Origin of the sequence: Chryseolinea sp. T2, from assembly GCF_037203685.1 — a bacterium.
In the GTDB taxonomy this organism is placed as follows: domain Bacteria; phylum Bacteroidota; class Bacteroidia; order Cytophagales; family Cyclobacteriaceae; genus Chryseolinea.
Genome location: NZ_JBBCAU010000014.1, coordinates 1 through 89,095, shown reverse-complemented (window position 1 = coordinate 89,095; position 89,095 = coordinate 1). Strand labels below are relative to the sequence as shown.

General features: G+C 47.6%; 76 protein-coding genes. 33 read left to right on the top strand and 43 right to left on the bottom strand.

All coding sequences use genetic code 11. From position 1 onward, the window contains the following. Window positions 1-314 precede the first annotated feature (314 nt). The gene (locus WBG78_RS29850; RefSeq protein ID WP_337330207.1) at window positions 315-1,331 is read right to left on the bottom strand and encodes an acyl-CoA reductase; all 1,017 of its coding nucleotides are present in this window, start codon (window positions 1,329-1,331) and stop codon (window positions 315-317) included. A gap of 85 nt (window positions 1,332-1,416) precedes the next feature. On the opposite strand from WBG78_RS29850, the gene WBG78_RS29845 reads away from it, so the two are divergent. Continuing rightward, window positions 1,417-1,776: a 4Fe-4S binding protein gene (locus WBG78_RS29845; protein ID WP_337330206.1), complete on the top strand. Its 360-nt coding sequence runs from the start codon at window positions 1,417-1,419 to the stop codon at window positions 1,774-1,776. Between the two features lie 133 nt (window positions 1,777-1,909). On the opposite strand, the gene WBG78_RS29840 is transcribed toward WBG78_RS29845, so the two are convergent. Continuing rightward, the gene (locus WBG78_RS29840) at window positions 1,910-2,827 is read right to left on the bottom strand and encodes a DUF58 domain-containing protein (RefSeq protein WP_443092814.1); all 918 of its coding nucleotides are present in this window, start codon (window positions 2,825-2,827) and stop codon (window positions 1,910-1,912) included. 151 nt (window positions 2,828-2,978) lie between these two features. Here WBG78_RS29840 and WBG78_RS29835 point away from each other — a divergent pair, with 151 nt between their 5' ends. The 3 genes from WBG78_RS29835 to cas6 all read left to right on the top strand — a co-directional run bounded on the left by WBG78_RS29835 (window position 2,979) and on the right by cas6 (window position 5,499). Then, entirely contained in the window at window positions 2,979-3,341 is a 363-nt protein-coding gene (locus WBG78_RS29835; protein WP_337330205.1) for a DUF3276 family protein, read from the top strand. Window positions 3,342-3,459: 118 nt separating this feature from the next. Further along, entirely contained in the window at window positions 3,460-4,557 is a 1,098-nt protein-coding gene (ychF, locus tag WBG78_RS29830; RefSeq protein WP_337330204.1) for a redox-regulated ATPase YchF, read from the top strand. Between the two features lie 141 nt (window positions 4,558-4,698). Continuing rightward, the gene (cas6, locus tag WBG78_RS29825) at window positions 4,699-5,499 is read left to right on the top strand and encodes a CRISPR-associated endoribonuclease Cas6 (protein WP_337330203.1); all 801 of its coding nucleotides are present in this window, start codon (window positions 4,699-4,701) and stop codon (window positions 5,497-5,499) included. Between the two features lie 162 nt (window positions 5,500-5,661). Here the strand turns inward: cas6 and WBG78_RS29820 are convergent, their stop codons facing one another. Further along, a complete protein-coding gene (locus tag WBG78_RS29820) occupies window positions 5,662-6,936 on the bottom strand; it encodes a type IX secretion system plug protein (RefSeq protein WP_337330202.1) in 1,275 nt (424 codons plus the stop codon). Window positions 6,937-7,017: 81 nt separating this feature from the next. Between WBG78_RS29820 and WBG78_RS29815 the strand changes: the two genes are divergently transcribed. From WBG78_RS29815 to WBG78_RS29805, 3 genes are all read left to right on the top strand, one after another. After that, window positions 7,018-7,575, top strand: a complete 558-nt coding sequence (locus WBG78_RS29815) for an RNA polymerase sigma factor (protein ID WP_337330201.1) — start codon at window positions 7,018-7,020, stop codon at window positions 7,573-7,575. Then, the gene (locus WBG78_RS29810; RefSeq protein WP_337330200.1) at window positions 7,556-9,046 is read left to right on the top strand and encodes an outer membrane beta-barrel protein; all 1,491 of its coding nucleotides are present in this window, start codon (window positions 7,556-7,558) and stop codon (window positions 9,044-9,046) included. The genes WBG78_RS29815 and WBG78_RS29810 overlap by 20 nt, the downstream gene beginning before the upstream one ends. A gap of 63 nt (window positions 9,047-9,109) precedes the next feature. Beyond that, the gene (locus WBG78_RS29805; protein ID WP_337330199.1) at window positions 9,110-10,450 is read left to right on the top strand and encodes an LVIVD repeat-containing protein; all 1,341 of its coding nucleotides are present in this window, start codon (window positions 9,110-9,112) and stop codon (window positions 10,448-10,450) included. 7 nt (window positions 10,451-10,457) lie between these two features. Here the strand turns inward: WBG78_RS29805 and WBG78_RS29800 are convergent, their stop codons facing one another. Further along, the gene (locus WBG78_RS29800) at window positions 10,458-12,380 is read right to left on the bottom strand and encodes an ABC-F family ATP-binding cassette domain-containing protein (RefSeq protein WP_337330198.1); all 1,923 of its coding nucleotides are present in this window, start codon (window positions 12,378-12,380) and stop codon (window positions 10,458-10,460) included. A gap of 193 nt (window positions 12,381-12,573) precedes the next feature. Here WBG78_RS29800 and WBG78_RS29795 point away from each other — a divergent pair, with 193 nt between their 5' ends. After that, window positions 12,574-13,737, top strand: a complete 1,164-nt coding sequence (locus WBG78_RS29795; RefSeq protein WP_337330197.1) for a PQQ-dependent sugar dehydrogenase — start codon at window positions 12,574-12,576, stop codon at window positions 13,735-13,737. A gap of 122 nt (window positions 13,738-13,859) precedes the next feature. On the opposite strand, the gene WBG78_RS29790 is transcribed toward WBG78_RS29795, so the two are convergent. Genes WBG78_RS29790 through WBG78_RS29780 form a run of 3 tightly spaced genes read right to left on the bottom strand, consistent with a single transcriptional unit; the run spans window position 13,860 to window position 15,458 of the window. Continuing rightward, the gene (locus WBG78_RS29790; protein ID WP_337330196.1) at window positions 13,860-14,300 is read right to left on the bottom strand and encodes an META domain-containing protein; all 441 of its coding nucleotides are present in this window, start codon (window positions 14,298-14,300) and stop codon (window positions 13,860-13,862) included. 40 nt (window positions 14,301-14,340) lie between these two features. After that, window positions 14,341-14,874 (bottom strand): hypothetical protein, encoded by a 534-nt coding sequence (locus tag WBG78_RS29785; protein WP_337330195.1) that lies wholly within the window; start codon window positions 14,872-14,874, stop codon window positions 14,341-14,343. A gap of 41 nt (window positions 14,875-14,915) precedes the next feature. After that, on the bottom strand, window positions 14,916-15,458 hold the full coding sequence (locus WBG78_RS29780; protein ID WP_337330194.1) for a DUF2911 domain-containing protein: 543 nt from the start codon (window positions 15,456-15,458) through the stop codon (window positions 14,916-14,918). Between the two features lie 116 nt (window positions 15,459-15,574). Between WBG78_RS29780 and WBG78_RS29775 the strand changes: the two genes are divergently transcribed. Further along, window positions 15,575-16,057, top strand: a complete 483-nt coding sequence (locus tag WBG78_RS29775) for a deoxycytidylate deaminase (RefSeq protein ID WP_337330193.1) — start codon at window positions 15,575-15,577, stop codon at window positions 16,055-16,057. A 10-nt stretch (window positions 16,058-16,067) separates the two neighbouring features. Here WBG78_RS29775 and WBG78_RS29770 read toward each other — a convergent pair whose 3' ends face one another. The 6 genes from WBG78_RS29770 to WBG78_RS29745 all read right to left on the bottom strand — a co-directional run bounded on the left by WBG78_RS29770 (window position 16,068) and on the right by WBG78_RS29745 (window position 23,979). Then, window positions 16,068-16,379 (bottom strand): hypothetical protein, encoded by a 312-nt coding sequence (locus tag WBG78_RS29770; protein WP_337330192.1) that lies wholly within the window; start codon window positions 16,377-16,379, stop codon window positions 16,068-16,070. A 791-nt stretch (window positions 16,380-17,170) separates the two neighbouring features. Beyond that, complete coding sequence (gene murB, locus WBG78_RS29765) at window positions 17,171-18,196, bottom strand: UDP-N-acetylmuramate dehydrogenase (protein WP_337330191.1); 1,026 nt, start codon at window positions 18,194-18,196, stop codon at window positions 17,171-17,173. 149 nt (window positions 18,197-18,345) lie between these two features. Further along, window positions 18,346-19,572 (bottom strand): hypothetical protein, encoded by a 1,227-nt coding sequence (locus WBG78_RS29760; protein WP_337330190.1) that lies wholly within the window; start codon window positions 19,570-19,572, stop codon window positions 18,346-18,348. Window positions 19,573-19,583: 11 nt separating this feature from the next. Then, window positions 19,584-20,474 (bottom strand): outer membrane beta-barrel protein, encoded by an 891-nt coding sequence (locus WBG78_RS29755; protein ID WP_337330189.1) that lies wholly within the window; start codon window positions 20,472-20,474, stop codon window positions 19,584-19,586. Between the two features lie 24 nt (window positions 20,475-20,498). Further along, window positions 20,499-22,205, bottom strand: coding sequence for a DUF1501 domain-containing protein (locus WBG78_RS29750; RefSeq protein WP_337330188.1), 1,707 nt, complete (start codon window positions 22,203-22,205; stop codon window positions 20,499-20,501). Window positions 22,206-22,224: 19 nt separating this feature from the next. Then, window positions 22,225-23,979, bottom strand: a complete 1,755-nt coding sequence (locus WBG78_RS29745) for a DUF1800 domain-containing protein (protein ID WP_337330187.1) — start codon at window positions 23,977-23,979, stop codon at window positions 22,225-22,227. A gap of 149 nt (window positions 23,980-24,128) precedes the next feature. Here WBG78_RS29745 and WBG78_RS29740 point away from each other — a divergent pair, with 149 nt between their 5' ends. Beyond that, a complete protein-coding gene (locus tag WBG78_RS29740; RefSeq protein ID WP_337330186.1) occupies window positions 24,129-24,986 on the top strand; it encodes a hydroxymethylglutaryl-CoA lyase in 858 nt (285 codons plus the stop codon). Window positions 24,987-25,038: 52 nt separating this feature from the next. Further along, window positions 25,039-25,665, top strand: coding sequence for a tetratricopeptide repeat protein (locus tag WBG78_RS29735; RefSeq protein WP_337330185.1), 627 nt, complete (start codon window positions 25,039-25,041; stop codon window positions 25,663-25,665). A gap of 6 nt (window positions 25,666-25,671) precedes the next feature. Here WBG78_RS29735 and dprA read toward each other — a convergent pair whose 3' ends face one another. From dprA to WBG78_RS29710, 5 genes are all read right to left on the bottom strand, one after another. Then, a complete protein-coding gene (gene dprA / locus WBG78_RS29730; protein ID WP_337330184.1) occupies window positions 25,672-26,778 on the bottom strand; it encodes a DNA-processing protein DprA in 1,107 nt (368 codons plus the stop codon). Window positions 26,779-26,905: 127 nt separating this feature from the next. Beyond that, window positions 26,906-27,241: a MerR family transcriptional regulator gene (locus WBG78_RS29725; protein WP_337330183.1), complete on the bottom strand. Its 336-nt coding sequence runs from the start codon at window positions 27,239-27,241 to the stop codon at window positions 26,906-26,908. Window position 27,242: 1 nt separating this feature from the next. Continuing rightward, window positions 27,243-28,355, bottom strand: a complete 1,113-nt coding sequence (locus WBG78_RS29720) for a CapA family protein (protein ID WP_337330182.1) — start codon at window positions 28,353-28,355, stop codon at window positions 27,243-27,245. A gap of 147 nt (window positions 28,356-28,502) precedes the next feature. Further along, window positions 28,503-29,450, bottom strand: coding sequence for a M23 family metallopeptidase (locus WBG78_RS29715; protein WP_337330181.1), 948 nt, complete (start codon window positions 29,448-29,450; stop codon window positions 28,503-28,505). A 5-nt stretch (window positions 29,451-29,455) separates the two neighbouring features. Beyond that, complete coding sequence (locus WBG78_RS29710) at window positions 29,456-30,424, bottom strand: M23 family metallopeptidase (protein WP_337330180.1); 969 nt, start codon at window positions 30,422-30,424, stop codon at window positions 29,456-29,458. 172 nt (window positions 30,425-30,596) lie between these two features. On the opposite strand from WBG78_RS29710, the gene alaS reads away from it, so the two are divergent. From alaS to WBG78_RS29685, 5 genes are all read left to right on the top strand, one after another. Further along, window positions 30,597-33,344, top strand: coding sequence for an alanine--tRNA ligase (gene alaS, locus WBG78_RS29705; RefSeq protein WP_337330179.1), 2,748 nt, complete (start codon window positions 30,597-30,599; stop codon window positions 33,342-33,344). Window positions 33,345-33,523: 179 nt separating this feature from the next. Continuing rightward, window positions 33,524-34,981: an Asp-tRNA(Asn)/Glu-tRNA(Gln) amidotransferase subunit GatB gene (gene gatB / locus WBG78_RS29700; protein ID WP_337330178.1), complete on the top strand. Its 1,458-nt coding sequence runs from the start codon at window positions 33,524-33,526 to the stop codon at window positions 34,979-34,981. A 38-nt stretch (window positions 34,982-35,019) separates the two neighbouring features. Further along, a complete protein-coding gene (locus tag WBG78_RS29695) occupies window positions 35,020-36,183 on the top strand; it encodes a TlpA family protein disulfide reductase (protein WP_337330177.1) in 1,164 nt (387 codons plus the stop codon). Window positions 36,184-36,200: 17 nt separating this feature from the next. Next, window positions 36,201-36,983, top strand: coding sequence for an RsiV family protein (locus WBG78_RS29690; RefSeq protein ID WP_337330176.1), 783 nt, complete (start codon window positions 36,201-36,203; stop codon window positions 36,981-36,983). Window positions 36,984-37,427: 444 nt separating this feature from the next. Next, window positions 37,428-37,679: a hypothetical protein gene (locus WBG78_RS29685; protein WP_337330175.1), complete on the top strand. Its 252-nt coding sequence runs from the start codon at window positions 37,428-37,430 to the stop codon at window positions 37,677-37,679. A 206-nt stretch (window positions 37,680-37,885) separates the two neighbouring features. Here the strand turns inward: WBG78_RS29685 and WBG78_RS29680 are convergent, their stop codons facing one another. The 3 genes from WBG78_RS29680 to WBG78_RS29670 form a co-directional block, all read right to left on the bottom strand. After that, the gene (locus WBG78_RS29680) at window positions 37,886-38,863 is read right to left on the bottom strand and encodes a hypothetical protein (RefSeq protein ID WP_337330174.1); all 978 of its coding nucleotides are present in this window, start codon (window positions 38,861-38,863) and stop codon (window positions 37,886-37,888) included. 547 nt (window positions 38,864-39,410) lie between these two features. Continuing rightward, the gene (locus tag WBG78_RS29675) at window positions 39,411-40,904 is read right to left on the bottom strand and encodes an FG-GAP repeat domain-containing protein (protein WP_337330173.1); all 1,494 of its coding nucleotides are present in this window, start codon (window positions 40,902-40,904) and stop codon (window positions 39,411-39,413) included. Between the two features lie 58 nt (window positions 40,905-40,962). Next, entirely contained in the window at window positions 40,963-41,625 is a 663-nt protein-coding gene (locus WBG78_RS29670) for a DUF4159 domain-containing protein (protein ID WP_443092813.1), read from the bottom strand. Between the two features lie 121 nt (window positions 41,626-41,746). Here WBG78_RS29670 and WBG78_RS29665 point away from each other — a divergent pair, with 121 nt between their 5' ends. From WBG78_RS29665 to WBG78_RS29635, 7 genes are all read left to right on the top strand, one after another. After that, a complete protein-coding gene (locus WBG78_RS29665; RefSeq protein ID WP_337330171.1) occupies window positions 41,747-42,619 on the top strand; it encodes a hypothetical protein in 873 nt (290 codons plus the stop codon). Window positions 42,620-42,716: 97 nt separating this feature from the next. Next, window positions 42,717-43,511 carry a thymidylate synthase gene (gene thyA, locus WBG78_RS29660; protein ID WP_337330170.1) on the top strand — a complete coding sequence of 265 codons (795 nt, stop codon included), beginning with the start codon at window positions 42,717-42,719 and terminating at the stop codon, window positions 43,509-43,511. A 112-nt stretch (window positions 43,512-43,623) separates the two neighbouring features. Further along, entirely contained in the window at window positions 43,624-44,301 is a 678-nt protein-coding gene (sdaAB, locus tag WBG78_RS29655) for an L-serine ammonia-lyase, iron-sulfur-dependent subunit beta (protein WP_337330169.1), read from the top strand. A gap of 4 nt (window positions 44,302-44,305) precedes the next feature. After that, entirely contained in the window at window positions 44,306-45,796 is a 1,491-nt protein-coding gene (locus WBG78_RS29650; RefSeq protein WP_337330168.1) for a TolC family protein, read from the top strand. Window positions 45,797-45,808: 12 nt separating this feature from the next. After that, window positions 45,809-47,191, top strand: coding sequence for an efflux RND transporter periplasmic adaptor subunit (locus tag WBG78_RS29645; RefSeq protein ID WP_337330167.1), 1,383 nt, complete (start codon window positions 45,809-45,811; stop codon window positions 47,189-47,191). A 107-nt stretch (window positions 47,192-47,298) separates the two neighbouring features. Then, window positions 47,299-47,862: an inorganic diphosphatase gene (locus tag WBG78_RS29640; RefSeq protein ID WP_337330166.1), complete on the top strand. Its 564-nt coding sequence runs from the start codon at window positions 47,299-47,301 to the stop codon at window positions 47,860-47,862. Beyond that, on the top strand, window positions 47,828-48,961 hold the full coding sequence (locus WBG78_RS29635; RefSeq protein WP_337330165.1) for a glycosyltransferase family 4 protein: 1,134 nt from the start codon (window positions 47,828-47,830) through the stop codon (window positions 48,959-48,961). The genes WBG78_RS29640 and WBG78_RS29635 overlap by 35 nt, the downstream gene beginning before the upstream one ends. 74 nt (window positions 48,962-49,035) lie before the next feature. Here the strand turns inward: WBG78_RS29635 and WBG78_RS29630 are convergent, their stop codons facing one another. The 9 genes from WBG78_RS29630 to WBG78_RS29590 form a co-directional block, all read right to left on the bottom strand. Continuing rightward, window positions 49,036-49,599, bottom strand: a complete 564-nt coding sequence (locus WBG78_RS29630; RefSeq protein WP_337330164.1) for a Maf family nucleotide pyrophosphatase — start codon at window positions 49,597-49,599, stop codon at window positions 49,036-49,038. A 54-nt stretch (window positions 49,600-49,653) separates the two neighbouring features. Next, window positions 49,654-50,952 carry a DUF1015 domain-containing protein gene (locus WBG78_RS29625; protein ID WP_337330163.1) on the bottom strand — a complete coding sequence of 433 codons (1,299 nt, stop codon included), beginning with the start codon at window positions 50,950-50,952 and terminating at the stop codon, window positions 49,654-49,656. 40 nt (window positions 50,953-50,992) lie between these two features. Continuing rightward, window positions 50,993-52,975, bottom strand: a complete 1,983-nt coding sequence (locus WBG78_RS29620; RefSeq protein WP_337330162.1) for a T9SS type A sorting domain-containing protein — start codon at window positions 52,973-52,975, stop codon at window positions 50,993-50,995. Between the two features lie 27 nt (window positions 52,976-53,002). After that, entirely contained in the window at window positions 53,003-53,821 is an 819-nt protein-coding gene (locus WBG78_RS29615) for a PASTA domain-containing protein (protein ID WP_337330161.1), read from the bottom strand. Between the two features lie 78 nt (window positions 53,822-53,899). Beyond that, a complete protein-coding gene (locus WBG78_RS29610) occupies window positions 53,900-54,985 on the bottom strand; it encodes a D-alanine--D-alanine ligase family protein (protein ID WP_337330160.1) in 1,086 nt (361 codons plus the stop codon). Between the two features lie 120 nt (window positions 54,986-55,105). Beyond that, window positions 55,106-58,036 carry a T9SS-dependent choice-of-anchor J family protein gene (locus WBG78_RS29605; protein ID WP_337330159.1) on the bottom strand — a complete coding sequence of 977 codons (2,931 nt, stop codon included), beginning with the start codon at window positions 58,034-58,036 and terminating at the stop codon, window positions 55,106-55,108. Between the two features lie 139 nt (window positions 58,037-58,175). Next, window positions 58,176-59,018, bottom strand: a complete 843-nt coding sequence (locus WBG78_RS29600) for a hypothetical protein (RefSeq protein WP_337330158.1) — start codon at window positions 59,016-59,018, stop codon at window positions 58,176-58,178. Between the two features lie 119 nt (window positions 59,019-59,137). Then, window positions 59,138-59,401: a NifU family protein gene (locus WBG78_RS29595; protein ID WP_337330157.1), complete on the bottom strand. Its 264-nt coding sequence runs from the start codon at window positions 59,399-59,401 to the stop codon at window positions 59,138-59,140. Beyond that, window positions 59,398-60,495 (bottom strand): Mrp/NBP35 family ATP-binding protein, encoded by a 1,098-nt coding sequence (locus WBG78_RS29590; RefSeq protein WP_337330156.1) that lies wholly within the window; start codon window positions 60,493-60,495, stop codon window positions 59,398-59,400. Before WBG78_RS29590 ends, WBG78_RS29595 begins: the two co-directional genes overlap by 4 nt. A gap of 137 nt (window positions 60,496-60,632) precedes the next feature. Here WBG78_RS29590 and dnaG point away from each other — a divergent pair, with 137 nt between their 5' ends. The 5 genes from dnaG (at window position 60,633) to WBG78_RS29565 (ending at window position 66,366) form a co-directional block, all read left to right on the top strand. After that, window positions 60,633-62,555 (top strand): DNA primase, encoded by a 1,923-nt coding sequence (gene dnaG, locus WBG78_RS29585; RefSeq protein WP_337330155.1) that lies wholly within the window; start codon window positions 60,633-60,635, stop codon window positions 62,553-62,555. Window positions 62,556-62,650: 95 nt separating this feature from the next. Next, window positions 62,651-63,871 carry a bifunctional 3,4-dihydroxy-2-butanone-4-phosphate synthase/GTP cyclohydrolase II gene (locus WBG78_RS29580; protein WP_337330154.1) on the top strand — a complete coding sequence of 407 codons (1,221 nt, stop codon included), beginning with the start codon at window positions 62,651-62,653 and terminating at the stop codon, window positions 63,869-63,871. Between the two features lie 49 nt (window positions 63,872-63,920). Beyond that, complete coding sequence (locus WBG78_RS29575; protein ID WP_337330153.1) at window positions 63,921-64,529, top strand: hypothetical protein; 609 nt, start codon at window positions 63,921-63,923, stop codon at window positions 64,527-64,529. Between the two features lie 136 nt (window positions 64,530-64,665). Then, window positions 64,666-65,439 carry a 5'/3'-nucleotidase SurE gene (gene surE, locus WBG78_RS29570; protein ID WP_337330152.1) on the top strand — a complete coding sequence of 258 codons (774 nt, stop codon included), beginning with the start codon at window positions 64,666-64,668 and terminating at the stop codon, window positions 65,437-65,439. A 144-nt stretch (window positions 65,440-65,583) separates the two neighbouring features. Further along, window positions 65,584-66,366 (top strand): ThuA domain-containing protein, encoded by a 783-nt coding sequence (locus tag WBG78_RS29565; protein WP_337330151.1) that lies wholly within the window; start codon window positions 65,584-65,586, stop codon window positions 66,364-66,366. 114 nt (window positions 66,367-66,480) lie between these two features. Here the strand turns inward: WBG78_RS29565 and WBG78_RS29560 are convergent, their stop codons facing one another. The 6 genes from WBG78_RS29560 to WBG78_RS29535 all read right to left on the bottom strand — a co-directional run bounded on the left by WBG78_RS29560 (window position 66,481) and on the right by WBG78_RS29535 (window position 74,674). Next, a complete protein-coding gene (locus WBG78_RS29560) occupies window positions 66,481-67,038 on the bottom strand; it encodes a DUF2911 domain-containing protein (protein WP_337330150.1) in 558 nt (185 codons plus the stop codon). A 78-nt stretch (window positions 67,039-67,116) separates the two neighbouring features. Next, window positions 67,117-69,615: a replication restart helicase PriA gene (gene priA, locus WBG78_RS29555; protein ID WP_337330149.1), complete on the bottom strand. Its 2,499-nt coding sequence runs from the start codon at window positions 69,613-69,615 to the stop codon at window positions 67,117-67,119. 6 nt (window positions 69,616-69,621) lie between these two features. Then, entirely contained in the window at window positions 69,622-70,089 is a 468-nt protein-coding gene (locus tag WBG78_RS29550; protein WP_337330148.1) for a hypothetical protein, read from the bottom strand. An 8-nt stretch (window positions 70,090-70,097) separates the two neighbouring features. After that, entirely contained in the window at window positions 70,098-71,540 is a 1,443-nt protein-coding gene (locus WBG78_RS29545; protein WP_337330147.1) for an alpha-L-fucosidase, read from the bottom strand. Between the two features lie 55 nt (window positions 71,541-71,595). Beyond that, on the bottom strand, window positions 71,596-73,644 hold the full coding sequence (locus WBG78_RS29540) for a thioredoxin domain-containing protein (RefSeq protein WP_337330146.1): 2,049 nt from the start codon (window positions 73,642-73,644) through the stop codon (window positions 71,596-71,598). 49 nt (window positions 73,645-73,693) lie between these two features. Beyond that, window positions 73,694-74,674, bottom strand: coding sequence for a GSCFA domain-containing protein (locus WBG78_RS29535; protein ID WP_337330145.1), 981 nt, complete (start codon window positions 74,672-74,674; stop codon window positions 73,694-73,696). A 208-nt stretch (window positions 74,675-74,882) separates the two neighbouring features. Here WBG78_RS29535 and nagB point away from each other — a divergent pair, with 208 nt between their 5' ends. Then, window positions 74,883-76,787: a glucosamine-6-phosphate deaminase gene (gene nagB, locus WBG78_RS29530; protein ID WP_337330144.1), complete on the top strand. Its 1,905-nt coding sequence runs from the start codon at window positions 74,883-74,885 to the stop codon at window positions 76,785-76,787. Between the two features lie 132 nt (window positions 76,788-76,919). On the opposite strand, the gene WBG78_RS29525 is transcribed toward nagB, so the two are convergent. The 7 genes from WBG78_RS29525 to WBG78_RS29495 all read right to left on the bottom strand — a co-directional run bounded on the left by WBG78_RS29525 (window position 76,920) and on the right by WBG78_RS29495 (window position 82,031). Beyond that, complete coding sequence (locus tag WBG78_RS29525) at window positions 76,920-77,870, bottom strand: transglutaminase family protein (protein ID WP_337330143.1); 951 nt, start codon at window positions 77,868-77,870, stop codon at window positions 76,920-76,922. Window positions 77,871-77,940: 70 nt separating this feature from the next. After that, the gene (locus tag WBG78_RS29520) at window positions 77,941-78,876 is read right to left on the bottom strand and encodes an alpha-E domain-containing protein (RefSeq protein ID WP_337330142.1); all 936 of its coding nucleotides are present in this window, start codon (window positions 78,874-78,876) and stop codon (window positions 77,941-77,943) included. 23 nt (window positions 78,877-78,899) lie between these two features. After that, window positions 78,900-80,348 carry a circularly permuted type 2 ATP-grasp protein gene (locus WBG78_RS29515; protein WP_337330141.1) on the bottom strand — a complete coding sequence of 483 codons (1,449 nt, stop codon included), beginning with the start codon at window positions 80,346-80,348 and terminating at the stop codon, window positions 78,900-78,902. A 229-nt stretch (window positions 80,349-80,577) separates the two neighbouring features. After that, entirely contained in the window at window positions 80,578-81,021 is a 444-nt protein-coding gene (gene rplI / locus WBG78_RS29510; RefSeq protein ID WP_337330140.1) for a 50S ribosomal protein L9, read from the bottom strand. 25 nt (window positions 81,022-81,046) lie between these two features. Then, on the bottom strand, window positions 81,047-81,298 hold the full coding sequence (gene rpsR, locus WBG78_RS29505) for a 30S ribosomal protein S18 (protein WP_337330139.1): 252 nt from the start codon (window positions 81,296-81,298) through the stop codon (window positions 81,047-81,049). After that, complete coding sequence (rpsF, locus tag WBG78_RS29500; RefSeq protein WP_337330138.1) at window positions 81,295-81,675, bottom strand: 30S ribosomal protein S6; 381 nt, start codon at window positions 81,673-81,675, stop codon at window positions 81,295-81,297. Before rpsF ends, rpsR begins: the two co-directional genes overlap by 4 nt. A 209-nt stretch (window positions 81,676-81,884) precedes the next feature. Beyond that, window positions 81,885-82,031, bottom strand: a complete 147-nt coding sequence (locus tag WBG78_RS29495; RefSeq protein ID WP_337330137.1) for a hypothetical protein — start codon at window positions 82,029-82,031, stop codon at window positions 81,885-81,887. A gap of 6 nt (window positions 82,032-82,037) precedes the next feature. Here WBG78_RS29495 and WBG78_RS29490 point away from each other — a divergent pair, with 6 nt between their 5' ends. From WBG78_RS29490 to WBG78_RS29475, 4 genes are all read left to right on the top strand, one after another. Continuing rightward, a complete protein-coding gene (locus WBG78_RS29490; protein WP_337330136.1) occupies window positions 82,038-84,629 on the top strand; it encodes a DUF1553 domain-containing protein in 2,592 nt (863 codons plus the stop codon). A gap of 122 nt (window positions 84,630-84,751) precedes the next feature. Next, window positions 84,752-86,215 (top strand): DUF1501 domain-containing protein, encoded by a 1,464-nt coding sequence (locus WBG78_RS29485; RefSeq protein WP_337330135.1) that lies wholly within the window; start codon window positions 84,752-84,754, stop codon window positions 86,213-86,215. Then, entirely contained in the window at window positions 86,212-87,618 is a 1,407-nt protein-coding gene (locus WBG78_RS29480) for a c-type cytochrome domain-containing protein (protein ID WP_337330134.1), read from the top strand. Before WBG78_RS29485 ends, WBG78_RS29480 begins: the two co-directional genes overlap by 4 nt. Before the next feature lie 234 nt (window positions 87,619-87,852). After that, window positions 87,853-88,914 carry a VOC family protein gene (locus WBG78_RS29475; RefSeq protein ID WP_337330133.1) on the top strand — a complete coding sequence of 354 codons (1,062 nt, stop codon included), beginning with the start codon at window positions 87,853-87,855 and terminating at the stop codon, window positions 88,912-88,914. Window positions 88,915-89,095 lie beyond the last annotated feature (181 nt).

The following is an 89,095-nucleotide window of genomic DNA, read 5'->3' as shown; positions in this document are numbered from 1 at the left end:
GTTCTTCCTTTTTCTCTTCCATATTTGTGTCAAGTTGGTGAATTTTCAAACCTTGACACAGTTCACTTGACAGTCTCGTCGTACCCGCCGGCACGAGTTTGTCAGAGACTTATCAGAGACTTATCAGAGACTTACCAGAGACTTACCAGAGACTTATCAGAGGTAAGACTTTTTACGCAGTCGCGACGCTCTTGTAACGCTCTCACTCCGCACTTTTGCCGCTCTCTTATCGCTCTTCTCCCAGAGTCTCATCGCACTTTCCCACACTCCGCCCAGACTATTCCCACACTTTCCCAGACTCAGGGCTCTGGTTGTCACTTGCTTTTGACTGCAAGTATTGAAGACGTTACAAATGACATTGTGTCAATTCTGTCAGCGTAGTCAGATAGTGACGGGAACTGCGACTGTCCGAATTTTATCTCGCCGTTTTTTGAAACGATACATTGGATCTTGTCCTCGAAGGCAAGCAGTTTCTTGGCGAGTGAATCGTCATCATCATAGAACTCATAGTAGACGACGGATAGTGGAGAGAAAAGTCTCTCATTGGGCTGTAGCATAACGAAGCCGCTATCCAGGAACGGCAGCTGCGCTACGAGCAGAACTGATTTTTGATAGTCGTAATTGTTACAGTACTTGTGATGATGAACGATATCCTGATGAGTACTCCACGACTCTAAAAGTTTCTGAGCTTCGTATCCCTTGGGAAGAAACGCCTTTCCCACATTGCGACAGCCCAAACCAAAGTAGCTGAACACATCAGTTCCCAATGCGGCCAGTTCATCAGAGCTTTCACTTCCGTTGATAACGGCTACAGACGTTCTGTTGCGTCGTATAATGTGCGGATACTTCGCAAAGTAGTATTCGAAATATCTCGAAGTATTGTCGCTACCCGTGGCAATGATTGCGTCAAACCCCTTGAGCTGTTCTGCTACTATGATTCTGTCGCTGAATCGCGGTTCAATGCGAACCAGTGCGTCGATTATATATTTGATGAGGACAGTATCCTTCGAACTAGTCTTGATCATGACTTTGTGCCCTGCAATGAGCACGCATAAGAAGTCGTGGAAACCAACCAGCGGAAGGTTACCGGCCATGACAATTGCAATCGTACACGGCGCGACATTCAGATTGTATCCGGACGTCCAGGCTAGTAGCTTACCAGCATCCAGCCAGGACGTTATTCCCCGAACGGCCATTCGTACACTATCTACGGTGAACCATGCATTTTCATTCTTAGCGCGGAATGCTAACGATTGAAAGGTATCTTCATCCAGTGAACTCAGTTCCTTGCCCAGCATGCTGAATGCTGAAATTCGTTCGTCAACCCTCATAATCTTCCCTTAAACTTTTGAACTGGCCGTCCGTTTTTATGGTTGAATTGATGTAAATTTGTAATCTGGTAAAATTAGAAAAAGCATGGCAATTATAATTACGGACGAATGCATCAACTGCGGTGCATGTGAACCGGAATGCCCCAATACAGCCATCTACGAAGGCGGCCAGGAATGGAACTGGGCGGGTGGTACCAAGCTGGAAACCGTTGAGCTGGAGGATGGATCGTCGATCGATGCGAAAGACGCGCAGACACCTGTGTCCAATGAATTTTACTATATCGTCCCTGGTAAGTGTACGGAATGTACTGGGTTTCATGAAGAACCTCAGTGTGCGGCAGTTTGCCCTGTAGACTGCTGCGTTCCCGACCCTGACATGGTCGAGGCCAAGGAAGAACTGCTTGCTAAAAAGGCCTGGTTGCACCAGGAAGTTGAGCAGGAGTAATCGGTTATTCGCGCCGACTGGTAAGGCCGTCGAATACTGTAAAAGGATACAACTTTGCTTTCTGTTCGAAGCATTCTGTAAGAAAAAAAGAAGGGGCTCAAAAGGCCCCTTATTAATTTTCAATTTTTCAATCCTATCGCATTTTCTCTCGCTTAATAAGGTACGTCTGTAGAATCACATCAAAGTCCGACCTTACGTCCGCCTCAATAAAGTCAATCTTATACTGATTGCAGCGCATCTTCAATGACTTGTGAAAACGCTCTGCTGCTTCCTTGTAACTTTCTTTCACATCCGCGGGATTCAGCTTTAATCGCTCGCCGCTCTCAAGGTCAATAAACTCCATCGGTCTGTCATCAAAATTGAAAAGCAGCTCCGTTTGATTGTCCATTACATGAAACACGATCACCTCATGACGATTGTGTTTCAAATGCTGCAATGCCTTAAACAAATCATCGGCATTCTCGCTGCTGTCGAACATATCGCTAAAAATTACGACCAGAGAACGGCGATGAATTTTTTCTGCAAGCTCATGCAGGACAGCCGCGACATGAGTTCCTCCACGCGGCGCCGGAACCGACTTCTCTTTGACATCTATATCATTGAGAACGCGTAACAATTTATCAAGATGGGTGGCCGACGATTTCACAGGGGTGAGCACTTCGATCGCATCCGAAAATAAACACACCCCAACGGCATCCCGCTGGCGGTTCAGAAGATAGGCCAACGCTGCGGCTGCATGCTTCGCAAATCGTATCTTCGCTTTGGTCTGCGCCGGATAAAACATAGACGAGGAAATGTCGATTGCTATCAGGCAGCGAAGGTTCGTTTCCTCCTCATAACGCTTGGTGAAAAGCTTATCCGTACGCGCGTAAACCCGCCAGTCAACGTGACGGGTAGTCTCACCTTCATTGTAAAGGCGATGCTCCGCAAATTCAACGGAAAAACCATGGTAGGGCGACTTGTGAAGACCCGTAATGAATCCTTCCACCAATTGTCGCGCAAGTAGTTCCAAACTTGCTTTTGAGATGTTATCCGAAGGTTCTATCCTCACTTATCTTTACTTGGGCTGAAAATGTCGTTTGCCGAATTATTTGTTGTAACGACCTAAACTAAAATATTAATACCGTTGTTTGCAATCATTTCTCAAAATACTACCTTAGTCTGGACCAAACTTAAATCTAGGAACTTTAAATTGATGGATTGTGGAAGAAAACAAGAATAACGGCAGGGATGAAATTTACTCCGCAAAAGTAAAAGCAGGGAAGAGGACTTACTTTTTTGATGTGAAAGCTACCCGTTCGAATGACTATTACCTGACTATCACCGAAAGCAAAAAGCGCTTCAAGGAAGATGGGTTTACTTACGAGAAGCACAAGATTTTCCTCTACAAAGAAGACTTTAATAAGTTCATGGACGCGTTGACAAATACTGTTAACCACGTAAAGAACGAGCTTATGCCTAACGTCGATTTTTCGCAATTCGACCATATGCACGAACGTGAAGAGGCCGAAGCCGAAGGCGGTTCAAAGTCGAATGGCGTTGACTCTGACCTCAAATGGGAATAATAACCAACCTGACCTGAATCTATAATTAGAAAAGCCATTCCGATCCGGGATGGCTTTTTGTTTTAGAAGCTCGCAGGGCAGAGTTTTTCCTATATTTGCGCCCAAATCTTAGAAATCAATGGGACTTCAATGCGGGATCGTCGGGCTGCCAAATGTGGGGAAATCGACTTTGTTCAATGCTATTTCAAATAACAAGGCCGAGGCCGCAAACTTCCCGTTTTGTACGATCGAACCCAACGTCGGCGTAATAGCAGTACCCGATCAGCGCCTGAAGATCCTCGAAGGGCTTGTGAACCCTCAAAAGGTCGTCCCGACTTCCATTGAATTTGTTGATATCGCCGGCCTCGTAAAGGGAGCCAGCAAGGGTGAAGGTCTGGGCAACCAGTTCCTTGCCAATATTCGCGAAGTAGATGCCATAGTCCACGTCGTGCGGTGCTTTGACAACGACAACATTGTTCACGTGGATGGAAAAGTCAATCCGGTTTCGGACAAGGAAATCATTGATACGGAACTTCAATTAAAGGACCTGGAATCGGTCGACAAAAAGATCTCTCGCGTTGAACGGGCTGCGAAAAGCGGCGACGCCAAAATGAAGAAGGAACTGTCGGTGCTCCAGCTTTTTAGCGCTGCACTGTCGGAAGGTCGTAACGCACGATCTGTGCAATCTTCGGATGAGGACCGGATGGCGATAGCCGACCTGCAGCTGCTCACCGATAAGCCGGTCGTTTATGTAGCAAACGTAGATGAGGCTTCTGTCAATACAGGCAATAAATACGTCGACCAGCTGCGGGCCCATGTAGCAGCGGAGGGTGCCGAGGTAGTGGTGATCAGCGCGGCTATTGAAGCGCAGATTGCGGAGTTAGAAAATGCCGAAGATCGGGAGGTATTCCTGGCAGAATATGGCTTAACCGAATCCGGCCTAAATAAGTTATTACGAGCGTCTTATGCCCTTCTAAACCTCATCACTTATTTTACCGCCGGAGAGAAGGAAGTCCGTGCCTGGACCATCCGAAAGGGCTGGAAAGCGCCACAGGCTGCCGGCGTAATCCACACTGATTTCGAGAAAGGCTTTATTAGAGCTGAAGTAATTAAACTTACTGATTATCAGCAATATAAAACAGAGCAGGGATGTAAGGAAGCAGGTAAAATGGCCGTGGAGGGCAAAGAATACGTTGTACACGATGGAGACATCATGCATTTCCGGTTTAACGTCTAAAGAATCGACCAATTCACATCGAACCTTTCTATTTTTTTAGTAGTTTTATAAGCTGCTCATAGTCAATATTAAGCGGTTTTGTGCTCGTAGTAGTTGGTTATGTAGTCACAATATTTTTTAACCCCAATTAAATTTTTTGGTTTGAGAGCCAGGATTATTTTTTCATTGAAGAACAGGGGAGCGTATGTTCCATTCCATCACCAGTACTTGCTTGCACAAGTCATCAAGGGGCTTTTGATCTTTGGGCCACAGAAGAGCTATCTCGATTTTAATCAATATAACTTTTCAGGACTGAAGGGACAGACAAAAGTGAGCCGAAAGGGCCTTCATTACTTTTCTTCGAAGGTCACGCTTGTGTTTGCTTGCCCCGATAAACAATTCATGGAGTACTTCCTTGCACGATTGTTTGAACAGCGTGAAGTCATTGTAGGCAATATGCACCTTATTCCAGAATCTGTGGAAGAGGAGGAGCCAGTGATCATCAGCGATGAATCGAGATTCCTTTGCATCTCGCCTATAGTAGTAATCCCTGCAGCATTCAATGACGAGACGGGAAAGAAATTCGTTTCTCCTGAAAGCGACGAATTCTCTGACCTGTTGTATGAGTCGACGCTCGCTCGTATGGAAGCCCTGGGCAAATACACACCTGAACAACTTGCCTCTTTCTATAAGTTTCAGATCGTTGCCGACCATGAATACATCCAGCGGATCCAGGCATCACACAAGAAATTTGCGCGCATCTATCCGTTATATGATAACGATGTAAAGTTTGAAGTACGCGGCTACACGTTCCCATTCACGCTGTACGCAGCCCGTGAAGTGCAGCAATTTGTTTACGAGAACGGCTTGGGTTACTGTACACACAAAGGCTTCGGCATGCTGGACGTAGCTAACAACGATTCTATTCAGCGCGCACCTCAACACGACGTAAACTACGCCTAGGGAATTATTTGTACTTAAGTAAAGCGTTTTTTGGAAACGTATCAGACTTTGAATAAAGTTTAGAAGGGAACTTCATGCCTGCTTGGTACTTCACTATAGATTTCATCAATGCGCGGCACGTTGCGAACAAGAAATTCTTAATTCTTAATTCTTAATTCCTGTTTACTTCCTCGGGTTCTTCTCCAGCCTCAAGTAGCCAACCAACACATCCGCTCTTGGCTGATACGGCTTATAGTAGACAAAGATCTCGTAGTAATTCTCCGTCTCGAAATGAGTGCCTTCCAGGTAGTATGGAGGGAGATTCTTCGATTTCACAATGTACTGATAGTCATACCAGCCTTGCTTCAGGAAAATCGTCGAAGTATAGAGTTTGCGTGACGCATCGTAATGCATCAGGTTTTCGGAAAGAAGGTTCCAGTAAGTAAAGCCACCCGTTACGTACACATCACCATCAATCTCGGGACTGGACAGCGCAAAAGTGACGTCAGCGTAATTCGAAAAAGCAATATCGCGGTAATCGTAATTTTCGATCATGAACGAACCGTCGAGATCATTGTACTGACCGTATGCCTCAGTAATCCGCGGCTTATCAGTAGCGAGAAATACTGCATAGGGCTTTTGTGTCCTCACAACCGTACCCACGTTTCTTCCAGGATTATTCAGGGAGCGCATGTCAAAGAAGCGAAACTCATTACCGCCCTTGAACATTTTTTCATCGTCAAAGAACTTATACTCCAGCTCCTTATCAATCTCGCGTATGAAGCTTGGCCTCACATCCACGGCAGTATTGTCCCATCGGCCATTCTGCCTGATTACAACATGCATGTCGATAAGGGGATTCGGCACCGGAAGATTGTCGTAACCAACCGTGAAGTTGATCTGCTGATTTACGTTGGCGATTGAGCTAGGGCCAATAACGTTACCGTTGTTTAAGAACGAAACACGATTATCGTATACGATGAATCTCTTGGTAAGTATCAGATCGCTTTTGTCTCCGCTCCGGTAAACAGCTACGACATAATTGCCCGGGATCTTAACCGTGGGCAGATGCCACCAGTAATGAACATATTGGATATGGGTATCCACCGAGAATTCACTGTCGTTGATGTTGAATTCATTGTAAGAGCCCATGAAGTCAAGGTCGTTAAGGTCGGACTTGGTCCAGTCGTAGTTACAGTGAATGATCCGTGCGTAGTAAGATTCACGGTCGGGCACCAGGTCGTCAAATTGCAGGAGCAGGGGGGGCCTTCCAAACTGGACAACCGCTGGTTCGAGAGGTTGACCTTCAGGCGTCAGTTCAATCGTGCGAATTTGTGGTTCGTATGCGAAATCACTTAAGGTCAGTACTTTAGGATTACTTTGAGAATTACCCGAAATTGGTAGGCTGGACAATGAGGCCAGCATAAGTACATGATATAATAACGCACGAAAACTCATTGGGGCTAAGTTAAATACGATTTCCAACTTTCTCCGCGTTAACTGTGTCTAACAATTCAAACCGACCCGCAATTCGGATACATGCTCAGCGAAGACGAGCTTATTGAAGGGTGCAAAAAAGGTTCCAGAGCTGTTCAAAAGGCTCTGTATGACCGGTATTGCCGCAAAATGCTGGCAGTGTGTCTTCGCTATTCCAAAACGACGGCCGAAGCCGAGGACATCGTGCAGGAGGGATTTGTTAAAGTGTTTCAGAACCTGAAGGATTTTCGCCAGGAGGCGAAACTGGACACCTGGATCACAAGAATTATGGTGAACACCGCCCTCAATGCGCAACGGAAGAAGTTGTATCTGTATCCCATGGTGGATGTAACGGAAATTGTCCTTCCTGAAAAGGAAGTCAGTATATCCGGTATCCATTTCAATCAACTGCTTGAAATGATCCAGGCTTTGCCACATGGCTGTCAGGTTGTATTCAACCTGTTTGCTATCGAAGGCTATAGTCACAAGGAAATAGCTGAGATGCTGGGAATATCCGAAGGAACTTCAAAGTCACAATTCGCGCGGGCGAAGAGTTTATTACAGGCCAAGATCTTACAGGAATCAACGTACTACGATAGATATGGAGAGGCGAACATTTGAGGATTCGTTAAAGGACGCCTTCAAGGATGCTGAGGCTACACCTTCCGATAAGGTGTGGACAAATGTTGAATTGGAACTTGAGAAGGAGAAGGCTGGCGCCATGCGCCGGACGATTACGTTCTATCAAATGCTGGCTGCTGCCGCAGTGACTTTAGCACTGTTGTCGACCGGGGTGGCTTATTTTATCGTTAACAATCGGGACCAGAGGATAGAACAACTTGTAGCGCAATCTCAGTTACGACAAACTCAGGAAGGTAACGAAACCGGCTCTGCCGCTATTGCAACGGAGCAGACAAAAAGTGCCGAGCCAGCGGGACAAGTTCCTGCGTCATCGGCGCTTGCTGATAAAACCCGGGCGGAAAGCGATAAATCTGTTAAGAAAAGTTCAGGTCAACCCACGGGTTCCAATGGTGCGAGTAGCCTGGCCGTTGCCGAAGGATCAGGCCCAGGTGCGCTGCCGGGCAAATCAGTAGCTTTGACTAAAGAAGGTCCACTGAATAATAACTCAGATCACCAGGAGTATCCTCTGACGAACACCTCAGATGATCAGGAACAATCAAGGATCAAGGTCGTACAGGTAAGGGCGTTGCCATCTTTTTATACCGCATCGGTGCATCCTCTTTCGTTCGAGTCAACTGCCGACCCGGTTGCTCTTATGATGTCAAAACTTGCAGAACAGGAGATGTTGCTGGCGTCGGCAGATGATAACAGCAGGAAGAAAGAAGCCACACAGGAAAAGGTATGGACAGCTCTGGGGCTGGCAGCCGGTGGCTTTAGTGCTGTCAGTCACAGCACAGCTCCCGCTCAGTCAAGGGGCTTGAATTATGGCTTCTCGAGCAATTCCAACGTCGCCGACAAGCAGTCCAAAGCCAGTGGCGTCGCCTATTCGCTGGGCCTCAGCTTCGGAGCAAAGGTTGCAAACCGCTGGGTTGTCCAGGGCGGCGTAAATTATCTCACACAATCCTCAAACTATGTAGCGAACAACGTGATTGCAAGCCCCGATTATGCCTATTTGCAGGCGGAGTCGATTAATGCATTGGGCAAGTTGCCAGCTTTGGCCGATGCTGCGACCGATCGCCTTGCTCCAACGGTTCCTTATTCTGTAAACAACAGTCTGAAGTATTTTACACTCCCCATGCAGGCTGGATATCTTTTAGTGAACCGAAAGTTTGGTGTTCAGCTTAACGCCGGTATTTCCACGGACCTTTTTCTGGAGAACACTATCACGCCCGAAGGAGGAAGCCTTGATAAGACTACTCAGAGCAGTGGCTCCGACTCTCCATACCGTACAGTTAACTTCAGCGGGTTAATGGGCACGGAGTTTAGCTATCGCATCGGGCAGCGCTATCGTATTGCATTGAATCCGGCGCTTCGTTACCCATTCAGCTCAGTCTATAAATCTGATGTCGGAATCGAATCGGCGCCGCTTACGTTCGATGTAGGACTTAGGTTCAGATATATTTTTAAATAGTTGCTTTTTCTTACAACCTTTAACAAAAGGTAAGTGTCTAAGAAAACAAACCACTCAACGGTTATGGACACTTTGGACCACAGACTGCAAAAGCGAATCCATGTATCGCTTTATGCCTTGCTTTTCCTTACCGTCCTGTTAGGTATCAGCGTTTTATTGGAGGGTTGTACCAATTCATGCGAAACCACGCAGGATTACGTTTATTATGAACCTGTTTACACGACCGTTGAACAGATTCGGGCGCAGGTTGCTCTTGAGGGCCCTCGCTCAATTACGACTGTCGGAAAGATCTACTACAAAGATGGCTTCATGTATGTGAATGAACCGGGCGAAGGCATTCATATCATTGACAACACAAATCCTTCTCAGCCTGTTGCTAAGAATTTTCTTGTGGTACCAGGCAACTTTGATCTGGCCATCAAGGGAAACACGCTCTATGCGGACAGCTTCATCGATCTCGTCGCCCTCGACATATCCAATCCTTCGGCAGTAAAAGAAGTCGGAAGATTGAATGGAGTATTCAAACACTATACTGTGATGGGACTGACCGCAGATGTTAACTGCTGCGTCATCACCTCATGGAAGGAAAATAAATCAGTTACGATCACTCAGTCGGATTGCAGTTTTGTCACGCAGCCATGGGGTGGTTTCTACTATGACGCGGGCCTGGCATTTGCATCCAGCTCCGTACCAGCTCTTAGCTCAAAGACCGCCATTGCTCCTGGGAATGGCTCTGGCCCGGGAGTCGGCGGTTCTTTGGCTAGGTTTACCATCTCCAATGATCATCTTTATATGATCGATGGTACCGAAGTTATTGCCGTAAATGTATTGAGCGAGCAAGGTCCAAAGGAAAGCAGCAGAACATCCATCAACTGGGACATGGAGACAATCTTTCCTCACAAGGACAAGCTTTATATCGGCGCCAGGACAGGAATGTATATTGTCGATATATCATCTCCGGAATCGCCCGCTATGGTCAGCAGGTATCAGCACATAACAAGCTGCGATCCGGTCGTAGTCGACGACAAGTATGCCTATGTTACATTGCGGACAGAGAACATGTGTCAGGCAGGACAGAACCTCCTGGAAGTAATCGACATTGAAAATCCCCAGCAGCCTACACTGGTTAAGTCTTATGCAATGAGCAATCCTCACGGGCTGGGCATCGACCAAAGCACTCTTTTCATATGCGACGGTGATGATGGTTTGAAGGCTTTTGATGCAACCGATGTACTCAATATTAACAATAATCTGCTGGCCCACTATAAGGGGATCAATGCTACAGATGTTATCCCATTCAAGAACCTGTTGATGATGATCGGAGAGGATGGAATATTCCAGTATGATTATACCAACCCAAAAGACATCAAATTGTTGAGCCAGATCAATATCGGTGTAAACTGATGACGTTCTAGCTGTTCGAAAGTTCGTCGATCTTGCCCGCCAGGTCTTCCCATTTCTTATTGGCGCCCTCAAGATCTTTTCTCACTTTCTCAAACTGTTCTTTCACTTTTTGAAGCTTTGCCTGGTCCTTGAACACTTCAGGATTGGTCAATTCAAGTTCGATCTTTCCCTTCTGCGTCTCCAGTACTCCAATAGCCTCTTCTGCTTTCGCCAAATCTCGTTCAAGCGATTTCAGGGCTGCAGCATTGCCTGCCGGCGCATCGCTCTTCTGTTGAACTGGCTTTTCCTTGTCCACCTTCTTCTCGGCCTTAGGCGGCTCCGGTTTGATCAAACCTTCGTTCTTCTTTCGCCAGTATTCGTATTCATCAAAAGTACCCGGATATTCCTTGATCTGCTTGTCCTCAATATACCAGATCTTGTTAGCAACCTGTGATACGAAGTAACGATTGTGAGATACGACGACAAAGCTTCCGAGATACTGGTCCAATGCCTGAATGAGAATGTTCTCGCTGATAAAATCCAGGTGGTTCGTCGGTTCATCAAGCAACAGGAAGTTTGCCTCAGAAATCAACGTGCGGGCTAGTGCAACCCGCGACTTCTCCCCACCGGACAACACCTTAATCTTCTTGAATACATCTTCTTCAGAAAAAAGAAAACACCCGAGCACATTGCGCAGTTCCTGTTCGCTTTTTCCAGACCCAGCCTGCTTAAGTTCCTCCAGGATTTCGTTTTCCACATGCAATGATTCCAGCTGGTGCTGTGCGTAAAATGCCTGGATAACATTGAAACCCATCGTACGCTCGCCTTCTACGGACTCGGTACCTGAAAGTATTCTCAGCAGCGTGGATTTTCCTTTTCCATTCGCGCCAATCAAAGCAATCTTATCGCCTCGCTCAATAGAGATCGATGTCTTACGCAATAACTCCAGAGGACCATAAGACTTTGATACGTCTTTCAGGGTCACAATAAATCGCCCGGGCTGCTGATTGAATTTAAACTTGAAGTTCACCGCGGCACTGTCATCAACTACTTCGTCGATCATGTCCATCCTGTCGAGCGCCTTGATACGGGACTGAACCTGGCGGGCCTTGGTCGCCTTCGACCGGAACCGCTCTATAAAACGCTCAGTTTGCCGGATCTTTTGCTGTTGGTTCTCGTACGCATTCTGCTGTATCTGAGAGCGCAACTCTTTCTCGTCGAGGTAGAAGCTATAGTTGCCCTCGTAAGTAACAAGCTGCTGATTGGTGACGTCGACTGTTTTGCTGATTACGTTGTCGAGGAACGTACGGTCATGCGAAACGACGATTACAGCGCCTTCATAATTGCGAAGATAGTTTTCGACCCATTCAATTGATGGAAGGTCAAGGTGGTTGGTTGGCTCATCAAGCATGAGCAATGAAGGGCGTTCCAGCAAAAGTTTCGACAGCATCACGCGCATCCTCCAGCCACCACTGAATTGTTTCAGGGGACGATGAAGGTCTGCCGTAGCAAATCCAATTCCCTCCAGTACTTCCTCAGCTTTAGATTGAATTGTGTAGCCATCCAGGTGTTCATATTTTTCCTGCAGTTTGCTCAGACGCTCTACCAGGTTGTCATCATATTCTGTTTCCAGTTTTTTGATGATATGCTCGATATCGCGTTCGATGTCGACAACCTCCTTGAACGCTCCCATGGCCACAGTCAGGATTGAATCATCACTCTGGTAGGAGAGAAGATCCTGATTAAGGAAGCCGATGGTACAATCACCGCTTTTGCTGATGGATCCTGCATCCAATTTCATCTCACCGTTGATGATACGCAGCAACGTGGATTTGCCCCTTCCATTTAGGCCAATTAGGCCGATCTTGTCTTTCGGCTTGATAAACATGCTAGCGTTTTCGTATAACGCCCGTCCGCCTATGTAATAGGAGATGTTGGAAACAGAAACCATAGCAGCAAAAATAACGAGTCGAAGGGCAACTGCTAAGGCCTTTCGTGATTTTGCCTTCTCCGGAACCCCAAAAAAATCAACTGTTTTATGAGTACGAAAAGCCTTATTTTAAACGACGATGCCCTGTTTAGGGCTTTGCTATCGATTTCAACAGAGTTATTCAATTGACCTTCAACGTATAAATGCAATTACCATGAAAACTATGAAATACGCAGCCATTGGCCTTGCCGCACTATTGGCCAGCGGCTATACAACCGTACGCGACAGAAAGCGCACGCCGGATGGAAGCGTTCCGGCACTCTCTGCCTATGCTGAGTCCCTGCCTCTCAATACGATCAAGCTGCCCGCGGGCTTTAAGATCGAAGTATTTGCAGAAGCTCCGGACGCGCGTCAAATGGCTATTAGTCCTTCGGGTATCGTTTATGTCGGCAACAAAGACAAGAATAGTATCTACGCCCTTAAAGACACCAATGGTGATAATAAAGCCGACAAGCGTTGGGAGGTGGCGAGTGGATTGAACATGCCCAATGGTGTTGCTTTCAATGACGGTGACCTGTACATCGCCGAAGTCAGCCGCATACTAAAAGTTCCGGCAATAGAGTCACACCTCGATAATCCACCTAAACCGGTAACGATTAACGACGACTATCCAACGGAAACCCACCATGGCTGGAAATACATCGCATTTGGGCCGGATGGTAAGCTCTACGTGCCGGTGGGCGCGCCGTGCAATATCTGCGAAAGCAAGGATAAAATATTTGCCAGCATAACCCGTATCAATAAAGACGGATCTGGCCGTGAAGTGTTTGCAAATGGTGTGCGTAATAGCGTGGGCTTTACGTGGCACCCTCAGACAAAGGCAATGTGGTTCACAGACAACGGTAGGGATATGCTCGGAGACGACATTCCATCATGCGAACTCAACATTGCCACGAAATCCGGTATGCACTTCGGCTATCCGTATTGCCATGAAGGTTCGATATCCGACAAAGAGTTTGGCAGCAAACGTCCCTGTTCCGACTTCACGCCTCCTGCAGATAAGCTGGGTGCGCACGTGGCTCCCCTTGGCCTGAAGTTTTATACGGGTTCCTTGTTCCCCGCATCCTACAAGAACCAACTCTTTGTCGCCGAGCATGGCTCGTGGAACCGCAGCAAAAAGAGCGGCTATGTTGTAGCACTGGTAAAAGTCGATAACGATAAAGCCACTGGTCACGAAGTATTCGCCAGCGGTTGGCTTAATAATGATACTCAAAAAGTCTGGGGTCGTCCGGTAGACATCCTGATGATGCCAGACGGTTCAATGCTCATCTCCGACGACCAGGCAGGCGTCATATACAGAGTCAGCTACAAAGGATGAGAATTAAGAATTAAGAGTTAAGAATTAAGAATTCGCTATCACAACCGAAGGTCGTGGCTGGCAATCAGCCGCAGGCTGCCCGGTAATTCTTAACTCTTAATTCTTAATTCTTAATTGACGCTCTATTTGAGATACACCGACTCAAAATTCGCCACCGTCGTTTGTCCCTCTAGCAAAGTGAGCTTTTCACCTTTAATTTCAAAGTTGTCAGTGGCGGTTAATGCATTCAATAGAAAGTCTTCAACCTTCATCTGCTCGGGTGGGCACATCATTTTTGTGGAAAAGGCGGAGAACGTGATCTTCTGGCCATCTAGTTTGAAAGAGCCTCCGAGGTTATTACATCCGGCAAAGCCTTTGATCCTGTCCTCCTGATCGGTGTGCGTTAAAATGATATGCACTTCACGCACTCCGGCAGGAGTTTGGATAGGCTCGCCATTCATTTCGGTGAGCCGCCAGTAGGTGTTTGTCAGCGTAGCAGTTGAAGATGCTTCAGATGCAGGCTTCTCACTCTTACATTGAGCAAGAAGAATCACGAATGAAGCAAGCATAACACGTCTTATCATTTGCTGTGATTGGTTAGTGATGGACGACGCCCATGGTCCGTTAAAAATCATTCGCGATGTCATCTACCTTCTTGTCCTTATCGCTCTTCATCGACTTATGTACCGGAGGTGAAATGTAAGTTAGGGCCAACTTACTCTTCCCATCGGATCTGAACTTCAATACAATGTTCTCCGTCTTCCAGAAGTAAGTTTCATTCTTCATATCAAAATCTGCCCGACCATAAAGCGACTCCAGTGCCTTCATTAGTCTCGGATCCTTGTCTGTCCACACTCCGATTTCATAGATAGTGCCCTTGTAGGATTTCAACTCGACCCGGCTCACCTTTACCTCACCAATCCTGGCGTATGCTTCATTTTCTACGCGGTACAGCATGGCAGGGAATTCGTTTCTTTCCTTAAATTCTTTTTCAGGAATAAGACCCTTGATCGAATCTACGGGAGTACCAAGCTTAATGTCTTTGAACCCATTGCGTTTCTCAAGCTCCTCCAGATTCTGGCTGCAGGCAAAGTTTGCAAAGGCACAGCATGCAAGCATCAATACTATCCCGCGTGAAAAGCCTGTGTTAAACGACATGAATATGAATTTTAATGAGGTAACAAAAGTTGAGCATGCAATCAGTTTAAAAACTTTACCGGGACAATCACTTTTACATCGTCCCACATCAATGAAAGATCCGCCGATTCATTCCGTTGAGCGAACTCGATGGTGAATCGTTCGTGAACGTTTGATGATTTTGCCGCCGGAACATGAAACTTGAGAATGTCCAGCCGGGGATTGTGATTATATGCTCCCCAAAGTCCAAGCTCGGAATTGATGAGAATTGTCCAGCTATCGGGACCTGGAATGGTAAAGATTGAATAAGTACCTGCCTTCAGGAGAAAGCCATTCAATGTAATGTTCTTTGTAGTGGTGATCTCAGTAGCTTCGTTAGCACCTGTGCGCCATACCTTGCCATAGGGGACCACGTTGCCAAAGATCTCGCGTCCACCTTTGTTTGGTTGCGAATAGGTTACCTTCACATAGGTTTCTTTGAATCGGATAGATGCCTGGGCGAATGTGCTTGGCCTGGGTGTCTCGTCCTGGTCCTGAGCATGGGCAGCAGAAGCACTGATGAAACAAAACAGCATGATCCTGTGGAGGTATCTCAGGTGTTGCATACGTTTTAAAGTTAATAAATTCATCTACAACAATGCTGCCATATGTGATGGGTTGCTGGATTGTCGTTTCACTGTCTTATTTTTGACGGATGAATTTAAGCCTGGCATAGCCCAATATGAGCAGACCTGCGTTTGACGACATATATATGGAATTGGCCGTAAACCTGGCCAGACGCTCACATTGCATCAAGCGCCATGTAGGAGCAGTATTGACTAAGGAGACAAGAATAATCTCCATCGGATACAACGGCCCCCCAGCTGGCACGCATAATTGTGATGAGGAATGGCCGGAATCTGGCTGTCCGCGAGATTCCAAGGGAGGATGCTCCCTGGCGATCCATGCTGAGCAGAACGCAATCCTCTATGCAGTCAAAAACAAGACCTCAGTAGCGGACGCGACTTTATATATCACCCTGTCACCTTGTCTTGCTTGTTCGCGCATTATTTATTCTATGGGGATCAGCAAAGTGATCTACCTGAATTCTTATGCAGCATACAAGGGCATCGCCTCGGATGAAGGCGTTGACTTCCTGGTCAAATTTGGCGTAGACGTAGAGCAATACAAAGGCACACTCGCCAACGTCACTCACATGATCTGACGCCTCGGCTTTACGACCGCGCGGTGATGGCCTTCTGCAAATCAGTGATCAGCTTTGCAGTAACACCTTTGGTCTTTTTGTCTTTTTCTGCTGAAAGCACAGCGATGGCCCGCTCCGTCATTTCATACAACCCCGATGGATTGCTGTCAGCTTTGTAACTTCCCAAACACCATTCGATGTCCGCTTGCAACTGTGGTTCGAGACCTAGTGACTTCAGTTTGGCGAGTGCCTCTTCCGAGGCTTTTTCAATAGATGTACCTGTGACTTTTGCCTTTGCCGGCTTGGCAGTCTTGGCAGGCGTTTTAGAAGGAGTCTTTGCCATGTGTGAGTTGGTTGTTTTGATAAAAAAGGTGAGACTAAATTACGGGCGTCGTCCCGGGAAGACAAGCCGGGTGATTAGATTTTTTCTGCAACCGGAATAGATCGTCTGGGATGCACGTTATACACCGACCCTGGAATTGAGCCGCGAGCGGGCCAGGGGTTTTCTCCAACTGCTGCTTGCAGTTGTTAAAAGCACTAACTTTTGATCTGTGAAACCAGAGCAGAGTGAAGTTAAGTGTTTACGTAGTCCTTTCTCATGCAGGCATTGCTTCAAAATCAGACGACAATCGTAATCGCCGACAATGATAATTGGTCATAGATTAAACTTCGGTTGCTGTTCAGTTTGTTAGTTGCAAGGGCTCGGAAAACTCCTGGTTTACATTCAATGAGATGTCATCGTGGTATTGATTTACGTGTGGGGTACACGTTAAAGAAGGAAATGGATCGAACAGAACCTCAGGATACCTTCGAAAAGAATTATCACTGATAAAATACACCAATGACGGCAGCTATAAAAAACGAAAGGGAAGTAGTTGAACTACTTCCCTTCGCAAGTTTCTTTAGGCCTTGCCTAATTACTTCTTTTTCTTAGCAGCTTTTTTAGCAGTTTTCTTTGCTGCTTTCTTAGCTGTCTTCTTCGCTGTTTTTGCCATAGCGTTTTAATTTTTTGTTAAACGATACGAAAAGTTATAACAAATATTTTATTCATGAAAATATTTGGTTGAATATTTTTGATGACATGATATTTTTTACAGGTAATGCAATGATACTTCAATGTTGAAGATGATGTGATCACTGCATCACAATGTTAACTTCAGGATGTAAAGTGATGTTGAACTTGTCAATCACACTATCACGTATTTGCATAGCTAAATCCCATATCTTTCCTCCATCTCCTCCTCCGTAGTTCACTAATACAAGGGCCTGATTGGGATGAACACCAATGTTTTCAAATCGTTTTCCTTTCCATCCGCATTGCTCAATCAGCCAGCCAGCAGGAACTTTGATCAAGCCTTCGGTTGATGGGTAAGATGGTATAGATGGATATTTTTCCTTCAGCAATTGAAAGGCGTCGACAGTAATTGATGGATTTTTAAAGAAACTGCCTGCATTTCCCACCTTAGCAGGATCAGGCAACTTTGACTGACGAATATGAATAACTGCATTACTGACGTCGCGAATGGTTGGATCAGCGATCGACATTCCATTCAATGTTTCCTGAATTGCGCCGTACTGTAAATGAAGGACATGATTACGTTTTGTGAGACGAAGTGTAATGCCATTTATAAGGTATTGATCCTTCGCTTCCTGCTTGAAGATGCTCTCGCGATAGCCGAATGCGCAATCCTTATTGGAAAATGTACGCTGTTCACCACTTTTCTTGTCGACGGCCTCCACCGAAGTAATGACATCTTTGATCTCAACTCCGTATGCACCGATGTTCTGCATTGGCGCCGCGCCGGTCGTCCCCGGTATCAGAGAAAGATTTTCTATCCCTCCATAGTTATGGGCTACGCAATACATCACCAGGTCATGCCAGTTCTCGCCGGCTGCCGCATAAAGTGTGACGTGATCCTGAGTTTCGTCAACAACACGAATTCCCTTAAGCTCCATGCGGGCTACAAGACCAGCATAGTCACCAGTGAACAACATGTTACTTCCTCCACCCAGTATCAAATGCTTTCCGTTGAGGAATAGCCTGGAGTTAAGGAACGAATGAACATCCTCATTACTTCGAAGTGTCGTGAAATATCTTGCAGCAGCCTTAATACCAAACGTGGTATAAGGACGTAAGTCAACGTTTTCCTGAAGGATCATAAATGATACATTACCGCGAAGGTAGGAAAAACAGTTAAGATGTTTCTCACACGCTTTTTCAGACTTCGCAGCAAGTTCAACGGCTGTACGTTTCAATACAGAAACGCCTAAGAAGAAATGCTTCAGGTCTTACGAAAGGTCTGTCTTAATTACTTAGCCTGAGCTATATCGTCTTGCAGTTGCTCCTTCGACAGCTTAAAGACAGTAATGCGGCCAAAACGCCCGGCAATTTGCGTCATTCCACATATGGCAAGTCCACCATCTGCGGTTTGTGTAATGCTGGCAATCTCAAACGGATTGGAGAATCCAAGATATCGGCTGTTGATGAACTCTCCCGTTGTTTCATCATAATAGAGAAGGCCGATCTGTTTGGATTTCGTGTCTGTTCCGTAGATAAGTACGTTCTTTTGAACGCTGTTCTGCTCAACTGAGGCACGCAGTATTCGCACCTTCGCATTGGATACCATCTCAGGCAGACTATATCCGCCTAGCCTCTCGATACCACTTGTACCTGAGGTCGGGATTTCGCGAGTAGGCATCAGATAATTGTCACCAAAATTAAAACGCGCTGATGCAAACTTGTTGCCGCTTACAGGAACAATGGCACTGAATCCTCCATCATCATGACTGCCCTGAACAACACCGTTGGGCTCGTCGTCCTTCATATTTGTAAAGACGAGAGATAGTGTGTAATTGTAAAAGCCATTGAAATAGTATAACCCGTTAGGAGCTTTACCCACTGCGAATGGAAACTTGCGTCCTGTTCGTTGAAAGTGATCCATGATGGGCTCTTCTACTTCATCGCTGGGCTCGATCATGAAACCCTTGTAGGCCAGTACACCTGCATCTGGAGTAACGATCGACATCGTTGTTAAACGGTCGGCATTGTTATACCCCATAACAGCAAAGTTGTTGTCAATAAACGATGCGGCAGCAGGATAAGTGAGACTTCCCTGAACGGTTGTCATTGCAACGCTTTCCAGGTTTGCATCCACGTTTGCTATCTGTGCCTGCAATGTCGTGCGATCAGAACAGAAGAAATAGTATTTGGTCTGATATTCAGTCAGGCCTGCGATCGGATTAACGGAGGTGCCTTCGACCAGCATTTCTTTAACGAAGTTACCGAACTCATCAACCTTCATGAGATATATGCCAGTGTATGTCGAATCGCCGGGAATAATCCGTCCACCCAATATGATAAATCCACCATCCGGAGTCTGACGCATGTCGATCGCGAAGTTCGAAGCGTCGTACTGATTATTGTCGTATATCTTCGTAAAAGTGTCCTTATCAAACTGAGGGTTCTCTTCCTCAGAACATGATGTAAGTGCAATAGCAGCACAGAAAAACAGTATCGCGTTTAGTGATTGTTTCATGTCGGAGAGGATTAACGGTCAAGAGTTTGTAATGAACTTTGGAGGAAACGGAGAGGGAAGAGACAACCCAGTGAAATAGACAGGTTGTCCAGCTTCATATCATCCATGGCGTCGCCGACACCAGAAAGGCGATCGCTTCCATATCTGTTTTGCGTGGAGGTGATGTTGCTCATGCCGAGCTTGTACATCACATCGAAATTCAGGCGCACGTGGTTTTTGAAATTGTAGTTTAGACCAACACCACCGAGCAGACCCCAATGATACTTCGCAAACAGATCATCAACACCAACATCAATCGTTTCTGTCTTGAACTCATTTTTTCCGCCTGCAGCGTAGTCAACTCCACTGGTGCTTAGTGCCTTTGTTGCATTCAATCGCAAAGCGGAATAAATGCCGGCCTGAACGTAGGGGCGAAGCTTGTTTCCATAGATGTCGTACTTAACAATCAAAGGGAGTATTGCGTAGTCGATCTTTTGCTCCTGGTAGTAGCTGAGCTGCACACGGTCATTTTCATTGCTCGAGGACGTCCATTCGTAGTCAGTTGTATAGGAAAACCGCGTGTGTTGGTATGTTGGCTGGAAGCTTAACAGGAAGCCTTTGAAATAAAACGAGACTTCCAAAGTTGCCTGTGATCCAATAAGCCCGAAGTTGTCGTACTTTTTACTAATCGTAGTAAGTTCATAGTTAGAAGGGGAGATCACGGAGTAACGATTCGTGACGTTCACCTTCGACGTGTTAGCGCCGGCTTTAAAGCCCAGCCACCATTGCTTTTCCAAAAATTTTACATCTTCTTTCTTTTCCTTCTGCTTATTATACATCGAAGGTTTTCGCTTCTTATCCTGACTGAACACCGTTACAGCCATCATCAGTAGAAAGCAGGCGAGGAGTGTAGTTTTTTTCATGGGTGGTTCGTGTTTTGCAACTCGTTACTTGGTAATAACGAGCTGTTTGGAGTCTTTAAAAAATCCCGTCTTGAACTGATAAACATATAGTCCAGCGGGTAGTCCGCTGAGATCTACTTCGACACGGTGCTCACCGGGTTCATAGTACCCATCCACCATCACCTTTACCTGCTTGCCCGTGCTGTTCATCAGGTTGACATTTACCTGATATGCACTGTTCACCATGAAGTGAACCGTGGTCTTATCCTTTGCCGGATTCGGGTAACAATCCTTGAGCGCGAAACGACTCCCTATAAAGCTGTCTGTGCTGGTGATTGTTTGTTGTGCGAGCGGAATTTGCTCAAACACGACGCCGTCTGTGGTGCCTGCCGCAGTCATAAGACCCGGGAATATTTCGTTAAGTCGCGTGTCGTCAACGAGCATCCAGTCGCGCATGATGTTACCGTATATCAAACGATAGTCGTATTGCATCTCTACGTTCCCTGTATTGAGGTCCGGAACTTTGCCGATCACGCCCGGTTCTACGCCGCGACCGAAAATAAACATCGGTCCTCCTGTACCATGATCGGTTCCGAAACTTCCATTGGAATCAATTCGTCTCCCGAATTCAGAAGTAGTCAGACTAAGCACGCGCTCTTCCAGTCCACGTGCACGAAGGTCATCCTGGAATGCTGACATCGCCGTCGAAATGTGATACATCAGCGCGGCGTGTGCCCCCATCGTTGAATCGTACTTTTCTACCTGGTCGGCATGTGTATCGAATCCACCAATCTTCACAAGGAATACTTTGGTCTTGCATCCGCCTGCGAGGAGACGTGCAATCATCTTCAACTGCGGCGACAGTCCGTTTCTCATGCTCCCTTTCGGAGCATTGAAGGGATATGTTTCAGGATAAGTTACGTTTGATCCGCCGCCCGCAAGCCATAACTCATATAAGCGCTGAGCATAGTCCTTTGACTTGTCTTCTAAGCTCAATATCCAATCGAGCTCCTTGTAGTACGGAGATCCGGTGAGATATTCCGGAGGGATACCTCGTGGATCCACTTCTTCATCAATAAATCCTTCAAGTTCGCCCACGAGCTCAGCGAAGCTCGCCGGATCATTTATCGAAATCGAAGTTGGAATATTTCCTTGCTGATGGAAGATCAACGATACATCGTTACCCATTTCAATGGCAAGCGGATCTGGCATCTCATTGTTGGGGAAGTCTTCCGGATATTTCTTGGGTGCAAATTCTCCCTGGAGATAGCGACCCACCCAACCGGATTGATAATAATCATCAGCGGATCCGCCCATGAACCAGATATCTCGTCCACGGAAGTGAGATCCGTTATTGTTTTTATAGGATACACCCTGCACTACTGCAAGTCTTCCTTTGTCATAGAGTCCTTTCATGGCATGCATGTCGGGATGCAAACCAACCTGAGCATCAGCGGCGATCGTTGTGTCGAGGTGGATGAAGCGCCGCGCACTGTTCTTCGCAGGGATAGCGATGTTAGCGCGTTTGCTATAGTATTCGTCGTACTTCTCTACGGGAATTAGACAATTAAGCCCGTCGTTACCGCCATGCATTTGCAGGATAATGAGAACTCTGTCGTTGTTACTGGCAGCAGCCATTTGCGTCAGTGAATTCTCTTTGCCAAGCACGCGCATAGGAATGCCACCAATGGTGAACGGAATGCTCATGGCCAACGGCAGCTTTTTAAGAAAATCTCGTCTTGATCGGTTCATGGGGATTGGCGTTAGGCGTTTAGGCTAATTGATACTCTGGTGATTGCATCATCGCGTTGAACAAAAATTCCAGCTGGTCACGCAGGTCTCCTGCGCCTTCGTTCCATCGCGTTGTCCAGTAGGCCTCATCGAAGGTTTGGAGGAAACGTTCTTTGAAGTAGTTCAAACGCTTTGCTGTAAGTCCTGACAGGTCATCAGTTGCATCGTCATAGGTGAGGTTGTCCGTAACGGGCAGAATATAATCAGCAACCATCATAACGAGCTGGCGTGCATCTGCGGCTGTAGCATTCGGTATGTTGTTCTTAACAAAATCAAATACGTTTGCCTTCAGCATTCCTGGTTCGCTTGCTGTTATGAGATTACGCGCAAATGCGTATCGGTTCGCAAGTGTATTCGGTGTAATCCAATACCGATGATAAACAGGGAACTGATGAAATGCATCATATCCGGCCACATCGTATGGCTCATAGAAGTTCATGGCCTGTGAGCCAATATACTCATGGATCTCTCCCGTCTGAGTGTAGAAATCATCGGGAGAACTTGTCATGTCGGAGATCGGAATCCCGAAGAAACGAACCGACTGAACCACAAGGTCAAGAGGACTCTTGATAATACCTCCGAAGTTATCGTCTGTTACGGTACCAGTAGTCGCTTCATAGAAATGCGTGCTTCGCAGCAGGTTCTCTATTACGGGAAGAATTTTGTAATTGTTAGAGGCCAGTGTGTTGGCCATCTCGGCAACTATCGCGCTATCCAGTGCAACCAGTTCGGCCGTGGTGTGAGGAGCGTACACAAAGAAGCGATAGATCTTCCAGCATATGTTGCGTGCCGTTTCAGGCTTTGCATAGATGAGGTCAATTAGTTGTACCAGCTCATCAAGTGCACTTTCTTCGGTAGGATTTCCTCCGGCCATCAGCGCAGCATCTCCCTGAATTATAGCATTGCCAAATCTCGCACTGAATTGTTTTGGGTCGTTGTCGTGCGCAGACGCATTGGTCGCAGAGCCTTTGACTTTTCCGCGGGGCAAGTTGGTATCGGCATCAATGGTTGCATTGGTGATACCTTCGAAATCATCATTCACATCCCATCCCGAAAGTACACGCGCCGCTGCTTTTACATCCTGCTCGGTGTACATGATGTAATCACCAGGACCAGGCTGAGCGGGAAGCGCTCCCTCCAGGCCACGGCCGATGGTGTAGAGTTCGAGCAGCTCACGTCCGTAGTTTTCATTCACACTACCTTTTACGTTTTCGTTTCCATTCAGAAGACGAAGCATGGCATTGTCAATGCTTATCTTAACCGTGAGTGTTTTTATGTTGACGTCTGGATCGGCAGAAAGTCCATCCATGGCAAACAGCCTGAACAATGCGTTCTGAAAGTACAAGGAACGGCTATTGCCGACTGTTGAAGTGATCGTTGTAAAATGTGAGTGCAGAAAGAATACAAGTCGTTCGCGGGCAGAGTATGCAAGCGACAGACTCGGAGATACTCCTGCGCTCAGCATCTGCCCGATAAACCAACGTTTAAAGAGGTCATCGAGGTTTTCGCTGTTTGCATCTGTTGGTTTTGATTCAACCCATGTTGATCCTGTCTTCGGATCAATTGGAAGGGGTGCATCGGGAAGCGTTTGATGAAAAAGCGCGTTGATTGCCTGTGCTGGCGTCAACGCTGCAAATGAATCGATCTGAGCCTTCGTTGCGCCAAAGGTCGCCCGGCGCAGCAAGTGTGCAGCTCTCTTCAATCCAAGCGCGCCTGTGAATTCCGGTAATGGCATAATTCAAGTAGGTTTCGAGAGTCAATTAATCCTTCTAACTTCACTTTTATATGAAAACAGGGACGAAACGACAAATAGAACGATAACCTGAAAGGATACTCTTTCAGGAAATCGGCTTATTAGTCCCTGCCTATATAAACTGAACGCGAATGAAGATTATTGAATGTCCTCGAGACGCCATGCAGGGTATCGATGAATTCATGCCAACTGAGAATAAAATAAGGTACATCAATCAACTTCTGAAAGTTGGATTCGACACAATCGATTTTGGGAGCTTTGTATCGCCAAAAGTCATTCCCCAAATGAAAGATACGTCGACGGTTTACCGCGGACTTGAGTTAAATAGTACGCGATCAAAACTCCTCGCCATTGTTGCGAACCAGCGGGGGGCGCGAGATGCTTCTCTATTCGAGAAAATTGATTACCTCGGATTTCCCCTGTCCATTTCTGAGACATTTCAACGTCGTAACACTAACATGTCGATTGATGAAGCGGTCAAAGAACTCGATGTGATCAAATCCATTTGTGTTCAATCCTCAAAGAAGCTGGTCGTGTATATCAGTATGGGTTTTGGAAATCCTTATGGTGATCCCTACGGCGTGAACACTGTTTCATCATTCGTGAAAAGCATGATCGATCTCGGTGCAGATGTACTGTCAATTGCAGATACAGTAGGCGTGGCGTCGGCAAAAGAGGTATCAGAACTCTTCGGCGCACTAATTCCTCAATTCCCTCACATCGAAATCGGTGTGCATTTGCATGCCAGGTCCCAGGATGCACACGACAAGGTGCTTGCAGCCTACAACGCGGGATGCAGACGCATCGATGGAGCTTTGAAAGGATATGGCGGTTGCCCGATGGCGAACGACAGTCTGGTTGGAAACATTCCTACCGAATTGCTGATTGCGGCGCTGGATTCGATAGGTGCACCTGTAACTCTCGACCGCACGGCGTTGCAGCATGCACTTGCCTGCGCTTCGGCGACGTTTCCAGCACAACACCTGTAGAAAATTTCAACATTCATTTCCAGGACATACTTTTGATAAAACTTTTTAGGCTATGTCTCGCGCATTGATGACGGCGTGCGCTGTTCTGCTGGTAACAGCAGCTTTTTCACAGAACGCCAAGGAATTGACTCAGAAGGGCAAGGACCTGTACGAGAAACGGGAATATGTTGAATCTCTTCTTCACCTGAATAAGGCGCTGGAGGCAGATCCCAACTTTGCGGCTGCTTACTACATACGCGGCAACATCAAAGACAATTTTCAGGATCTTCACGGTGCAATGAAGGACTACAGCACTGCTATCGAAAAGAATGCAAAGTTTACTGATGCGTTCTTTGCCCGCGGCAATGTTAAAATGAAACTGCAGGATTACTATGGCGCTATTTCAGACTATACTGCCTGCATTGGACTTAACGAAAATAACATCGACGCGTATTTCAACCGCGGTAAAGCGAAGCAATTCCTACAGGCTTATGAAGACGCAATCAACGACTGCTCAAAGATTATTCAGCTGAATCCTAAAAACCAGGATGCCTATTTCCTCCGGGGAACTCTCCGACTGGAGTTTGGCGACACAAAGAACGGTTGTCTTGATCTAAGCAAAGCGGGCGAGCTTGGTGATCTTCATGCCTATGAGGTGATTAAAGATCGTTGCAATCAGAAAGGCGAGGAAGCCAATTGATCTGCGTTAGCCGGCGATTTGATACATCCTTCCTGGCGCAGCATTCACCACTGACTTAAGTTCCAGGTTCAACAGGAGCGTGGCCATCCGCGCGATGGGCAGTGCCGTACGCCAGCTAAGCTCATCGATATGCAATGCTTTCCCGGCACCTTCGAGACAATGTACAATCAATTGCTCGTCTGCATCCAGCTCCACCGTTATGGATCTCCTTGTCGCTGCGGGAGCAGATGTTCCTTCATCCCAGTTCATAATTCGCTCCAGGTCTTGTGCTGAACTGATAAGATGTGCGCGGTTTGATTTAATGAGGTTATTGCATCCCACTGAAAAGCTTTTATTCACGTCGCCGGGATAGGCCATTACTTCTCTGTCGTAGCTGTTCGCAATATCAGCAGTGATCAAAGCGCCTCCGCGCTCGGCCGCCTCTACAACAACCAGTACATCTATGAGTCCGGCAATGATTCGGTTACGGGCGGGAAAATTATGTGCGTCCGGTTTTGTCGCAAAAGGATTTTCAGTAAGGATCCCGCCACGTTCCTGCATTAGTCCTACGGTTGTCCTATGCGCGTACGGATAAATGATATCTATTCCACTGCCCATCACCCCAACGGTCTGCAAGTTATATCGCAACGCTTCCTGATGTGCATGAATGTCAATTCCATAGGCAAGGCCACTAACAATCAATGGCTGATAATGCGACAGACCCTCAATCAGCATTGTCGTACAGCGCCGCCCATAGTCGGTGCATTTGCGCGTACCGACTATGCCAATGCTCCGGGTCGTTTCAAAATTCAGATTACCTTTTGCATATAACAGGGTAGGTGAGTCGGGTGCATGCTTTAATCTTGCAGGGTAGCGATCATCATTGTAAAAGATCAACTCCACAGATTGCTGTTCAGCTTTGCGTATTTCCTTTTCGGCAGCCTTAAAAGCCTGCGAACCTGAGAAGCCCTGAACAGTAGATCTGCCAATACCAGGAACCCGTAGCAATCTCCCTCGTGGTATACGAAAAACCTGCTCAGCCGATCCGCAATAGGCAATGAGTTGTCGAATTGTGTAGTCACCCAGACCGGGAATAAAATGCAGCGCCAAAAGCGCTAGTCGCTCTTGATCCATAACATGATAGCTAACGTGCGCGGCAAAAACCGCCGCAGATAAAAAAGGGGATCAAACGTCCCCATAATACTTAAACAACATTGACTTCTAACCGCGTAACAGACATAACGCCTGCGCTACCGGCCAGTCAGATCTTCTCGCGTAACTCAACCAGAAATCCGCGAACGCGCTTCAATGAGTCGATGCATTCCATCTTATCGCGAACAGCCTGAGAGTCGTTCCGTAGCATGTCTTTTGCACCTTGCAATGTGAAGCCTTTTTCTTTCACCAGGTGAAAGATCGTCCTTACATGATCGATGTCTTCTTTGGTAAACTGACGATTGCCCTTCCTGTTCTTCTTGGGCTTGATGAGATCAAACTCCGATTCCCAAAAGCGAATCAATGAAGGAGCAACATTAAACATCTCGGAAACCTCGCCTATGGAGTAATAAAGTTTCTCGATTTCTTTTTCCTTGTAAGCCATCTTATTGAGCAAGGTAACTAATTAAACCATTCTCGGCAATGTGGATCCGGGTTTCAGGAAAATCTTTTTTGGTGAGCTCCTGTATCTTCTTAACCACCTGATTCATAGGGTCTATCCTGACACCAGTTGCATAAGTCTGGTAAGTAGAAATGATCTTCCCCTGATAGAATTTTCCTCTCTTGTCGGTATACACTTTAATGATGGGTGCGATGCCATTTACACCGTTTACGCTGATGCCTCGGTACGTACAAAAATTGCCCATGCTATAGGTAATGAATCTGTCTTTATAGACCTCAATAGCCCGTGTAACATGTGGACCATGCCCGAACACGATATCAGCACCGGCATCGATCAGCGTATGCGCAAATGCATAAACATCACCGCGGTCTTCGCCGTGAAAGATTTCATGGGTGCGTGGCACGTTCTGATACTGAGCGCCTTCAGCGCCACCATGGAAGGAGACGATGATAATATCAACGAGGGAATCCAGCTGTGCCACGAGCGCCTTTGCTCCTTCAATATCATTTAATTGGACGCATCCGCTGTTGGGAGCAAACGCCACCAGTCCGTATTTAACGCTGTCTTTTTCAAACACCGTAAACTTCTGGGCCTGCTGCCCCGCATGTTTTATACCCACAGAATCCAGCGTTCTCATGGAGCTCTGCCGTCCGGCTTCTCCAAAATCGCCGGCGTGATTGTTGGCAAGACTCATCATGTCAAAACCAGCACGAGTGAGATTGTCCACATAACGTGTTGGTGTACGGAAAACATAACACACCTTGGGATCTTTACAGGTCTTTGGCGTACCTCCCGAATTTAGCAGTGTACCTTCGAGATTACCAAACGTCATATCAGCGTCGGTGAGAACAGCCTCCACGTCGCGAAGCAAATGCCTTCCGTTTTCGGGCGGGAGTTTGTCTTCCGGATAGGTCGTTCCCATCATGATGTCTCCAACACCGATAATCGAGACAGTATCAGCGACGTTGCGGGCGGAATCAAGGGGAACACTCGCGATGGGAGCGATTATAGAATCCTTTTTTGAAGGATCTTGCGCCTGGATCGCTAAAACGTTGAAAGTCAGCCAAACTAACGCGGTGATTTTTACAATCTTCATTGTGGGCATTGATTTGGTGCAAATAAAGCAGGGATTCTTTTAGTGCGCAAAGGAAACACGATGTGCAGCCCACTTAAAGACCTTCATCCAAAACAGAATTCGTTCCCGCAACAGGAAGGCATTCAGCACGTTAAAATTTCAGAAAGTCTAGTCCAGAGGTTGACTCTGAGTCTGTGCAATCTCGATAAGCCTCTCGTATTCGCTATTGCTCAGATCGCGCTGAAAGAAATTGATAGGATTTACGTGCTTGCTATTCACAAGCACTTCATAGTGAAGATGCGCCGACTGCGAGGTTCCTGTGCTGCCCACGTATCCAATTACCTGTCCGCGTTTAACGCGGTCGCCTTCACTCACGATGAACTTGGATAAGTGAGCGTATCTGGTCTCATACCCGTGTCCATGATCTATATAGATTACCTTTCCGTATGAACTCGAACGATGCGCTGTTAAAATCACGCCATCGCCAGTGGCATACACCGGAGTACCCTTCGGGGCTGAGAAGTCCAGACCATTGTGGTCTTTCATTACATTGAAAATGGGATGCATTCGTGGCCCGTATGTCATGAACAGCTGATTGAGCTGCTTATTATTGATAGGCTGAATCGCAGGTCGTGATGACCACATTCTGATACGCTCATTCAATAGTTCATTAAGCTCCTCATAAGACTGCTCTTCAACGGTGAGCCTGCTTTGAAGTTTGTCAAGTGTGGAATAATCGACAACCAGGTTTGGTGCTTCACGTAGGGCGTCGCGATCGAACCGTTCACTACCACCTGAACCGCTGCTTCTTATTTCAGGCGACAATGGATCAGTATCCAGCACTACGCGATAATTGTGATCATCACGATCGATAAGTTTTTCCAGTGAAACCGATGACTTTTCAATTCGTTCTTCTACAATCTCCATCTCTGCTTTCAGCCGGAGATTCTCCTTCAATAGGATTTGATCTTCGACAGGACCAAAATGTAAAATGAACTGCGTATAGAACGCATACGTGAGATAAACTGTCAGTGCTGCGAAAATGACCTTGCGAAGTCGCGTTCTTCCATTTGGACGATATGACGCACGAGCCGGGTTTGCTGTAAGTTTGCTCATAAAGATCAGTCAAGTGATTGGTTTTGAGCTGCAGCGTGCGACAGAACGGCGCTGTACTGAGAAGAGGAAAGCCCCTCAAGCAGATAATTGACAGGATCAACTGCCTCGCCATTCTTGATTACTTCGTAATGCAAATGTGGTGCAACGGAGCCGCCACTGTTTCCAGATGAACCGATTACCTTTCCCTTGTATACACGCTGGCCACGACGAACATCAACGGCATCAAGATGTGCGTAACGGGTAACATATCCGTTACCATGATCGATTTCAATATAGTTACCGTAGCCTGCCGCCAGCGAAGTCTTTTTGACTGTGATTACTCTGCCCGGAGCAGTAGCAAATACAGCCGATCCCCTTGGGGCTGCGAAATCAACTCCCGGGTGATTGTACATTCCCTTGTGAAAGGGATTGATTCTTTCACCAAATCCCGACACCAGCAAGTCGATCTGTGTGTTGTCAACTGGCTGTATAGTAGGTATAGATTGTAGTGTTTCGATTTTTTCACGCGAGATGTGAAGTGTCGCGCCAAACTCAGCGTTAGTGCGGGCCGAGTGAGCAACCAGTTCAGTAGCTCTCCTGTCAACTGAACCAATTATAGAACGAAAGTCACCAGCACTGGCAAGTAGTACCCGCTCCTTATCGATTGTAGACTGTGATATAGTCCCTGGAGCCGTGTCAAATAATTTTGTGTGCAGGGTCTTGTCTATTTTAAGGAGCCGGGTCAGCGTTTGCTCGATGCCGTCAAGACGCCGTTCAAGGGTTGGCTGATGGTACGAAAGCAGCGCATTCTCTGCTCGCATTTTTTTTGTTGTTTCTGAATCGAATGCGAGATCGTGGATCACAATCAGGGCAGTTGCCAGCAAAATTGCAGTGCAAAATGCATTCACCAGAAACTTTATCCCGCGCGTCATTTGTCGCCCCGTCGGATAACGAAGATACGTTCCTGGGTTAAAGTGATACTTGAAGAAATGCATTTAAAATTGAGTCATTACAAGCTTATACATCAATTCTCAGGCCTCAAAAAAAACCGCAACCGAGCAACAAATCTCTGTGAACTGCTCTTAATTTTGTGCCTTGCCTTTTCAGCGCAAGCTAAAGGTAATAAAAACCACTAACTAAGCTAGTAAGCTGTTTAATATCAAGAGGATGGATTCTGCGTCGGTAAGACAAAAATTTCTGGATTTTTTCGCAAGCAAGGGTCACACGATAGTCCCTTCAGCACCTTTGGTGTTGAAAAATGATCCCACATTGTTGTTTACCAACTCAGGGATGGTGCAGTTCAAGGACAATTTCCTTGGCAACGCCAAACCTGTAAGCGCCCGCGTCGCGGACACTCAAAAATGTCTCCGCGTTTCAGGGAAGCACAACGATCTGGAGGAAGTCGGAATCGATACGTACCACCATACAATGTTCGAAATGTTGGGGAACTGGTCGTTCGGTGACTACTTTAAAAAAGAGGCAATCGAGTGGGCGTGGGAGCTTCTTACAGAGGTTTACAAATTGCCAAAAGACCGCCTTTACGTAAGCGTATTTAAAGGAGACGATGACGACAACCTTCCGTTCGATCAGGAAGCGTACGATCTATGGAAGTCTTTCGTGGCGGAAGACCGCATCATCAGGGGGAATAAAAAAGACAACTTCTGGGAAATGGCAGACCTCGGCCCATGCGGCCCATGCTCGGAGATTCACGTTGATCTTCGGCACGATGACGAGCGTAAGCGCACTCCAGGCCGAGACCTGGTCAATAATGACGATCCGCAAGTAATTGAGATCTGGAACCTGGTGTTCATGGAGTTCGAACGCTACTGGAATCCGGCAAAAGGCGGATCCTCAGAGATGCTTAAGTTTGACCTGGAGTACAAAGGTGCTGACAAAAAACAGGCTCGTGAAAAGTTGCGCTCAGCCCTCACGTTGCTCAAGCCACTTCCAAACAAAAATGTGGATACAGGCATGGGGTTCGAGCGACTCTGTCGCGCGATTAATCTGGTGGCCTCAAACTACGACACGGATGTTTTCACGCCTCTGATCCACTTCATTTCCGACAGGAGCGGGTTCCTATATCAATCCTCGTCGGCGGATGCTCATAAGCAACCCTCCAGCGAGAAGACTGACGTTGCCATGCGCGTAATTGCCGATCACATTCGCGCGGTTTCATTCGCTATCTCAGACGGTCAGCTACCATCAAACACAGGAGCAGGCTATGTAATCCGCCGGATTCTGCGACGTGCTGTTCGATATTATTATTCGTTCCTTAATATTAAGGAGCCTTTCCTCTTTACTCTTTGCCCTGTTCTTGCAAAACAATTGAAAGACGTTTTCCCGGAGCTATATAATCAGGAAGACTATGTTTCGAAGGTGATAAGAGAAGAGGAGCTATCATTTCTACGCACCCTGGATAAAGGACTTAAGCGTATTGAAATTCTTGAGTCAGAGCTCAAAGGCAAGGAACTTGGTGGGACATTAGTGTTCGAGTTGTATGATACATTCGGATTCCCGCTCGATCTCACTTCGCTGATTGCCAGGGAGCGTGGCTTCGACGTCGACGAAGATGGCTTCCGTGTGGAGATGGAAAAACAAAAAAGCCGTTCCAAAGCTGATGCGGCAAAAGAGACTGGCGACTGGGTACAGATCGGCGACGATCAAAAAACAAGCTTCATTGGATATGATAACCTCGAATCCGAGGTACGCATTCTCAAATACCGCAAGCTCAAACAAAAAAATAAAGAACTATACCAGCTCGTTTTTGATAAGACACCTTTCTACGCCGAAAGTGGAGGACAGGTTGGAGATACGGGATACATTGAAAACTCAAATGAGAAAATTGTTATCACCGATACCCGTAAGGAGAATGAACTGATCGTTCATATTGCAGATGCGTTGCCGGAGAACCTGCGCGCAACTTTCTACGCCGTCGTCGACAAACAAAAACGACAGCTCAGTGCTGACAACCACTCTGCGACCCACCTGCTTCATGCAGCCTTGCGTCAGGTGCTGGGTAAGCATGTTGAGCAGAAAGGATCTCTCGTGAATGATAAGCTCCTGCGCTTCGACTTCTCTCATTTTGCCGCCATGACCGACGAAGAAATCCGTCGCGTTGAAGATATCGTAAATGTTAAAGTGCGGGAGAATGTTAAACTGGACGAAAGAAGAAATGTTCCTATTGCCGATGCGAAGAAGCTTGGTGCAATGGCGCTGTTCGGTGAAAAATACGGCGACTTCGTAAGGGTGATCACCTTCGATCCATCTTTCTCCGTCGAGTTGTGCGGAGGTACGCACGTTGCGGCAACCGGTCAGATAGGTCTTTTTAAGATCGTGTCGGAAAGCTCTGTTGCTGCCGGTGTGCGACGCATAGAAGCGATCACTGCGACTGAAGCCGACAAATATGTTCGCGAGACTTCGGAACTGGTAGAAACACTAAGAACGCTTCTGAAGAATCCAAAGGATCTTGTTGCTACAACGAAAGCCCTACTGGAAGAAAGGAGTGCGCTGGAGAAAAAGGTTGAGGCTTTCCATCAGGAACAGGCCAACGCCATTAAAGACAACCTTGCAGCGCGCGCTAAGAAGCACAACGGCTACAGTGTGATCATTGAGAAAGTCACTGTGCCGGATGCAGACTCATTAAAGAATATCGCCTATGGTTTGCGCAATCAGTTCGACGACCTGGTGATGGTGCTTGCTGCTAATATCGACAGCAAACCTCAGGTAGCGGTGATGATCGGCGCGTCAGTTGCCGAACAGAAAGTGTTTCACGCCGGCAACATGGTGAAAGAACTTGCCCGTGAAATCGACGGTGGAGGAGGGGGCCAACCTTTCTTTGCAACTGCAGGCGGAAAGAAGCTCGAAGGCCTGGATGCTGTACTGGAAAAGGCGAGGGCGATAATAATTAAGAATTAAGAGTTAAGAATTAAGAATTAGCTATCAGCCTTGCGGCTGACGAATTCGCGACCAAAGTCGCGGCCATATATGGCGGGTAGCCGATAGCTAATTCTTAACTCATAGGTCTTAATTTCTCCTTTCCTTATCAAACTTGAGAATACCACGAATAACCCTATCTTTCCAGATATTTTTTGTTTATGGAGAAGGCGGTCAGAGATAAATACACAGCAGTCATCGGATTGGAGGTGCACGCGCAGCTGCTGACTAAAAGCAAAATCTATAACAGCGATTCTGCAGAATATGGCAGCCTTCCCAATACAAACGTTGGCGTTATAACCCTTGCTCATCCCGGTACATTGCCGAGATTAAACAGGAAGGTGGTCGAATACGCAATTAAGATGGGATTGGCTTGTCATTCGAAGATCAGTCGGTTTAACATCTTCGATCGCAAAAACTATTTCTATCCCGACCTTCCGAAGGGCTATCAGATCACGCAGGACCGCACACCTATCTGCATTGGTGGTTATATCACTATTGACAATAAGGAAGGAAGCAGGAACGTAGAATTGCATCGCATTCATATTGAAGAGGATGCCGGCAAGTCAATTCACCTTGCAACTGAGACAGATACTCTGGTTGATTTCAATCGCGCAGGTGTTGCGTTGATTGAAATAGTAAGTCAGCCGGACATCAAGACTTCTGAAGAAGCATATGCTTATCTAACCGAGGTGCGAAAGCTGGTGAGGTACCTGGACATCTGCGACGGAAATATGGAAGAAGGTTCGTTGCGCTGTGATGCCAACATATCGATCATGCCTGTCGGGTCGAGGGTGTTTGGAAAGAAAGTCGAGGTGAAGAATATGAACTCGATCCGGAACGTCCAGCGCGCCATTGACCATGAGATCGAGCGTCAGATCATCGAAACTGAAAAAGGTAATGTGATCTTTTCAGAGACAAGAACATTCGACGCTAACACCGGTCTTACGTATGGGATGCGGACCAAAGAAGAACTGAACGACTACAGATATTTTCCTGATCCCGACTTAAGTCCTATGGTCGTATCAGAAAAGTGGCTGGCTGATATAGGGGCGTCAATGCCTGCATTGCCAAGGGATCTTTACAATAAGTATGTCACGGAATACAAATTGTCATCGTATGATGCACATGTGTTGACGGACACTAAGGACGTGGCGATGTACTTCGAGAAGGTTTGTGCACTCACTAAAAATTATAAGGCTGCATCCAACTGGGTAATGGGGCCAGTGAAATCTTATCTTAATGATCTGTCGTTGACAGCTGATGAATTTCCAGTCTCGCCCGCGCTGCTTGCCGAGTTGATGAATCTCGTTGAAGCAGGCAAGATCAGTTTTTCACAGGCATCACAGCGTGTATTTCCAGGGTTGCTTAAGAACCCGTCGAAATCAGCGCTCGATGTGGCGCAGGGCCTTAATGTCATTCAGGACAGCAGCGAAGATTCAATGCTGCCAATAATTGATCAGATCCTGAAAGAATTTCCATTGAAAGTGGAGGAGTATAAAAGCGGGAAAAAGGGAATCGTTGGAATGTTCATGGGTGAACTCATGAAGCGCAGTAAGGGGAAGGCGGATCCTAAAGTCGCCAATGCCTTAATCACCAAAAAGCTTGAGGAAGTATGATTGGGAGTGAACCTGTGTCGCTCGTAAACAATTGAAATATGCGTAATAAGATTAGTTTATACTTTGTTGTTTTTGCCTTCTGCCTGTCGTGCTCGTTTTCGACGAAGGACAATTCGGTTAACACCGAATCGTCGGATGCGGCTGCACTGCCATGGACCGTCACTGTTAAAGGCAAAGTAGGGTTCCCCGAGCAGGGCGGACAAATCATTATACAAGAGATGCGGAACGGGGGAGGTGGCTGGTCGGACACGATCAAGCTTCGCAGCAACTATACTTATTCCAAGAAAGTATCACTTACGCAGCCTGGTTATTACAAGATCAATTTCTTCAATAAGCAGATGGTCGACTTTATACTTTATAAGAGTAACATCGAGGTGAATGCAGATGGAAACAATCCGAATGGCTTTGCCGAAGTAAAGGATTCGCCGGAAATTGATCTTATCCGAAAGGTTCAACAGATTAAGTCGGACGCAGAGTCATCACCTGCGATAGCAAAGCTTAATGAAGAATTTGTGGCGGCGTCAAATGCCCATGATCAACAAAAGATGCTTGCTCTTCAACAACAATACTTTGCAGAGATTAAAACAAGCAACGACAAAATTGCCGAACTGCTAAAACAATCGCCGCCTTCGCTTGGAGTAATTAATATGCTGACGAGCGGTGTGTTGGATCGCGATGCTTATTTTGATACTTATCTCGCTGTATCTCAAAAGTTGGAGAAGGAATGGGCCAGCTACGATCATGCTAAGGAGTTCATTAAGACGGTGAATTCTATGAAGTCGATTGCCATTGGACAACCTGCCCCGGAAATTGCTTTACCCGATACTACCGGGCAGATCGTAAAACTCTCTTCCTTCAAAGGTAAATATGTCCTCGTTGACTTCTGGGCCAAGTGGTGTGGTCCATGCCGCCAGGAGAATCCAAACGTTGTTCGCGCGTTCAACAAATACAAGGACAAAGGATTCACTGTATTTGGTGTATCACTCGACAGATCTAAAGAGGACTGGCTTCAGGCGATTCGCAAGGATGGCCTTACCTGGACACACGTCTCTGATTTGAAATACTGGAACTCGGAGGCTGCGAAAACCTATAATATAAACGGCATTCCGTTCTCAGTATTATTGGACAAGAATGGAGTCATCATCGCGAAAAATCTTCGCGGACCAGCGCTTGAAAAGAAGCTGGAAGAGGTTCTCAGATAAAATCGCGTAACGAATCTATGACAAGGCTACTCATACTATTGGCTGGTTCGGTATTGACCAGCTCGGTATTCCTGTTATCCTGTAAAAAAGGAGAGGAATCAGCCGCACCTGCGATCACATATGAGCTTGCAAATTTTCGAATCGAGTCAGAAGGTGGTTGCCGCGCCGACTCTTCCCGTTGTGCCAGTTATGAAGTAAGCTATCCAGTTTTCAAAGGATTGGATTCAACAGTTGTGAATGAATTGAGAAGACAAATTGACGCAAGCGTATCAATGGGTAATCCAGAGGCACAGGGAGAGAGCATGCAGACAATAGGGAAGAAGTTCGTGAGTGACTTTGATGACTTTAAAAAGGAAATGCCCGACTATGGCATGGGATGGTATTATGAGGCAGGCGTTAACGTGGAAGTATTGACCGATACACTGCTGTCGCTCTCTGTAACCGAGGAGTACTTTACGGGAGGAGCGCACGGTGGCCACGGCACCTACTACATCAACATCAACCCAAGGACTGGTAAGGAATTTACACTCGATAATTACTTTAAGCCGAATTACGAAGAGTCACTTAGAGACATAGGTGATCGCCTGTTTCGTCGTGCACATGAAATCGCTGATACCGCGTCATTGCAGGAGAACATGTTCGAATTTCCCGACGACCGTTTTGAGCTTAATCAAAACTACGGCTTCACAAAAGAAGGACTTGTTTTCTACTATAACAGTTACGAGATCGCAGCATATGCTGCTGGCCCAACGGAAGTATTGATATCCTACGATTCGCTGAAACCGTTTATCCGGCAATAGTTTTATTGGATCCTCATTGTATAAGAATCCAACGATGCTTCAGTGACTTGTTATCGCGTGTGAATCCGCTATCCCTTCTGCTACCGGATCAGAGGTTCAACTCTTGTATAAGTCGTTGGCTGTTTAAGGACTAACATTTAAGGTACCCTCCGTTTTTGTTGTGGCTATAGCAACTCAATTAAACGTGAAGGCCTTTACGCATCTCTCTGAATAAAGTTTTAGGCCGTTACCAGTATCACCTAAATGCATTAATAAGCGTCAGGGCTAATTGACGCAAATTCATGTCACGAACTACTGAGCTTTTTCTGGAAAAGAGAAGCTGTTTTGGAAATGGGTCTCGGATTGGGATGGTTGGTGCGCCGGGATCCACGAAATTAGGCTGTATTGAAGGTTTGGCGCTGTGGCCTGGCAATTGAAATAATCCAGGAAACAACGACGACCCCCATGATACTCCAGTTCTTCTTCCGCCAGATGTCCCTGAGTCAGAAAGTAAATTACCTTCAATCAAAAGGCGTTTCTCTGGGTAGCCGCATTAAGAATGGCCGCAAGCTTCACATCTACATGGTGAGAAATCTCTTTGTGGAAGTGGTTTATAAGAACGATGATGAACATGGATCAGCCGAGAAGGTGCACATTTTGAGTGGCCTTAAGAATCTGAACAGTTATCTCGAAAAGGAATTCAAGACATCGTTTTAATTCCTCTCTTTCGCGAAATCTTCTCGCCCGCACGAAGCACAAGCTTTAAGGCAAGCATTTAATTCGGATTAAGGCAAAAGCCCGTTGTGCAACCTCATCATGTACATGCCTGCAATTCAAAGACTTTAACAAATCCGTTGAGCATTGATACGGATGAGTTAATATGACATTATCAATGTCGATACGGGATATCAAATCAGCAAGGATTATCCTGTACCTCCCGGCGCATTCCTCTGTATCATAATCGCTATTTTGTCTAACATGCCCGCAGAGAGGTGTTGTTGCATTCCCGGGAATGGGAAATAATAACGTTGAAAATCATTTACGCGGACGCCAGTAGTTGATGAAGTCTCTGGTGCTCCCGGGCGTTGATCAGTCACATTCGCAGTTGTTCCTGTTTCAAAGAGCGGTGATGACGCTGCTGATGAATTTGTGTTGTTTGATTCCGGTGCATGCATTGTCATTTCGGAGGTGAACGTTACGGTGTTGAATGCTGCTTGTTCGAACGCTGGGTTGATTTCGGAGGTAAACGTTGAGTCGTTGATTGTCCCTTCTTCGGACTTTGTGTTTTCCCTGTTCTCCATTGCAGAGGTATTCAACGCATTAATTGCCTGTAACAAGTCCGTTGCCTTTGCCATCGTCGTTTGTAATTCATGCAGGCAATGGTTTAACGCTTTAGTCATATCCGACAGCTGTTGCTTTAACTGATTCGAATCGAATACCGGGGTATCGATAGTGCCGGCGGATGCGGGCGGCGTTTCAATGATGGTGGCCGGGCTGGTTAGGGATTTGACAGGTGCCGCGCCTTCCGAATTAATTTTCGGAAGTGACGGCCGGTAATCTTTCAAAGCCTGTGCAATCGCTTCTTCGTAGTCAGATGGATTTGCATAGATCGTGCGCAATGCATCGCCTCTTGCAGCTGTAAGCGCATTAGACGATTGCCTGGACTTTGCTAATGCGATATAGCGTTCTAGTTGCACGGGGTCGGATAATAGTTGCGCTGCCATCAACGATGCCACCTTGAATATGCAGCGGCAACGCATTTGCTTTGGCGAAGGCGGTTTGCTGCTTGGTGCAGGTTTTTTCGTAATGACGGTTTTGCCATTGTAATTTTTAAATACGAGGGTCTCGCCCAGCATGCCGGTGGCCTTCTGAGTAAGTGGGTTGTTGTTTCCTAGTGCCATGAGAGTGGTCCTTTAATTCGTTTCATTTTGTTTGTTTGATCAAGTCGATCGCTCCAGTTAATACCAGGAGAAGCGAAAGGTCACGACCTGATAAGACGAATTGTAATTTTTTCAATTGGGTCTTCGCCTGCGCTGCAGTTTCTGCGTTTGACGCTCAGGCGCCATTGCAGGAAGTGCCAGGCGGTATCGGCAGCAGTTAAAAAGGTCAACGGCACACTTATCGGACCAGGTGCATTTTTAGTGTCCACAATTTGCGCACGTCACGGGAGGAAGATCTTCCGTTGTTCAATGGAAAGCAGGCTGGCATCCAAAACTGATTTTGGAAATTTCAATCCGTCGCCGACAGCGAGAATAAAGGTCGATGCCGCCTCACAGCCACGAAGAGTGTACGATGAGTGTCGATTTAGTGAAGGATGAGTGTAGGATGATTCGGGGTCGCTCGTGTTGCGCAAACGTGTTGCGGGAGGAGTTGCAGGACGAAGTAGCAGAATCAAAGATAGATCTAAATCATGAATTCTTCAATTCCTGGCGCATGGTGTAAACGAAATCAGGGCAGGTGCTGATGCTGATTTCGAAGGACCAAAATGCTCACTGGTTTAGACTTCCAACTCGCGAGAAGATCTTCAGGAATACCCTTATTGAAATCCAACGCGGTTAATAGAATGTCCTTGTCTCCGTCACTGTCAACATCCTCAGCACTGATACGAAGCCATCGTCCTTCTCTCGCCAACGGCGTGGTATGCGGGACATATCCATTCTTTGTATTCTCGAAATAGATGAACCCCTGCTCCGGGGATTTGTCAAATTGAGGAAAAAAAGAGACAGCAGCAATATCCACATCACCATCCTTGTCAAAGTCATCAGCAACTGCTTCCGACGCCCCGTGCATATTGTAGAACCATGACTCTTTGAACTCGTTCTTTCCGTTGTTCAGATAAATGCGCACGCCATGGTAGGGCTTTAATACCATAGAGTAGTCAGCGTTGTCGCCGTTGGTATACAAGATGTCATCGTTACCGTCGCCATTAAAGTCGACTAGATCAAAGTAGCTTGATCCGTATACCGGAGGAAAAGTCAACAATGTTGTCTGTCGGAATTCGAGCCTTCCCTGATTCAGCAGGAGTATCAAACGTTCATCACCCTGCGACATCAGGGCCATGATATCAGGCATACCGTTGTTGTCGAAATCCCGAATAATAGTCTTGCGAGCACCCGGAAGGTTGACCAGTACACGGCGTTCGAAAGTGCCGTTCCCACGATTTCTAAACGCCGTTAGATTCCCGGTATAATTACCGAAAGAGCAGATAACATAGTCTGAAAGACCGTCGCCGTCAAGATCGGCTGAAGTCACATGCACAGGACGTTTAAGTGAATCAATCATAGTCGACTTTTCACCGTTTTGCATGTTCAGATGGATCAGTTTTCCCTTAGCCTGATCGTTAGGGTCCATGATCCCCATCAGAAGTACTGTAAGTTGATTGTCGTTCTCATTAAGGATCATCGAGGGCGGACTTTCCAGTGAAAAGGAATCTGTCGGTGAGAATTGAGTATTTAGCCGATACAACTTGCTTAGGCGGCTTCCTACTAAATAAGAACTATCGTCTTTTGCGGGCGAGGTGAATGTATGTAAAGGGAACGCACCAACGCGATATTTCTCGGGAGTAAACAGATCTAACGTCTGGTCTATACGTCCGTCATCAGAGACCGCCATGCTTTCAGGAGCATTCTTTTGATAGTAACGCTGTATCGCCTGCCATTGCTCCTCCGAAACCATCGACTGCGCGGGAAGGATCCTTAAGACTTCAGCCTGGTCTGCCTTCGAAAGCGTTGGCAGCTGAGAGATATCGCGCCCCATCCGGAACGACATCTGTGGCATCACAGAAGTTTCCCAGGTTTCTCTGGGAAGTAGTTTTGCATCGGGAAATGTATGACAGCTGCTGCAATACTGACGAGCAGTTTGCTCATCTTTTTCTTCCTGCGAAAGACAACTTGTAAGCAGGCCACAGATCATGACAATGAAGAACACTTCCCGGTAGCTCAAAATATCGGTGGCTAATGTTTAATCTTATGAGAGTATTGAAGACTGATTTGCGAACGAATCAGAACGAATTAGTGAAGCAGTAAGCGAGGATATTTGCTCCCATACGCAATGCTTCCTGGCGTTTCTCCTCAGGGTCATTGTGAATGCGCTGGTCTTCCCATCCGTTTCCGAGGTCGCACTCGTAAGAATAAAATACAACGAGACGTCCCTGGTAAATGAGACCCAGACCCTGTGACGGCTTGCCATCATGTTCATGTATCTTTGGCAGTCCCTTTGGGAAGTCAAATTTTTGATGATAGATAGGATGATCGAACGGTAAGTCTACAAATTCCAGCTCGGGAAATACCTTTTTCATTTCCAGGCGGACGAATTTATCGAGTCCGTAATTGTCGTCAATATGAAGAAATCCACCTGCGACGAGGTACTTTCTGAGATTGGCCGCTTCGGCATCACTAAAGACCACGTTGCCGTGACCCGTCATATACACGTAAGGATAGAGGAATAAGTCACGACTTCCGACTTCTACCACGTCTTCCTCGGTGTCCAGATTCGTTCCGTTCTCCGAATTTGAGAATTTTATCAGGTTCGGAAGTGCTGTCTTGTTGGCGTACCAATCGCCACCCCCAGCATACTTCAACTTCGCTATCCTCGGAAGAATCTGGGCATGGCCTGCTTGGATCAGGCACAAACATGTCAAGATTGTAATGAACCTTACACGCATTATTACATCCCTCTGTTTATCAAACCCCTAAAGTGGAAAAAAATTTCCTTTGTATTAAACCATTTGCAGAATCCGTGATCAAATAGCGGAAACCGCAAACTCCACCACCAATCCACTTGTCATGAACACGAAGTTCTTAAAACGCAGCAGCACGGGAATGATCCTCGCGATCTTTTTAATGCTGTCCTGTAAGGAGGAGGATCGCCTTACCTTGGGCGATACTCAGGAAATTACGGAGGAATCTGTAACTGATTCTTATTTCCTCGACCTCGACGACATGGCCACAGTAGCCATTGCAGCGCCTTCTGATAATCAGTACAGCGGAGGCCGTGTAGCGACGACAATCACCATCACGGACTCACGTTTTTGTGCCAATGCAGTCGTTACGATTACACCTGGTCCGAATTCAACACTCAGTTCACCGAACGGGGTGCTGACCGTGGATTTCGGCAGTGGATGTACTGACGCACGGGGTAATGTTCGCACTGGAAAGCTCATATTTACTTACAATAAGTGGCGATTTCAACCGGGCTCAACAATTATTACCACCACTAATAATTACACAATCAACGGCTGGAAGTTGGAAGGAACCCGGACACTTACCAATCTCAATTCGGATTCAGATGATGAAACCGTCGCCAGAAAATTTAGTGCTGTTCTTGAAAACGGAAAGGCAACCTTCGTGGATGGCACAACTGCCCTGCGCGAATCGGATATCACCTGGCAATGGAACCGCGCTACAAATGCAGCAGATGACTTCCTGACGATCCTGGAGACTAGTTCTGCCAGCGGGACCACCACAGACGGAAGCCTTTACGACGTGATGGTGTATGAGTCACTCATCTATAAGCGCAATTGCGGCATTGCCGTTAGCGGTATCAAGAAATACTCTGTGAACAAAAAGGAGATTACCATTGACTATGGAGATGGCAATTGCGACAAGTCAGTTGTGGTCACAGTGAACGGTACCTCCCGCAATTATACGATAAACTAAGGGGCCTTTTTGGCCTTGTTCGGAAATACATTTGTCCCCCGAAAAACCAAAATGGCCTCAAGCTGTTTTGGTTTTTTATTTTTGGCTAATTTTCCGCATGAAGCAATATCTCGACCTGATGCAGGACATACTGCACACAGGTACTTTCAAGAGCGACCGCACAGGAACTGGCACTTTATCGGTTTTTGGACGTCAGCTGCGGTTTGATCTCGCCGAAGGATTTCCCCTGGTGACAACCAAGAAACTTCACTTGCGCTCAATTATTTACGAGCTGCTATGGTTTCTAAACGGGGATACGAATATCAAGTATCTGAAAGACAACGGGGTGAGCATCTGGGACGAATGGGCTGATGAAAATGGGGAACTCGGGCCTGTGTACGGGCATCAATGGCGCAGCTGGCCAGCTCCTGACGGACGACATATAGATCAGATATCACAGGTTATGGCCCAAATTAAGGCTAAACCGGATTCCCGCCGGCATATAGTGAGTGCATGGAACCCCGCGGAGGTCGACAAGATGGCGCTGCCACCGTGCCATGCGTTGTTTCAGTTTTACGTTGCTGACGGTAAACTGTCGTGTCAACTCTATCAGCGAAGCGCCGATTACTTCCTTGGCGTGCCTTTCAATATTGCTTCCTACGCGCTGCTGACACAGATGGTAGCACAGCAATGTGATCTTCTGGCAGGTGAGTTCGTGTGGACGGGAGGTGATGTTCACATTTACAGCAATCACGTGGAGCAGGCTAAGCTCCAGCTTACGAGGACGCCTTATCCAATGCCCTCGGTACTCATAAAGCGCAAACCTGATGACCTTTTCAGTTACCGTTTCGAGGACTTTGAAATTGTGAACTACCAGGCGCATCCTTCGATCAAGGCGCCCATAGCCGTTTGATTTCTATTCCGGGACAAAGAATAGTGATCGCAGCTAATTTTTTTGCCCTATGTAGGGGCAGAGGTGTAACAATTATATCCTTTCATCGACAGATTCCGTATTCTAAAGCGATATGCCTGAAAAAAGCAGCGTTTTCGATATGATTGGCCCCGTCATGATCGGTCCTTCCAGTTCTCACACTGCAGGTGTAGTGCGTATTGGTCGCGCTGCGTTGAAAATACTTGGCGGTGTTCCCGACGAGGCGGAGATCACTTTCTATAATTCTTTCGCCCGTACTTATGAAGGGCACGGAAGTGATCGCGCGATAGTTGCCGGACTGCTCGATTTTAAAGCCGATGACCCGCGGATTAAAGAAGCGTTCGACCACGCCTCGAAGTCCGGACTGAAATATCACTTCAGATCTGTAGGAAATGCCTCTACGTTGCACCCAAACACGATTAAACTGCATCTTAAAAAGGGTGGGCGTGAGGTTGAGGTGATCGGCGAGAGCCGTGGCGGTGGCATGATCAATATTGCTGAGGTTGATGGCTTCAAGGCAGACTTTACGGCAAATCTTCACACCCTGATTATTACAGCAAGCGACGTGGCCGGAAGCGTAGGATTTATTGCAACGGTCCTGGCACACGACGAATGCAATATCGCGACCATGTCGGTGTCGCGAAAAGGCAAACACGACCTGGCTTGTTTGGTTATTGAAATGGATTCCGGCCTGAAGCCTGTAACATTAGCTTACCTGCAGAGTCTTAGCTGGGTCAAACAAATCGTTTACATACCCGATATCGATCGATGAACCTATGAAGAAAACAACTATATACGTTCTCGTCCTTATTGCGTTCGCTTCAAGCGTGGCGCTAGGGCAGCAAAGAGATTCCATTGCTGCTTCTGTGCCCACTGCCAGCGACGCCTGGACATTAAAACAATGCATTGACTATGCACTTGCCAATAGCCTTACCGTACAGCGAAGCACGTATGGTGTAGAATCGGCAGAAGTAGACTATCATCAGTCCAGAGCTAACCTGCTGCCCAATTTGAATGGAAGTATTTCTACCGGCTACAACTGGGGACGTTCCGTTAACCCGGTAACGAACCAGTTTACCACACAGGAGATCAATTTCATCAGTCCTGGTGCGCAGGCATCGTGGGTACTGTTCAACGGTATGCGTATACAAAACACGATCAAGCAGAACGATCGGGCACTACAGGCTTCAAAGTTTGACCTCGAAAAAGCCAAGAACGATCTTATGCTAAACGTGGCTTCTTTGTTTGTCAATGTTCAGTTCAATAAGGAACGTTTGCAGAACGCGCGCTATCAATTGAGTTCCAGCCAGCAGCAGTATGAGCGTACGAAGAAACAGGTAGCGGCGGGAGCGCTTCCAAAGGCCAATGAGCTTAACCTGGATGCACAGGTTGCAACTAACGAAGTAAACCTTGTGACCGCAGAGAATGCCCTGGCGCTTTCACTGCTGCAACTGAAGCAGGCTTTGCAACTGCCAGCGGCGACACCACTTGATATCGTGATGCCGGAAATTGGAATAGAGGACCTTGTTCTCGATCAGCAGCGCCAGGAGATTTACCTGGTAGCCAAAGAAACGCTTCCGGAAATAAAGAGTGCTACGTTGAAAACTGAGAGTGCCAACTATGGAGTCAAGGCGCAAAAAGGATCATTCTATCCCAGACTTAGCCTTAACGGTTCTGTAAACTCAAATTATTCAAGTGCGTCCGACAGACAACGGTTTGTTGCCGATGGAGGCGATCCTACCATTACGTATCCACAGATCGGTGTCGTCGGTGGACCAGGGGGTGCGCCAGTGTACACGACCGACCCAGTTTCTGCGCCATCAGGCTACTTTGTAGATGGATACGGCAGGAGAGACCAATTGCAGGATAACATATTCCGCCAGGTGAGTCTGTCTTTGACCATTCCTATTTTCAACAACCTCTCAACGCGTTCTTCCTACCAGCGCCAGGTGATCAACCGTCAATTGGCCGAGGTGTCTGCGAAAGAGATTGACAACACGCTCAGACAAAATGTAGAGACTTCGTATAACGATGCCGTTGCAGCATGGAAAACGTATAATTCATCGCTGCGTCAGGTAAGCGCCCGTGAGGAGGCATTTCGTATGACGAAACAACGTTTCGATATCGGTGCTACTCCTTATGTTGAATATCAGGTAGCTGAAAATGATCTCTTCCAGGCACGGACTGATCTCGCTCGTGCCAAGTACGACTTTATATTGAAAAAGAAAGTGCTCGATTTCTATCAGGGTAAACCAGTGGAATACTAACCTACACACACAATGTCCAAGCAGAAGAAAAAATCAAACAAACTCATTTACTACCTGATCGGCTTCATTGTCGTACTGCTAGCGTTTTTCGCGGTAGGTTCAGCGATGGGGTGGATCGGAAAACCGAAAGAAATCGAAGTAGAACTGGCGAAAGCCAAGCGAGTGACGATTATAGAAAAGGTAAGTGCATCTGGAACCGTGCAACCTGTTACCGAGGTTAAGATTGCGCCCGAAGTATCTGGTGAGATTATCGACCTGTTAATAGAAGAAGGTGATTCCGTGAAGAAGGGAGTGCCATTGGTTAAGATACGTCCGGATACCTGGCAAAGTCAGCTGGAACGTGCAGAGGCGAGTCTCAGCCAGCAACAAGCCAACCTGGAACAGGCAAGGGCAGGTCTGTCGCGATCCCAGGCTACGTTGATTCGTTCTGAAGCAGAATACAAACGAAATCAGAAGCTTTTTGATGAGAAAGTTATCTCAGATGCAGACTGGCAACTGGCCAAACAGAACTTCGAAGTGGCAAAGAATGATGTTTCATCTTCGGAACAGCAAGTGGAGGCAGCGAAGTTTATCATTCGCAGTTCTCAGGCATCGTTGAGTGAGGCGCGTGAACAGTTCCGGAAAACATCTGTCGTGGCGCCTATGGATGGCGTTGTATCGAAGCTTATCGTTAAGAATGGTGAACGCGTCGTTGGTACAGCAACCATGACAGGTACTGAAATGCTGCGCATTGCTGATCTTCATAAAATGGAGGTGCGCGTTGATGTGAATGAGAACGACATCGTTCGTGTTCATGTGGGTGATACTGCCGTAATCGATGTAGATGCCTATTCAACACAGAACAAAGAGTTCAAGGGTATCGTGACGCTGATTGCCAACACTGCAAAGGACAAGACTTCGACGGACGCTATCACTGAATTCGAAGTTCGTATTCTCATTTTGTCGTTTTCTTATGAGGACCTCGTGAAAGCTGGAAACAAGTTTCCGTTCCGGCCGGGTATGACGGCGAGCGTCGACATTTTAACGCAGCGTAAACCAAATGCGCTCTCAGTACCTCTTGCCGCGGTGACCACGCGTGATCCAAATGCGCCAGCAGAAGGAGAGGGGCCACCCAAGAATGGAAACAATAACAATAACAACAACAATCAGCAGAACAACGACAAGAAGCCGGCAAACGCCAAGGCAGATAAAACCGTCATTTTTGTAAACGAAAAAGGCACGGCAAAAATGATTGAAGTAAAAACAGGAATTAGCGATTACGATAACATCGAAATCGTATCCGGAATCAGCGACAGCACCGAAGTTGTGACGGGGCCGTTTTTGGCTGTATCCAAACGTTTGAAGGAAGGAGACAAGATTAAGAAGCTTGAAAAGAAGGAAGAGACGAAGAAGTAACAGCTGATATCTATCTCGACGAAGGATGATATCAATCTTTATATGGAAGGGCCCCGACGCATCAACGTCGGGGCTTTTTGTTTAGTTTTGTATCAAATTATTACGTTATGATACTGCATCCTTGGCACGAAGTCTCAGTTGGTGATCAGGCGCCCGAATTTGTGAATGGAATAATAGAGATTCCGAAAGGTTCACGGGCCAAGTACGAAATTGATAAAGCCAGCGGACTGGTAAAACTCGACCGCGTTTTGAGCGCGTCGATGTATTATCCATTGAATTATGGTTTTATTCCTCAGACATTGGGAGAAGATCACGATCCTCTCGATATCGTTGTGTTAACTTCTGTTACTGTTTTTCCTGGTTGTCTTATTCCATCTCGCGTCATCGGCGTAATGCGAATGATCGACAAAGGAGAAGCGGATGATAAGATCATCGCAGTGGCAGAGCAGGACGTCACCGTTAGCCACATTGAAGATGTCGACCATCTTCCAAACTATCTCCGCGAAGAGTTGAAGCACTTCTTCGAAAACTACAAGACACTCGAAAACAAGATCGTTGTCGTTGATGAGTTTCAATCCAAACAAAAGGCCATTGAAATCATCGAGCAAAGCATAGCTTTGTATAAAAGGACATACGGTGAGGATAGGGTTCGACGCGAAGCGCTTGTTTAATAACTTTACCGGCTTAGGAAACTACAGCCGGTTTGTTGTTCAGGCATTGCTTGAATTTGAACGCAATGAAAACCTGATCCTGTTTTCTCCAAAGACGGAAAAGCGGGATCATTCCGACATACGACCAATTGCCACTGCGCCTCAGGTCGAAATCGTAACGCCACCGGCACTATACCGTTGGACGAAAACGACTTCGCTGTGGCGCAGTTTTGGTATTGGAGGTTCCTCCCAGGCCGCTCAGCTCGATGTGTTTCATGGCCTTAGCCAGGAACTGCCGTCAGGTCTTCCATCGCGTGTTAAGAAAGTCGTTACTGTTCACGACCTGATTTTCCTTCGCTTCCCGGAATTGTATAGTCGAATCGATGCGCGGATTTATACGCATAAGGTGGCGAAGGCTTGTAAAGAGGCTGACGTAGTGGTTGCTATCAGTCAGCAAACAGCTCAGGACGTAATGTCTTTCCTGGGTACGCCTGAATCGAAGATCAAAGTTATTTATCAGGGCACGCATCCACAGTTTACAAGGCCCGTTGGTCTTGAACAGATCATCAGTACCAGAAGGAAGTGGTCGTTGCCCGACGAATACATATTGACTGTTGGGACCGTTGAGCCGCGCAAAAACATGTTAACTGCGGTGAGGGCACTGGCTAAACTTTCGTCTGATATAAGACCGTCGCTCGTGATCGTAGGACGGGAAACTGCGTATAAGCATACCGTTGCACAGGAGGCGGATGCACTTGGAGTATCTGATAAGGTGATCTTTCTGCACAAGGTTCCATTTGCTGATCTGCCAGCATTATACCAGGGAGCCACTCTTTTTGTATACCCATCACTATTCGAAGGCTTCGGGATACCAATCGTTGAAGCAATGCAGTCAGGCGTTCCGGTGGTAACCTCAACGGGCTCATGCTTCAGCGAAGCGGGAGGTCCCGGGACGCTATACGCGGACCCCACTGATGCCAGCGAACTAGCATCAAAAATGCTCCAGGTACTGGCGAATCCTTTGCAACGGACGTCGACGATAAATGAAGGTAAGGCGTACGTGAAAAGGTTTACACCTCAGAAGATCGCAGCCGACCTGATGGCCGTGTACCGAAGTTGATCTACCATGGACCTATGGTGGACCAACGGTGGACCTTTGGTGAGCGGCGTGAGAGTGGAGGACTAAGGCCCAATTCAAACTGAAGTCCAACTCTTCAGGTGCTGATAGACAATATGGATTGGCAATCCCATCACATTGAAGTAGCTGCCCTCGATCTTTTGAATCGCGATCATGCCTATCCAATCCTGCGCGCCGTAGGCACCCGCCTTATCGTAGGGCTTGTAATTGTCAACATAATGCTCAATCTCTTCGCGCGTCAGCGACTGGAAGGTCACCAAAGTGCTCTCATCGAATGATTCCTCACGTTCGCGTGAAATGATGCATACCCCTGTCATCACCAGATGTGTTCTTCCAGAAAGCGTTGTCAGCATCCTGATCGCCTCATTCCTGTCTGCTGGTTTATTGACAATGTTTTCATCAACGATTACAACCGTGTCTGCAGCGACGATCACTTCGTTCTTCATCGTTGGCCGAAAGTATTCCGCCTTCTTTTCAGCCAGGTATCTTGCTACCTGGTGAATAGGGAGTTCTTGCGGCCACGACTCATCAACGTCAGGTTTTTCAACTCTGAACTTAAAGCCCGCCTCGCTCATTAAATATTGCCGGCGTGGACTGCTGGATGCAAGTATCAAATTCATAAGATGATGGTATTGTGATTTAACGGCGTTCCACTTTCGTTGTTAATGTAACTTTCAGAAAGGCTCGACATGTGACGAGATAAACTCTTCATCAAGTATCGACGAGAACAAAAGACCAGCTATAACCTTAGGATAAAAGTACGTGGATTTCTGGGGAAGTGTATAGCCGCTCGCACATACCCGTTTTACGTCTTCAATGTCGACTTCATTGGTAATGATTGCTGCATGCGCTTTTCCTGTGTTAACCTGTTGTACGCAATCGGAGAAACTTCTGTCGAATGTTACGTTAGGGGAAGTACGCTGATCTTTACCCGGTATGCCAAGGACCTTTTCAATAATGAAGAAGTGAAGGACCGTGAGGTCAAGCCTCTTGATCATGTCGGGGAATCGCCAGTTCATGCTTTCGAATACTTCCGGCCTCAGTGTGATGCGATAACCCTTCTCCGGCAGAAGAAGTCCGAATGTCCACGGTTTCCCGGCAATAACGTCATTTAGATTGTCGATATCATCGATTTCGCGGATGTGAAAGTAGGCACCAAGCGTTCGCAGAAAATCTGTTTCATTCCAGGATGCCATGTTTTGGATCACACGGTGTGTCGGAAGAATTACGAGATCTTCGGCCTCTGTATTGGTAAAATACATCAGGTGATAATTGTAAGGTTCACGGCCCGTATGAGAAGGATTGGCCGCGCGTGATCTCTCCAGATATCGGAGCGACCCTTCGTACCGATGATGACCATCGGCCAGAATTATTTTCTTACCGGCCATGAACTGGATGAAGCGATTCACAATTTCATAGTCGTGGATAACGGCAATTACATCGCGAACTCCCTGGTAATCCTCCGTCTCACAAAGCGGATTGGCAATGGCAAGATCCATTAGCTTTTCGAGTTCGAAATCCGGATCTGTATATAGCCCATGCGTTGCACTTGCATGCAGCTTCGTCTTGTCCAGCAATTCGATGCGGTCATTGACGGCATTAGGAATCGTATTTTCATGTCGCAGGATCACACCGTCTTCCCAGGCGTGGGTGCGTACATGAGCGATAAACCCCTTGCGGCAATACTGACGCGACGAGCCATGCAACCTGAAGTACTGATAGTATACATAAATGCCATAGAGATGATCCTGCTTAAGAACGCCTCGCGCTTTCCAGCTGGCGAGGAGTTCTGCCGCACCGGCTGGCCCCATGTGTTCCGGAACGTTTAGATGAATACTGTTCAATGGATTGCGATATAACTGTTGCCTCTGTCGTGAAGACACGACATCGAAGAGAGGAGACACCAGCGAATCGATATCTTTATTCAGCTCGCGGCTGTATCGCCACGCACGTAAGGGAAGGATTTCAGCCATAGCCGTTCGCCATTTTAGGCGTGCGACTGCGAATGTAGGACTATTTTATGACCACCTTGGCGGTACGGTACTTATTTCCACTGAGCATTCTGAGAATGTAAAGCCCGGGAGCCGGCTGCTTCAACGTGATGCGCTGCACATCATCTTCAGTAAACTTATCATATGCAACGGACTGACCTGTGGAATTGAAAATGACCATTTCTTCAAATGAATCGGCAACTGTAAATGACCCACTGCTTGGATTAGGATAAACCCCAACTTCCGAGGCATCTTCTACGCCCGTAACTACCGTTCCTTTACCAAATACAGGGCGTATCATTAAGCTTCCGGCGATATCAGTGCTGGCCCCCCAGGTACCGTTGGTATTCACGAAGATCTGGTCGCCACTGTTGTTATTGTAGTCAAGCCCCACCTTCAACGTACCGCCTACTGGAGCTTTCCAGCCAATGTGGAAACGACGTTCGACAAGGAATGGCTCGGCAATCTTTATTCGCTGAAATATGTTTTCGCCTTTTCGTTGAATTGAAAAACTCGGAATGGTGTAAACGGCGACGCCCGGCAATCCATCCACATCTGTATAGATTGAAAAATCGACCGTAAGATTACTCGGCAACCCGTAGTCAGGTACATAAATGTCTATCGCTGTAAGCGTGTCGGCATCTACGGACAATAAGTCGAACGCAATGGCCGCACGGTTGCCTGCCTGGGTGAGCCCGGCCGCATATTCCGCAACGCCATCGTCATACGCATAGTATTTGCTTAATCGATATTTGGTATACGTAGTATCGTTAACACGGAAGTCGATTGGCAAATAGTTCATGTCGTAGTCGTGCGCAATACCACCTGTCTTTGGATCGAACGTATCACCCGTAAACAACCTTACCTTAAGTTTCAGATCGACCGAGTCGGCTGAAGGATCAAATTGTGCCGGATCGGAAGCATTTGGTACATACTCGAGATTAACGGTTCGCTTTTCCAGTGGAAAGATTATACCGCTCCCATCGTCGTTGATCGCTGAGGTGTCGTTGCCACCGAGATTCGACAAGTAGGTCTTAATGGGCACCCCATCGATGTAATTGACAAACGTTCCTTCTGTCAGGTATGCCAGATCTGTGTACTCGTTTAAGTTGTTGGAGACCTGAAACGAAGGCTTCTCAATCCCACTTGTGTTCAGGAAATGTTCGTAGGGTATCGATTGATATTTTCCAAACAAACTGGAAAGGACCGATGATATTGCCTGATCGGGGAAGTCGAGGTCGTCCGGATTTCGTCTCTTGTTGAGATAAACATAATCAACGTTCCATGTATCATATGGCCCCGACTGTCGGCCGTAGTTCCTGAACCGGAATTGAAATTCGTCATGAAAGTATTCTTCACCGCTTACCTGCAGGATGGTATCATAGAATTGCGTTCGATCAAATGATGAACGTGGCGTGATGGCCAATACCTGCTTCCAAGCACCAGACGAATTCTTGAATTCTACTCCGAGATAATCAGCTGCATCGGGTGGCTCGCCATTGCCCTGCCATTGATAGAAGAAACTCAGATAGACAGTGAGACGCTCAGCAATGGTGACAGATGATTCACCCAGCAGAATGGGTAAGGAGGTAAGTTCGTCTCGCATGCCGTTCACCAGGATCTGCGATTGATACGGTAAGAAAGCAGAATCCAATCCGTCAAAAGTAGCAACATTGATGGACGGGGCATTTATCGCGAGGCCGTCATTAAGCCATACCGCTTTTTTGCCCGCGGGCTCCCATAGCGAGTCTACAGGTAAATTAGAGTAGACACTTGTATCATTCATGAGTGCTCCTGAGAAGTCATCAAAGAAGGGGAGCGACTTTGCCGTGGCCTGAGTACGTGCACCTGGAGTGCGCTTCAATTGTTTGCCAGGAGAATTGGTAGATTGTGTTTTGGGAAGCTCAAACTTTTTTAATTGTGCGAGGGCACACGAATAGGACGCCAGTAGAAAAACAGCCGAAACGAACAGATATAGATGAAAGCGTTGCCCTGCGTACCGCACGAATTCAGTTATTCAGGTTCATTAGGATTATTCAGGTTCATTAGGATTGTCGTCGACATCGCCATCGACGGTCGTTCCGGGTTTGCCTATCCAGAGTTCAACGACATCACCCACCTTCATATTTTCACCGGCAGCAGGCTTTTGTTTGATTACAACGCCGCCTCCTGTGGTGTCACCCACGATGTGTACCTCGCCAAGGTTGTAATTGTATCCAAAGATGAGAAACTTAGCATCTTCCAACGACATCCCGACATACTCCGTAGGAGGCACACCACCAGGCCCGTCTTTACCGCTTCCATCCATAACAACCAGGTCGATCGTAGCACCCTTAGGTACCTGATCGCCCGCCTGAATGCGATTGCCGCGGTACTTCATCTCTTTTACAATGTTGAAAGGTCCGGGTACAAGCTCAATGCTTCCGCGCTTGAGTTCATTACTTCTAAGCACAGCGTCGGCGTTAACAACCGAGCCATCAACCAATGCGGGTACAGGTACCGTTGGAGGCGTGCTCCGGTTCACGGAAATAAAAATCTTTCGCCCTTCTTTAACCTTTGAGCCGGCCTGAGGGAATTGCTTCAATACGGTGTTGGGCGGCTGATCCGCAGAATATGCTGAATCGTTAACTTCGTATCTCAGATTGCGCTTCACCAGAAAATCTTCGAGCTTATTCACCTGCATGCCCTCGATGCTCGGAACCGTTATCACAATCCCGTGGTTCGTAGTGCTGGGGAGATACGCAAAGAAATACAGTACAAGCAGTATTAATAGCAGCCCGGCCGCCAGCAGAAAATGCATGATCAGGCCGCCGAGTGTATCTGTCTTGAATTTTCTTATGTCAAACTTCATATCCGTGGTCTTTCCGAGACCATTGTGGGCAAAAAATTATGAAAATTGCCAGGTCCCGGACCAGGCAAATATAAGCCATCAGAACTTCAGCGACGACTGAAAATCCCTTTCTATGCGTTTACTCCTGTCGTAACGCTCCTGAGCAAGGTTAAGCAGCTTTGTAATGAGATTCGGGAAGCTGATTCCGCGTTCCTTCCACATCATCGGGTACATGCTGGAGTTCGTAAAGCCAGGAATGGTATTGATCTCGTTGATGTAAACATTGCCCTTTTTGTCGAGAAACAGGTCCACGCGTGAGAAGTCTTCGCAATGCAATGCCTCGAAAGCTTTCTTCGATACTTTTCTGATCTTTTCAGCTGCAGCCTTCGTCAACTTCGCGGGCACGTCGATACGCACGGCCTCAGGATCTACATACTTCGCGTCGAAGGTGTAGAACTCGTAGGCCTTGCTGATCACAATTTCGCCAGGATACGATGCCTCGGCGGGCGAGTTGCCCAAAAGAGCACACTCTATCTCGCGCCCGGTAACGAACTGCTCTGCAAGCATCTCATCGTCGTACCGGAACGCTTCTTCAACTGCTTTCTTAAAATCCTTCCTGCTCTTCACTTTCGTTACTCCAACAGAAGAGCCAAGGCTGGCCGACTTCACCATAAACGGAAGGCCCAGCTTCTTGCTGATTGCATTAAAGCTGATCTTGTCCTTATCATCATAGCGGAAGGTGAGAAACTCTGTAACGGGAAGCCCTGCTTCCTTGAGCAGCCGCTTGGCCACAATCTTGTTCATTGACAATGCAGATCCCAGCACTCCTGTCCCAACCATTGGAAGGTCCATCGCCTTCAGCAACCCTTGAATGCTGCCATCTTCGCCATCCGTTCCATGGAGAACAGGAAAAACGATATCAACTGTTACACTCGCTCCGTCGTCAAGTTTGGTAAAAGAAGGCTTAGAAGGGTCAAGCACGAGCGCCACAGGACTGCCCGTCTCGATCTCTTTTGATACGGTGCTGGTCAGATACCATTTCCCTGACTTAGCGATGCCGATGGGAACTGCGTCGTATTTCTTCTTGTCTAAATATTCAAAGATGTTTCGGGCCGAATTTACTGATACGGCATGTTCGACTGATCTGCCCCCGTAAAGGATAGCTACCTTTTTCCTGCTGGCCATGAATTGGTTGTCTAAAATGACGCAAGATAATGAAATGATTCATTCTCCACAGACACCCGGCCAGTGATGAAAGCTGTCTGCCGATTTCAAGTGCTTCATCAGGGCGACTAGCAATGATCTTTACCGGATGATAAATCTGTCTATATACACCTTGCTGCTGCCGGTAGTTGCGCGGACATAGTAAAGGCCGGCACGTTGCGTCAGGTCGAACGTGTACGTTTGGTTAAGCACATTTTCCAACTGATAAGTTATCATTACACGTCCCATATTATCAATGATATCTATGCGCACTTCGTCCTTGTCAGGTAGATCAAATGTCACATTCAATGGTTCATTCACCGGGACAGTGGGATAGATTTCCATACCTCCGGTGATCAGCACAGGATTGTTCGAAAGAAAAAATTCTATGTTGTCAATGTACAGGTTGTTGCCCTGACCACTTCTGAAAACAAAGGCAATCCTTGCCGATGTAACCCCGGCAAGATCAGAGAGACTGACATTATTGTTTCTCGTCCAGTCGGAATCTGACGATGGCTTCCAGGATGTTTCGCTTGTTCGGCCCTTCGCCAGCGTACCTGAACCTGCTCTGAACAGAGTGTCCGTAAAAGTCAGTCCACAATCGCGCGAGGCAAGGATGTACAACATATCGCTGGCTCCCGAGCGCGACGCGTATGAATGGTCGTAGCGAAGGAGTCCGTCATTGATGTCTGTGAAGTCGAGCAAGGGGCTCACCAGCCAGGCCTGATCGCCCTCGGTACTGACAAATGCATTGGCTACAATGGCCGGATCATTGTTGACCGTTACGATTTCCCAACTCATATCGCCATTTGGATTTACAGCGACCCAGTTTCCAAAACTGCTGCTTTCAAAACGCTGGCGCGTGGGGAGCTCTTCAGTGGCCTCATCAAATACAGCTGTCATTTCGACTTCATTGTTACCAGGAAAGAAGTCGGGCACACCGTTGGGACTGGACAGCGTGATTTTAATCTGATTGGCGCCCGCGGTAAGGGTCACGAAATTGAGAGCAATATCGGCTGATGTATTTCCGGGAATGTCGAGGTTGTCGAATGTTTGCGCGTAACTGGTCCCGTTAACTACTGCGGTAATTGTAAGCTTATTTACCAGAGTGCCGGCATTAAAGATACGAACAACAGGGGCAACCTGACTTGTACACACTACTGGCGACGGCTGCAATATCTGTGACGCCACAACATCGGCAATAGGAGATGTGGTCAGTCCAATGTTGTCGACATACAAATTGTTTCCCCAGTCGTTAATTCCTACAAACGCAAGCTGAAGATTGCTTTGACCGATGTATTGCGACAGGTCCACGATTTCGGTTCTCCACTCACCCGACGATGCAGGTGAATAGGAGGAAGAGGTGGCACTTGCTGTAGAGAGTGCGCTACCGGATTTGTTGTATATGACCACGCCGTCTTCGAGAGTTGTGTTGCAGTTGGTTAGCAGGAGAACCTGTAGCGCATCAGTGCTGGAGCCATACTGCGCATAAGCCACATCAAATTTCAGCAATGCGGCGGGCGCCGAAGAGAGATCAAATGAGGGGCTGACAATAGCGTCAAGCTCTCCCACATGATCTTCGTAGTCGTAAAAATTCATTCGGGCTGCATTGCCATTCGGCGTAGACGTATTGAACAGTGCCCAGGTCAGATCCTGATCGGGGTTGGTAATGTCCCAGTTTGCAGGCATCGTGTTGAATGTCTCAAAAAACGGAAGTGAAATGCTGTTGGGCACATCGAAAGTGCGGGAAGCATTGTTGTTGGAAGATTGTCCATCAGCCACTCCGTTGGTCAGCAGAATTTCGATCGAGATGTTATGCGTGCCACTGGTAAATGAAACGTTTGAAAAAGTGATGTTGGCCGATTGGAGGTTTTCAAGCGCCGGAGAGAAATTGAAATCCCTTGTCTCTGCTATAGCACCGTCTTTACGTATACGCAGCCGCGCTGATGATACAACGTTGCTGCCATAATTGCGCACTTCAAACTGAGGACCGAAAGCTCCGGTACATTCACCAGTCGCTGGCCGAATGATTTCTTTCACGCCAAGGTCGTTGGCAATGGGAGAGGGATTATTTAATCCATGTGATGATGTAAGGCTGGCGCGCCGGGGGCTATTCGCAATTACAATATCCATACGTGCCACTTGTCCCTGCGTAAACAGGTTCATACAAGCGTCGTTGGTGTAGTCAAGGTAGTTCTGAAACATCGACGTAACGTCGCATGTAACACGGGGATGCGTAGGGCATCCGCCAGTGCTTCCTGCCTGATTGGGAGTATCATCAACGTAGTCCGTGCCAGTACATGCGTTATCATCATCGCCCCAGATGTGGTTCAAGCCGAAAAAATGTCCAACCTCATGAGTGGCAGTTCTTCCTTTGTTGTAAACGTTCTGGAGGATGAAGTTTCCATCGTCGGATGAGCCGAACGCATTATAAGCTATTACGACACCATCGGTGAGCCGGTTAGTTGATGAGTTCTCCAAGCCAGGGAGAGCGGATACAGGGAATTGAGAATATCCGAGGAAGTCGGTCAGTTTACAAACCCAGATGTTGAGATAGTCTTCGGAAGGCCAATAGCTAAGTGCTTTGAGCTGATAGTTGTCGTTCATCGTCCATGACGATTTCGTGCCCCTGGTGCGGACAATACCCGTAGTGGCCAGCCCCTCGGGGTCCTGCTTTGCCATGACAAATTCTACATCAAAAGCACCTGCCAGCGGAAGAAATTCGGAGGGAGTATTTCCTGCGTCGGCATTAAGGCGATTGTAGTCTTTGTTAAGGACCGACAGTTGGGATAATATTTGAGCATCGGGGATGTTCGTTCCGGAGCCAACGGCCTCACCGTTGTGAATTACGTGTACGACGACCGGAATCTGATAAGTAGCCTGCGTGCGTCCCTCGCGACGGAGCAAACGCTGAAGACGCTTTTGGTCAATCCATCGTTCAAAACCTTCCTTGCTTTCACGAAGTTGATTTTGCTGACGCAACTGTTTAACGTACTCAACAGTTCCACAACGATCCTGAGCGATCCCGCTCATACATATTAACACAACGCACAATGCCGAGAACAGAGCTTTCCGCACACCCAGGTATTGAAAAGTACAGTCTCAAATATAAGAAATAAATAAAGGCACAACAGATTGCTCTATCGTGCCTCTCTCTAACCACCAAACGTTTCTATTTCAGTTCTTTAAGCCATACAGTGGCGAACTCGCGGGCGGCATCCACCACTGGCTTTCCTGCCCGATAAGCCATTTTCCACTCGTCAGATTTCTTTTCGTAGGCAGGGTTGTTGAATTTCTTAAGGCCATATGCGTCGTGAACTGCGGCATTGTAGTCAACGTCTGCAGTAACCGCGAGGAATGTTTCAAGGCGTGTTTTAATCATCGACTGATAATTTTCAGGATATGTCTTTTGCCACGTTGCAAGATTGGTTTCATAAGTCTGCATGGCTGTCTGATGATTGAACTTTTCTCCTTCGGCCATATAGTTTAGCATTTCACTTTCAGGATTCTTGTAATCCTGTAACTGCTCATTGAACATCTTAATAACGTCTTTCATTGACTCCTGCATCTCGGCAGACAATCCCTTCATGCTCTTCTCAGTATCAGCGATCGATTTTTCTATCGTTGCAATCTGAGCCGCTTGTATTTCTTCCTTGGTGCGAGCAGGTGCTGGCGCTGCGGGCTTTTGCTGCTCGCGGGCTTGCTTATACGCATCCTGAAATTCAGGGGTGGTCACGTATGATTTGGCATAAGCCATTGCGTCATTGGCAACCGCTACGCGATCACCTGTTGCAATCTTTTTTGCAGCGGATGCTCCATAGGTATATACGTATCCTTCAATAAAGCTTTTGCGAATGTTCTCAGTTCCTCTTGCTTCGGAAATGCCCAGCTGACTCCAGAACTTGCCAGGCAGTGTAGCATAAGTGAATGAAAGATTGGCAACGCCTGCGGCAGCCAGGGCAACACCTGCGACGAGCATTGCAATGCGACCGTTAAGCTTGAGGTTAGATTTCATATCTCTGATGTTTTTTGAATGCAAACGCAACAGAAAGCATCAGGGATGTACGCGAAAAGTAGCATCACGTACGCTAAACGGAATTTGCGCGGAAGCGCAATCGTCTAGTGACAGATCGTCTAGTGATTGATTGGTGTGAGGTTGATTACTTCGATGGCCTTGATCTGCGGAACATCGCGCTTAATAGCGGCCTCAACTCCCGCCTTAAACGTCATCGTTGACATACTGCAATTACCGCAGGCGCCAACAAACTCCAGTCTAACAACATGATCGTCACTGATATCCTTTATCTGGACATCGCCACCGTCTGCCTTAAGGTAAGGACGGATTGAATCAAGAGAGGCTTCAACCTTTTGTGCCAGTTCCAGGGCTGTGTTGCTCATTGTATTTTTATTTCTACGCGTTGAGTCTGTGCAAAATTAGCATTTCTTATGGCAATCTGACGTGCCAGCGTCTTCATCACATCAATAAAAGCTTCGCTCATGGCTCCGGTCTTCATGACAGCCGGTAATCCGCTATCGCCACTCTCCCTTATGCCCTGAACGAGAGGGACATGGCCCAGCAAGGGAACACTGTACTTGTCGGCAAGAGCCTGACCTCCGCCGTTGCCAAAGATGTAATACTTATTCTCAGGCAACTCCTCCGGAGTAAACCACGCCATATTTTCAACCACTCCGAGGATCGGAACGTTTATTTGCGGTTGCCGGAACATCGCCATGGCCTTGTTGGCATCGGCCAGAGCCACCTTCTGAGGCGTCGTGACAATTACGGCACCGGTTACCGGAACGGTCTGCACCAAAGTAAGATGAATATCGCTGGTACCAGGAGGCAGGTCGATCAGCAGATAGTCAAGATCTCCCCATTCCGTGTCGCTGAAGAATTGTTTCAGCGCCGAGCTTGCCATCGGACCACGCCAGAGGATGGCACTATCGGGCGGAGTCAAAAAACCTATGGAAAGCAGCTTCACGCCGTATTGTTCGATAGGAAGAATGATGTTCTTGCCGTTGACATTTTTAACAGGAGGCTGCTCAAACTCGCAGTTGAACATCGTGGGAATAGAGGGGCCGAAAATATCAGCATCAATGAGGCCTACTTTCGCACCACTTTGAGCCAGAGCCACCGCCAGATTGGATGTGACCGTAGACTTTCCCACACCGCCCTTTCCAGACGCTATCGCGATGATGTTCTTCACGTTTGGAAGCAATGGAGCATTCTGACGGGCCGATGTAACGTTTGAAGTCATCAAAATATTAATGAGCACTCCCGGGCCGGTCACCTCGCGAACGGCGGCTTCGCAATCGCGCTTGATCACCTCCCGCAAAGGGCAGGCAGGCGTTGTGAGCACAACCGTAAAACTGACGTTGTCGGAATAGACCTTAACATCCCGTATCATGTTGAGAGTCACGAGGTCGCGTTTGAGGTCCGGGTCCTCAACCTTAGACAACGCGCGAATAATGTCTTCTTGGGTAAAACTCATTTATACTCTGGAATGTTAAGATTGCGGCCGCAATTTAGGGGAAACATCGAAATAGCTTAAATCTAATGCTGTGATCGTATTATGTACTTAACCAGTATCTTTGAAACAAAGTTTGGCAAGAAGCAGGATTCTGCGGCGTGATATCCAGGGACACAATAGACGAGATCAAGAGTCGCATCGATATTGTCGATGTAGTGGGTGACTTTGTCACCCTGAAACGCTCGGGCCAGAACTATAAGGCCCTGAGCCCCTTCACGCATGAAAAGACGGCATCGTTCTATGTCGTTCCCTCGAAAGGAATTTTTAAAGACTTCAGTAGCGGCAAGGGAGGCGATGGTATTACGTTCGTGATGGAGCACGAGGGGATGAGCTATCTCGAGGCGCTTCGGTATCTCGCACGAAAGTACGGGGTTGAAATCAAGGAAGATGTTCGTGAAGTCACCCTTGAGCACACGGAGCGCGATAGTCTTTACATCCTGATGAACTATGCCAAAGACCATTACAGACATCTTCTGTTTGAATCCGAAGAGGGACAGAGTATTGGTCTTACCTATTTCCGGGAGCGCGGATTCAACGATCGCATTATCGAGAAGTTCGAACTTGGATATGCCCTGAATGAATGGGAAGGCCTGAAGCGTAAGGCGTTGTCGGAGGGCCACAGCGAGGCCATGCTGGAGAAAGCTGGTCTGGTGGTTAGAAAGGACGAAAGAACGTATGATCGTTTCCGCGGCAGGGTAATATTTCCTGTCCATAACCTGGCAGGAAAAGTTATTGCCTTCGGGGCGCGTATTCTTACAAAAGAAAAGGACCAGCCTAAGTATATAAACTCTCCCGAGACGGAGATCTATCACAAGAGCAACGTCCTGTATGGATTGTTTCAGGGGAAGAATGCGATCCGTCGTGAGGGGTTTGCTTATCTGGTAGAGGGTTACACGGATGTCATCTCCATGCACTTGTCGGATATCGACAACGTTGTGGCATCGTCTGGTACGGCGCTTACAGAAGAACAAATCAAACTGATGCGTCGCTTTACGAACGACGTAACAGTGTTGTTCGATGGCGATGCCGCTGGTATCAAAGCCGCGCTTCGCGGCATCGATCTCGTCCTGAAGGGCGGTCTTAATGTGCGCGTCGTTCTGCTTCCCGATGGGGAAGATCCCGATAGTTTTTCGAAGAAGCAGGGAAGCGCTGCGCTGAAAGAGTTTCTCAAGGAGCACACACAGGACTTCATTTCTTACAAGATCGATCTCTACGCGAAAGACGCGCGTGATCCTGCAAAGAAGGCGGAGGCCATCCGTGATATTATCACAAGCATTTCTTTGATACCTGACGCCATCAAACGCTCAGTGTACATTCAGGAGACGAGCCAGTTGCTCAAAATGCCGGAAGATGTTCTGGTGGCGGAGCTGAACAAGATTGTTATCACCGAACGAAGCAAGAGCGAGAAGGCTCAGCCTGGTCCAAGACAGGAGGCGGGTTCAAAAGGTGATCAGTTTGTTGCTGCGGTTCAGGCAGAACTAGCTGAAGCCCCGACAGATTTATCCAGTATTGTACAGCTGCAGGAGCGGGAGTCGATCAGACTTCTTCTCAATTATGCAGAAAGCGCCTATGATGAGGAACGGGTAGTTGACTTTATGGTGGCCGAACTTGAAGATGTAGTTTTCACGAGCCCCCTATACGCAGAAATATACAATCACTTTCGCAATGGTATCCGCGATGGTGTTACTGTCGATACACTGTATTTCATGGAACACGGATCGGAAGCTGTTAAGAATGAAGTTGCTGCCTTAACGACCTCCCGATATGAAGCTTCAAAACACTGGAACGACAAGTATCACATTTATATCCCTACCGAGAAGGAGGTGTTGCGGGATTTGGCCTACACCAACGTCCTTCGGCTGAAATTCAGGGTCATACAAAAGATGACCGATGATAATTTAGTACAGATGAAAAATGCGACAACTGATGAAGACCTTGACCGATTCTTCACCATCCACGAACAGCTAAAAGGTGCCGAGCGGGAATTGGCCAGCGTATTGGGAATAGTCGTGCCGAAATAGACCCTCATTGAAGCATGGCAAATGAACCCCAGCCCATCTGGAACATAGAACAACTTATTAATGTTATATATCGATAGATACAACGCCCATTATTTATGAGTGACAGCAGTTTGAATACGATTGAGGAGGCAGTAGAGGATATTAAGAACGGCAAGGTTATCATCGTTGTTGACGATGAGGATCGTGAAAATGAGGGCGACTTTATTTGCGCGGCCGAGTGTGTGACGCCCGAGATTGTCAATTTCATGGCAACGCATGGTCGGGGTCTGATCTGTGCGCCCATAATAGAGGATCGCTGCACCGAACTGGGGCTTGAACTGATGGTCGGTCAAAATACCGCCGTGTTCGAGACGCCATTCACGGTGTCGGTAGATCTCATAGGTCATGGATGCGGAACGGGCATCTCAGCTCACGATCGCTTTAAGACAATACGGGCCCTGGTTGACCCGGCAACGAAGCCTGAGGAGCTTGGCCGCCCGGGACACATATTCCCGCTGAAAGCAAAGCGAGGAGGCGTCCTGCATCGCTCTGGTCACACTGAAGCTGCGATCGACTTTGCGCGACTGGCCGGATTTAAGCCCGGCGGTGTCCTTGTTGAAATTATGAACGAGGATGGCACGATGGCGAGACTACCCGATCTGGTAAAAGTTGCCAAGCGCTTTGATCTCAAACTGGTATCGATCAAGGACCTGATTGAATACCGAATTAAGAAGGAATCACTGATCAAGCGGGAAATTGAAGTTGACATGCCCACAGAGCATGGCCATTTTAAGTTGGTAGCATTCGATCAGCTCAATACGAACGAGGTACATTTAGCGTTGGTAAAAGGAACGTGGAAGAAAGATGAACCAGTACTTGTACGAGTGCACTCATCTTGTGTAACAGGTGACATTTTTGGATCGTGCAGATGTGATTGTGGTACTCAGTTGCACAAAGCCATGGAGATGGTAGACCGTGAAGGCAGGGGTGTAGTGCTTTACATGAAGCAGGAGGGACGTGGAATTGGGTTGCTCAACAAGTTGAGGGCTTATAAGCTGCAGGAGGAAGGCCTCGATACCGTGGAAGCTAACCTGAAATTAGGATTTGACATGGATGAGCGTGACTACGGAATCGGAGCACAGATCCTGCGGAACCTTGGCATTACGAAGATCCGTCTTATTACTAACAATCCTAAGAAGCGGGTGGGTCTCATGGGCTACGGTCTTGAAATTGTAGATAATGTGGCAATCGAAGTAGATCCGAACCCGCACAACGAAAAATACCTCGAAACCAAACGCGATAAACTCGGCCACACCATTTTGCGTAGAACTAAGTAGATCGCGCAGCAAGAAAAAATATCGCTCACGGATTCGAAACAGCCCGAACATGCGACCCTGGATTTCTATATTCTTTTTGGGAGGTTTACTGCTCCTTTCTTCAGCAGCAATGTGCCAGCCGTGGCCGTCGGAGCTATGGCACGACGGTAAGCTGGTGTTGGATAGTGGCGACACGCTGAAGGGTCAGATCAAGTACGATCTGAAGCAGGACCTCATTCAATACAATGTTCCCAATCAGCGTACCGATGCTTTCAGTTCCCGGAAGGTTGTGTTCTTTGAGATCTTCGATGTAACCGTCAAGCGGTACCGGCAGTTTTTCGCTCTTCCTTACACAAATCAAGGGCAGTATCGGACCCCAGTGTTCTTTGAATTATTGACAGAGGGGAAGCTGACCTTGCTTGCAAGGGAATCAGTTGAATTCAGGACATATACATCTCCGTATTACCTTGGATCGTATTCCCGCGAAGTACTGGTCAATCGTTACTTCTTTCTCGACAATGACGGAAACATAGAAGAGTTTAAGGGATCGAAGGCAGACTTGTTGAGCCTGATGGGCAAAAAGTCTGATGATGTCGAGAAGTACATGAAGACCAATCGACTGAAGATTGACGACAAATACGATTTTGTGAAGATTGTCGCCTATTACAATTCGATCTAGCATCGATTCGCGCTGACAGGCGATTGCACTATTTTATTTATTGGAAGAGCATGCGGTATGTATTGTCTTCCGGACGACTTTTGCATTCTACATTAGGCGATGTCCCTCAAATTTTTTTTATTGCCTTTTTACAACCATGAAGCCACTTATTCTTGTCTCGAACGATGACGGTATCACGTCAAAGGGAATTCTCACGCTCATCAATGTGATGAAGACAATGGGAGAAGTAATTGTTGTAGCACCCAATAGTCCCCAGTCGGGCATGGGCCACGCGATTACAGTAGGGGAGACGTTGCGACTGGAGGAGAACTTTATTTTCGACGGCGTCAAAGCATTCGAGTGTTCGGGCACTCCTGCCGACTGTGTTAAAATGGCCAGGCACTTTGTTCTTAAGGATGCGCGTCAACCTGATATTGTTGTGAGCGGCGTAAATCATGGAAGCAATACATCAATCAGTGTTCTCTATTCCGGTACCATGTCTGCGGCCATCGAAGGTGCTATCGAAGGCACACCGGCCATCGGATTTTCGCTGGCGGACTTTGGACATGATGCCGACTTTAGTCACACCGAGGCTTACATCCGTAAGATCACCCAACAGGTGCTCGATCGTGGATTACCTAAAGGTGTAGCCCTGAACGTTAATTTCCCTCCAAAGAGAAACGAGCCATTAAAAGGCGTTCGCATCTGCCGTCAGGCAAATGCGAAGTGGGTTGAAGATTTTGATGTACGCGTCGATCCGAACGGCAGGCGATACTTCTGGATGGTTGGTAACTTTGTTAACTTCGACAAGGGTGAGGACAACGATGAATGGGCAATAGCTAATAACTATGTTGCAGTAGTGCCCGTGCAATTCGATCTTACAGCACACCAGGCAATCCCTGTGTTGAATGAAGAGTGGGAGATCGTTTAGGTAACTCTATTAATGCGTCCGTAAGTTCTATCGCATGGGAGGACTGACAAAAGTCTCCTCAGACAAATCATCCTGACGGAAGCAAGGAGAGTATTGCTGTGTAACGTATTGTCAACCGATTAATATCAAACAGTTACTTATAATATGTGCCACTACTTCGCCCGAATACCGTCGTTTCTTCACCGATCTTCACACCTTCTGATCTTTGCTGTCCTTTTTCTGGTCGTCACTTCTGTTCACGCGCAGAAGAAAAGGATTCTGATCTACACCCATAACGGAAAGGGTTATGTGCATGAAAATATAGCAGCGAGTGTAGCAGCTTTAACCAAGCTTTGCACAGCGAACAAGTGGGCGGTTGAGTCGTCGGATAGCCCAACGGTATTTACACCGGAGAATCTTAAAAGGTTTGACTGCATCATCTTCTCCAATACAAATAACGAAGGATTTGATACCGAGGATCAGAAGGCGGCTTTTATGGCTTACACGCGCGCGGGTGGGGGCTTTGTCGGGATTCATTCTGCATCAGGTTCCGAACGGAAGTGGCCATGGTTCGCCGCGATGCTTGGAGGTCGTTTCGTAAGGCACCCGGAGTTGCAGCCGTTTACCATCAAGGTGGTCGACAAAAAGCACCAGGCAACAAAGTTCCTTGGCGACACGTGGGCATGGGAGGACGAGTGCTATTATACCAACAATCTCAATCCTGATATTCACGTCCTTCTCGCTGCAGATCTCAGCACAATCAAAGACGATAAGAAGATCGAATACCCCGGACAAGTTTTCGGCGATTACTTTCCGTTATCGTGGTGCCATGAATTCGATGGTGGCCGCCAGTTCTACACAGCGCTCGGCCATAAGGCGGAATACTATCAGGATGAGAAGTTTCTGAATCATATCAAGGGGGGAATAGAGTGGGTAATTAAGAATTAAGAATTAAGAGTTAAGAATTAGCAGGCAGCCTTTCGGCTGATTGCACGTCACGACCGTAGGTCGTGATAGCGAATTCTTAATTCTTAATTCTTAATTTTTGATTTTTATCCTCGCTCAGTTGAACGAGAACGGTACCTCCGCATAAGTTTTGTCCCAGCCCAGGCGCATCACTCCACTCTTGTCGCCAGTTGATTCGAACTGAATGCTGAAATTTTCAAGCGGTTCACTTAGAGTTCCCACTTTCGCTGGTACTCGTAGCACATCGTGTTCTGCGATGTACTTGTACGCTCCCCAATAGTCAACGTCAGAATTCAGGATGATGGTCCATTCAGTTTCGTTTGGAATACTAAACAGCGAGTAGCTTCCGGCCTTTACGGTCTTTCCGCCCAGCGTTACATCCTGATAAAATTTGATCTCGTTTGATTCATTTGCCCCCGTGCGCCACACCTGTCCATAGGGAACAAGCTTGCCGAAAACATCGCGTCCATTCTTAAGTGGTCTGCTGTATGTAACCCGGATTATGGCTTTGTCACCTGGCTTTCGATCATGAGCGAAATGATCGGGAAAGTATGCCATGTCCATTGGACTCTTATCCGGCTTTCTGAAAGTTTGTGCGTGCACCCCGATGGTGAGGCATAACATCGCACAAAGGATCCACGCTGACTTTTTCATAGATGTGTTGGTTTGAGTAGTTGCTTAAAGGTGTATTGGTTAGAGTGATAATATGCAATCTTTTTGCCGCATTCAGAACTAAACCGGATCGACATCAGCAATAATGCGGAGATTCTTGAACGATTTCGATTGGAGTACTGAATTGATAATGCCTTCCAGCTGCTTTTTCAATTCATCGAGTGCAATACCTGCCCTGGGAACCTTGATCAGTATGTTCATCAGATATTGATTCCGGACTTTGGCGACCATCGGCTCGCCCGGTCCAAGAACACGAACCGATGCAAGGCCCCGCCGCACCCGTTCAAAAAGGTCAAGTGCTGCATTCCTGCATGTAGCCTTGTCGCTGTGTTTGACGGTGACTTCAATGAGTCTGGTAAAGGGCGGATAGCCGTGCACTTTGCGGTCTTCCAGCTGGCTTCCATAAAAACCCAGGATGTCCTGCCTGAGAATAGTTTGCAGTAACGGATGGTCGACACTGGAAGTTTGAATGACCACCGTGCCAGGCGTACTTCTGCGGCCGGCGCGTCCGCTCACCTGTGTAATCAACTGAAACGCACGCTCATAAGATCTGAAGTCAGGGAAGTGAATCATGCGGTCAGCATTAAAAATCCCCACCAGGCTCACACCGTCGAAGTCGAGACCTTTCGTGACCATCTGTGTGCCTACGAGAATGTTTGTTTCACCTTTTTCGAATTCGTCTATAATCGATTCGTAGGCAGTCCTGTTTCTTGTAGTGTCAAGATCCATGCGTCGCACGCTGGCATCGGGAAATTGAAGAGTCAGCTCTTCCTCCAACTTTTCAGTACCGTAGCCTACAGTTTTTAGTCGCGTCGACGAACAAGACGGACATTTTTCAGGCAATGATTCGCGATAGCCACAATAATGACAAATCATGGCACGGCGGTATTGATGATAGGTGAGACTCACTGCGCAGTTTATGCACTTGGGCACCCAGCCGCAGTCTTCACAGTTCACCATAGGGGAATATCCACGTCTGTTTTGAAAAACGATGACCTGCTCTTTCCGGGACAACGCCTCGGCTATGTGCCGAAGTAATACCTGGGAGAACTCCCCTTTGATTGTCTTTCGTATTCGAGCCTCGTGCATGTCAGCAAGTACTACCGTTGGCAACTGTGCCGAACCAAAGCGCTTGCTCAGCGACACATATCCATATTTCCCCTGTTGTGCCTGAAACCAGGATTCAAGCGATGGCGTCGCGGAGCCCAGGATAACTTTCGCATGATGAAACTGCCCCATGACCAATGCCACGTCCCGTGCATTGTATCTAGGCGCCGGTTCCTGCTGCTTATATGACGCGTCGTGTTCTTCGTCTACAATGATCAAACCAAGGCTGTCGAATGGCAGAAATATAGAAGACCGGACACCTACGATGAATTTGAGATTTCCGTTCAGCACACCTTTCCATATCTCCACCCGCTCATTGTCAGAGAATCGTGAATGATAGACGCCCATTGAATTGCCGAAGACCCGCCTCAGCCTCTGTACAACCTGAGTTGTGAGTGCTATTTCAGGAAGCAGATAGAGTACCTGATTTCCTCCCTCCAATGCCTGCCTGATCAGATGGATGTATACTTCAGTCTTCCCGCTGCCTGTAATGCCATGAAGCAGCAATGCCGGCTTTTGTTGCAGCTGGTTAGTAATGTCCACTAAGGCTGCGTGCTGTTCGTCGCTGAGTTGACTGACTGTTCCCGACTCTGTCGGCGCATCGGCGAACCGTGACACAAGCACCTGAAACAATTCGAATACACCGTTCTTAATGAGCGTGTTTAATGACGACTCGGACAGGTCGGGCTCAAGTAACTGCTTCCGGCCGAGGCCTGCTTTATTCCTGTTTGCGTCAGTCAATATTGGAACTTCCTGCAAGTACCTCAGCACAACCTCCTCCTGCTTAGGCTTTAATGAAAGTGTATTGAACAGCGCTTCTAAGGCTTCCGGGGTTGCATATTCCGAAGTTAACCTGACTCGCATCTCCGTTTTCGGTTTGTACTTCTCCCGCACTTCCTCGTAAAGGATTACTGCCTCTTTTGCAACGAGCGACTTAAGTATGCTATAAGGATGTTTGATATCCAGTAGCTTCGATACGGCAGAGTAGTCCAGCGAGTCTGCTTCCAGGTTCTTTAGTAAGATGAGTTCCTTTTCGGAAAAGGGAAGATTACTCTCTTCAAGATTGAATGCGGGATGCAGTTGAACGCGTGATTCACTTCCCAACTTCAAACCACTGGGAAGCCCTGCGTTCAGCACTTCCCCAAGGCTACACAGATAGTAATCTTTGATCCATTGAAAGAGTTTTAGCTGAACGTCGGTAACAACAGGAAATTCGTCAAGTAACTCCAGCAGATATTTTGCTTCGTATTGAGTAGGCGGCTGTTCGTGGAGATTCAGAATTACACCTGTAAGAATCTTCCGATCGCCAAACTGAACAATGGCACGCTGACCCTTCATCACGCGATCATTCATGTTGAAGGGCACACGATAGGTGAACAACCTTGGAACAGGAACCGGTAATAGAAGCTCTGCGAAAAGTGTTATGCGATGGTGACCTGTATTTTCCTCCACGTTCGATTAATTAAACTTCACGTCTTTTAATGCTTCGTGAATGACATTAAGGTCTTTTAGTTGTAAGTCGTTGCCGATTCTGAAAGAGCGGATTGTAAATCCCGTGTTCAACCTGAATATACAAATCACCTGATTATTGAGTGCCAGCGCAAATTGTGATTCAGGCAACGACTCAATTGTTTGTGAAAGCGTTCGGGCCCCGGAAGGGGAGATCCCGATATCGATGTAATGCAGCTCGTATTTTGGATCGTATTGAATGTCGGTGGCGTAAGTCAGTTCGCTGGCACCCACGATGGGCTTCTTTGAAATGCAGATCTTTTGATTACCGATGATCATCCTTGCTTCATTGCCACAGGGAACTTTCTTGAGTGGAGTGGTCATGATGTAAATGCCTGACAACAGTTCGTCTGTCTGTGCAATCACATTCATTGAAACCAATAATACCAACAATATGATCCCTATTCTTATAGTCATAAAGACCGTCAATAGACTTCTACATTCGAGAGGAGCGGACAACCTTTGGCAGCCGTTATGTTGATTCGAATTTTTTCTGCATCACCAGGGTTCACACGGATTATTCGTTTGTAGCCAATGGTCGTTGCACTTGCCAGGGGGCGCCATGTGCCTCCAGAGTAAGCCTCGATGTTGAATGACTTGACACGCTGACCAAGTTTGATGTATTCCTGAAGCACGACATACTTTACAGGCTTAGCTTCTTTAAAAGATATTTCGGTGCTTGCAGTGGTGACATCATCGTCAGTGGCCCAATAAGTTTCCGGATTGCCATCGGTCAGCAGTCCTGCCTGAAAGTTCTGCAGCTCGCCCCTTACGTTGGTGGCCGTACAGGATGCACCTGCGGCTACATTTGTCCTGAACTCATTCGACAGCAGAGCCTTGAACCCTTTCAAAGCCGCGACGTCGTTCTCATGAAAGTGACCACTTCGATCGGGAGGTACATTAAGTAGCAACGTAGAGCCACGGCCAACTGATGTAAGGTAGATCTCGAACAACTGCTCTGGCGATTTCACCAGTGAATCTTCCTTAGCATGATAAAACCACCCTGGTCTGATAGAGACATCAACCTCAGCCGGTATCCACGCCGTTCCATTTTCATGTCCCTGGTTTAACAAGTCTGTTATTCCCGGCTGACCGGCGTATAGCGTGTCCGGTGTAATTGTGTTCCAGTTTGTTTCACCGGCTAGTCCACGCTCGTTACCTACCCATCTGACGCCGGGTCCGGCATCGCTAAAAAAGATGACATCCGGCTCCATCTCTCTGACCATATTTAATGTTGTGGGCCAGTCGTAAAAATGAGCACCGTCTATTTTCCTTTTCTCTTTTGCACCACCATAGTATCCATCGCCACCATTGGCGCCATCAAACCACATTTCGAATACAGGGCCATAACTGGTAAACAGTTCTTTCAATTGATTTCTGTAGTAGGTGATGTATTCAGGCGTGCCATAGTCGGCACGATTCCTGTCCCATGGCGACAGATAGACACCGAACTTCAGTCCATTTGCGCGGGCGGCATCAGAGACAGCTTTCACAATGTCGCCTTTGCCTCCCTGAAATGGACTGTTCTTTATGCTATGTTCTGTGTACTGACTCGGCCACAGGCAGAACCCATCGTGGTGTTTACAGGTGAGAATGACGCCCTTAAATCCGGTGTCTTTCAAGGTTGTAATCCATTGGTTGGGATCGAAGTCTGATGGGTTAAAGATTTTAGGTGATTCATCACCAAAGCCCCATTCTTTATCGGTGAATGTATTGGTTGTAAAATGAATAAAGGCGTTGGTCTCCATGTTGTGCCAGGCGAGCTGACTTTCACTTGGAACCGGGCCCAGGGCAGTGGGGGCCTGAACTGTCTTCTTTGGTGAACAAGCGACTAACAACACAGCCGCGAATAATAGTGATGTCCTCATTAAGTGTTAATAAATATCGAAATATACTGTGACGATTGGCGCCGCGCACGTCGCGTTAAGCTTTTATCTGTGCAATCGCCTGGTCAGCGTCGTGAACAGGCAATTGACATACCCTGTTGTGGCAGACAAATATGGTATCTTGTCCGTTTACAGGCTCTTTGCCGGCAACGAGCGGAATCAGCCCTGGATTACCGGCTTTCAAATACGCCGCGAACGGTAAAAAAGTCTTAAGCAGTGTGCGATGATGATCATGACTATCGCCAGCCAGGACAACTTCCCTCAAGCCATTCTGTGATTCGACGAGTGCGATCGCCCACTGCGACATATACGATGGCTCTGACGACGTAAGCGTTTGCAATGGCATGACCAGTGCTTTTGACATTTCCTGCCATTCATCGTTGCCTGTTATTGTTCCCAGCCAGTTGAGATTCTGAGCCATAATAGCATTTGAGCTAGGGATAACATTATCGAAGATCTCTTTCTTTCGGGCAATCAGTTTCTCAGCATCTCCGGAGGTGTAGAAGAAGTAACGTTCCTGCGGATCATAGAATTGCAACAAGGCCGCGCGGGTGAAATCCACGGCGCGGGCAAGCGCAGTTTCATCGAACGTTACCTGATAATATTTTGTCAGCGCAAAGATGTACCATGCGTAGTCGTCGAGAAATCCATGAGTTGCAGAGCGCTTCTCTTTGAAAGAGCGATACAGGGTATTCCCTTCTGATAAATTGTTTTGAATAAAGCGCAGATTAGCCGCTGCGGTCTCCTTGAATTGTTCGCCTCCCAATGTTGCATATGCATCCAGCAATCCACAGGTCATCATCGCATTCCATGCTGTCAGAATTTTGTCATCGAGTCCGGGACGAACGCGCGATGCACGTGCGGCCAGTAACGTCTCTTTATAGTGGCTGAGTTGACGATGCCATTCTTCAGCGCTGAGATTGTGTTTCGATAGAAATAGTTTCTCGTCCGTTACTTTATGCAGGATGTTCATTCCATGCTCCCAGTTTCCTGCATCACTAACCTGGTAATACTCTTTCACACTTGCTGACTTCGGTCCCAGTATGTGGTCCAGCTCGTCGGCTTGCCAGCAATAGAATTTTCCCTCAACGCCTTCGCTATCCGCATCCAGTGCGGAGTAGAATCCGCCTTCGGCATTTGTCATTTCCCGTTTCAACCATCCGAGCGTTTCATTTACAACTTCGCGATAACGTTCGTTACGGGTAACCGAGAATGCTTCACTGTATAGGCTCATAAGCTGAGCATTGTCGTACAGCATCTTTTCAAAATGAGGAGCAAACCAATCGCCATCAACGGAGTAACGCGCAAAGCCTCCGCCAAGCTGATCATATATACCGCCGCCGGCGATTCTGTCCAGCGTAAGGCGAATCTGATCAAGAGATACGTCGTCATCGGTCAAATGGTAGTATCTCAACAGGAATCGCCATATCGATGGCATAATAAATTTGGGCACGTTGCTCATACCCCCGCGACGACGGTCAAAACGTTCGGCGAGTTTGCCGGCGATCGCTTTCAGGTCCACGGTTGAGCTATCTGCATGATTTACGAAGCGACCAATGTCGGAGCGCATCAGATGATTCGTCAGCTCTTCAGCAGTCTCTTCAATGTTGTCGCGGTTGCTCTTGTATGCCTTTGATACATTTTCCAGAATCTGTATCCACGCCTGAGGAGTAAAGTATGTTCCTCCGAAAAATGGCTTTTGGTCCGAAGTAAGAACGACATTCAGTGGCCAGCCGCCGTGAACTCCCAAAGCCTGGACAGCCTCCATATAAATCTGGTCCACGTCAGGGCGCTCTTCGCGATCCACCTTGATACAGACGTAATTTGCATTCATTACAGATGCAATTGATTCATTTTCAAAACTCTCCCTTTCCATCACATGGCACCAATGGCAGGAAGAATATCCGATGCTCACCAGGATGGGCAGGTCAAGCTTGCGGGCGAGCGAAAGTGCATCGTCGCCCCATTCATACCAGTCAACCGGATTATGAGCATGCTGAAGGAGGTACGGAGATGTTGCATGAATTAACCGGTTCGTGTGCGCCGGCGCGCCAGATACGCTTTTGTTGTTGCCAGGTATATTCATAGAATGTTGGTCATTTGTTGTTGACTTCACTGTGGCATTAAATGCTCTTTCACGAATCAATCAATTGCCCGCGTATAAGCTGCCGTTCTTTTTCCACATCCGCATATCCCGTCCAGGCATCGATTCGTTGAAGTGTTGCCTTTAGAAAAGACTGATGCGCATCCGTACCGGGATGGAATGGCCGATGCTCCATTGCCTGTATTATGCCTTTCCAGGATTTGATGAAGGCAAGCAAATCGTTGTCGAACCAGGCCGCTGTGAATTTCTCCCATATGTATTCCTCGGCAACATCGTTGGGATGAATCATGTCTGACTTATAGAAGCGATAGTCCCGCAGATCGTCCATCATAATCTCGTACGCGGGAAAGTAAAAGACATTTGAATAGCTGCGTGAAATATTTTCGCAAGCCACCCTCAGTATGGATTTACTTACCGAATTGCCCTCAAGTGTATCCTTGACGTGCCGTACCGGACTTATAGTTAGAATGATATTAAGCCCGGGATTAGTTCCTTTCAGCCGTCGATGAAGTTGGTCAAACGATTCCCCGACATCCTCAACCGTGAGCAACTGCTTATCAAACCAGTCCGAAGGTTGCTTGTGGCAATTAGCAACTACGTCGCCACTGTCTTTGCGTTTGTAAATCCACGCCGTGCCATATGTAATGATGAGCCACGTACTATCCTTTAATGCTGCGGCGCATTTTGTGACAAGACTCTGAAGGGTATTATCCAGGTCGTTTTTCGAAATAGCGCAGAGTGAGGAGTGGAAGTCATAGTGAAAGACCACCTCTCCGGACGTGTATCCGTTTTTTGAAGGAATCCTGCTATTTGTTGCGAAGTCGAGGAGGCGATGTATTGAGTACGGGTTATAGGATATGCCGGTCGGATTGGGATAAGTTGTCAATTTATAAGTTGCGAGGCGATGGCCAATGGCGTCCGAAAAACACGATCCAATCGTGAAAATTCGGTCCGAAATGGCCATTCTGAGGCTTCCGCCCACTGGTTTGAGTACCGTTCTGAAGTCATGCATAAAAATAATGTTTCCGCAAACACTTGATAATTTCGGGCTTTTTAGGAATTTAGGCCCGTAATTAACATCGCCGAAATCCGATTAAAATTATGAAATGTCCCTCTGGAAAGAGCAGATGTTTAATCACCGGATCGGGGCATAGGACCAACGCAGCAACCTACGATTGTCACGTACCAATAAATATTGACACAGTTTAACAAACAAACCAATGAACAACGACCTCACGGCCTTTGAAAAGATTCCTGTAAAAATTTTCGAAACCTCAGAGAAGGGTTCCGTCTTTGTTGCTAAGGAGATAGCGGCGCAAATCAAATCGCGTCAAAAGGAAGGAAAGCCTTTCGTGCTCGGTCTTGCGACAGGGTCGTCGCCAACCCGCATGTATGCGGAACTGGTAAGAATGCACAAGGAGGATGGACTAAGCTTTAAGAACGTCTACACCTTCAACCTGGACGAATACTATCCCATGCAACCCGAGGCGCTCCAAAGCTATGTGCGCTTCATGAGAGAGCACTTGTTCGATCACCTCGACATCCCTTCAAAGAATATTCACATTCCTGATGGAACGGTAGCAAAGGAAGATGTGGCAGACTACTGCAAGCGTTACGAGGACAAGATCGATTCATTGGGAGGACTCGACGTTCAGGTGTTGGGCATCGGTCGAACAGGTCACATTGGTTTTAACGAGCCTGGTTCTTCTGAGAAGTCGTTGACTCGTCTTGTTACCCTCGATCAGGTGACACGTATCGACGCTGCCAGCGATTTCTTCGGAGAAGAGAACGTTCCCCGTAAAGCCATCACGATGGGTGTTGGTTCCATCATGAAAGCTGCAAAGGTTTATATGATGGCCTGGGGTGAAGGCAAAGCATCTGTAATATACAAGGCTGTTGAAGGACCAATCACTGATCAGCTGCCTTCGTCGTTTCTGCAGAAGCATCGCGATTGCCAGATCGTTGTAGATGAAGCTGCGTCGTCATCACTTACACGTGTGAAGACTCCGTGGCAGCTGGATACTGTTCAGTGGAATGACAAACTGATCCGCAAAGCCGTGGTTTGGTTGTGCCAGAAAACGAAGAAGTCAGTGCTCAAGCTTACCAACCATGATTACATGGAGCACGGTATGGGAGACATTGTTACTGAATACGGTTCTGCCTACCAGGCAAACATCAAAGTTTTCAACTACCTGCAACATACTATCACCGGATGGCCGGGTGGCAAACCAAATGCTCCGGATGAGCATCGTCCCGAGCGTGCAAAGCCATTCCCGAAGCGCGCTCTCATCTTTTCGCCACACCCTGATGACGACGTAATCTCAATGGGCGGTACGTTCATACGTCTGGTTGATCAAGGTCATGAAGTGCACGTTGCTTATCAGACATCCGGAAACATCGCGGTGTTCGATGATGATGCGATACGATTCGCTGACTTCGTTCGCGACTTCAACGATCAGTTCGGTCTTAGCAAAGCAGATGGTGCGAAGTTTTATAAGAAGACAGTTCAATCACTGAAGAACAAGAAGCCCGGACAGTTAGATAGCCCTGAGGTATTGAAGATCAAAGGTCTTATCAGAAGGGGAGAAGCGAAGGCCGGTGGACGTTACGTTGGCATTCCTGACGAACAGATGCACTTCCTCGACATGCCGTTCTATGAAACAGGTGCTGTAAAGAAGAAGCCTCTCGGTGAAGACGATATTAAAGTGGTGATGGATATCCTGGAGACTATAAAGCCTCATCAGGTTTACGCTGCGGGTGACCTTTCAGATCCGCATGGAACGCACAGAGTTTGCCTTGCAGCTATCTTCGAAGCGCTGAGAAGACTGAAGAAACGCCCCTGGGCAAAAGACTGCTGGGTATGGTTGTATCGCGGTGCCTGGCAGGAGTGGGACATCGATCAAATCGAAATGGCAGTGCCCCTGAGCCCGGACGAACTGATGCGCAAGCGCCGTGCTGTGTTCAAGCACCAGTCACAAAAGGACAGCGCGATGTTCCCTGGCAGCGACAAGCGTGAGTTCTGGATGCGTGCTGAAGATCGTAACCACGCAACTGCTCAGGCTTACAACGCTCTCGGTCTTGCCGAGTATGAAGCTATGGAAGCTTTCGTGCGCTATAAATTCTAATCATTTGCAGATTTAGTGATATAGAGATTTGGAGATAAGGTTTCACGCCGGGAACGGCGTGGTACTTAGTCAGCTGCATAAGCAGCTGTAATAGAATCTCCAAACCCCTATATCATTAGATCACCAAATGGTCTATTGTTGCATTTGCATTTCCTGATGTCGTCGGAATGAATTCTTCTTCGACGCGGGTTTTACCTCCGGCTTGATCAGTTCAGGATCGCCATCGGCTGTTTGTCCGTCTTCGTAGCCAACAGAAACGGATACTTCCAGTGTATGCGTGGAGGTACCCCGGTAAGTCCCTTTTACAGGTGAGCAATCGGAGAAGTTCTTTCCAACAGCAAGTCTTACGTGGGAATCTTCAACGATGGTATTGTTAGTAGGATCAAATCCCAACCAGCCATAGAACGGTACGTAAGCCTCAACCCATGCGTGTGTTGCTCCTTCACCGCGCATTCCATTCTTTTTCGGACAAACATATCCGCTCACATATCGGGCCGGAATACCCACAATGCGCAGCATAATGAGGAGGATATGCGCAAAGTCCTGGCATACTCCTGATCGTAGAGACCACACTTCATCGAGCGTGGATTCTACGGAGGTGATGCCTTTCCTGTATTCAAAGTTCCGGTAGATATATTCACAGAAGTCTTTGGCCGTAACGAAAGGAGAGCAATGCTTGCAGCGTTCAGCTTCGATGATGTTTTCCATTTCGGTCTGGCCTGCAAATCGCTCGATGCGCAGAAAGTCAATGAATTCCACCTGCTGTTTTAAAGTCGACAGTTCCAGCCACTGAAGTTCGGCTGGCGTTGTATCGTCGGGCACGCGATGGGGGAGGGTCTCTACGATAAGCTTTGAGTCAATGAGCAGCTCCTTGTGAGGCTTCGCCTGTGTGAAGGTGCCTACCTGGTTTCCAAAGGGATCGAAGTAAAGGTCGATGATCGGATTGCCGGTTATGCTGATAGTATGCTGTATTACCTGCTGATAAGAATCCTTGATCGGGTACAGCATGATCTGGTTAGCGCTGTCGCGAACCGGATTCTCATATACATACTTGGTGAGGTGTCGTATTTTGAATTTAGGCATAATCGTTAATCTTCAGTATTTGTTCCGTGATGGTTCATTGGCATTCTGCACTTAGCACATTCTCTATTGGCTAGGTGTATCCAAAAAAGTGCTGATTGAGACCCACGCCGATTTCATCAATTTCATCAATAACATCTTTGAGATAATTGTGCAGTCCCGTGTCGTATACATTCTGCACATTGGAGTACTGCACGTTGCTGCGCAGCTTTCCGATCATGAATTGAACCTTTTGAAATCCCTCCAGATTCTTTTCACTCCTCAATCGGTCAAAGTTTCTTTCGAGTTGGTTCAAAGAGTATAGAACTGACCTTGGAAAATCCGGATTGAACAATACCTGATCTACAATGTTTCGGGCTTCAAATCCTGACTGATAGCGTTTGAGATAGAGCGAATAACCAGAAATAGACATCAGAAGATACTTCCAATAGGCAGTGTCTGTCGGTTTGTCTACCTCGCCGGAAAGGTTGCCCAGTTTGATATCGAGAATCTCGGCCGACTGTATGGCTCGTTCCATAAACTTGCCGAGGTTCATGAACTGGAGTCCTTCGCCACGAAACATCGTGATGTCGGTTGTGCCAAAGTAGAGCATGCACTCCTTAATAAGCGTATCCAACACCGTGATGGGGTCGCCGTGCTGGATGGCGTACGTCAACCGATCGCCTCTCACCACATGATAGAATTCGTTAAGACATTTCCATAGCTCAACCGTTATATGGTCCTGTACGCTGCGTGCGTTCTCTCTTGCGAGCGTCACCATATTGAATACGGAATTCGGATTAAGGCGGTCCACGATCATGAACTGCAGTACCTTTCTGCTGTCGTCTTCGAGACGATCGATTTCATGATCATCGAGGCTTGCAAATATGCTCAGCACCGGATGCCAGGTAAAATCCTGGGGCGCATCCTGAGATGAGTTATAATTGATCTTCAGCATTCGTAGAACACTGTCGGTGCGTTCCATATAACGCGCCATCCAGTAAAGTGAATCAGCAACACGACTAAGCATCTGTCAGAAAAATTAGGAATTGATCACTCGGCAAGTACCCATGTATCCTTACTGCCGCCACCCTGTGAAGAGTTCACAACGAGTGAACCCTCTTTAAGCGCGACCCGCGTAAGACCTCCCGGTACAATCTCAATGCCATTGGGACCGCACAGGGCAAAAGGGCGAAGGTCGACACGGCGGGGCTGAGCTTTTCCGTTAATGTAGCAGGGGGCATTTGAAAGACTGATCACAGGCTGAGCAATAAATGCCCGGGGATCTTTAAGAATTTCTTTCGAGTAGTCGGCGATCTCCGCGTCGGAGGCAGCATGTCCCATCAGCATTCCATATCCTCCTGAACCATTCGTTTTCTTCACGACCATGCGATTGATGTTCTTCAGTACATGGTCGCGTTCATCAGGACGTTCAAGCTGGTAAGTGGGAACGTTCTTGAGTAAAGGTTCTTCATTGAGATAGTAACGAATCATCTCCGGAACGTATACATAAATGGCTTTGTCATCGGCGACGCCGTTTCCGATAGCATTTACAATAGCGACGTTGCCCTTCCGATAGGCAGCGAGTATTCCCGATACACCCAAGACGCTGTCGGGATTGAACACGAGAGGATCCAGGAACTCGTCATCAACCCTGCGGTAGATGACGTCAACCTGCTGCAGCCCGGCCGTTGTCTTCATGTACACCTTTTGGTTTTCCACGACCAGGTCGCGGCCTTCAACCAGTTCAATGCCCATCAGGCGCGCCAGTGTTGTATGCTCGAAATAAGCCGAGTTATAGATGCCCGGTGTAAGCAGCACTACGTTTGGTGACGACACCTGTCCGGGTGACAGTGACATCAGGTTCTTGTATAGAATGCTGGGATACTGCGTCACCGGGAGTACGTGATTCTTGGGAATCAGATCGGGGAAAATGCGTTTCGTGATCTCACGGTTTTCGATCATGTACGACACACCCGACGGAGTGCGCAGGTTGTCTTCAAGTACATAAAAAGTACCATCGTGATCGCGTATCAGATCGATGCCGGCGATATGCACGTAGATGTCGTGAGGCACATTTACATTCTGCATTTCGCGCAGATAATGAGGGCACGAGTATATCAGCTCAACGGGTACAATGCCGTCCTTAATGATAAACTGCTGATGGTATACGTCTTTGAGAAAGAGGTTTAGTGCGCGCAATCGCTGCTTGATGCCTCGCTCAATAAAGTCCCATTCGCTGGCCGTTATAATTCTCGGTATGATGTCGAAGGGGAAGATTTTTTCTATTCCTTCACCGCTCGAATAGACAGTAAACGTGATCCCTTGCGCCATGAACAGGCTCTTTGCCAGCTCTTCTTTCTTGCTCAGTTCATCGGATGGGATCGACGAAAGCGACTCAAGGACGTTTCTGTAATGGGCCCTCACCGTTTCGTTCTGATACATTTCATCCCAGGTGTTTGGGGTTAGCTGATACTGACGAAAAAGTTCGGTCGACTTCATGCGGGGCGGTTTAGGAATGATCTAAAATACCATGCATGCGGGTTTACACGGATAATGGAATGAAAATAATTTTCGCAATCGTATGTTTTGTGCCGTTACCGGGGTATCGCACAAACCATCATCGCGCGTTTCGATATGCAGCCGTTCGAATGTCATACAAAACAAAAGGGACGTCGGGTATAACCCAACGTCCCTTTATTTATGCAGCGTTGCGCTGTAAAGGAATGGCTTATTCAGCCACTACCTTTATTTGAATTTCGTGTTTCACTTCTTTGTGGAGATCCAGCGTTGCTGAGTAGGTGCCGATCTGCTTAGGAGTTTCTTTGAGGACCACTTTCTTGCGGTCGATATCGAATCCCTTTGCTTTCAGCGCATCAGCAATTTGCAATGCTGTAACAGCACCGAAGATCTTGCCAGACTCACCAGCCTTGGTACCAACCTCAATAGTAAGTTCGCCGATCTTAGCAGCCAATGCTTCAGCATCCTGCTTGATCTTGGCAGCCTTGTGAGCTGCCTGGCGCACGTTCTCGGAAACCAGGCGCTTGTTTGCCTCATTAGCGATAAGTGCATAACCATTAGGGATGAGGTAGTTGTTACCGTAACCAGGTCTAACCTTCACCGTGTCGTTCTTATAACCGAGTCCTGCGACGTCTTGCTTCAAAATTACTTCCATGTTCGTATCTGTTATAGTGGAACGATTACTTCAATGAATCACCGACGTAAGGAAGCAATGCCAGGTGTCTTGCGCGCTTAACGGCGGTAGATACCTTCTTTTGAAACTTCAGGCTAGTGCCAGTGAGACGACGGGGAAGGATCTTGCCCTGCTCGTTAACGAACTTCAGCAGGAAGTCAGGATCCTTATAGTCGATATATTTAATACCATTCTTCTTGAAACGGCAGTACTTAGGCTTAATTTCTGCGCGTTTGATGGGTTCATTCATCAGTGTCATCGTGTTGCGCCCTCCTCTTTTTTAACAGGTTTTTGATCTTTTTTCACTTTGAATTCGCCCTTGCGGCGACGTTCGTTGTACACTACTGCGTGCTTGTCGAGCGCAGTGGTAAGAAAACGCATCACTGATTCATCGCGTCTGTACTCGGTTTCGAGTGTGTCGATTGCCGATCCTTCTGCCGTAAATTCGATGAGGTTGTAGAAGCCGGTAGACTTCTTGTTGATTGGATAAGCGAGTTTGCGAAGACCCCACTGTTCGTTGTTCAGGATTTCCGCATTAGCTTTCTTCAACACCTTCACGAATTTTTCGACAGTATCCTTTGCCTGGTCCTCAGACAAAACGGGATTTAAAATGAATACCGTCTCGTAATTGTTCATGTTTTGTGTTTTGTTTTTTTGAGGGTGCAAAGGTAGGGGAAAAATTAAGAATTAAGAATTAAGAATTATGAATTATGAATTTTGGGGCGGAGGGCTGTTCCAGCCCGTCCGAGACACTGAAGTTCTTCGGGCTTTGTTGGTGTATGATCCCCAATTTAGACGATAATAGCCGTTTGCACCATTCCTGGACTGGATTGCTGGATATTTGGCTATCTTGAGCCTTCGTCATGGCAAACGTTTGCACCGCTTTTTTCGTCCCCCTTTTGTTGCTCCTGTGTATCAGCTGCCGCCAGGAGACTGTCGACTTCAGTGCCGAGGTCAAGCCCATTCTCAATAAACACTGTATCAGCTGTCATGGGGGCGTGAAGCGAAATGCCAATTATAGCCTCCTGTTCCGCCATGAGGCCCTCGATACCGCGGAGTCGGGCAAAACGCCTATTCTTCCCGGTGATGCCGCCCACAGCGAACTGATCCGAAGGATCACCAGCAGCGACCCCGAGGTGCGCATGCCCTATAAGGAATCGCCACTTAGCCAGGACGAGATTGACATCCTGAAGCGGTGGATCGATCAGGGCGCTCCCTGGGGAGATCATTGGGCATACCTGCCTCCGAAGCCACCGATCGTACCTAATCCGGCCGTGGCGTTATCGTCTGTGGGAGATCCTGCAGGTCAATCGCCAATGCTGATCAACCCCATCGACAACTTTGTCGTGGCGCGGCTTCAGGCTGAGAAGCTCATGCCTTCCCCGACTGCAAGCAAGCCAGACCTTATGCGCCGGGTATACCTCGATCTCGTCGGCGTTCCCCCGAGCATGGAACAGGCACAAGCATTCCTGTCGAGTACGGATCCACTGGCCTATGAAAAACTTGTAGACTCATTACTGGCTTCGCCAAGATTCGGCGAGAAGTGGGCGTCGTGGTGGCTAGATATGGCCCGCTATGCCGATACCAAAGGATACGAAAAGGACAACGGCAGGTCTATCTGGAAATATCGCGATTGGGTCATCGACGCACTGAATGCCGACAAGCCTTTTGACGAGTTTACACGAGAGCAGCTGGCGGGTGATCTGCTTGATCACCCTACCGACAATCAGCTTATCGCCACGGCCTTCCATCGCAATACCATGAACAACGATGAGGGAGGTACTGATGACGAGGAGTTTCGCGTTGCCGCCCTCATCGACAGAATAGGCACTACGTGGGAAGTATGGCAGAGCACTACCATGGCCTGCGTGCAATGTCATACGCATCCTTACGATCCGTTCGTTCATAAGGACTATTACAGGACGATGGCATTCTTCAATAATACACGCGACGAAGATGTTCCCGGCGACTATCCCAACCTGCGGCAGTATTCAAAAGAAGATCAGGGCGAAGTGCAAAAGGTAACGGAGTGGATACGCGCAAAGGGTAGCAGTGATCAGGCAACGGCGACAGCATTTTTCCTCAAGACGATGGAGCCGAAGTATCATCCTCACGTGTTCGATGAGATTACCAATGGCTCACTGCTCGATAACAAGTGGCTTGGCATCAGAAATGGTGGCCATGCCAGAATGAGGAAGATTAACATGCAGCATAAACAATCGCTGCTGTTTAACTACTGGACCTCAACAGCAGGAGGGACATTTACTATCAGGCTTGATGCTGTTGATGGACCGGTAATTGCTCACCATGCAATTGAAAAAGGTGACCGCGTTGCGATGTATGACCTGAAGCCTGCGGAGGGCGTGCACGATTTATATTTCTCATTTGATAATGGGGGCATTGCACCGGGTGCTGCTGTATGTGCAGTCGAATGGCTCGCCTTCGGCGACGCGTTTCCTGAGGTCAATACGTCTAACGGTGATGCTATGCGCCGGGAGTACCTGAAGCTACTCAACGCAAAACCGACTCAAACGCCTATCATGATCGAGAATGGCCCAGAGCAGGCCCGCACAACCCAGGTATTCATTCGCGGCAACTGGATGGTGCGTGGTGACACGGTCACGGCAGATGTTCCTGCTTCACTAAATCCGTTCCCGAATAACCAGCCTAATAACCGCCTGGGATTTGCCAATTGGTTGATGGCCCCGGAGAACCCGCTCACCGCAAGGGCCATAACAAACCGCGTGTGGGAGCAGTTTTTTGGTATTGGGATCGTGGAGTCTCTGGAGGACTTCGGGACACAGGGCGCTGCGCCCAGCCACCCCGAACTACTGGACTGGCTGGCACTTCGGTTTCGTGTGGATCATCAATGGCACCTGAAGCCGCTTATTCGCGACATCGCCCTGTCGGCGACATACAGACAGGATTCGCGTGTATCCCAAGAGTTGCAGGCACGTGACCCGCAGAATCGTCTGCTGGCCCGGGGGCCACGTGTACGATTGTCATTCGAACAGTTGCGCGATCAGGCTCTCGCAGTAGCGGGTTTGCTAAGCACGCGTATGCATGGGCCGAGCGTTATGCCTTATCAGCCTGCGGGAATATGGAGTTCGGTCTATAGCAGCGAGAAGTGGAAGGAAAGCGAAGGGGAGGACCGATACAGGCGCTCCGTATATACGTACATGAAGAGAACGAGTCCTTATCCTTCAATGATGATGTTCGACGGTTCGAGTCGTGAAGTATGTACAAGCCGGCGTATCCGGACGAACACGCCGCTTCAGGCTCTGGTTACGATGAACGATTCCTCATTCCTTGTTGTCGCCCGCCACCTGGCGCCGCTGATGATGGCGCATAGTGATAACGTTGGAGAGCAGGTGAATCAGGGTTATCAACGAATTATGTTCAGGGAGATGGCGCCCTCAAAACGCGCTGTCATGGAGAGATTGTATAATGATGCGCTCGCCTTTTACCGTACGCATGATGCCGATGCGGAAAAGCTGATGGCGAAGAAAGGAACCAGTGCGGAGGCTGCGGCCATAACGGTTGTGGCTAACGCTTTGCTGAACTTGGATGAAACAATAGTGAAAAATTAAGAATTAAGAATTAAGAATTATGAATTAGCCGCCAGCCTGGCGGCTGATTGCACGGCACGACCGAAGGTCGTGGACGATAATTCTTAACTCTTAATTCTTAATTCTTAATTCTTACCTGGATTATGATGATTTCCGATGAATTAAAACGCATTTCGCGCCGGCACTTTCTGAGTGAGAGTGCAGTGGGACTTGGTGCAGTAGCTTTTGGACTGCTGGCCGGATGCTCGGACGTGAAGAGCAAGCCGGGGATCGTGACGGCACCGGTGGATCCGATGCTACCAAAGTCGCCGCATTTTCCAGGACGGGCGAAGCGCGTGATTTATTTGCATATGGCAGGCGCTCCCTCGCAGCTTGAAATGTTCGACTACAAACCCGAACTGATGAAGCTGCACAATCAGCTGTGTCCTCCATCGCTGCTTGAAGGAAAACGTTTTGCTTTTATTCGCGGAGTTCCGAAAATGCTTGGGCCGCAAGCTGTCTTCAAACAACACGGTCAGTCGGGTGCATACATTTCCGAAAACCTACCTCATTTTTCGACCATCGCCGACGAGGTGTCGTTTTTGAAAGGTGTTCACACAGATCAGTTCAATCATGCGCCTGCGCAGTTGTTCGTGCACACCGGGTCGCCACGACTGGGTCGACCAAGCATCGGCTCGTGGATAACGTATGGGCTAGGCACAGAGAATGCCAACCTTCCAGGGTTCGTCGTTCTTACATCGGGAGGTAAAACTCCCGACGCCGGTAAAAGCGTATGGGGAAGCGGATTCCTTCCTTCCGTATATCAGGGAGTTCAGTGCCGTTCAGAGGGAGATCCCGTACTATTTCTCAGTGATCCTCAAGGGCTCGACCGCAACCTGAAGCGACAGACTATAGATGCCATCAACGAAGTCAATAGTCAGCACTTCGATGAATTCCGAGACCCGGAAACATTGACGCGCATGGCTCAGTACGAAATGGCATATCGCATGCAGATGTCGGTACCCGAGGTGATGAACATCAACAACGAGCCGGAGTACATTCATCAGCTATACGGGACTACACCAGGCAAGGCTTCATTTGCCAATAATTGCCTTCTCGCAAGGAAACTGGTGGAACAGGGAGTGAGATTCGTGCAACTATTCGACTGGGGATGGGATGCGCATGGTACTTCACCGGCCGAGTCGGTCGACATAGGTTTAAAGAATAAGTGCCGTACTATCGATAGGGCAATGACAGCATTGGTGCTTGATCTCAAGCAGCGTGGTTTGCTTGATGAGACGCTCGTTGTATGGGGAGGAGAATTTGGCCGTACCCCGATGCAGGAAAATCGTGAAGGGAAAGAGATGGCGTTTCATGGCCGTGATCATCACACAGATGCTTTTACCATGTGGATGGCCGGCGGCGGCATCAAGCAGGGTGCTACGTGGGGCGAAACCGATGAAATTGGTTACTATCCTGTGTCGGGAAAAGTTTCGCTGCACGATGTACAGGCAACGATTCTCAATCAACTCGGATTCGATCACGAAAAGCTGACTTATCATTTTCAGGGAAGGCCCTTCAGATTAACCGATGTTTCAGGACAAGCAATCCGTGAGATTATTGCATGAAGGAATTTGTAGGAAGACTGCACCCGTTATTGGTTCACCTGCCCATCGGGATTCTTTTGCTAGCTGCTGCGTTCGAATTGCTCGCCTATTTTAAACCCTACAGGAAACTAAGAACCGGAGTGAGGGCGATGATCCTGTTCGGAGCCGTTGCCAGTACCCTTTCCGTTGTCTCCGGACTCTCACTTGCATCAACTGCCGGATACGATGAACATCTGATTGAGATTCACAGAAACGCCGGAATCATCACCACCATTTTTGCATGGATCGTATTCTTTGCGCGCGACAGCATCATTACCCTCTTCAAGGAAAAACGGAAGCGGCGACTTGTGCGGATCTTTCTCTTTATTCCGCTTGCTGCATTGATCGGACTCACCGGCCATGTGGGCGGCTCTCTTACTCATGGTGAAGATTACCTTTTCGCCAGCAGTTCCGGAGAGAAATTGCAGTCACTTCAATTAACATGGAAGGGTGATCCCGATAGCGCCCGTTTGTATGCCGACATTATAGCGCCCATCCTGGATACGCGCTGTTACTCATGTCACGGCCCAACCAAGCAAAAGGGCCAGCTTCGTTTGGACCAGCCGGGATATATCGGCGACGGAGGCAAGCATGGAGACGTGATCAATACGTTGCAGCCCGATTCAAGTGAAATTTACAGGCGCCTTCTTCTTCCGCTGGAAGACGAACATCACATGCCTCCAAATGAAAAGCCACAGCTAGCGTCTGCAGAAGTGGCGCTGATCCGTGCCTGGCTTGTCGAGGGCGCTCCATTCGACAAGCGGATTGCAGACCTCCACACTTCGGCATCCATCAAAGGATTCCTGCAGGCTTTGTCTGCTCCCTCTCAGCGAAAAAGGACGTTGCCAGATGCGGAAGTAGCGCGTGCTGATTCAATGTCTGTCACGGCATTGACCAGCCGGAGTATCGTAGTGATTCCCTTCAGCGATAGTACCAATTACCTTTCCGTTAGCTACATCAATGCACCTGCGACCACCGACGATCAACTTTCACTTTTAATGCCTCTTAAGAATCAGGTGCTGTCACTCGACCTCGGGCGTACGTCGATTGGGGACGGCGCCATGCAACAACTCGTAAACCTGCCATTGCTTCAACAACTAAGCCTGCATCATACCAGGATCTCTGACGACGGACTGAAAAAGATCAGAACACTTAATCAGCTGCAATCACTGAACATTGTAAGTACTGATATTACTGATACCGGACTGGCGGAGCTTCAGCATTTAAAGGCTCTCAAAAAAGTATGGTGCTTCAATACACGTGTGACAAGATCGGGTGTTTCGAAGTTGTTGCTTGTACGTCCCGACATTGCCGTGGATACAGGTGGCTATGTTCTTCCTGTGCGTGTAACCGATACGTTGGAATATAAAGCCGAAAAGAAATAGGATAATTGTACAGGAGTGATGCAACTTTCCTGCGTGCAGCTGAATCTTAATTTCGAATGTTAGTGCGTACGAAAATCCTGCCCGACAATATCGGATGCCGATGAGCGGGTTAGAAACGTCGCAGCCAGACAGCACAAGGCTGATGTGGCATCAGGAGATTTTTTGGAGGTGGCGCAAGGGATTTGAGAGAATTGAATATTTTTTAACTTATTTACCAGTAACTTGGCGCGAATTATGGGCTATATCATAAGTGGTATTCAGCAGGTTGGCATTGGAGTCAGTGACGCTGAGAAAGCATGGACCTGGTATCGTAGGAATTTCGGAATGGACGTCCCGGTCTTCAAGGACAGCGCGACAGCCACTCTGATGACCCGGTACACTGGAAACCGCGCCGAAGATCGCTATGCAATTCTTGCTATGAACATGCAGGGTGGTGGAGGTTTTGAGATCTGGCAATTCACGAGCCGGTCGCCTAAGAAATCAGAGGGTCAGCACCTCCTGGGTGACACTGGTGTATTTGCAGTGAAGCTTAAGACGCAGGACATCGATGCCGCCTACAAGCAACTGAAGGCGAATGGTGTTAACCTTGTCAACGGCATTCAAACAGCACCTGACGGAAGGAAGCACTTTTATCTCATCGATCCTTTCGATAATTATTTCGAGATCACAGAGAGCAAGAGCTGGTTCAAGACCACAAAGAGAGCCGTTACCGGCGGTGTTGCAGGATGTATTATCGGCGTCACTAACATCGATAACGCACTAAAACTTTATCGCGACGTACTGGGCTATACAGAAGTCATCTACGATGGAACGCAAAAGTATAGCGACTTCGCTGGCGTGCCTGGCGGCGATGGTGAATTCAGAAGGATCATTCTGCGCTCCAATAAGAATCGCCGGGGAGCGTTCTGCCGATTGCTTGGCGATACCGAAATTGAACTTGTCGAGGCGCATTACAGAAAGGTCGATAAGATGTTTCGCGATCGCTATTGGGGCGATCTGGGGTATATTCATGTTTGCTTTGACATCAACGGCATGGCAAGTCTTGCAGAACGTTGCAAGCAGGCAAACTTCAGCTTTACAGTCGACAGCCGCGATTCATTTGATATGGGGAAGGCTGCAGGTCATTTCTCATACTGCGAAGACCCGGATGGCACGCTTATCGAGTTCGTAGAAACACATAAGATTCCTATTTTCGAAAAGATAGGGTGGTATCTCAATATTAAGGACAGGAACCCTGATAAGCCGCTGCCGGACTGGATGCTGGGTATGCTGGCTTTGAACAGGGTGAAGGACTGAAAGGAATTGATAATTGATAATTTACAATTGATAATTGTGGAGGGGCCTTTTCGGCCCCTTTTGTTTTTAGAGTAATCCTCCCGATCAGGTAGTCCAAATAGAGAGGTACCTGGCCGGGATTTTAGTACAGGTTAAAATTAGAGTTTTTAAATTTAACCAACTGAAATCCGTATGAAGAAGA

Excerpts from the sequence above, each read along its gene's own strand:
- WBG78_RS29515 (WP_337330141.1), bottom strand. The coding sequence starts at position 80,348 with ATGAAGTCGACCGAACTTTTTCGTCAGTATCAGCTAACCCCAAACACC.
- rplI (WP_337330140.1), bottom strand. The coding sequence starts at position 81,021 with ATGGAAGTAATTTTGAAGCAAGACGTCGCAGGACTCGGTTATAAGAAC.
- WBG78_RS29755 (WP_337330189.1), bottom strand. The coding sequence starts at position 20,474 with ATGAAAAAAACTACACTCCTCGCCTGCTTTCTACTGATGATGGCTGTA.
- WBG78_RS29590 (WP_337330156.1), bottom strand. The coding sequence starts at position 60,495 with ATGAGTTTTACCCAAGAAGACATTATTCGCGCGTTGTCTAAGGTTGAG.
- WBG78_RS29820 (WP_337330202.1), bottom strand. The coding sequence starts at position 6,936 with ATGAGTTTTCGTGCGTTATTATATCATGTACTTATGCTGGCCTCATTG.
- WBG78_RS29550 (WP_337330148.1), bottom strand. The coding sequence starts at position 70,089 with ATGACTATAAGAATAGGGATCATATTGTTGGTATTATTGGTTTCAATG.
- WBG78_RS29785 (WP_337330195.1), bottom strand. The coding sequence starts at position 14,874 with ATGTCGTTTAACACAGGCTTTTCACGCGGGATAGTATTGATGCTTGCA.
- alaS (WP_337330179.1), top strand. The coding sequence starts at position 30,597 with ATGGATTCTGCGTCGGTAAGACAAAAATTTCTGGATTTTTTCGCAAGC.
- WBG78_RS29545 (WP_337330147.1), bottom strand. The coding sequence starts at position 71,540 with ATGAGGACATCACTATTATTCGCGGCTGTGTTGTTAGTCGCTTGTTCA.
- WBG78_RS29695 (WP_337330177.1), top strand. The coding sequence starts at position 35,020 with ATGCGTAATAAGATTAGTTTATACTTTGTTGTTTTTGCCTTCTGCCTG.
- WBG78_RS29790 (WP_337330196.1), bottom strand. The coding sequence starts at position 14,300 with ATGATAAGACGTGTTATGCTTGCTTCATTCGTGATTCTTCTTGCTCAA.
- WBG78_RS29630 (WP_337330164.1), bottom strand. The coding sequence starts at position 49,599 with ATGAATTTGATACTTGCATCCAGCAGTCCACGCCGGCAATATTTAATG.
- WBG78_RS29645 (WP_337330167.1), top strand. The coding sequence starts at position 45,809 with ATGTCCAAGCAGAAGAAAAAATCAAACAAACTCATTTACTACCTGATC.
- WBG78_RS29670 (WP_443092813.1), bottom strand. The coding sequence starts at position 41,625 with ATGCGTGTAAGGTTCATTACAATCTTGACATGTTTGTGCCTGATCCAA.
- WBG78_RS29720 (WP_337330182.1), bottom strand. The coding sequence starts at position 28,355 with ATGAAGATTGTAAAAATCACCGCGTTAGTTTGGCTGACTTTCAACGTT.
- murB (WP_337330191.1), bottom strand. The coding sequence starts at position 18,196 with ATGATCCTTCAGGAAAACGTTGACTTACGTCCTTATACCACGTTTGGT.
- WBG78_RS29640 (WP_337330166.1), top strand. The coding sequence starts at position 47,299 with ATGATACTGCATCCTTGGCACGAAGTCTCAGTTGGTGATCAGGCGCCC.
- WBG78_RS29595 (WP_337330157.1), bottom strand. The coding sequence starts at position 59,401 with ATGAGCAACACAGCCCTGGAACTGGCACAAAAGGTTGAAGCCTCTCTT.
- WBG78_RS29480 (WP_337330134.1), top strand. The coding sequence starts at position 86,212 with ATGAAGGAATTTGTAGGAAGACTGCACCCGTTATTGGTTCACCTGCCC.
- WBG78_RS29795 (WP_337330197.1), top strand. The coding sequence starts at position 12,574 with ATGAAAACTATGAAATACGCAGCCATTGGCCTTGCCGCACTATTGGCC.
- WBG78_RS29575 (WP_337330153.1), top strand. The coding sequence starts at position 63,921 with ATGCGACCCTGGATTTCTATATTCTTTTTGGGAGGTTTACTGCTCCTT.
- WBG78_RS29685 (WP_337330175.1), top strand. The coding sequence starts at position 37,428 with ATGATACTCCAGTTCTTCTTCCGCCAGATGTCCCTGAGTCAGAAAGTA.
- WBG78_RS29580 (WP_337330154.1), top strand. The coding sequence starts at position 62,651 with ATGAGTGACAGCAGTTTGAATACGATTGAGGAGGCAGTAGAGGATATT.
- WBG78_RS29615 (WP_337330161.1), bottom strand. The coding sequence starts at position 53,821 with ATGAAGTTTGACATAAGAAAATTCAAGACAGATACACTCGGCGGCCTG.
- WBG78_RS29845 (WP_337330206.1), top strand. The coding sequence starts at position 1,417 with ATGGCAATTATAATTACGGACGAATGCATCAACTGCGGTGCATGTGAA.
- gatB (WP_337330178.1), top strand. The coding sequence starts at position 33,524 with ATGGAGAAGGCGGTCAGAGATAAATACACAGCAGTCATCGGATTGGAG.
- WBG78_RS29805 (WP_337330199.1), top strand. The coding sequence starts at position 9,110 with ATGGACACTTTGGACCACAGACTGCAAAAGCGAATCCATGTATCGCTT.
- WBG78_RS29745 (WP_337330187.1), bottom strand. The coding sequence starts at position 23,979 with ATGCCATTACCGGAATTCACAGGCGCGCTTGGATTGAAGAGAGCTGCA.
- WBG78_RS29665 (WP_337330171.1), top strand. The coding sequence starts at position 41,747 with ATGAACACGAAGTTCTTAAAACGCAGCAGCACGGGAATGATCCTCGCG.
- WBG78_RS29815 (WP_337330201.1), top strand. The coding sequence starts at position 7,018 with ATGCTCAGCGAAGACGAGCTTATTGAAGGGTGCAAAAAAGGTTCCAGA.
- WBG78_RS29680 (WP_337330174.1), bottom strand. The coding sequence starts at position 38,863 with ATGGCACTAGGAAACAACAACCCACTTACTCAGAAGGCCACCGGCATG.
- WBG78_RS29780 (WP_337330194.1), bottom strand. The coding sequence starts at position 15,458 with ATGCAACACCTGAGATACCTCCACAGGATCATGCTGTTTTGTTTCATC.
- WBG78_RS29725 (WP_337330183.1), bottom strand. The coding sequence starts at position 27,241 with ATGGCTTACAAGGAAAAAGAAATCGAGAAACTTTATTACTCCATAGGC.
- rpsR (WP_337330139.1), bottom strand. The coding sequence starts at position 81,298 with ATGACACTGATGAATGAACCCATCAAACGCGCAGAAATTAAGCCTAAG.
- WBG78_RS29525 (WP_337330143.1), bottom strand. The coding sequence starts at position 77,870 with ATGCCTAAATTCAAAATACGACACCTCACCAAGTATGTATATGAGAAT.
- WBG78_RS29610 (WP_337330160.1), bottom strand. The coding sequence starts at position 54,985 with ATGGCCAGCAGGAAAAAGGTAGCTATCCTTTACGGGGGCAGATCAGTC.
- WBG78_RS29565 (WP_337330151.1), top strand. The coding sequence starts at position 65,584 with ATGTGCCACTACTTCGCCCGAATACCGTCGTTTCTTCACCGATCTTCA.
- ychF (WP_337330204.1), top strand. The coding sequence starts at position 3,460 with ATGGGACTTCAATGCGGGATCGTCGGGCTGCCAAATGTGGGGAAATCG.
- WBG78_RS29485 (WP_337330135.1), top strand. The coding sequence starts at position 84,752 with ATGATGATTTCCGATGAATTAAAACGCATTTCGCGCCGGCACTTTCTG.
- WBG78_RS29750 (WP_337330188.1), bottom strand. The coding sequence starts at position 22,205 with ATGAACCGATCAAGACGAGATTTTCTTAAAAAGCTGCCGTTGGCCATG.
- WBG78_RS29605 (WP_337330159.1), bottom strand. The coding sequence starts at position 58,036 with ATGAGCGGGATCGCTCAGGATCGTTGTGGAACTGTTGAGTACGTTAAA.
- WBG78_RS29540 (WP_337330146.1), bottom strand. The coding sequence starts at position 73,644 with ATGAATATACCTGGCAACAACAAAAGCGTATCTGGCGCGCCGGCGCAC.
- WBG78_RS29475 (WP_337330133.1), top strand. The coding sequence starts at position 87,853 with ATGGGCTATATCATAAGTGGTATTCAGCAGGTTGGCATTGGAGTCAGT.
- WBG78_RS29770 (WP_337330192.1), bottom strand. The coding sequence starts at position 16,379 with ATGGCAAAGACTCCTTCTAAAACGCCTGCCAAGACTGCCAAGCCGGCA.
- dprA (WP_337330184.1), bottom strand. The coding sequence starts at position 26,778 with ATGGATCAAGAGCGACTAGCGCTTTTGGCGCTGCATTTTATTCCCGGT.
- WBG78_RS29735 (WP_337330185.1), top strand. The coding sequence starts at position 25,039 with ATGTCTCGCGCATTGATGACGGCGTGCGCTGTTCTGCTGGTAACAGCA.
- WBG78_RS29710 (WP_337330180.1), bottom strand. The coding sequence starts at position 30,424 with ATGCATTTCTTCAAGTATCACTTTAACCCAGGAACGTATCTTCGTTAT.
- WBG78_RS29625 (WP_337330163.1), bottom strand. The coding sequence starts at position 50,952 with ATGGCTGAAATCCTTCCCTTACGTGCGTGGCGATACAGCCGCGAGCTG.
- WBG78_RS29810 (WP_337330200.1), top strand. The coding sequence starts at position 7,556 with ATGGAGAGGCGAACATTTGAGGATTCGTTAAAGGACGCCTTCAAGGAT.
- WBG78_RS29715 (WP_337330181.1), bottom strand. The coding sequence starts at position 29,450 with ATGAGCAAACTTACAGCAAACCCGGCTCGTGCGTCATATCGTCCAAAT.
- WBG78_RS29760 (WP_337330190.1), bottom strand. The coding sequence starts at position 19,572 with ATGAAACAATCACTAAACGCGATACTGTTTTTCTGTGCTGCTATTGCA.
- WBG78_RS29650 (WP_337330168.1), top strand. The coding sequence starts at position 44,306 with ATGAAGAAAACAACTATATACGTTCTCGTCCTTATTGCGTTCGCTTCA.
- rpsF (WP_337330138.1), bottom strand. The coding sequence starts at position 81,675 with ATGAACAATTACGAGACGGTATTCATTTTAAATCCCGTTTTGTCTGAG.
- WBG78_RS29800 (WP_337330198.1), bottom strand. The coding sequence starts at position 12,380 with ATGGTTTCTGTTTCCAACATCTCCTATTACATAGGCGGACGGGCGTTA.
- WBG78_RS29495 (WP_337330137.1), bottom strand. The coding sequence starts at position 82,031 with ATGACAGCTGATACAGTGTTTATTGAGAATGGGCTTGACCTCGGCACT.
- WBG78_RS29520 (WP_337330142.1), bottom strand. The coding sequence starts at position 78,876 with ATGCTTAGTCGTGTTGCTGATTCACTTTACTGGATGGCGCGTTATATG.
- WBG78_RS29690 (WP_337330176.1), top strand. The coding sequence starts at position 36,201 with ATGACAAGGCTACTCATACTATTGGCTGGTTCGGTATTGACCAGCTCG.
- WBG78_RS29600 (WP_337330158.1), bottom strand. The coding sequence starts at position 59,018 with ATGAAATCTAACCTCAAGCTTAACGGTCGCATTGCAATGCTCGTCGCA.
- thyA (WP_337330170.1), top strand. The coding sequence starts at position 42,717 with ATGAAGCAATATCTCGACCTGATGCAGGACATACTGCACACAGGTACT.
- WBG78_RS29740 (WP_337330186.1), top strand. The coding sequence starts at position 24,129 with ATGAAGATTATTGAATGTCCTCGAGACGCCATGCAGGGTATCGATGAA.
- nagB (WP_337330144.1), top strand. The coding sequence starts at position 74,883 with ATGAACAACGACCTCACGGCCTTTGAAAAGATTCCTGTAAAAATTTTC.
- WBG78_RS29535 (WP_337330145.1), bottom strand. The coding sequence starts at position 74,674 with ATGCATGACTTCAGAACGGTACTCAAACCAGTGGGCGGAAGCCTCAGA.
- WBG78_RS29850 (WP_337330207.1), bottom strand. The coding sequence starts at position 1,331 with ATGAGGGTTGACGAACGAATTTCAGCATTCAGCATGCTGGGCAAGGAA.
- sdaAB (WP_337330169.1), top strand. The coding sequence starts at position 43,624 with ATGCCTGAAAAAAGCAGCGTTTTCGATATGATTGGCCCCGTCATGATC.
- WBG78_RS29560 (WP_337330150.1), bottom strand. The coding sequence starts at position 67,038 with ATGAAAAAGTCAGCGTGGATCCTTTGTGCGATGTTATGCCTCACCATC.
- WBG78_RS29775 (WP_337330193.1), top strand. The coding sequence starts at position 15,575 with ATGAGCAGACCTGCGTTTGACGACATATATATGGAATTGGCCGTAAAC.
- surE (WP_337330152.1), top strand. The coding sequence starts at position 64,666 with ATGAAGCCACTTATTCTTGTCTCGAACGATGACGGTATCACGTCAAAG.